97 protein-coding genes, 2 tRNA genes and 1 other RNA gene (2 of these 100 only partly in view) are annotated in these 114,098 nt (G+C 66.0%); 49 read left to right on the top strand and 51 right to left on the bottom strand.

Going from position 1 to position 114,098, the window contains the following annotated elements:
* From A9179_RS03795 to A9179_RS03805, 3 genes are all read right to left on the bottom strand, one after another.
* Positions 1-1,483 carry the 5' portion of a phosphoethanolamine transferase gene (locus A9179_RS03795; protein ID WP_316851813.1) on the bottom strand. Its footprint begins 221 nt before the window's first position, so the window shows 1,483 of its 1,704 coding nt (coding positions 1-1,483); it begins with the start codon at positions 1,481-1,483; its stop codon lies off the left edge, out of view.
* Between the two features lie 143 nt (positions 1,484-1,626).
* On the bottom strand, positions 1,627-2,748 hold the full coding sequence (locus tag A9179_RS03800; RefSeq protein ID WP_187804529.1) for a DmpA family aminopeptidase: 1,122 nt from the start codon (positions 2,746-2,748) through the stop codon (positions 1,627-1,629).
* A 25-nt stretch (positions 2,749-2,773) separates the two neighbouring features.
* Positions 2,774-3,877 carry a polyamine ABC transporter substrate-binding protein gene (locus A9179_RS03805; protein WP_187804530.1) on the bottom strand — a complete coding sequence of 368 codons (1,104 nt, stop codon included), beginning with the start codon at positions 3,875-3,877 and terminating at the stop codon, positions 2,774-2,776.
* Positions 3,878-3,988: 111 nt separating this feature from the next.
* Here A9179_RS03805 and A9179_RS03810 point away from each other — a divergent pair, with 111 nt between their 5' ends.
* A complete protein-coding gene (locus A9179_RS03810; RefSeq protein WP_187804531.1) occupies positions 3,989-4,762 on the top strand; it encodes a helix-turn-helix transcriptional regulator in 774 nt (257 codons plus the stop codon).
* Between the two features lie 18 nt (positions 4,763-4,780).
* Here the strand turns inward: A9179_RS03810 and dmpG are convergent, their stop codons facing one another.
* From dmpG to A9179_RS03855, 9 genes are all read right to left on the bottom strand, one after another.
* Positions 4,781-5,818: a 4-hydroxy-2-oxovalerate aldolase gene (dmpG, locus tag A9179_RS03815; protein WP_187804532.1), complete on the bottom strand. Its 1,038-nt coding sequence runs from the start codon at positions 5,816-5,818 to the stop codon at positions 4,781-4,783.
* Between the two features lie 11 nt (positions 5,819-5,829).
* Positions 5,830-6,762, bottom strand: a complete 933-nt coding sequence (locus A9179_RS03820; RefSeq protein ID WP_187804533.1) for an acetaldehyde dehydrogenase (acetylating) — start codon at positions 6,760-6,762, stop codon at positions 5,830-5,832.
* A gap of 21 nt (positions 6,763-6,783) precedes the next feature.
* A complete protein-coding gene (locus tag A9179_RS03825) occupies positions 6,784-7,575 on the bottom strand; it encodes a 2-keto-4-pentenoate hydratase (RefSeq protein WP_187804534.1) in 792 nt (263 codons plus the stop codon).
* The gene (mhpA, locus tag A9179_RS03830; RefSeq protein ID WP_187804535.1) at positions 7,572-9,317 is read right to left on the bottom strand and encodes a bifunctional 3-(3-hydroxy-phenyl)propionate/3-hydroxycinnamic acid hydroxylase MhpA; all 1,746 of its coding nucleotides are present in this window, start codon (positions 9,315-9,317) and stop codon (positions 7,572-7,574) included. Before mhpA ends, A9179_RS03825 begins: the two co-directional genes overlap by 4 nt.
* Positions 9,318-9,325: 8 nt before the next feature.
* On the bottom strand, positions 9,326-10,309 hold the full coding sequence (locus A9179_RS03835; RefSeq protein ID WP_223123168.1) for a VOC family protein: 984 nt from the start codon (positions 10,307-10,309) through the stop codon (positions 9,326-9,328).
* 15 nt (positions 10,310-10,324) lie between these two features.
* Positions 10,325-11,194: an alpha/beta fold hydrolase gene (locus A9179_RS03840; RefSeq protein WP_187804536.1), complete on the bottom strand. Its 870-nt coding sequence runs from the start codon at positions 11,192-11,194 to the stop codon at positions 10,325-10,327.
* Positions 11,195-11,379: 185 nt separating this feature from the next.
* On the bottom strand, positions 11,380-12,747 hold the full coding sequence (locus tag A9179_RS03845; RefSeq protein ID WP_187804537.1) for a DUF1329 domain-containing protein: 1,368 nt from the start codon (positions 12,745-12,747) through the stop codon (positions 11,380-11,382).
* A gap of 15 nt (positions 12,748-12,762) precedes the next feature.
* The gene (locus tag A9179_RS03850; protein ID WP_187804538.1) at positions 12,763-14,619 is read right to left on the bottom strand and encodes a DUF1302 domain-containing protein; all 1,857 of its coding nucleotides are present in this window, start codon (positions 14,617-14,619) and stop codon (positions 12,763-12,765) included.
* A 259-nt stretch (positions 14,620-14,878) separates the two neighbouring features.
* A complete protein-coding gene (locus tag A9179_RS03855) occupies positions 14,879-15,484 on the bottom strand; it encodes a TetR/AcrR family transcriptional regulator (protein WP_187804539.1) in 606 nt (201 codons plus the stop codon).
* A 294-nt stretch (positions 15,485-15,778) separates the two neighbouring features.
* On the opposite strand from A9179_RS03855, the gene A9179_RS03860 reads away from it, so the two are divergent.
* The 9 genes from A9179_RS03860 (at position 15,779) to A9179_RS03900 (ending at position 25,973) form a co-directional block, all read left to right on the top strand.
* On the top strand, positions 15,779-16,849 hold the full coding sequence (locus A9179_RS03860; RefSeq protein WP_187804540.1) for an amidohydrolase family protein: 1,071 nt from the start codon (positions 15,779-15,781) through the stop codon (positions 16,847-16,849).
* Positions 16,850-16,882: 33 nt separating this feature from the next.
* On the top strand, positions 16,883-18,079 hold the full coding sequence (locus A9179_RS03865) for an amidohydrolase family protein (RefSeq protein ID WP_187804541.1): 1,197 nt from the start codon (positions 16,883-16,885) through the stop codon (positions 18,077-18,079).
* Between the two features lie 236 nt (positions 18,080-18,315).
* Positions 18,316-19,158, top strand: a complete 843-nt coding sequence (locus A9179_RS03870; RefSeq protein ID WP_262410521.1) for an IclR family transcriptional regulator domain-containing protein — start codon at positions 18,316-18,318, stop codon at positions 19,156-19,158.
* A gap of 334 nt (positions 19,159-19,492) precedes the next feature.
* Positions 19,493-20,842, top strand: coding sequence for a 4-hydroxybenzoate transporter PcaK (gene pcaK / locus A9179_RS03875; protein ID WP_187804542.1), 1,350 nt, complete (start codon positions 19,493-19,495; stop codon positions 20,840-20,842).
* Between the two features lie 179 nt (positions 20,843-21,021).
* On the top strand, positions 21,022-21,885 hold the full coding sequence (locus tag A9179_RS03880; RefSeq protein WP_187804543.1) for a CoA transferase subunit A: 864 nt from the start codon (positions 21,022-21,024) through the stop codon (positions 21,883-21,885).
* Entirely contained in the window at positions 21,885-22,673 is a 789-nt protein-coding gene (locus A9179_RS03885; protein WP_187804544.1) for a CoA-transferase subunit beta, read from the top strand. The genes A9179_RS03880 and A9179_RS03885 overlap by 1 nt, the downstream gene beginning before the upstream one ends.
* A complete protein-coding gene (gene pcaF, locus A9179_RS03890) occupies positions 22,670-23,875 on the top strand; it encodes a 3-oxoadipyl-CoA thiolase (protein WP_187804545.1) in 1,206 nt (401 codons plus the stop codon). Before A9179_RS03885 ends, pcaF begins: the two co-directional genes overlap by 4 nt.
* A gap of 174 nt (positions 23,876-24,049) precedes the next feature.
* Positions 24,050-24,838 carry a 3-oxoadipate enol-lactonase gene (pcaD, locus tag A9179_RS03895; RefSeq protein WP_187804546.1) on the top strand — a complete coding sequence of 263 codons (789 nt, stop codon included), beginning with the start codon at positions 24,050-24,052 and terminating at the stop codon, positions 24,836-24,838.
* Positions 24,839-24,986: 148 nt separating this feature from the next.
* Positions 24,987-25,973: an AraC family transcriptional regulator gene (locus A9179_RS03900; RefSeq protein WP_262410522.1), complete on the top strand. Its 987-nt coding sequence runs from the start codon at positions 24,987-24,989 to the stop codon at positions 25,971-25,973.
* A gap of 54 nt (positions 25,974-26,027) precedes the next feature.
* Here A9179_RS03900 and A9179_RS03905 read toward each other — a convergent pair whose 3' ends face one another.
* Both A9179_RS03905 and ssrA read right to left on the bottom strand, forming a co-directional pair.
* On the bottom strand, positions 26,028-27,950 hold the full coding sequence (locus A9179_RS03905) for a tyrosine-protein phosphatase (RefSeq protein ID WP_187804547.1): 1,923 nt from the start codon (positions 27,948-27,950) through the stop codon (positions 26,028-26,030).
* Between the two features lie 283 nt (positions 27,951-28,233).
* Positions 28,234-28,590: a transfer-messenger RNA gene (ssrA, locus tag A9179_RS03910) on the bottom strand.
* Between the two features lie 146 nt (positions 28,591-28,736).
* On the opposite strand from ssrA, the gene A9179_RS03915 reads away from it, so the two are divergent.
* On the top strand, positions 28,737-31,658 hold the full coding sequence (locus tag A9179_RS03915) for an ATP-binding protein (RefSeq protein ID WP_187804548.1): 2,922 nt from the start codon (positions 28,737-28,739) through the stop codon (positions 31,656-31,658).
* 45 nt (positions 31,659-31,703) lie between these two features.
* On the opposite strand, the gene A9179_RS03920 is transcribed toward A9179_RS03915, so the two are convergent.
* From A9179_RS03920 to A9179_RS03935, 4 genes are all read right to left on the bottom strand, one after another.
* The gene (locus A9179_RS03920; RefSeq protein WP_187804549.1) at positions 31,704-31,949 is read right to left on the bottom strand and encodes a hypothetical protein; all 246 of its coding nucleotides are present in this window, start codon (positions 31,947-31,949) and stop codon (positions 31,704-31,706) included.
* Between the two features lie 92 nt (positions 31,950-32,041).
* Positions 32,042-34,852: an FAD-binding and (Fe-S)-binding domain-containing protein gene (locus tag A9179_RS03925; RefSeq protein WP_187804550.1), complete on the bottom strand. Its 2,811-nt coding sequence runs from the start codon at positions 34,850-34,852 to the stop codon at positions 32,042-32,044.
* 131 nt (positions 34,853-34,983) lie between these two features.
* On the bottom strand, positions 34,984-36,129 hold the full coding sequence (gene lldD / locus A9179_RS03930; RefSeq protein WP_187804551.1) for an FMN-dependent L-lactate dehydrogenase LldD: 1,146 nt from the start codon (positions 36,127-36,129) through the stop codon (positions 34,984-34,986).
* Positions 36,130-36,346: 217 nt separating this feature from the next.
* Entirely contained in the window at positions 36,347-38,035 is a 1,689-nt protein-coding gene (locus tag A9179_RS03935) for a lactate permease LctP family transporter (RefSeq protein ID WP_187804552.1), read from the bottom strand.
* 306 nt (positions 38,036-38,341) lie between these two features.
* On the opposite strand from A9179_RS03935, the gene A9179_RS03940 reads away from it, so the two are divergent.
* Entirely contained in the window at positions 38,342-39,109 is a 768-nt protein-coding gene (locus A9179_RS03940; RefSeq protein WP_187804553.1) for an FCD domain-containing protein, read from the top strand.
* A 30-nt stretch (positions 39,110-39,139) separates the two neighbouring features.
* On the opposite strand, the gene smpB is transcribed toward A9179_RS03940, so the two are convergent.
* The gene (smpB, locus tag A9179_RS03945) at positions 39,140-39,628 is read right to left on the bottom strand and encodes an SsrA-binding protein SmpB (RefSeq protein ID WP_187804554.1); all 489 of its coding nucleotides are present in this window, start codon (positions 39,626-39,628) and stop codon (positions 39,140-39,142) included.
* Between the two features lie 147 nt (positions 39,629-39,775).
* Here smpB and A9179_RS03950 point away from each other — a divergent pair, with 147 nt between their 5' ends.
* Together A9179_RS03950 and A9179_RS03955 are read left to right on the top strand one after the other, a co-directional pair.
* Entirely contained in the window at positions 39,776-40,210 is a 435-nt protein-coding gene (locus A9179_RS03950; RefSeq protein ID WP_187804555.1) for a type II toxin-antitoxin system RatA family toxin, read from the top strand.
* Entirely contained in the window at positions 40,203-40,520 is a 318-nt protein-coding gene (locus tag A9179_RS03955; RefSeq protein WP_187804556.1) for an RnfH family protein, read from the top strand. Before A9179_RS03950 ends, A9179_RS03955 begins: the two co-directional genes overlap by 8 nt.
* A 58-nt stretch (positions 40,521-40,578) precedes the next feature.
* Here A9179_RS03955 and A9179_RS03960 read toward each other — a convergent pair whose 3' ends face one another.
* Positions 40,579-41,100 carry an outer membrane protein assembly factor BamE gene (locus A9179_RS03960; RefSeq protein ID WP_187804557.1) on the bottom strand — a complete coding sequence of 174 codons (522 nt, stop codon included), beginning with the start codon at positions 41,098-41,100 and terminating at the stop codon, positions 40,579-40,581.
* 97 nt (positions 41,101-41,197) lie between these two features.
* On the opposite strand from A9179_RS03960, the gene fur reads away from it, so the two are divergent.
* Complete coding sequence (gene fur, locus A9179_RS03965) at positions 41,198-41,608, top strand: ferric iron uptake transcriptional regulator (RefSeq protein ID WP_173209422.1); 411 nt, start codon at positions 41,198-41,200, stop codon at positions 41,606-41,608.
* A 56-nt stretch (positions 41,609-41,664) separates the two neighbouring features.
* Here the strand turns inward: fur and recN are convergent, their stop codons facing one another.
* Entirely contained in the window at positions 41,665-43,338 is a 1,674-nt protein-coding gene (gene recN, locus A9179_RS03970) for a DNA repair protein RecN (RefSeq protein WP_187804558.1), read from the bottom strand.
* Positions 43,339-43,484: 146 nt separating this feature from the next.
* On the opposite strand from recN, the gene grpE reads away from it, so the two are divergent.
* The 4 genes from grpE (at position 43,485) to dapB (ending at position 48,281) form a co-directional block, all read left to right on the top strand.
* Positions 43,485-44,054, top strand: a complete 570-nt coding sequence (gene grpE / locus A9179_RS03975) for a nucleotide exchange factor GrpE (protein WP_187804559.1) — start codon at positions 43,485-43,487, stop codon at positions 44,052-44,054.
* Positions 44,055-44,168: 114 nt separating this feature from the next.
* On the top strand, positions 44,169-46,085 hold the full coding sequence (gene dnaK / locus A9179_RS03980; RefSeq protein ID WP_187804560.1) for a molecular chaperone DnaK: 1,917 nt from the start codon (positions 44,169-44,171) through the stop codon (positions 46,083-46,085).
* Positions 46,086-46,197: 112 nt separating this feature from the next.
* Positions 46,198-47,325, top strand: coding sequence for a molecular chaperone DnaJ (gene dnaJ / locus A9179_RS03985; protein ID WP_187804561.1), 1,128 nt, complete (start codon positions 46,198-46,200; stop codon positions 47,323-47,325).
* 152 nt (positions 47,326-47,477) lie between these two features.
* On the top strand, positions 47,478-48,281 hold the full coding sequence (gene dapB, locus A9179_RS03990) for a 4-hydroxy-tetrahydrodipicolinate reductase (protein ID WP_187804562.1): 804 nt from the start codon (positions 47,478-47,480) through the stop codon (positions 48,279-48,281).
* A gap of 121 nt (positions 48,282-48,402) precedes the next feature.
* Here the strand turns inward: dapB and A9179_RS03995 are convergent, their stop codons facing one another.
* Positions 48,403-49,815, bottom strand: a complete 1,413-nt coding sequence (locus A9179_RS03995) for a DNA cytosine methyltransferase (protein ID WP_187804563.1) — start codon at positions 49,813-49,815, stop codon at positions 48,403-48,405.
* A 298-nt stretch (positions 49,816-50,113) separates the two neighbouring features.
* Between A9179_RS03995 and carA the strand changes: the two genes are divergently transcribed.
* Genes carA through A9179_RS04015 form a run of 4 tightly spaced genes read left to right on the top strand, consistent with a single transcriptional unit; the run spans position 50,114 to position 55,393 of the window.
* Entirely contained in the window at positions 50,114-51,250 is a 1,137-nt protein-coding gene (gene carA, locus A9179_RS04000) for a glutamine-hydrolyzing carbamoyl-phosphate synthase small subunit (protein WP_187804564.1), read from the top strand.
* A 36-nt stretch (positions 51,251-51,286) separates the two neighbouring features.
* The gene (gene carB / locus A9179_RS04005; protein WP_187804565.1) at positions 51,287-54,508 is read left to right on the top strand and encodes a carbamoyl-phosphate synthase large subunit; all 3,222 of its coding nucleotides are present in this window, start codon (positions 51,287-51,289) and stop codon (positions 54,506-54,508) included.
* Complete coding sequence (greA, locus tag A9179_RS04010) at positions 54,505-54,981, top strand: transcription elongation factor GreA (RefSeq protein WP_187804566.1); 477 nt, start codon at positions 54,505-54,507, stop codon at positions 54,979-54,981. Before carB ends, greA begins: the two co-directional genes overlap by 4 nt.
* A 10-nt stretch (positions 54,982-54,991) precedes the next feature.
* On the top strand, positions 54,992-55,393 hold the full coding sequence (locus tag A9179_RS04015) for a DUF4149 domain-containing protein (protein ID WP_187808494.1): 402 nt from the start codon (positions 54,992-54,994) through the stop codon (positions 55,391-55,393).
* A gap of 21 nt (positions 55,394-55,414) precedes the next feature.
* Here the strand turns inward: A9179_RS04015 and yhbY are convergent, their stop codons facing one another.
* On the bottom strand, positions 55,415-55,726 hold the full coding sequence (gene yhbY, locus A9179_RS04020; RefSeq protein ID WP_187804567.1) for a ribosome assembly RNA-binding protein YhbY: 312 nt from the start codon (positions 55,724-55,726) through the stop codon (positions 55,415-55,417).
* 582 nt (positions 55,727-56,308) lie between these two features.
* Here yhbY and ftsH point away from each other — a divergent pair.
* The 15 genes from ftsH to A9179_RS04095 all read left to right on the top strand — a co-directional run bounded on the left by ftsH (position 56,309) and on the right by A9179_RS04095 (position 72,204).
* Complete coding sequence (gene ftsH, locus A9179_RS04025; RefSeq protein WP_187804568.1) at positions 56,309-58,216, top strand: ATP-dependent zinc metalloprotease FtsH; 1,908 nt, start codon at positions 56,309-56,311, stop codon at positions 58,214-58,216.
* A 9-nt stretch (positions 58,217-58,225) separates the two neighbouring features.
* Complete coding sequence (gene folP / locus A9179_RS04030; protein ID WP_187804569.1) at positions 58,226-59,077, top strand: dihydropteroate synthase; 852 nt, start codon at positions 58,226-58,228, stop codon at positions 59,075-59,077.
* Between the two features lie 17 nt (positions 59,078-59,094).
* A complete protein-coding gene (gene glmM, locus A9179_RS04035) occupies positions 59,095-60,432 on the top strand; it encodes a phosphoglucosamine mutase (protein ID WP_187804570.1) in 1,338 nt (445 codons plus the stop codon).
* Positions 60,433-60,497: 65 nt separating this feature from the next.
* Entirely contained in the window at positions 60,498-61,253 is a 756-nt protein-coding gene (gene tpiA, locus A9179_RS04040) for a triose-phosphate isomerase (RefSeq protein ID WP_187804571.1), read from the top strand.
* A 2-nt stretch (positions 61,254-61,255) separates the two neighbouring features.
* Complete coding sequence (secG, locus tag A9179_RS04045; protein WP_187804572.1) at positions 61,256-61,636, top strand: preprotein translocase subunit SecG; 381 nt, start codon at positions 61,256-61,258, stop codon at positions 61,634-61,636.
* Positions 61,637-61,647: 11 nt separating this feature from the next.
* Positions 61,648-61,733, top strand: a tRNA-Leu gene (locus tag A9179_RS04050).
* A gap of 94 nt (positions 61,734-61,827) precedes the next feature.
* Positions 61,828-61,904, top strand: a tRNA-Met gene (locus tag A9179_RS04055).
* A gap of 132 nt (positions 61,905-62,036) precedes the next feature.
* Complete coding sequence (gene rimP, locus A9179_RS04060) at positions 62,037-62,495, top strand: ribosome maturation factor RimP (RefSeq protein WP_187808495.1); 459 nt, start codon at positions 62,037-62,039, stop codon at positions 62,493-62,495.
* A gap of 67 nt (positions 62,496-62,562) precedes the next feature.
* A complete protein-coding gene (gene nusA, locus A9179_RS04065; RefSeq protein WP_187804573.1) occupies positions 62,563-64,044 on the top strand; it encodes a transcription termination factor NusA in 1,482 nt (493 codons plus the stop codon).
* A gap of 26 nt (positions 64,045-64,070) precedes the next feature.
* Positions 64,071-66,569 carry a translation initiation factor IF-2 gene (gene infB, locus A9179_RS04070; protein ID WP_187804574.1) on the top strand — a complete coding sequence of 833 codons (2,499 nt, stop codon included), beginning with the start codon at positions 64,071-64,073 and terminating at the stop codon, positions 66,567-66,569.
* Positions 66,570-66,667: 98 nt separating this feature from the next.
* Positions 66,668-67,045, top strand: a complete 378-nt coding sequence (rbfA, locus tag A9179_RS04075; RefSeq protein ID WP_187804575.1) for a 30S ribosome-binding factor RbfA — start codon at positions 66,668-66,670, stop codon at positions 67,043-67,045.
* A gap of 1 nt (position 67,046) precedes the next feature.
* Positions 67,047-67,964, top strand: coding sequence for a tRNA pseudouridine(55) synthase TruB (truB, locus tag A9179_RS04080; RefSeq protein ID WP_187804576.1), 918 nt, complete (start codon positions 67,047-67,049; stop codon positions 67,962-67,964).
* Between the two features lie 120 nt (positions 67,965-68,084).
* Positions 68,085-68,354, top strand: coding sequence for a 30S ribosomal protein S15 (gene rpsO, locus A9179_RS04085; RefSeq protein WP_187804577.1), 270 nt, complete (start codon positions 68,085-68,087; stop codon positions 68,352-68,354).
* A 219-nt stretch (positions 68,355-68,573) separates the two neighbouring features.
* Positions 68,574-70,679 carry a polyribonucleotide nucleotidyltransferase gene (gene pnp, locus A9179_RS04090; protein ID WP_187804578.1) on the top strand — a complete coding sequence of 702 codons (2,106 nt, stop codon included), beginning with the start codon at positions 68,574-68,576 and terminating at the stop codon, positions 70,677-70,679.
* Between the two features lie 109 nt (positions 70,680-70,788).
* Positions 70,789-72,204 carry a hypothetical protein gene (locus A9179_RS04095; RefSeq protein ID WP_187804579.1) on the top strand — a complete coding sequence of 472 codons (1,416 nt, stop codon included), beginning with the start codon at positions 70,789-70,791 and terminating at the stop codon, positions 72,202-72,204.
* A gap of 10 nt (positions 72,205-72,214) precedes the next feature.
* Here the strand turns inward: A9179_RS04095 and A9179_RS04100 are convergent, their stop codons facing one another.
* From A9179_RS04100 to dksA, 20 genes are all read right to left on the bottom strand, one after another.
* Positions 72,215-73,669, bottom strand: a complete 1,455-nt coding sequence (locus A9179_RS04100) for a rhomboid family intramembrane serine protease (protein ID WP_187804580.1) — start codon at positions 73,667-73,669, stop codon at positions 72,215-72,217.
* Between the two features lie 16 nt (positions 73,670-73,685).
* Positions 73,686-73,970, bottom strand: coding sequence for a DUF2845 domain-containing protein (locus tag A9179_RS04105; RefSeq protein ID WP_187804581.1), 285 nt, complete (start codon positions 73,968-73,970; stop codon positions 73,686-73,688).
* Between the two features lie 49 nt (positions 73,971-74,019).
* Positions 74,020-74,322 (bottom strand): DUF2845 domain-containing protein, encoded by a 303-nt coding sequence (locus A9179_RS04110; RefSeq protein ID WP_187804582.1) that lies wholly within the window; start codon positions 74,320-74,322, stop codon positions 74,020-74,022.
* Between the two features lie 54 nt (positions 74,323-74,376).
* On the bottom strand, positions 74,377-74,667 hold the full coding sequence (locus A9179_RS04115) for a DUF2845 domain-containing protein (protein WP_187804583.1): 291 nt from the start codon (positions 74,665-74,667) through the stop codon (positions 74,377-74,379).
* The gene (locus tag A9179_RS04120; RefSeq protein WP_187804584.1) at positions 74,667-77,765 is read right to left on the bottom strand and encodes a DUF748 domain-containing protein; all 3,099 of its coding nucleotides are present in this window, start codon (positions 77,763-77,765) and stop codon (positions 74,667-74,669) included. Before A9179_RS04120 ends, A9179_RS04115 begins: the two co-directional genes overlap by 1 nt.
* A 90-nt stretch (positions 77,766-77,855) precedes the next feature.
* Positions 77,856-78,869: a class I SAM-dependent rRNA methyltransferase gene (locus tag A9179_RS04125; RefSeq protein WP_187804585.1), complete on the bottom strand. Its 1,014-nt coding sequence runs from the start codon at positions 78,867-78,869 to the stop codon at positions 77,856-77,858.
* An 85-nt stretch (positions 78,870-78,954) separates the two neighbouring features.
* Positions 78,955-80,136, bottom strand: coding sequence for an acetyl-CoA C-acetyltransferase (locus A9179_RS04130; RefSeq protein WP_187804586.1), 1,182 nt, complete (start codon positions 80,134-80,136; stop codon positions 78,955-78,957).
* Between the two features lie 96 nt (positions 80,137-80,232).
* Positions 80,233-81,111 (bottom strand): oxygenase MpaB family protein, encoded by an 879-nt coding sequence (locus A9179_RS04135; RefSeq protein ID WP_187804587.1) that lies wholly within the window; start codon positions 81,109-81,111, stop codon positions 80,233-80,235.
* Positions 81,112-81,193: 82 nt separating this feature from the next.
* Entirely contained in the window at positions 81,194-83,131 is a 1,938-nt protein-coding gene (gene acs / locus A9179_RS04140) for an acetate--CoA ligase (RefSeq protein ID WP_187804588.1), read from the bottom strand.
* A 144-nt stretch (positions 83,132-83,275) separates the two neighbouring features.
* Positions 83,276-84,940, bottom strand: coding sequence for a glucose-6-phosphate isomerase (gene pgi / locus A9179_RS04145; protein ID WP_187804589.1), 1,665 nt, complete (start codon positions 84,938-84,940; stop codon positions 83,276-83,278).
* A 94-nt stretch (positions 84,941-85,034) separates the two neighbouring features.
* Positions 85,035-85,415 carry an aspartate 1-decarboxylase gene (panD, locus tag A9179_RS04150; RefSeq protein ID WP_187804590.1) on the bottom strand — a complete coding sequence of 127 codons (381 nt, stop codon included), beginning with the start codon at positions 85,413-85,415 and terminating at the stop codon, positions 85,035-85,037.
* A gap of 76 nt (positions 85,416-85,491) precedes the next feature.
* A complete protein-coding gene (gene panC, locus A9179_RS04155) occupies positions 85,492-86,340 on the bottom strand; it encodes a pantoate--beta-alanine ligase (RefSeq protein WP_187804591.1) in 849 nt (282 codons plus the stop codon).
* Positions 86,337-87,137, bottom strand: coding sequence for a 3-methyl-2-oxobutanoate hydroxymethyltransferase (gene panB / locus A9179_RS04160; protein ID WP_187804592.1), 801 nt, complete (start codon positions 87,135-87,137; stop codon positions 86,337-86,339). The genes panC and panB overlap by 4 nt, the downstream gene beginning before the upstream one ends.
* 131 nt (positions 87,138-87,268) lie before the next feature.
* Positions 87,269-87,754 (bottom strand): 2-amino-4-hydroxy-6-hydroxymethyldihydropteridine diphosphokinase, encoded by a 486-nt coding sequence (gene folK / locus A9179_RS04165; RefSeq protein WP_187804593.1) that lies wholly within the window; start codon positions 87,752-87,754, stop codon positions 87,269-87,271.
* A gap of 1 nt (position 87,755) precedes the next feature.
* Positions 87,756-89,159 carry a polynucleotide adenylyltransferase PcnB gene (locus A9179_RS04170; protein ID WP_187804594.1) on the bottom strand — a complete coding sequence of 468 codons (1,404 nt, stop codon included), beginning with the start codon at positions 89,157-89,159 and terminating at the stop codon, positions 87,756-87,758.
* Between the two features lie 661 nt (positions 89,160-89,820).
* Positions 89,821-91,239, bottom strand: a complete 1,419-nt coding sequence (locus A9179_RS04175; RefSeq protein WP_187804595.1) for a sigma-54-dependent transcriptional regulator — start codon at positions 91,237-91,239, stop codon at positions 89,821-89,823.
* A gap of 31 nt (positions 91,240-91,270) precedes the next feature.
* A complete protein-coding gene (locus A9179_RS04180) occupies positions 91,271-94,225 on the bottom strand; it encodes a sensor histidine kinase (RefSeq protein WP_187804596.1) in 2,955 nt (984 codons plus the stop codon).
* Positions 94,226-94,356: 131 nt separating this feature from the next.
* On the bottom strand, positions 94,357-94,533 hold the full coding sequence (locus A9179_RS04185; RefSeq protein WP_003244646.1) for a hypothetical protein: 177 nt from the start codon (positions 94,531-94,533) through the stop codon (positions 94,357-94,359).
* Between the two features lie 91 nt (positions 94,534-94,624).
* A complete protein-coding gene (gluQRS, locus tag A9179_RS04190) occupies positions 94,625-95,512 on the bottom strand; it encodes a tRNA glutamyl-Q(34) synthetase GluQRS (protein ID WP_187804597.1) in 888 nt (295 codons plus the stop codon).
* A 91-nt stretch (positions 95,513-95,603) separates the two neighbouring features.
* Positions 95,604-96,047, bottom strand: coding sequence for an RNA polymerase-binding protein DksA (gene dksA / locus A9179_RS04195; RefSeq protein WP_187804598.1), 444 nt, complete (start codon positions 96,045-96,047; stop codon positions 95,604-95,606).
* A gap of 196 nt (positions 96,048-96,243) precedes the next feature.
* Here dksA and A9179_RS04200 point away from each other — a divergent pair, with 196 nt between their 5' ends.
* Together A9179_RS04200 and sfsA are read left to right on the top strand one after the other, a co-directional pair.
* Entirely contained in the window at positions 96,244-97,425 is a 1,182-nt protein-coding gene (locus A9179_RS04200) for a pyridoxal phosphate-dependent aminotransferase (protein ID WP_187804599.1), read from the top strand.
* The gene (sfsA, locus tag A9179_RS04205; RefSeq protein ID WP_187804600.1) at positions 97,415-98,122 is read left to right on the top strand and encodes a DNA/RNA nuclease SfsA; all 708 of its coding nucleotides are present in this window, start codon (positions 97,415-97,417) and stop codon (positions 98,120-98,122) included. The genes A9179_RS04200 and sfsA overlap by 11 nt, the downstream gene beginning before the upstream one ends.
* A gap of 51 nt (positions 98,123-98,173) precedes the next feature.
* Here sfsA and A9179_RS04210 read toward each other — a convergent pair whose 3' ends face one another.
* The gene (locus A9179_RS04210; RefSeq protein ID WP_187804601.1) at positions 98,174-98,491 is read right to left on the bottom strand and encodes a Rieske (2Fe-2S) protein; all 318 of its coding nucleotides are present in this window, start codon (positions 98,489-98,491) and stop codon (positions 98,174-98,176) included.
* 90 nt (positions 98,492-98,581) lie between these two features.
* Entirely contained in the window at positions 98,582-100,900 is a 2,319-nt protein-coding gene (locus A9179_RS04215; RefSeq protein WP_187804602.1) for a TonB-dependent hemoglobin/transferrin/lactoferrin family receptor, read from the bottom strand.
* A 203-nt stretch (positions 100,901-101,103) separates the two neighbouring features.
* On the opposite strand from A9179_RS04215, the gene A9179_RS04220 reads away from it, so the two are divergent.
* Genes A9179_RS04220 through A9179_RS04240 form a run of 5 tightly spaced genes read left to right on the top strand, consistent with a single transcriptional unit; the run spans position 101,104 to position 105,825 of the window.
* Positions 101,104-102,177 (top strand): hemin-degrading factor, encoded by a 1,074-nt coding sequence (locus A9179_RS04220; RefSeq protein ID WP_187804603.1) that lies wholly within the window; start codon positions 101,104-101,106, stop codon positions 102,175-102,177.
* 11 nt (positions 102,178-102,188) lie between these two features.
* Complete coding sequence (locus A9179_RS04225; protein WP_187804604.1) at positions 102,189-103,079, top strand: heme/hemin ABC transporter substrate-binding protein; 891 nt, start codon at positions 102,189-102,191, stop codon at positions 103,077-103,079.
* Positions 103,076-104,113, top strand: a complete 1,038-nt coding sequence (locus A9179_RS04230) for a FecCD family ABC transporter permease (protein WP_394354698.1) — start codon at positions 103,076-103,078, stop codon at positions 104,111-104,113. The genes A9179_RS04225 and A9179_RS04230 overlap by 4 nt, the downstream gene beginning before the upstream one ends.
* Positions 104,113-104,880 (top strand): heme ABC transporter ATP-binding protein, encoded by a 768-nt coding sequence (locus A9179_RS04235; protein ID WP_187804605.1) that lies wholly within the window; start codon positions 104,113-104,115, stop codon positions 104,878-104,880. Before A9179_RS04230 ends, A9179_RS04235 begins: the two co-directional genes overlap by 1 nt.
* Before the next feature lie 54 nt (positions 104,881-104,934).
* Positions 104,935-105,825, top strand: a complete 891-nt coding sequence (locus A9179_RS04240) for a ChaN family lipoprotein (protein ID WP_187808497.1) — start codon at positions 104,935-104,937, stop codon at positions 105,823-105,825.
* Positions 105,826-105,867: 42 nt separating this feature from the next.
* Here the strand turns inward: A9179_RS04240 and A9179_RS04245 are convergent, their stop codons facing one another.
* Both A9179_RS04245 and A9179_RS04250 read right to left on the bottom strand, forming a co-directional pair.
* Positions 105,868-106,068, bottom strand: a complete 201-nt coding sequence (locus tag A9179_RS04245) for a hypothetical protein (RefSeq protein WP_187804606.1) — start codon at positions 106,066-106,068, stop codon at positions 105,868-105,870.
* An 87-nt stretch (positions 106,069-106,155) separates the two neighbouring features.
* Positions 106,156-107,421 carry an Hsp70 family protein gene (locus tag A9179_RS04250; RefSeq protein WP_187804607.1) on the bottom strand — a complete coding sequence of 422 codons (1,266 nt, stop codon included), beginning with the start codon at positions 107,419-107,421 and terminating at the stop codon, positions 106,156-106,158.
* 198 nt (positions 107,422-107,619) lie between these two features.
* Between A9179_RS04250 and A9179_RS04255 the strand changes: the two genes are divergently transcribed.
* The 3 genes from A9179_RS04255 to A9179_RS04265 all read left to right on the top strand — a co-directional run bounded on the left by A9179_RS04255 (position 107,620) and on the right by A9179_RS04265 (position 110,429).
* On the top strand, positions 107,620-108,552 hold the full coding sequence (locus tag A9179_RS04255; protein ID WP_187804608.1) for a substrate-binding domain-containing protein: 933 nt from the start codon (positions 107,620-107,622) through the stop codon (positions 108,550-108,552).
* Between the two features lie 71 nt (positions 108,553-108,623).
* Entirely contained in the window at positions 108,624-109,364 is a 741-nt protein-coding gene (locus A9179_RS04260; RefSeq protein WP_187804609.1) for a substrate-binding periplasmic protein, read from the top strand.
* Between the two features lie 201 nt (positions 109,365-109,565).
* Positions 109,566-110,429, top strand: a complete 864-nt coding sequence (locus A9179_RS04265; protein ID WP_187804610.1) for an isocitrate lyase/PEP mutase family protein — start codon at positions 109,566-109,568, stop codon at positions 110,427-110,429.
* A gap of 54 nt (positions 110,430-110,483) precedes the next feature.
* On the opposite strand, the gene A9179_RS04270 is transcribed toward A9179_RS04265, so the two are convergent.
* A complete protein-coding gene (locus tag A9179_RS04270) occupies positions 110,484-111,221 on the bottom strand; it encodes a substrate-binding periplasmic protein (RefSeq protein ID WP_187804611.1) in 738 nt (245 codons plus the stop codon).
* A gap of 124 nt (positions 111,222-111,345) precedes the next feature.
* Here A9179_RS04270 and A9179_RS04275 point away from each other — a divergent pair, with 124 nt between their 5' ends.
* Positions 111,346-111,612 (top strand): DksA/TraR family C4-type zinc finger protein, encoded by a 267-nt coding sequence (locus tag A9179_RS04275; RefSeq protein WP_187804612.1) that lies wholly within the window; start codon positions 111,346-111,348, stop codon positions 111,610-111,612.
* Between the two features lie 13 nt (positions 111,613-111,625).
* Here the strand turns inward: A9179_RS04275 and A9179_RS04280 are convergent, their stop codons facing one another.
* The 3 genes from A9179_RS04280 to ureC all read right to left on the bottom strand — a co-directional run.
* Positions 111,626-112,354, bottom strand: a complete 729-nt coding sequence (locus A9179_RS04280; protein ID WP_187804613.1) for a substrate-binding periplasmic protein — start codon at positions 112,352-112,354, stop codon at positions 111,626-111,628.
* 211 nt (positions 112,355-112,565) lie between these two features.
* Entirely contained in the window at positions 112,566-113,033 is a 468-nt protein-coding gene (locus A9179_RS04285; protein ID WP_187804614.1) for a YMGG-like glycine zipper-containing protein, read from the bottom strand.
* Between the two features lie 85 nt (positions 113,034-113,118).
* On the bottom strand, positions 113,119-114,098 hold the 3' portion of the coding sequence (gene ureC / locus A9179_RS04290; protein ID WP_187804615.1) for an urease subunit alpha. Its footprint extends 721 nt past the window's final position; the window shows 980 of its 1,701 coding nt (coding positions 722-1,701); its start codon lies off the right edge, out of view; the stop codon is at positions 113,119-113,121.

The following is a 114,098-nucleotide window of genomic DNA, read 5'->3' on the forward strand; positions in this document are numbered from 1 at the left end:
GCAGCATGGGGATATGGGTCTGTTCGCTGGGCGCCATGGCATAGGGCACGCCGTGCAGGAACATGCCGCTCTCGCCCAGCGACTCGCCATGGTCGGACAGGTACAGCATGGCCGTGTTCAGGTGCGCGGAGTTGCGCTTGAGCAGGTCGATGGCGCTGGCCAGCACATGGTCGGTATACAGCAGGCTGTTGTCGTAGGCATTGACGATAGTGTCACGCGCGCAGCGGTCGAGCTCGGTTTCCCGGCAGACCGGGGTGAACTGCTCGAAGCTGGCCGGGTAGCGCTTGTAGTAGGCCGGGCCGTGGCTGCCCTTCATGTGCAGGACGATCACCGTGTCGTGGTCGATGCCGTCGAGGTAGGCCTGCAGGTTGTGCAGCAGCACCTCGTCGTGGCACTCGCCATCGCCGCACAGCGCCGGTACGTCGAGGTGCGAGACATCCTCGTAGGGCACCCGCGTGCAGGTGCCCTTGCAGCCGGAGTTGTTGTCGCGCCAGAGCACGCCGACGCCGGCGCGCTGCAGGACGTCGAGCAGGCCTTCGCGGCTTTCCGCCATCGAGTCCTTGTAATGGTCGCGGCCGACATCCTGGAACATGCAGGGCACCGACACGGCGGTGGCGGTGCCGCAGGAGCTGGCGCTGGCGAAGTTGATCACCTGGCGGGCGGCCAGTTCGGGGTTGGTAGTGCGCTCATAGCCGTTGAGCGAGAAGTTGGCGGCGCGGGCGGTTTCGCCGACCACCAGCAGGGTCACTCGCGGCTTGCCGCCCAGGCTGACGGGGGCCAGGCGGTGGGCATCGGCGCCGACCACTTCCAGCTTGTGCGGTACCGCCAGCTCGCGCTTGAGGTAGCCGTGCACGGCACCCACCACGTTCGAGGGCACCAGCAGCAGGCGCACTTCGCGGTGGTTGCGCAGCAGCGAGGCATAGGGCTGGTACAGGCTCATGACCAGGCCGAACAGGCACAGCAGCAGCACGCCCATGCTGCCCAGCTTGCCCAGGGTCTCGCGCTTCCAGCCGCGCTGCAGCAGGCGTACCCGGCTGAGCAGCAGTACCGGCAGCACGCCGAAGGCCAGCATCCACACCAGCAGCGAACCGTTGAACAGCTCCAGCGCTTCGGCGCTGTCGGTCTGCACCACGTTGGTCAGCATGCCGTAGTCGATGACGATGCCGTAGCTGTGCATGAAATAGCCGGCGGCGGCCGAGACCAGTACCAGCAGCGCCAGTACGGGTTTGGTCAGACGCCCCCAGGCCAGCAGGCTGAGCAGCAGGTACAGCCAGATCCACACGAACAGCGGCAGGCTGATAAGGAACAGCGGGCTGGCATGCTCCCAGCCGCCGACGCCGTCCCACACGGCCCGCCAGAACGGCAGGTTCATGCTGAGCATCAGCCACAGGGCGACCAGCATGGTCAGCACGCTGCGACTGAGGTGGATATGCAGGCCGGCAAGACGCTGGCGCAGTGTGGGTTGGGGTTGTAGTTCGGCCACCGGGACACCTGAGGAAGCGGATCAAGAATGGCGGCGAATCTAAGGGTGGCGATGTAAATGGCCTGTCGGGTGGATGTGAAGATTTCGTTGGGGCGCATGGTTGCCGGCGGCGCGCAGAGGCGTCGCCGGGTGTGGCGGCGCGCTCAGCGCGCGCCTGGCCAGCCGGCCTGCTGCAGGGCGGCGAGCAGGGCGGCGCCGCTCAGGCCGGGTACCTGGTGGCCGTTGCCGCTGGTATCCGGCGCAGCCAGCAGGGCGTTGACTATCGCTTCCTCCACCGCCTCGGTGGCGGCCAGGAACAGCTCGCTGATGTGGTCGTTGTTGACCATGCGCAGGCCGTCGCAGGTGGGCGCACCCTTGCGCTCGTAGGCGGCTGCCGGCAGCTGCTGGTTGCCGGTGGCGAAGGCGATGAACAGGTCGCCACTGTGATCCTCGTTGCCGCCGCCGGTACGGGCGATGCCCAGGCTGGCGCGCTGCGCCAGGCGCGTGCACTGGTGCGGCAGCAGCGGTGCATCGGTGGCCAGGCAGACCACGATCGAGCCCATGCCCGGGTGCGGCAGGGCGGCGCGCTGGAAGGGCGAGTCGGCCTTGTCCAGGTAGCGTCCCACCGGGTAGCCGTCGACCCGCAGCTCGCGGCGCACGCCATGGTTGGCCTGGACGATGGCGCCCACCGTCCAGCCGCCCTGCTCGGCGTTGAGGCGGCGCGAGGCGCTGCCGATGCCGCCCTTGTACTCGTGGCAGATCATGCCGCTACCGCCGCCGACGGCACCTTCGCGCACCGCGCCGCCACGGGCATCGGCCAGCGCCGCGGCGACCTGGGCCGGGCCGACGTGGTGGCCGTTGATGTCGTTGAGCAGGCCGTCGAAGGTCTCCAGCACCACCGGCATGCTCCAGTACAGGCGCTCGTCCGGATGGCGCTGGCGTTCCAGGGCGATCAGCGCATCGCGCACCACGCCGACGCTGTGGGTGTTGGTGAAGGCCACCGGGCTGGTCAGCAGGCCGGCCTCGCGGATCCACTCCAGGCCGCTGGCGTCGCCGTTGCCGTTGAGCACGTGGACGCCGGCGAAGCAGGGCTGCTGGTTGGTCGAGCCGGGGCGCGGCTCGATCAGGGTGACGCCGGTGTGGATATCGCGGCCGCTACTGCTGCGGCCGCGCACCTCGGCATGGCCGACGCGCACGCCGGGCACGTCGGTGATGGCATTGAACGGGCCGGGTTGCAGCTGGCCGATATGGATGCCCAGGTCGCGGGCGCGGGGAGTGGCAGACATGTTTGCAGTTCCGTTGGACAAGGGCTTATTCACCGTTCTTCACCGTGCTCCAGACCCGCGTGCGGATGCGCTCGGTCTTCTTCGGCAGGGGTTGCAGGGTAAACAGCGTGGCCAGGGCTGCGGCCGGCGGGTAGACGGCCGGGTTGGCCTGGGTGGCGGCGCCGACCAGGGGCGTAGCGCTGAGGTTGCCGTTGGGGTAGTTGAGGTACTCGGTGATCGGCGCGATGGCTTGCGGCCGCATCAGGTAGTCGATGAAGGCCAGGCCCTGCTGCGGGTTCGGCGCCTGCTTGAGCAGTACCAGGGTGTCGAACCAGACCGGCGCGCCTTCCTTGGGCAGGCTGTAGGCGATCTTCACGCCATTGCCGGCCTGCTCGGCGTTGCCCTTGGCTTCGAGCACCGCGCCGGACCAGCCGACGGTGACGCAGATGTCGCCGTTGGCCAGGTCGCTGATGAACTTGGAGGAGTTGAAGTAGCGGATGTGCGGACGCAGCTTGAGCAGCAACGCTTCGGCCTGCTTGTAGTCGTCCGGGTTGGTGCTGTTGGGCGGCAGGCCGAGGTAGTGCAGCACCACCGGCAGCATCTCGGAGGGCGAGTCGAGCATGGCCACGCCGCACTGTTCCAGCTTGGCCAGGTTGTCTTCCTTGAACAGCAGATCCCAGGAGTCCACCGGCGCGTTGTCGCCGAGGGCGGCGCGCACCTTGTCGATGTTATAGCCGATGCCGTTGGTGCCCCACAGGTAGGGCACCGCATAGCGATTGCCGGGATCGTTGCCGGCCAGTTTGGCCAGCAGGGCCGGATCCATGTGCTTGAGGTTGCTCAGCTTGCTGGCGTCCAGCGGTTCGAGCACGCCGGCGCTGATCAGGGTGGGCAGGCTGTAGTTGCTGGCCACCACCACGTCGTAGCCGCTGCCGCCGGTGAGCAGTTTGCCCTCCAGCACCTCGGCGCTGTCGAAGGTGTCGTACACCGGCTGGATGCCGGTGTCGCGCTGGAAGTCCTTGAGCGTGGTCGGGCCGATGTAGTCGTACCAGTTGTACACGTGCACGCTGGGCGCGGCGGCCGTGGCCAGCGCGGCGCAGGTGCTGAGGCCGGCGCCGAGGGCGAGATTGAGATAAGCGCGGTGACGTCGCATGATGCGGCTCTCCTGGCCTGAGACAGGCCCCTGGTGATGAATGCGTCCCAGGCTAGTGGCGTGCGCGACAGGCGCCCATTCCCATCAAGGGTTACGCGAAAGGGGTAGTCGGTGGAAGCCTTGCTCGAAGAACTGCCGGTGCATCAGGGCCTGGCGCGGTTGTTCGCCAACCTCGGCACGGATGCTTTCTGGCGCGTACTGGTCGACCAGCTGCGCCTGCTGGTGCCGCTGGACAACGCCCTGGTGGCGCTGATGCGAGCGGGGCGGGCGCCGCAGTTGCTGGCCGACTTCGATTTCCGGCGTGGCGACGGCGAGCCGGAAGGGCTGGTCGACTACTGCGGCGGCATGTACCAGCTCGACCCCTTCTACCAGGCGGTCTGCGCCGGCCTCGACGACGGCCTGCACAGCCTGGCCAGCCTGGCGCCGGATCAGTTCCAGCAGAGCGAGTACTACCTGAGCTACTTCAGCGCGGTGGTGGGCTGCGACGAGCTGCAGTTCATCTGCCGCCAGGACGGCGCCGTGCTCGGCCTGTCTCTGGGCTGCGCGCGGCCGTTCAGCGCGGCCGAGCAGGGGCGCCTGCTGTGCGTGCGCGACTGGGTGCTGGCGGCCATCCGCCGCCACCTGCAGCTGCTGCCGGTGGCCGGGGCGCCAGTCGCGGCACCGGCCGACGACCTTGCGCAGCGCCTGGCGCACTTCGATGCGCGGCTGTCCGAGCGCGAGGTGGAAACCGCCCGGCTGATCCTCCAGGGCTTCTCCAGCAAGGCCATCGCCCAGCGCCTGGGCATCTCGCCGGAGACGGTCAAGGTGCACCGGCGCAACCTCTACCACAAGCTCGGCGTCGGCGGTCACGCCGAGCTGTTCGCCCTGCTGCTGCAGCCGCGCTAGCCGCGGCCTCGCCCGGTCTCAGCTGGGCAGCGCCTGGCGTTGCTGCAGCAGATCGAGGGCGACGTCGACGATCATGTCTTCCTGGCCGCCGACCATGCGCCGCTTGCCCAGCTCGACCAGGATGTCGAGGGTCTTCAGGCCGTACTTGGCGGCCGCCACCTCGGCATGCCGCAGGAAGCTCGAATAGACCCCGGCGTAACCCAGGCCGAGGGTTTCCCGATCCACCCGCACCGGGCGATCCTGCAGCGGACGGACGATGTCGTCGGCGGCATCCATCAGGGTGTAGAGGTCGGTGCCATGGTTCCAGCCCAGGCGCTCGGCGGCGGCGATGAACACTTCCAGCGGCGCATTGCCCGCGCCGGCGCCCATGCCGGCCAGGCTGGCGTCGATACGCTCGCAACCTTCCTCCACCGCGGCGATGGAGTTGGCCACGCCCAGCGACAGGTTGTGGTGGGCGTGCATGCCCAGCTGGGTCTCGGGCTTGAGCACGGCGCGGAAGGCGCGCATGCGCTCGCGCACGTCCTGCATGCTCATGGCGCCGCCGGAGTCGGCCATGTAGATGCAGGTGGCGCCGTAGCTTTCCATCAGCTTGCCCTGGGCCGCCAGCTGCTCGGGCGGAATCATGTGGCTCATCATCAGGAAGCCGACCGTATCCATGCCCAGGTGGCGGGCGTACTCGATGTGCTGCTTCGCCACATCCGCCTCGGTGCAGTGGGTGGCCACCCGCACGATGCGGGCGCCGGCGGCATAGGCGTTCTTCAGGTCATGCACGCTGCCGATGCCGGGCAGCAGCAGGGTGGCGATCTGCGCGTGGCTGAGCTCGCCGGCCACCGCCTCGATGTATTCCAGGTCGCTGTGGCGGCCGAAGCCGTAGTTGAAGCTGGAACCCTGCAGACCGTCGCCGTGGGCCACTTCGATGGAGTCGACGCGGGCCTTGTCGAGGGCGCGGGCAATGGCGCGCACGTCCTCCAGGCGGTACTGGTGGCGGATGGCGTGGCTGCCGTCGCGCAGGGTCACGTCGGAGATATACAGCTTGTTGTGCGGAGCGAATGTCATGGTCTTTCTCCTCAACCCTGGAGCATCGACTGGGCCATGCGCTCGGCGGTGGCCAGCGCGGCGGAGGTCATGATGTCGAGGTTGCCGGCGTAGCTCGGCAGGTAGTGGGCGGCGCCTTCGACTTCGAGGAACACCGAGGTCTTCAGGCCGCTGAAGCGACCGTGGCCGGGGATGTTGAGGTCATGCACCTCGTCGAACTGCACCTGCTGCTTGAGCCGGTAGCCGGGCACGTAGGCCTGCACGGCGGCGGCCATCTCCTCGATGCTGGCGGCGACGGCCGCCTGGTCGGCGGCCTCGCTGAGCACGAACACGGTGTCGCGCATCATCAGCGGCGGCTCGGCCGGGTTCATGATGATGATCGCCTTGCCCTTGGCCGCCCCGCCGATCACCTCGATGGCCTTGCTGGTGGTCTCGGTGAACTCGTCGATATTGGCGCGGGTGCCGGGGCCGGCGGACTTGCTGGCGATGGAAGCGATGATCTCGGCGTAGTGGACTTTCGCCACCCGCGACACTGCCGCCACCATCGGGATGGTGGCCTGGCCGCCACAGGTGACCATGTTGACGTTGAGCTGGTCGAGGTTGTGCTCCAGGTTGACCACCGGCACGCAATAGGGACCTATCGCGGCCGGGGTCAGGTCGATCAGGCGAAGAGCGGGCTTGTGGCCCCGCAGGAATGCGTCGTTCTTCACGTGAGCGCCGGCGCTGGTGGCATCGAAGACGAAGTCGATCTCGCTAAAGACCGGCAGGCGGGTCAGGCCCTCGACGCCTTCATGGGTAGTGGCCACGCCCAGTCGTGCGGCGCGGGCCAGACCATCGGACGCCGGGTCGATACCGACCATGGCGCCCATCTCCAGGTACTGCGCATTGCGCAGCACCTTGATCATCAGGTCGGTGCCGATATTGCCGGAACCGACGATGGCGACTTTCAGTTTCTTGGTGCTCATGCAGATTCTCCAGGTCGCTGCTCAATAGAAGCGGCAGCCGACTTCGCCCAGGCGGGTCAGGCGCAGGTGCAGGTGGTCTCCGGCGACAACCGGAGTCATGGGGCCGAGGGCGCCGGACAGCAGCACGTCGCCGGCCTGCAGCGGGCGGCCGAATTCGGCCATGGTGCGGGCCAGCCACAGGCAGGCATCCAGCGGGTTGCCCAGGCAGGCGGCGCCGACGCCGATGGCGGCCTGGGCGCGGTTCTTCTCCAGCAGCATGCCTTCCAGGCGCAGATCCAGCGCGGCCAGCCGGGTCGGCTGCTTGCCCAGCACATAGAGGGCCGAGGAGGCGTTGTCGGCCACCGTGTCGGCCAGGGTGATCTTCCAGTCGGCGATGGCCGAGTCGACGATCTCGATGGCCGGCAGCAGGTACTCCACCGCGCTGATCAGCTCGGCCAGGGTGGTATCGACATTGGGCAGGTCGCGGCCGAGGACGAAGGCGATCTCGCCCTCGGCCTTGGGCTGGATCAGCCGGCTGCAGTCGATGGCGCCACCGTCGGCGACTTCCATGTCGGCGAACAGCATGCCGAAGTCCGGCTGGTCGACGCCCAGCTGCTGCTGCACGGCCAGCGAGGTCAGGCCGATCTTGCGCCCGACCAGGCGCCGGCCCTGGGCCAGGGCGCGCTGGGTATTGAGCTCCTGCACCGCATAGGCGCCGGACAGCGTGTCGATGCCGAAGCTGGCGGATATCTGCGCACAGGGCGTGCGCTCCTGGCGCGCCTGGGCCAGCGCGGCGGCGGCCTGTTCCAGTTTTCTCAGGGCGTCGTGGCTCATGCGCTTTTCCTCAGGCGGGTGAAGTCGAGCTGGCCGCTGACCAAGCCTGGCTGCCAGCCCAGCTGCTGTTTCAGCTCGGCCAGCGCGGCGTTGAGCTGGTCGGCGGCGACCAGGGCGAAGACGAACTTGTCCGGGCGCACGATGGCGACCAGATCCTGGCCGTGGCCGCCGCGCTTGAACCAGCGCACCAGCTCTTCGTCTGGTTCCTCCACCTCGACCAGATTGGCCGGGGTGTGACGTTGCACGTGCATGCCCTGCGGGCGACCACCGAAGTGGTAGAGGGTGACGAAGCGGCTATCCAGGCTGGCGAGGAGCTGCTTCGATTCGGCGGACAGGGCGGCCTGCGGATCGTGTTCCAGGCCGATCAGGGCGAAGCCTTCACCCAGCACCTCGTCGAGCAACACGCGCTTGCCCTTGAAGGTGCGCACCTGTGGCTGCGGCAGCAGGGTGCCCTCGACGCCGCGGCGACCATTCCTGGGCAGGCCCAGGTAGCTGCCGGCCCTGTAGGTCGGGGTGGGCTTGAAGCCGCCCTCGCGTAGCCACTTGCCGAGCACCGGGGTGACGTTCAGCGTCCGCACGATGAAGTTGCGCAGCGCGGCGGCCAGCGGGTTGGCCATGGAGACGAAGTCTTTCATCTGCACCGAGATGTCGATCATCGCCTTGGCGTGGTGGTAGCGCTCGCTGCCGTAGGTGTCGAGCAGCTGCTCGGCGGCCTTGCCGCGCAGCACCGCTTCCAGCTTCCAGGCCAGGTTGTAGGCGTCGCGTACACCGGAGCTCATGCCCTGGCCCATGAACTGCGGGGTCATGTGCGCGGCATCGCCGGCCAGCAGCACGCGGCCCTTGCGCCATTCGCGGGCGACCAGGGCGTTGAAGGTGTAGACCAGCTTGCGCTTGACCTCGAACTTGTCCGGGTCGACGTAGCGGCTGATCAGGCTGCGCACGGTGGCCGGGTCTTCCATGTACTCCTTGGTCTGCCCGGGCATCAGCATGAACTCGAAGCGGTGGAAACGCCCCGGCTGCGGGCAGCTGACCACCGGGCAGGCCGGGTCGCAGACGAAGTTGAAGTAGGGGATGTGGCGCAGGGCGTCTTCGCCCTCCTTCATCTCCAGGTCGACCACCAGCCAGGGTTCGGGGAAGTTCTTGCCGTCCATGCCGATGCCCAGCTTCTCGCGCACCGTGCTGCGGCCGCCGTCGGCGCCGACCAGGTAGCGGGCTTTGAGCGTGACCGGCGCCGGATCGACAGCGAGGTCGACGCGGCTGCCGTCGCCATCACCGAAGCGGCAGTTCTGCGTGGCCTGGTGGGTGATGGTGACCAGCCCGCCGTCCTGGGAAAAATCCACCAGCTCGCGGCCGCGCAGTACGCGCACCGCCGGGTAGCGGGCCAGCAGGTCGCTGAGCTTGGTCTCCAGCCAGGGCTGGTAAAGGAAGTTGATCACCGGCCAGCCGAAGCTGCGCTTGAGCTGCCAGTAGCGGCCGATCACCCGGCCATCGGGGAAAGTCCACTGCGCGGGGGTGTCGATCTGCATATCGGCGGCCAGCTCGGGGGCGACGCCGGCGGCCTGCATCACGCGCATGCATTCGTCGTCGGTGTAGACCGCGCGGGCGTTGCCGTAGAACACCGGCTCGCGCTCCAGCACCAGCACCGAGAGGCCGCGCTTGCCGAGCAGGTGGGCGAGGGTGGCACCGGTCGGGCCGAGGCCGGCGATGACGACGTCGACGATTTCGGGATTTTGGCTATTCATGGTGACTCCTAGAGCGGCGAGTACTCGGCGGCGCGCAGCGAGCGCAGGCCCTGGCCGAGGTTGCCCAGATTGGTTTTCAGCTTGTGCCAGGCACTGCGCTTCGGCGGCTTGTGGCCCCACAGGCTGATGCCCTGGTAGGTGGTGGTCTGCCAGCTGGCTTCGTCGACTTCCAGGGCATTCCAGCCCAGCTCGATCTCGAAGCCGGAGGGGCTGAGCACGTAGAACGACTGCTCGCGGTCGTTGGGGTGCTCGCCGATCTCGTGGGCCATCTCGAAGCCCAGCTGGCGGCAGCGCAGGAAGGCATCGGTCAGCTCGCTCACCGAGGTGGTCAGCAGGTTCATGTGCTGCACCTGGGTGCGGATCGGGTCGATGGGCATGCCGCGCACCTGGGCGATGGCGATCGAGTGGTGGCGCGGATTGACCCGGAAGAACTCGATATCGAGGGTCACCCCGCCGAGCTGCTCGACTATGGTGTCGCTCTGCCGGGCATCGAAGATCTCCTCCCAGAAGCGGCGCATGTCCTGGCCGCGGCGGCTGGTGATGGCCAGATGGCCCATGCCGGCCGCACCGGTGATGAAGCCTTGGCTGAGCATGTCCAGCGGCTCGCTGGTGGTTACGGCATCGACGAACAGCTCGATGGCCAGGCGCTTGGGCCCCTGCACCCGCCAGAAGCGCTGCACACCACGCTCGGCGGCTTCTACGGCGCTGCTGACCTGGACGGCGATGCCGCGGGCCTGCAGGCGCAGCAGGACGATGTCCAGGGTGGCCTGGTCGCGCAGTTGCCAGCCGATGGCGGCGAAGTCTTCCGCCGGGCCGCGCTGAATTATCAGGCGGCGCTGATGGTGATCCATGCGGAAGGCCAGGGTGCTGCTATCCGCGTGCTGCAGGTGCAGGCCGATGCCGTCCTGCAGCAGCGCCTGCCAGCGCTCCAGGCGGTTCGATTCGATGACCGCGTAGCCCATGCTGCTGGCGCCGAAGATGTCCTGATTCATAGGGGCTCCGCGCGCTCAGGCCGGGGTGCGGCAGGCGAGAAAGCCGGCCGTGACGGCGTTGAATTCGGCGGCGCGTTCCCACTGCACCCAGTGCCCGGTCTTGCTGAACAGGTACAGGTCGCAGTCGGGCATGCGCTGGCGCAGGGCCTCGCCGCCGCTGGGGCGGTTGACCTTGTCGGCGGCGCCCCACAGCACCAGGGTCGGCACGCGGCACTGGGCCAGGCGCGCGTCGCGGGTGAAGTCCATGCGCAGGGCGGCTTTCAGGCTGGGCGGGCGGCGCAGCGGCGGGGCGGCGACCACCTGCGGGTCGATGCTCGACTGGTAGCGCTCGGCGATCATCGCGTCGGTCACCAGGCTGCCGTCGTAGACCAGGTACTCGCGGATGAAGCGGGTGATCTTCTCCAGCGAGGGGCCAGTGCCGTTGTAGTAGTCGAGCAACTGGTTGAGGCCCTTGGTGGGCAGGCCGCGGGTGGTACCGACACCGCCCGGGCCCATCAGCACCAGGGCCGAGACGCGGCTCGGTGCTTCCAGCGCCATGCGCAGGGCACAGGCGCCGCCGAGGGAGTTGCCGACCACATGGGCGGCCTTGATCTGCAGGGCGTCGAACAGGCCGAGCATGCTGCTGGCCAGGTCGCCGAAGGGGTCGTTGCGCTCCACGCCCTTGGTCGACTGGCCGTAGCCGGGCATGTCCACCACCAGCACGCGGAACTGTTTGGCCAGCGCCTCGATATTGCGCGAGTAGTTGGACAGGCCGGAGGCGCCGGCGCCGCCGCCGTGCAGCATCAGCACGGGGTAGCCGCTGCCGAGCTCGCTGACAAAGATCTGCCGCCGGCCAACGCTGACCATGCGGGAGGTGAGGCCTGGAATTGCTGCGTTGTTGTTCATGTGCGCTCCAGAAGAACCTGCTCTGATGAAAATAAGACTATCAGTGCTCATATATGAACACAAGTGTTCAAATGATGGGTGTTGTGATCTGCACAAAGGCCTGCGCGCAGCTCACGGGCGTTAAAAAAACCGCCCCGCAGGGCGGCAAAGGTCGTGGGCGGGGCGCCCTCGACGGAGTAGCAGGGTCAGCGGATGCCGGCGTTGCGCAGGGCCGCCGGGGTGTACTCGGAGGACAGCGAGGAGAAGCCGAACTCGATTGGATCCTTCTCCTGGTTGCGCATGCCGGAGACGATGTAGCGGCCGTTGATCAGGTCGTACAGCGCCTCTACGCCCAGCCAGGGCACCTGCACGTCGTAGCGCGGGGTCAGGTGGCCTTCGGCGGTGCGCCACAGGGTGCCGCGCGAGTCGTAGTGGTCGGCCAGGGCGATCTGCCAGCTGTCCTCGTCGATGAAGAACACCCGCTTGGCGTAGATGTGCCGTTCGCCCTGCTTCAGGGTGCCCTCGACCTGCCATACGCGGTGCAGCTCGTAACGGGTATACGCGGGGTTGAGGTGGCCGGGCTGGACGATGTCGGCGTACTTCAGGCTGGGCGCGTCGAGCCGGTAGCTGTTGTAGGGGATGTACAGCTCGCGCTTGCCGATCAGCTTCCAGTCGTAGCGGTCGGGGGCGCCGTTGTACATGTCCAGGTTGTCGGCCACGCGCTGACCTTCGGAGGCCGGGTAGGGGCCGTCGTAGGATATCTGCGGGGCACGCCGTACGCGGCGCTGGCCGGCGTTGTAGATCCAGGCCATGCGTGGCTCGCGCACCTGGTTGAGAGTCTCGTGCACCAGCACCACGTCGCCGGCCTGGCGCGCCGGCGCGGTGACCAGCTGCTTGTAGTAGAACAGCACGTTGCCGGGCTTGGCCGGGTTGAAGTCCTTGATGCGGTCGCGGAAGGTGAACTGCTGCTTGAAGTACACCGGCACGAACTTGCCGTCGGCCAGTGGCGTGGCCTGCACGTGGGTGCGCTTGGCGCTGCCACCGCGGTAGCGGGTGATGTGGTTCCACACCACTTCCAGGCCGTTCTGCGGGATCGGGAAGGGAATCGCGGTGCTGAAGTCGGCCAGGCCGTTGCCGCCCTCGACCAGCTTGGTGTTGATCGCGTTGTCCCGCGCGGCCTGGTACACGGCGTCCGGCAGGCTGGCGCTGCGGTGGCTCGGATAGACCGGAATCTGGTAGCTACCGGCATAGCGCTTGAGCATCGCCAGCTGGCCGGGCGTCAGCTTGTCCTGGTACTGGGCGGCGTTCTGCGCGGTGATGGTGAACAGCGGCTGCTCGCTGGCGTACGGGTCACTGAGGAAGCCTTGGGCGCTGAGGGTGCCGGCGTCTTTGCCCAGGCCGCCGTTCCAGGCCGGGATGCTGCCGTCGGCATTGCCGGCCATTTCCGCGCCCAGCGGGGTCAGGCTGGTGCCGAGCTGTTTGGCCTGTTCGGCGCTGACGGCGGCCCAGGTAGCGTGGCTGGAGAGGGTGCAGGCAAAGGCGAGTGCGTACGCCGGGATGATCTTGTTATGCATGGTCGATAACTCCACTTAGAACGACACGCCGAAGCTGAGCGCAACGTAGTCGCGGTCGGTATTCGCGTTGTAGTCGCCACCGAAGTAGTCGGTGTAGGCGAGACTGGCGGTGTAGGTGTTGAGGTAGACGGCATCCAGGCCCAGGCTGATGGCCTTGGAGCCTTCGTTGAAGCCGGGCTCCGGGCCGTAGCCGTTGACGTCGTGCGACCAGGCCAGGCTGGGCTTGAGCTCGATGCCGTCGATCAAGTTGCTGTACTCCCAGATCGCACGGGCCCGATAACCCCAGGCGGTGCTGGTGGTGAAGCCGTCGTCGGTGCAGTACTGCGGGGTCTTGGTGTTGATCTGATTGGTACAGATGCTGTTGTCGGCCAGCTCGCCCATGCCGAAGGTGGTGCTGCGCCCGTAGCGCAGGCCGTCGCCGCCCATGCCGCTGACATGCACCAGGCCCACCTCGCCGACCAGGGTCAGGCGGTCGGCGCCCATCACCTGGTCGAAGAAGTGGGTGGCGGTGACCTGCGCCTGGGTCATTTCCTTGCGCTGGTAGCCCTTGAGCGCGGCGCTGTTGGCCGCCGTGAAGTAGCCGGAAGACAGCACCGGCGAGGCGCTGGCTTCGCCGCTGGCGGCGGAGATGATGTCCACCGGGTTGATCTGGATCGGCATGTTCGGCCGGTAGCTGATCTCCCCGGCCAGGGTGGTGCCGGTGGGCAGGCTGGTGCTGAAGCTGAGGCCGTACAGCTGGATGTCTTCCGGGTAGTCGGCGAACCAGTGCGAGGTGCCCAGCCGGTAGGCCTGGGTCAGCGCCTGGCCCTGGGCGCTGCCGAGCACGCTGTTGCACAGCCCCGGGTTGCTGATGCCGATATTGGCGCAGGCCTGGCTGGCGAAGCCGAGGTCGGCCATATGCGGGCTGCTGATGCCGCTGATGAAGGGCATGCGGCTGTGGTAGTTCATGAAGTAGGCGGCGAACTCGCTGTCCAGCTCCGGGGCGAACCAGCGCAGGGCGGTGCCCCACTGGCCGGTGTTGCGGGCGTCGTGGTCGCCGGCGCGGGGCACCTGGATGCCTTCACTGGTGAGGTTGACGCCGAAGGGCGTCAGGGCGGCCTGGGCCAGGGCGTTCTGATCCAGCACCGGGCCGGCCACCAGGCCGTTGCAGCCGTCGGCGATGGCGTCGTTGGGGGCGAAGAAGGTGCCGCAGTTGTCGATGACGGTCTGATCCCACTCCAGCTGGTAGAACATCTCCGCGCTCAGGTTGTCGGTGAAGTTCTGCGACAGGTAGAGCATGTTGACCGGGATCAGCCCTTCCTTGAGCTCGGAACCGGGGCGGCGCAGGGCGGCGACGTCCACCGGGTTGATGCTGTTGATACCGCCCTGGATGAAGGTGCTCTCGCCCCAGCTGACCACCTGCTTGCCCAGGCGCACGGTGCCCGGTAGGTCGGCGACCGTGTAGTTGTGGTAGGCGAAGGCATCCAGCAGCTGCACGCCGCTGGACTGCGCGCCGGCCTTGCGGCCGTCGTCGTCGATGTCCTTGAACAGGCGGCTCTCGTCCTTCAGCTCGAAGTCGTACCAGTACTTGCCGCGCAGGAACACGCCGCTATCGCCGTGGCTCAGCTGCAGGTCATGGATGCCCTTGAAGATCTTGGAGAAGGTTTCACCCTTCTTGAAATTGCGTCGGCCGTCGTCGGTGACGCTGCTGCCGAGCAGATCCGGGTCAGGGTTGCGCAGCGCCCAGCTGGCGCCGATGGACAGGGTGGAGTCGAGCTGGCCGTCGATTTCGCCAATGGCAAAGTCGATGGCCTGGGCCGGTGTGCAAAACAGTGTGGCAAGGCTGATGGCGCAGGCCAGCCGGGCTGGCTGTGCCGGGGGGTGCTTGAACATCGTGACTACCTCTTGTTGTTTTTGTACGGCGACGCAGGCTCTTTTTGCGGGATGAGCCAACCCGTACAGGTCATCGAGGGCTCGATGAGATCCGTAGGCGGATATCGGGTAGAGGAGCGGGGCGGGCAGCGCCCCGGGTGACGCTGTGCTAGCCGCTGGCGGGCGGCGCTTCAGGCTGGTTCATGGTGCTTCTCCCAGTTTTCTTCGGGCAAAAGCTCCCCCTGCGCGGCCTGGGCCACGCTCGGTGAAGCGACGGGATTCAGTCCAGGTTGGGCAGTACCGGCAGCGGCTCGCAGGCAAAGCGTCGCGCTTCGTCAGGCGGCACGCCCCAGGCGCGCAGTACCAGTTCGGCGGTGTCGCTACCGGCATCGCGCCAGGTCTTGTGGCCCTGCAGCACCAGGCTGATGGCGGCCAGTACCGAGCCGGCGAGCATGCCGACGGCGGACATCAGCTGTTCCTGGCGGAAGTCGAAGCGCTGGCTGGCCAGGCCGGCCAGCGCATCACGTGCCGGCGGGCCATCCCAGAGGCGCTGCAGGGAGTCGTGGGAGGACGCATAGCGCACCAGGAAGCTGCCCCAGTGTGGCTCCTCGTGGGCCCGGCGGATGTAGAAGCGGATGCCGTTGGCCGTGCGCTGGGCGGGGTCGAGCCCCGGTGCCGCGCTGCGGTCGACGCGCTCGTTCATCTCCTCCGACAGGTCGCTGGCCACCGCTTCGAACAGCGAGTCGATGGACTCCAGGTTCTTGTAGATGGTGTTGCGCGCCAGGCCGGCGCTCTGCGCCAGCTCGCTGATATTGACCTCGGCGATGCGCTTCTCGGCGAACAGGCGCAGGGCGGCTTCATGGATACGTTTCTGGATGGCGCTCACGGCTTGAACCCTTCGGTGAAGGCGAATGCCTGCATTGAACACTTGTGTTCACGTGAAATCAACATGGTTCAGTCTAAAATATTTTAATGGCACCGTATTTTCCCCTTTTAGCCGCTCTATATCAGGACTTTGTGCAGTTCGTCGGCTCGTTTAAGGGGCGCCGTCCGGCGCCGTGAGGGCGGAAAGCAAGAATCATGTATTGATATATTTGAACACTAATGATCAATATAGGACTGTGTTGATTCGTGATCGGCGCTGCCGCTGGTCGATGTTCCCACTCAGGTGAATGACCCCATGTCCATCAAGCAAGGGCGCATAGACGTCCACCATCACGTGATACCACCTGCCTTCGTCGCCACCATGCAGGCCAAGGGCATCGAGAAGGTGGCGGGCGCGCCCCTGCCCAAGTGGGATCCGCAGAAGTCCATCGCGGTGATGGACGCCAACGGCATCCAGACCGCGATCACCTCGCTGTCCGCGCCCGGTGTGCACTTCGGCGATGGCGTGGCCCAGGCCGTGGAGCTGGCCCGGCGCTGCAACGAGTTCTCCGCCGGCATGGTGGCGCAGTACCCCGGGCGCTTCGGCTTCTTCGCCGTGCTGCCGATGCCCTTTACCGCGCAGGCCTGCGCCGAGGCCATCTATGCCCTGGATGTGCTGAAGGCCGATGGCGTGGTGCTGCTCGGCAGCACCGATGGCCACTTCCTCGGCGACCCGCGCTTTGATGAGCTGATGAGCGAGCTGGATCGCCGCCGCGCGGTGGTGTTCGTGCATCCCAACCTGCACGAGACCAGTGTCAATATCGGCCTGAACATGCCGGGCTTTCTCATCGAGTTTCTCTGCGACACCACCCGCGCGGCGATCAACCTGATCCTCAGCGGCACCCAGGAGAAGTACCCCAACACCCGCTGGATTCTCGCCCATGCCGGCGGCTTCCTGCCCTTCGTGGCCGGGCGCCTGGCCAGCGTGCAGCTGCCCGAGTTGGAGAAGAACGCGCCCCGGGGCGTGCAGCACTACATCGAGCGCTTCTACTTCGACACCGCGCTGTCGCCGTCGCGCTATTCCATGGTGGCGCTGAAGGAGCTGGTCGATCCCTCGCACATCTTGTTCGGCAGCGATTTTCCCTTCGCCCCGGCGCCGGCCTCGGCCCTGCAGTGCCGCACCCTGGACGAGTCGGATCTGTTCCCCGACCCGCTCAAGTACGGCATCTGCCGTGGCCATGCCCTGGCGCTGTTGCCGCAGTACCGCCTGCGCGACGAGGTGATCAGCGCGACGCCGCTGTTCGCCGACGAATCCCTCGCCGCCAGGGCGAAGCGGGCCATGACCGGGCCCATGGCGTCCCTGGTCGAAAACATGCGCAACCGCTGAGCCGCCGTGCCACTACAAGAACAAGAGGTGATCATGAATCGTCGTACTTTCGTTGCTGGCGCCGGCGCCCTGGTGGGAGCGGGTGTGCTGGTTTCGGGCATGCACAGCGAGCCCGGGGAACAACCGCAGGCGCCGGCTGACCCCCAGGCCGAGCGCGCCGCCATTGCCGCCGCCGCGCAGGCGGGCAAGATCGATGTGCACCGCCACCTGGTGACCCCGGCCATGGACGAGCTGCTGGCCCACCGCGGCAGCCGCACCCTGGCCGGTTTCGCGGTGCCGGAGTGGTCGGAGGTGGCGTTCATGGCCGCCCTGCAGGCCGATGGCATCCAGACCGCCATCACCTCCGTGGTGCTGCCCGGCATCCAGGCCGAGGCGGCCGAGCTGAGCGCCTTCTCGCGCAGCAGCAACGAGTTCTCCCGCGAGCTGGTCGAGCGCCATCCCAAGCGCCTGGGCTTCTTCGCCCATGTGCCGCTGCCCTTTACCGCCCAGGCCTGCGCCGAGGCGATCCACGCCCTGGACGTGCTCAAGGCCGACGGCGTGGTGCTGCTGGCCAGCAACGCGGGCAAGTTTCTCGGCGACCCGCTGTTCGACGAACTGATGCACGAGCTCAATGCGCGCAGCGCCGTGGTCTTCGTCCACCCCAACGTGCCGGCCCGCGATCCGCTCGGCCTGGGCACGCCGCTCGGGGTGGTCGAGTTCCCCTGCGACATTGCTCGCGCCGGGCTGAATCTGATCCTCTCGGGCTGCATGGAGCGCTTCCACAAGATCCGCTGGATCCTCTCCCATGCCGGCGGCTTCCTGCCCTATGTGGCCTGGCGCATATCGCTGGCCAACACCATGCAGGAGTTTGGCGATACCGCCACCCAGGGCGTGCTGACCTATCTGCGGCGCTTCTATCTGGACACGGCCACCTCGGTTTCGCGGCCGACCATGGCCACCCTGGGCGAGCTGATCGAACCGAGCCAGCTGCTGTTCGGCAGTGACGCGCCGTTTGCCCCAGAGCAGCAGACCCAGGCGCAGATCGGCCAGCTAGTGGCTTCCGGTTTCTGGAGTGCCGGGCAGGCCGCGCGGGTCGAGCGGAGCAATGCCCTGAGCCTGTTCCCGGCGTATCGCCAGCCGGGCGAGACGGTGGCTGCATTGCCGGTCTACCAGCAAGAGTCGCTGAGCAGCCAGGCCAAGCGCCAGGTGCTGGCGCCGTTGCGCTCGCTGGCGCAGAAGCTGCGCGAGTGAGGAGGGGAAATAGGGCAGGGCGACGCGGGTGGCGTCGCCTGTGGAACACACGCTAGGTAGGAATGGCCGCGCCTTGTGAGCGCGGCCATGCGCCAAGGCGCCCCGGAGCCGCGTGGTAGTGGGCGGCAGGGCGCGTTGGCGGCGCCACGTTAGGCCGGGATGATCGGTGGGTCAATTGCGATTATCGAACTCGCGTTCGATAATCGCTCGAAGCTAGCCCGCCACAGGATCAGACCATGAGCGAGAATTCCCACCCGCCGCTGTTGGGTATGGCCCCACCCATCGTGGCTTCGCCGGCCAAGCGCATCGACGCGCTGACCGGCGATCCCAACTTCATGACCTCGCTGGCCCGCGGCCTGGCGGTGATCCATGCCTTCCAGGAGCGCAAGCGCCACCTGACCATCGCCCAGGTCAGCCACCGCACCGAGATTCCGCGCGCGGCCGTGCGCCGCTGCCTGCACACCCTGATCAAGCTCGGCTACGCCACCACCGACGGGCGCACCTACTCGCTGCTGCCCAAGGTGCTCACCCTCGGCCACGCCTACCTGTCCTCGACCCCGCTGGCGGTTACCGCCCAGCCGATCCTCGACCGCCTCAGCGAGCAGCTGCACGAGGCCTGCTCGATGGCCACCCTGGAGGGCGACGAGATTCTCTACATCGCCCGCTCGGCCACGCCGCAGCGGCTGATTTCGGTCGACCTCAGCGTCGGTAGTCGGCTGCCGGCCTATTGCACCTCCATGGGCCGCATCCTCCTCGCCGGTCTCGACGACCTGGCGCTGGAGGAATACCTCGCCGGCGCCGAGCTGCAGGTCAAGACCAGCCGCACCGTGCACACGGTCGAGGGGCTGCGCGCGAGCATCGCCGAGATCCGCCAGCAGGGCTGGGTGATCATCGACCAGGAACTGGAGATGGGCCTGCGCTCGGTGGCCGTGCCACTCAAGGACTCCGCCGGCCAGGTGCTGGCCGCGCTGAACGTCGGCACCCATGCCGGGCGGGTCAGCCGCCAGGAGCTGGAGACGCGCTTCCTGCCGGTGCTGCTGGAGGCCAGCCGCGAGCTGAGCACGCGGCTGTTCCACTAGGGGCGCAGCCTGTGCAGGCGTGCCAGGCACGGCCTGTGGTGCACGCGGCGCACCCCGCGGCTGTTGGTAAGCGGGTGGATACAAGAGCCGTTCGATAATCGCCCGAATAGGCGGTTATCGGATTGAAGTGGCTCCGGTCTCTCCTTACTGTGGCGACAGCCTTCTCGCGGAGGGCCACCATAAAAACAATGAGAGACCGTCACGGCCACAAGCAGCAGTGCCTCGCGCACCTGCCGTTACCTGGCTGCGAGCCGCTTCAGCCCTGGCTGCCACTCATTCCTGCTGCGTTCGTCGTGCGTGCCATGGCGAAGCAATACCCACAGGAACTCTCGCCATGACCCGCTCTGCCCAGCTTCCCATCAGTGCCAACCTGGACGTGCAGTCCTTCATCAACGCCCAGCCGCTGTCGCGCTACCAGTGGCGCATCGTCCTGCTGTGCTTCCTCATCGTGTTCCTCGATGGCCTCGACACCGCTGCCATGGGCTTCATCGCCCCGGCGCTGACCCAGGACTGGGGCATCGACCGCGCCAGCCTGGGCCCGGTGATGAGTGCCGCGTTGATCGGCATGGTGTTCGGCGCCCTCGGTTCCGGGCCGCTGGCCGACCGCTTCGGGCGCAAGCTGGTGCTGGTCACGGCGGTGGCCCTGTTCGGTCTGTTCAGCCTGATCTCGGCCTTCAGCAACAGCGTCGAGCAACTGCTGGTGCTGCGCCTGCTCACCGGCATCGGCCTGGGCGCGGCGATGCCGAATGCCACCACGCTGCTTTCCGAGTACACCCCGGAGCGCCTCAAGTCGCTACTGGTGACCAGCATGTTCTGCGGCTTCAACCTGGGCATGGCCTGTGGCGGCTTCATCTCCGCCAAGCTGATCCCGGCCTACGGCTGGCACAGCCTGCTGCTGCTCGGTGGTTTGCTGCCGCTGCTGCTGGCGCTGCTGCTGGCCTGGCGCCTGCCGGAGTCGGCGCGTTTCCTGGTGGTACGCAACCGCCCGGTGGACAAGGTGCGCCAGGTGCTGGCGCCGATCGCCCCGGCGGAAATCGCCCTGGCCGGCTCCTTCAGCGTGCCGGAGCAGCAGACGGTATCGGGTGGCAACGTGTTCCGCCTGATCTTCTCCGGGCAGTTCCGCGCCGGCACCCTGCTGCTGTGGCTGACCTATTTCATGGGCCTGGTGATCGTCTACCTGCTCACCAGCTGGCTGCCGACCCTGATGCGCGACGGCGGCGCGAGCATGGAGCAGGCCGCCTTCATCGGCGCGCTGTTCCAGTTCGGCGGGGTGCTCAGCGCGGTGGGCGTGGGCTGGGCGATGGATCGCTGGAACCCGCACAAGGTGATCGGCTGCTTCTACCTGCTGGCCGGGGTGTTCGCCTACTGCGTGGGCCAGAGCCTTGGCCAGGTGACCCTGCTGGCCACCCTGGTGCTGCTGGCCGGCATGTGCATCAACGGCGCGCAATCGGCGATGCCGTCGCTGGCGGCACGCTTCTACCCGACTCAGGGGCGCGCCACTGGCGTGTCGTGGATGCTCGGCATCGGCCGCTTTGGCGCCATTCTCGGCGCCTGGATCGGCGCCACCCTGCTGGGCCTGGGCTGGAGCTTCGAGCAGGTGCTCACCGCCCTGGTGCTGCCGGCGGCCCTGGCGACCACGGCTGTCTTGGTCAAAGGCCTGGTTAGCCACGCCGACGCGACTTAAGCCCGGCTGCGCAAAGCAGTTGACCTACAACGCCCCGGCTACCGGGGCGTTGTCGTTTCTGCCGGCCGCGATGAGGTTGGTAGTGTTCGATAATCGAACTGTTAGTCGATTATCGAATTGTATGGTGGCGGGAGCGGCAGTAACTTGGCCTCACGCCTCGTTCCCAACAGAGACTCACCATGGCCGAACTTATTTCCCTGCGCGAAGCCATCCAGCGCTTCGTTCACGACGGTGACAGCGTCGCCCTCGAAGGCTTCACCCACCTGATCCCCACTGCCGCCTCCCACGAGATCATCCGCCAGGGCAAGAAAGACCTGCACCTGATGCGCATGACTCCCGACCTGGTCTACGACCTGCTGATCGGCGCCGGCTGCGCGCGCAAGCTGACCTTCTCCTGGGGCGGCAACCCCGGCGTGGGTTCGCTGCACCGCCTGCGTGACGCAGTGGAGAAGGGCTGGCCGCAGGCCCTGGAGATCGACGAACACAGCCACGCCGACCTGGCCAACGCCTATGTGGCCGGCGCCTCGGGCCTGCCGTTCGCGGTGCTGCGCGCCTACACCGGCTCCGACCTGCCCAAGGTCAACCCGAACATCAAGTTCATCAACTGCCCGTTCACCGGCGAGCAGCTGGCCGCCGTGCCGTCGCTGCGCCCGGACGTCACCGTGATCCACGCGCAGAAGGCCGACCGCAAGGGCAACGTGCTGCTGTGGGGCATCCTCGGCGTGCAGAAGGAAGCCGCCCTGGCCGCCAAGCGCTGCATCGTCACCGTGGAAGAGATAGTCGACGACCTCAATGCGCCGATGAACGCCTGCGTGCTGCCGACCTGGGCGCTGGCCGCCGTCTGCCACGTGCCCGGTGGCGCCCATCCGTCCTATGCCCACGGCTACTACGAGCGCGACAACCGCTTCTACCAGGCCTGGGATCCGATCGCCCGCGACCGCGAATCCTTCAGCGCCTGGATCGATGAGTACATCCGCGGTACCGCTGACTTTGCCCAGTTCCAAGAAAAGATCAGCCAGACCAAGCTCGCGGAGGCCAAGTGATGAGCACGCACGACTACAGCACCAATGAAATGATGACCGTGGCCGCCGCCCGCCGCCTGCACAACGGCGCGGTGTGCTTCGTCGGCATCGGCCTGCCGTCCAAGGCCGCCAACCTGGCGCGCCTGACCTCCTCGCCGGACGTGGTGCTGATCTACGAATCCGGCCCGATCGGCGCCAAACCCAGCGTGCTGCCGCTGTCCATCGGCGACGGCGAACTGGCCGAGACCGCCGACACCGTGGTGCCCACCGGCGAGATCTTCCGCTACTGGCTGCAGGGCGGGCGCATCGACGTCGGCTTCCTCGGCGCCGCCCAGGTCGACCGCTTCGGCAACATCAACACCACGGTGATCGGTGACTACCACAACCCGAAAGTGCGCCTGCCCGGCGCCGGCGGTGCACCGGAGATCGCCGGTTCGGCCAAGCAGGTGCTGATCATCCTCAAGCAGTCGCACCGCACCTTCGTCGACAAGCTGGCCTTCATCACCTCGGTCGGCCACGGCGAGGGCGGCGACCACCGTAAGCAGCTGGGCCTGCCCGGCAAGGGCCCGGTCGGCATCATCACCGACCTGTGCATCATGGAGCCGGAAGCCGGCAGCAACGAATTCATCGTCACCTCGCTGCACCCGGGGGTGACCCGCGAGCAGGTGATCGCGGCCACCGGCTGGGCCATCCGCTTCGCCGAGCAGGTCGCCGAAACCCTCGCCCCGACCGCCGTCGAGCTGCATGCCCTGCGCGCCCTGGAGGCCCGCACCGCGGCCGCCCACGGCCAGGCCGGAGGTGAGGAATGAGTCGCGAGGTATTCATCTGCGACGCCATCCGCACGCCCATCGGCCGCTTCGGTGGCGGCCTGGCGGCGGTGCGCGCCGACGACCTGGCGGCCATCCCGCTCAAGGCCCTGCTCGAGCGCAACCCGCAGCTCGACCAGGCGGCGATCGACGAGGTGTTCCTCGGCTGCGCCAACCAGGCCGGCGAGGACAACCGCAACGTCGCGCGCATGGCCCTGCTGCTGGCCGGCCTGCCGCACAGCGTGCCCGGGGTGACCCTCAACCGCCTGTGCGCCTCGGGCATGGACGCAGTGGGCAGCGCCTTCCGCGCCATCGCTGCCGGCGAGATGGAGCTGGCCCTGGCCGGCGGCGTCGAGTCGATGTCGCGCGCTCCCTATGTCATGGGCAAGGCCGACAGCGCCTTCGGTCGCGGTCAGAAGATCGAAGACACCACCATCGGCTGGCGCTTCATCAACCCGCTGATGCAGGCGCAGTACGGCGTGGATGCCATGCCGCAGACCGCCGACAACGTCGCCGATGATTACCAGGTGAGTCGTGCCGACCAGGACGCCTTCGCCCTGCGCAGCCAGCAGCGTGCCGGGCGTGCCCAGGCCGCCGGTTTCTTCGCCGAGGAAATCGTCCCGGTAGTGATCAAGGGCAAGAAGGGTGACACGCTGATCGACAGCGACGAGCATCTGCGCCCGGATACCACCGCCGAAGCCCTGGCCAAGCTCAAGCCGGTCAACGGCGCGGACAAGACCGTCACCGCCGGCAACGCATCGGGGGTCAACGACGGCGCCGTGGCGCTGATCCTGGCGAGTGCCGAGGCCGTGCGCAAACATGGCCTGACCCCACGGGCGAAAGTGCTGGGCATGGCCAGTGCCGGCGTAGCGCCACGGGTGATGGGCATCGGCCCGGTGCCGGCGGTGCAGAAGCTGCTGGAGCGCCTCAACCTGGCCGTCGGCGACTTCGACGTGATCGAACTCAACGAGGCTTTCGCCGCCCAGGGCCTGGCCGTGATGCGCGAGCTGGGCATCGCCGACGACGATGCACGGGTCAACCCCAACGGCGGTGCCATCGCTCTCGGCCACCCGCTGGGTGCCAGCGGCGCGCGCCTGGTACAGACCGCCCTGCACCAGCTGGAAAAGTCCGGCGGCAAGCTGGGCCTGGCGACCATGTGCGTAGGTGTCGGCCAGGGCCTGGCACTGGTCATCGAGCGGGTCTGACGACCGCCGACCCTCTCCCGGCGGGAGAGGGGATTGAGCGAGCCGCGAAGTACCAGACTGCACTGCTCAACTCCCTCTCCCCTCGGGAGAGGGCTGGGGTGAGGGACGTTCCGGTTGCGGAACTCCGTTACTCTTCAATTCAATAAACACACGCTTTCCCGCCTGGAGTTTTCCATGCCATCCGTAAAACTTGCCGACGGCGATCTGAATTACCAACTCGAAGGCCCGGCCGGCGCGCCGCTGCTGGTGCTGTCCAACTCCCTGGGCACCGACCTGCACATGTGGGACGCGCAGATCCCGGCCCTCACCGAACACTTTCGTGTGCTGCGCTACGACACCCGTGGCCACGGCCAGTCCCTGGTCAGCCCCGGCCCCTATAGCATCGAGCAGCTGGGCGGCGACGTGCTGGCCCTGCTGGATGCGCTGGGCATTGCCACGGCCAGCTTCTGCGGCCTGTCCATGGGCGGCCTGATCGGCCAGTGGCTGGCGATCAACGCGCCTGAGCGCATCGAGCGCCTGGTGCTGTGCAACACCGCCGCCAAGATCGCCAGCCCGGAGATCTGGAACCCGCGCATCGAGGCCGTGCTGGCCGGCGGCGTGCAGGCCATGCGCGACCTGCGCGATGCCTCGATCTCGCGCTGGTTCACCGCCGATTTCGCCGCGGCCGAGGCGGACAAGGTTGAGCCCATAGTCGGCATGCTGGCGCAGACTTCGCCCGCCGGTTACGCGGCCAATTGCGCGGCAGTGCGCGACGCCGACTACCGCGAACAGCTCGGCGCCATCCGCGCGCCGACCCTGGTCATCTGCGGCAGCTTCGACCCGGTAACCACCAGCGAGCACGGCCGTTTCCTCCAGGCCGGCATCGCCGGCGCCGAGCTGGTCGAGCTGCCGGCCGCGCACCTGTCCAACGTGCAGGCCGCTGCCGCCTTCAGCCGCGCCGTGCTGGCGTTCCTCGGCGCCTGAGTGGCGCCAGGCCCGCCGCGCATGGCGGCGGGCGCGCGGTGCCGATCAGCCATCATCGAGTTGTCATCACTGGCCGCTAGAGTGCGCAGCTTTTCTGCTCGTCCCCGGACGCAGCAGCCGAATCCGCAGCACAGCCAGAAGATCAACGATGAAGGTGGAAGCAGGCAGTATCCGCAAACCGTTCATGATCCGTTCCGCAGACATGCATGCCGAGGAATTCGGCGCGCTTTTCACGCGGATGTTCGGCAATCTCTATTCCGGGCTGCCGCGCCCGGATCGGCCGATTGCCATCGCCGGCGTCTACGGTCGCTACGAGGGCGTCAGCTTCCGCCGCCTGAGCTTTCGCGGCGATCTCCTCACCGCGCTGCCCGACCTCGACGACGAAATCACCTTCGTGTTTCCCACCGCCGGCAAGGTGATCTTCACCCAGGCCAGCGAGACCGTGGGCGTGCCTTCGCTCGGCCTGGCCATCGAGAAGGCTGCGGTGCGCTCGGTGGGGTTCATCGATGGGCATGCCCAGTACGGCCTGTCGGTACGCCGCGCGCTGTTCGCCAGGCGCCTGGCGACACTGCTGGACAAGCCACTGCTGCAGCCGGTGCGCTTCACCCAGGTGGTGGATCTGCACGGCGGGGCCTTCCAGGGCGTCAAGGCGCTGATCGAGATGGCCACCGGTGCGGAGTTCGACCCGCTGATCCAGTCCAGCGCGCTGCTGCCGCTGCGCCTGCAGGAGATGCTGATCGATGCGCTGCTGGAGGCCTGGCCGCACAACTACAGCGAGGCGCTCAAACGCCCGGCGCCGCTGATTGCCCCGCGCCATGTGAAGCTGGCCGTGGAGTACATCCAGGAACACCCGGCGGCCCTGGCCAGCGGCAGCGAGCTGGCCGAACTGACTAACGTCAGTCTGCGCGCCCTGCAGGACGGCTTTCGCCGTTTCGTCGGCACATCCATCGTCGCTTATCAGCGCCAGGTGCGTTTGCAGCGGGCCTACGATGCACTGTGCCAGGACGACCCGCGCTCGGTCGGTGAAGTGGCATTGGCGCTGGGCTTCAGCAATGTCGGGCGCTTCTGCCAGTACTTCCAGGGGGCGTTCGGCCTGAGCCCGGCCGAACTGCGCAAGGAGCGGGCGGGGCGCTAACCAGGGGGGATACACCCGGCCGTCAGCGAGTGCCGGCCGGATGGATTGCGCCGATCAGAACGGATAGCTGGCCTTGAGGCTGCCACTGTAGCCATGGCTGTCGCCGCCGCCGATGGCGCCGACTTCGGCGCCCAGCTCCAGCTCGCCCAGGCTGGCCATCAGGTTCACTGCCGCACTGAACTGGTCGCGCTCGGCGAAGGCGGCGCGCTGGCTGATGTCCAGGCCCTGCAGTTGGCCCTGGCTGTCGACCTGCGCGTCGCCGAGGACGTGGTCGTAGCCAACGTCGATCCCCGGGGTCAGCTGCCAGCCGCTGGCCAGGCCGATGGGCGCGAAGGCGGCCTTGAGCTTGGCCACGGCGCTGCTGCGGTTTTCGCGGATGCCATCGACCTCCAGGGCCAGTTCGCTGCCTTTTTCCTGGAAGCCGGCCAGGTCGAGGCGGCTGACGCGCACGCCGAGGCTCGGTTCCAGGGTCAGGCCGTTCATCGGTACGCGGTAGCCCAGATCCAGGCCGGCGCCGGCGAGGCTGCCGTGGCTATCGCCCCTGGCGCTGCCGAGGCCGCTGCCCAGCTCGCGCTTGCTGCTGTAACCGAGGTATCCGGCGCTGAGGTCGGCGTCGACGAACAGGCCCTGCTCCAGGCTGCCCGGCGCGAAGCGGGCACCGCCGCGAACGAAGGTCAGGTCGCTGTCCGCCTCGCCATCTGCGCTGCGCACGCTGCCGTTGCTGTAGCCGAAGCCGGCATGGCCGCTGAGCTGCTCGCTGAAGCGCTGGGTGATGCCGAGCAGCAGGCCCTGGCTGTGTTCGTTGCTGCTGGCGGCCTGGGCCGAGCCGTCGGTGCCCTGGTAACCGGCGAGGGAAGTGAGCCACAGGCGGCGCTGGCCGGACTGCAGGTCGAGGCCCTTGGTGTAGGGTGCGGCGGCCTGTTCGATCAGGCCATCCTGGCGCAGCAGGTAGCTGGCGGCATCGGCATGCACCTGGCCGCCGACCGTGGCTTCGACACCGCCGAGGCTGCCGGCATCGACCGCCGACTGCAGGTAGTAGTTGTAGGCGCTGTAGTCGCCCGACAGGCTGCTGTTCTGCAGCTGGGTCAGCAGCTGCGCTCCGGCGGCGGCGTTGCCGGCCAGGCCGGCGGTACCCGGCAAGCTGCTGTAGTAGACCATCTTGCCGCGCAGCACGTAGATGGTCTCCTGGGACAGGCCCAGGCCTTCCTTGAGGTAGTTGTCCATGCTGCCGTACTGCGCCGTCACTTCGTCGAGACCGGCCTGCAGGTAGCTGGCCTGCACGCCGAGCAGTGGCGCGTAGATCGCCGCCATGCTGGCTGGCAGTGCGGCCAGGGTGGCGGCAACGCGGGCGGCGGTGTAGTCGTTGGTGGCCAGGTAGTTTTCCATGATGGTGGCGCTGTCCACCCCGGCGATGCTCAGCAGCACGGCGGCTGTCCAGCCGGTGCGATCCTTGCCGGCGGTGCAGTGGAACAGCGCGGCGCCGTCGGCCGCCGCCAGCTCGTTGAACAGGGTGGCGAACTGGCTGCGCATGCCGCTATCGCTGACGAAGGCGCGGTTGGTCTGTTCCATCATGGCGACGGCTGCGGCAGCGCTGGTGAGCGAGATGGTGCTGATGCTCGCCCCGGACGCGGCACTGCCGATGATGTCGATATTGAGGTACTCCGCCCCCGTGGGCAGGGTATCCGGCGTGCTGGCGATCTCGCTGGCGGTGCGCAGGTCGTAGACATTGCTGATGCCCAGGCTATTGAGAATGGCCAGATCCGCCGCAGTCGGAGTCAGCGCATTGGAGCGGTAGAACACCCCGGAACGCATGACCCCGTCGTGGCTGGTGGTATAGGCGCTGGTAGTGCCGGCGAGATCACGGAAGTTGTCGATGCCGGTCAGCCGCGGAGTATCGAGGCTGTAGGTCTCGGCCCCGTGGGCAGAGCTGATGGCAAGGCTGAGGACGGACAGGGAGTACAGGACGCGGTGCAGCACAATGTAGCCTCTTTGAACGGGTAGGGAGAGGGCTACTATCTGCAGCGATCGGCACACCCAGATGACAGAACGCCAGCACCTGAAAATGGCTGCGCGATCTGTCTGCGGGGTGCGTTTTTTGTCTGTGTGGTGGGAGTGGTTGGCTGGCAAGCCATTGCCTGTTGCCGCTCGTCGAGGGCGGTAAGGCTGTGCGGGAATGGCTTGCGGGGCGCTATGGGCTATGCCTGAAAACACAAAGCCCCTGATCTTCGCTAGGGAAGTCAGGGGCTTTGCTGTTTGGGTTTGGTGGAGCCGGGGGGATTTGAACCCCCGTCCGCCAGTTCGCCGCTATCGGTTCTACATGCGTAGCCATCTCTATTGAGTTAACTCCGCGCGGCCCGAGTGGCAGGGCGCTTGGAGCGAGCTGCATAAGTTTTAGCCGTTACACCTGCAGCGTGCTTGGCGGCGATCCTGTTCTATCTGACAGACCAAATCTTCGGGTTTACAGGCATCCCCTAGGGTCTGCTGGCGCCCTTAGGCGGCCAGAGCGTAGTTGTCGTCGTTGGCAACTATGAAGTTGTGGCAGCGGATTTACGAGAACTGTCACCTACTCGGCATGCCCCTCAAGTTTTGTTACCGGCGTCGAATCCTAATCGGCCCCAGGTACAGTCTTGCTGGTACGCCGCCAGTCTACGGCAAAGGAAGGGCAGCGTCGACCGCTGATCGGCCCTGGAATGCTGTCGGGTTGGGCAGCAAGCGGATAAGCGTGCCATCATCTGTGCATATTTGAGTTCAAGGAGCGCCGGCATGTCGCCTGCACCGAACAAGCCTCTGCGCCGCTGGATATGGCGAGCCTTCCTGCAGAGCGCGTTGATTCCGCTGGTTTTGGTGGAGTCGGTGCTGATCGGCGTGTACCTGTACACCAACGAGTCGATTCGTTCGGCGCAGCTCGGTTACCTGCAGAACAGCGCGCTGCAGGATCTGAGCAGTGCGGTGCAGCGCGAGGGCCAGGTGATCGACAGCCGGCTCAAGGCCATCGAGGCGCAGGTCGGTATCTACCGCGACGCCGTTGGCGCGGCGCTGCAGGATCGGCGCTATGTGCCGGACGAGCTGGAGCGCCAGCGTCATGGGCAGACCCCCGACGGGGTGTTCTACAGCCGCAGCGACGATGGCCGCGCCGCTTCCTTCTATGCCGCCAGTACACCGTCTACGCAGCAGGATCGGGACAAGGCGCTGCGCCTGGCCCAGGTCGATCCGCTGATGCGCTCGATCAAGCAGGCCGACCCGCTGGTGGCCGCGGTGTATTTCAACAGCTGGGACAGCTACAACCGCATCTACCCGTTCTTCGATGTGCTGCAGCAGTACCCGCATGACATGGTCATCCCGCAGTACAACTTCTATTACCTGGCCGACGCCAAGCACAACCCGCAGCGCAAGGTGGTGTGGACCGATGTCTATCTCGACCCGGCGGGGCAGGGCTGGATGATGTCGGCGGTCGCGCCGGTGTACCGCGGCGATTTCCTCGAGGGGGTGAGCGGCCTGGACGTGACGGTCGGGCAGATGCTCGCCGAGATCGGCAACCTGCAGGTGCCCTGGCAGGGCTATGCCCTGCTGGTCAGTCGCGACAACGGCATCATGGCCCTGCCGCAGGCTGGCGAGCGCGATTTCGCCCTGCGCGAGCTGACCCAGTACTCCTACGCCGAGGCGGTGCGCCGCGAGGTGCTCAAGCCGGAAGACTTCAAGCTGGATCGCCAGCCCGGCCTGCAGCCCTTGCTCAAGGCCATGGCGCAGCGCGGCCAGGGCATCCAGGAGGTGCAGCTGGGCGGGCGCAGCCAGCTGATGGCCTGGAGTGAAATCCCGCAGACCGGCTGGCGCCTGCTGCTGGTGGTGGACGAGGCCAATATCTACCAGGAAACCAACCGCCTGGCCGAGCAGTACCAGAAGATCGGTTATCTGCTGATCGCCGGCCTGGTGTTCTTCTACCTGCTGTTCGGCAGCTGGATGTGGCTGCGCTCGCGCCGCCTCAGCCACGAGCTGGCGACGCCGATCTCCGGTATTGTCGAGATGATGCGCGGCGTCGGTCGCGGCGAGCTGGAGCCGGTGGCGCCGAGCACGGGCATCCGCGAGCTGGCGGAAATGGCCAGCGAGGTGCAGTTGGCCGGGCGGCAGCTGCGCTCCAGCGAGGCGCAGCGCTTTGCCGTGCAGAACACCCTGGAACTGGTGCTGGAAAGCACCACCGAGAGCCTCTGGGAAGTCAGCGCGGCGGATCAGAGCATCTGCGTCAGCGAGCGCTTCGTGAAGCGCTTCGGCCTGCGCGACAGCTGCCTGGCGTTTGCCGAGTTCAACCGCCTGGTGCATCCGGACGACCTGCAGCGCGTGCGCCATCTGCGCCTGAGCATGGCCGAGGAGAGCAACGAGGACTTCTTCGAGGCCGAGTACCGCTACGCCGACCCGCAGGGCAACTACGTGTGGCTGCTCAGCCGCGGCAAGGTGATCGAGCGCGATGCGCGCGGCCGGGCGGTGCGCGCAGCCGGCACCCACGTCGACATCACCCGCCTCAAGCAGGTGCAGGAGGAACTGCGCCGCGCCAGCCTGGAGGCACAGGCCGCCAGCCAGGCCAAGAGCCGTTTCCTGTCCAGCATGAGCCACGAGCTGCGCACGCCGCTCAATGCCATTCACGGCTTTGCCCAGCTGATCGAGCTGGAGGCCCTGGAGCGGCCCGAGACTCTGCAGGAGGCCGAATACGCCCGCGAGATCGTCAGCGCCAGCCGCCACCTGACCTCGCTGGTGGACGACATCCTCGACCTGTCGAGTATCGAGAGCCGTCGCCAGCAGCTGAGCCTCAAGCCGGTGGAGGTCAGCAGCCTGCTGGCTGGCTGTGCCGAGCTGGTGCAGCCGGAAGTGCAGCAGCGCGGCCAGCAGCTGCACCTGATGGCGCCGCCTGGCAATGCCCTGTATGTGCTGGCCGATGTGCGCCGGGTGCGCCAGGTGGTGCTCAACCTGCTGTCCAATGCGCTCAAGTACAACGCCCCGCAGGGCCTGCTCAGCCTCGGCTACGAAGTGCGCTCCGGCGGCGTGCGGCTATGGGTCGAGGATTGCGGCGCGGGCCTGACCGCGGACGAGCAGGCGCAGCTGTTTCAGCCGTTCCAGCGCCTGGGCCGGGAGAACTCCAACATCCCCGGCACCGGCATCGGCCTGGTGCTGTGCCGCGAACTGGCCAGCCTGATGAATGGCGAAATGGGCTTCAGCAGTACGCCGGGCACCGGCAGCCGCTTCTGGATCGACCTGCCCAGCGCCGCCCCGCCGGTTGTGCCCATGCCCTCCGCGACGAGCGAGCAGGAGGCGGCGAACCAGGCGCCGCAGGTGGCGGTGCTCTGCGTGGAGGATCATCCGGCCTGCCTGCGGGTGTTGCAGGAAGGGCTGCGCGATATCGCCGACGTGCAGGGCGCCGGCTCGGTGCGCCGGGCCATGGCGCTGCTGGACGAGCAGACCCCGGCACTGGTGCTGCTCGATCTCGATCTGCCGGATGGCAGCGGCCTAGAGGTGCTCGAGCGGATGCGCAGCGAGCCGCGTCTGGCCGAAGTGCCGGTAATGGTGGTCAGCGCGGCTGCCGACGAGGCGTTGCTGGCGGAAGCGCGGCAGAAGGGCGCCCAGGCCTGCATGCTCAAGCCGGTGGATCTGCAGCGCCTGCGCTGGCTGGCGCTGTCCCTGCTCGGCCAGGAGGCCTAGGAGCCGTTGCCGTCACGCTTGTGCCGAAACGGCAACAGATTCTAGCTACTCGCTGGACTGCAGCAGGTTGAGGGCTTCGGCCAGCACCTTCATCGATTCGCTGTGATCGCCCTTGTTGTGCAGCTCCTCGCCTTCAGCGCGTAGGCGCTTCACTTCGGCCAGCACTTCGGGGTCGGCCGGCGGGTCGCTTTTCAGTAAGGCATCGATCTTGGCCATGTCCTGCGGGCAGTGCATGGCGTAGACCGGGGTGCTGAGCAGGATGGCAGCAAGCAGGAGGGCGGGGCGGCGCATGGCGGTTCTCCTCGGCAAGGGACGCCAGCAAGTATGGCAGGCAAACCGGGCCCCGCTGCGGGCGGGGCTAAATGGTGCAGCCTGCTCTGTGTTCAACCCGGCAGCGGTTTGGCGCGGCTGACCCGATCCACCAGATAGACCAGGCCGTGGTAGTCGATGCCGCTGTGGCTGGACAGGCCGATCTCGCAGGTGCGGCTGGTGGAGATGCCTTCCTCGCAGAGCTGCACCGCGTCCTTCAGCGAGCGCAGCGCGTGGGCGTTCAGCGCAGGCAGGGTGAAGCCCTTGTCGCCGGCGAAGCCGCAGCAGTGGATACCTTCCGGAATCACCACCTCCTTGGCGCAGCGCCGGGCGATATCGATCAGCCCCTGGGCCTCGCCCAGATGCTGGGTGGAGCAGGTCACGTGCACGGCCACCGGCTTGTCCTGCGGAGTGAGCTCCAGGCGCTCCAGCAGATGCTCGCGGATGAACTTCACCGGGTCGTACAGCTTCAGCCGCGGATCCAGCCCCTCCTGCACCAGGCGCAGGGTGCAGGGGCTGGTATCGCAGTAGATCGGGTCGAGGCCGCCGCGGCTGGCCTTGAGCAGCGCATCCACCAGCTCGCGCTGCTTGGCCGCGGCCTGCTCGGGGTAGCCTTTGGAGGCGAACGGCTGGCCGCAGCACAGGTTGTCCGCATTGTCGGCGAACAGCACCTGGTAGCCGGCTTTTTCCAGCAGGGCGCGGGTCTTGTCGATCAACGGAGTCTGCTCGGCGTCGCTGAACGACGGGCCCATGGCACGCGACACGCAGGCGGCCAGATAGACCACCCGTGGGCGCTCATCCGCGCTCGGCGCGACCAGCCGGAGCGGCTGCGCCGCCTGCGGCATGGCCGGCGTCCACAGCGGCAGCCCGGCCTTCTCGTGCAAAATGCGCGCGGCCTTGCCCAGCAGTGGCGCGCCCATCAGCCTGCGCGCGCCGTCCGCCAGGCGCAGGGTCAGGCGCGTGCCCTGCAAGGTGGTGGCGAAGTGGCCGGCCAGCCAGGCGGCAGTGCGCGCATGAGTGGCTTCGCCGGCGCGCAGCTTGCGCACCAGGTCGCCGGTGTTGATGCCCACCGGGCAGCGCTGCGCGCACAGGCCGGTGGCGGCGCAGGTGTCCACGCCCTGGTAGTGATAGGCGGCCTCCAGTTCCGTGGTGTCGATGCCGGCACGCTTGCGTGCCTGGATATCGCGCCAGATGACGATGCGCTGGCGCGGCGTCAGGGTCAGCCCCTTGGACGGGCAGACCGGCTCGCAGAAGCCGCACTCGATGCACTTGTCGACGATCTCGTCGGCGGCCGGCAGCGGCTTGAGATGCTTCAGGTGGATCTGCGGATCGTCCGACAGCACCACGTCCGGGTTGAGGATGCCCAGCGGGTCGAACAGGCGCTTGATGGTCCACATCAGCTGGTAGGCCTCGCTGCCCCATTCCAGCTCGACGAAGGGCGCCATGTTGCGCCCGGTGCCGTGCTCGGCCTTGAGCGCACCGCCGAACTCCACCGCCACCAGCTGCGCCACGTCCTGCATAAAGGCTTCGTAGCGCGCGACCTGTACTGGATCATCGAAGCCCTGGGTGAAGACGAAGTGCAGGTTGCCCTCCAGAGCATGGCCGAACAGGATGGCCTCGTCGTAGCGGTGCTTCTCCAGCAGCTCGATCAGGCGGTTGACGCCCTCGGCCAGGCGCTCCACCGGGAAGGTGACGTCCTCGATGATCACCGTGGTGCCGGTTCTCCGCACGGCGCCGACGGCGGGGAAGGTCTCCTTGCGGATCTTCCACAGCTGGTTGTAGACGGCCGGGTCCTCGCTGAAGTCGACCTGCTTCTCCACCGGGAAGTGGGCGATGGCGGCCATGATCTGGCCGATCTGCTCGTGCAGCAGCGTCTGGCTGGCGGCGCGCGATTCGATCAGCAGGGCGCAGGCACCGCCCGACAGGCTCTGCACCCACTCGGGCATGCCCTTCATGTTCTCCACCGAGCGCAGGCTGCGGCGGTCGAGCAGTTCCACCGCGGACACCGGCTGCTGCTTGAGCAGCGGCACGGCCTGGCAGCAGCTCTCCACGTCGGGGAAGACGATCAGCGCGCTGGCCTTGTGTGGGTGCTCCGGCACGGTGTCGTAGGTCACCGCGCTGATAAAGCCCAAGGTGCCTTCCGACCCGACCATCAGGTGGTTGAGGATGTCCAGCGGCTCGTCGAAATCGACCAGCGCGTTGAGCGAGAAGCCGGTGGTGTTCTTCAGCCGGTACTTGTGGCGAATCTTGTCGGCCAGCGCGGTGTTGGCGCGGGTCTGCCGACCCAGCTCGGCCAGGGTGTCGAGCAGCGTGCCGTGACGGGCGCGGAAGGCTGCGATGCTGGCGGCGTCCTCGCTGTCCAGCACGCTGCCGTCGGCCAGCACCACGCGCAGGCCGGCGAGGGTCTTGTAGCTGTTCTGCGCCGTGCCGCAGCACATGCCGCTGGAGTTGTTGGCGACTATGCCGCCGATCTTCGCTGCGTTGATCGAGGCCGGGTCGGGGCCGATCTTGCGCCCCAGTGGGGCCAGCCAGGCGTTGGCCTGGGCGCCGATGACGCCGGGCTGCAGGCGGATCTGCGCGCCGCCCGCACGGATATCGCGGCCGTTCCAGCTGTCGCCGAGGACGATCAGCACCGAGTCGCTGATGGCCTGGCCGGAGAGGCTGGTGCCGGCGGCGCGGAAGGTCACCGGCACGCGCTGGGTGCTGGCCAGTTCGAGCAGGCGCACCACCTCGGCCTCGGATTCGACCCGTACCACCAGCTGGGGAATCAGCCGGTAGAAGCTGGCGTCGGTGCCGAAGGCCAGGGTCGACAGCGGGTCGTCGAACAGGCGCTCGCGCGGGATCAGGCGGTGGACTTCGGCGAGGAAGGCGGCGGGCAGGCTCATGCGTGCTCCAGTGATCACGGTGTTTTCATCTCCCCTCTCCCTTTGGGAGAGGGGCCGGGAGTGAGGGGCCGAGTACGGCTCGAACTTTCCCTCACCCTAGCCCTCTCCCGGAGGGAGAGGGGACTGCAGATTCAGGCGCCCAGCTCACGCACCAGCGAGTCGCGGCTGATGTCCGCGATCGACTTGGCGCCCGTCAGGGTCATGGCCACGCGCATCTCCTTGTCGAACAGCTCGAGCAGGTTGCTCACTCCGGCACCACCGGCGGCGGCCAGGGCGTAGACGAAGGCGCGGCCGAGCAGCACCGCGTCGGCGCCGAGGGCGAGCATGCGCACCACGTCGAGGCCGCTGCGGATGCCGGAGTCGGCGAGAATCTTCAGCTCGCCCTTCACCGCGTCGGCAATGGCGGGCAGGGCGCGGGCGCTGGACAGCACGCCGTCGAGCTGGCGGCCGCCGTGGTTGGACACGACTATGCCGTCGGCGCCGAATTTCACCGCGTCCCTGGCGTCTTCGGGGTCGAGGATGCCCTTGATCACCATCGGCCCCTCCCAGAAGTCGCGGATCCACTGCAGATCCTTCCAGGAGATCGACGGGTCGAAATTGGCCCCCAGCCAGCCGATGTAGTCGGCCAGGCCGGTGGGGTTGCCGCGGTAGGTGGAGATATTGCCCAGGTCATGGGGCTTGCCCAGCAGGCCGACGTCCAGCGCCCAGGCGGGATGAGTCATGGCCTGCAGTACGCGGCGCAGGGCAGCGTTCGGCCCGCTCATGCCGGAGTGGGCGTCGCGGTAGCGCGCGCCGGGCACCGGCATATCGACGGTGAACACCAGGGTGGTGACGCCGGCGGCCTTGGCCCGCTCCAGGGCGTTGCGCATGAAGCCGCGATCCTTCAGCACGTAGAGCTGGAACCACATGGGCCGATCGATGGCCGGTGCCACTTCCTCGATCGGGCACACCGAGACGGTCGACAGGGTGAAGGGAATGCCCTTGGCCGCCGCCGCCTTGGCCGCCTGCACTTCGCCGCGGCGGGCATACATGCCGGTCAGGCCGACCGGAGCGAGCGCTACGGGCATGGCCAGCTTCTCGCCGAACAGCTCGGTTTCCAGGCTCAGCTCGGCCATGTTGCGCAGCACGCGCTGGCGCAGGGCGATGTTGGCCAGATCCGCGACGTTGCGCTGCAGGGTGTGCTCGGCATAGGCGCCGCCGTCGATGTAGTGGAACAGGAACGGCGGCAGCTTGCGCTGGGCGGCAGCGCGGTAGTCGGTGGAGGCGGAAATGATCATGGGTGTCTCATCCGGGTAAAAAGTGAAACCACTGTGTTCAGGTGAAGTCCTCGGGGCAGGGGCTTTCCGAGGCCCCCGTCATTCCCGCGCAGGCGGGACAGCGGCTTCATCGCTGAACAGCGCTTGCGCTGGCCCGAAGGGGAATAATCCAGGCGTACCGTGGCACCTGGGCTCCCGCCTGCGCGGGAGCGACGGTTGTTCTTCCTTGCCCCTGTAATCAATGCACCAACATGCCAGTAAAGACATAGGCCTGGGCCAGGGTGATCAGGCCGACGAAGGCGGCGAAGATCAGGCTGTGCTTGAGGGTGAAGCGGAACAGGTCGGATTCCTTGCCGACCATGCCGGTGGCGGCGCAGGCCACGGCGATGGACTGCGGCGAGATCATCTTGCCGGTCACGCCGCCGCTGGTGTTGGCGGCGACCAGCAGGGTGTCGTTGACCCCGATCTGGTGCGCGGTGGTGGCCTGCAGCGAGCTGAACAGGGCGTTGGACGAGGTGTCCGAGCCGGTGAGGAACACCCCCAGCCAGCCGAGGAACGGCGAGAAGAACGGGAACAGCGCGCCGGTGCCGGCCAGTACCAGGGCCAGGGTGCTGGACATGCCCGAGTAGTTGGTGACGAAGGCGAAGGCCAGCACCATGCCGATCGACAGGATTGGCCATTTCAGCTCGATCAGGGTGTCGCGGAAGATGCCCAGGCCGCTGCGCAGGCTGATGCGCAGGATCAGCATGGAGATCAGCGCGGCGAAGAAGATCGCCGTACCGGTGGCGGCGATCGGGTCGAGCTTGAATACCGCCGGCATGGCGGTGGCCGTGGCGACGATCGGCGCGCTCTTGATCACCAGTTGATCCAGGTGCGGGATGGCGAAGTTGAACACTGTGGCATACATCGCCCCGCCAGCGGCAAACAGCGCCTTGAACGACTTCAGCGTCCACAGGGTGACCAGCACGGTGAGGATCAGGAATGGCGACCAGGCCTTGAGGATCTGCCCGAAGCTGTAGGGCGACGGCGTGGCGCTACGTTTGCCTGGGGTGCCGCCGAGTATGGCGGCGCCACCGGCGGATACGCCGAGCACGGCCGACTCGCTGGCGCGGCTCGGGCTCCAGACCTTGAGGAACAGGGTCAGGCACACCAGGCTGACCAGCGCCGAGGTGATGTCCGGCAGCTCCGGGCCGATGAAGTTGGAGGTGAAGTACTGGGTCACGGCGAAGCTGCCGCCGGCCACCAGGGCGGCCGGCCAGGTTTCCTTGATGCCTTTCCAGCCGTCCATCATCGCCACCAGCCAGAACGGCACGATGATCGACAGCAGCGGCAGCTGGCGGCCGGCCATGGCGCCGATCTTCATCGCGTCGATGCCGGTGACCTGGCCGGCGACGATGATCGGAATGCCCAGGGCACCGAAGGCCACCGGCGCGGTGTTGGCGATCAGGCACAGGCCGGCGGCATACAGCGGGTTGAAGCCGAGGCCGACCAGCAGGGCGGCGGTGATCGCCACCGGCGCACCGAAGCCGGCCGCGCCTTCGAGGAAGGCGCCGAAGGAGAAGCCGATCAGCAGCACCTGCAGGCGCTGGTCGTCGGTGATCGACAGCACCGAGCTGCGGATCACTTCGAACTGGCCGCTCTTCACCGTCAGTTTGTAGAGGAACACGGCGGCCACGATGATCCAGGCAATCGGCCACAGACCATAGGCGAAGCCGTAGCCGGCGGCGGCAAAGGCCATGTCGGCCGGCATGCCGAAGGCGAAGATGGCGACGACCAGGGACAGCGCCAGGGTGATGCTGCCGGCGACATGGCCCTTGAGGCGGAAGACCGCCAGCGCCAGGAAGAAGAACACGATCGGGATCAGGGCGACCAGCGCCGACAGGCCAAGGCTGCCGAGCGGTGTGTAGAGCTGTTGCCAGGTTTGCATGCAGGTGGCTCCTAATTGTTTTTGGAGGTGCCGGGGTTGGCGCGGGCGGTTGGCGGCTCGTGGCCGGCAGCTTCCGTACCGGTGTTGTCTTGCTTAAATTGGTAATACCAATTTACAAAATAGACGGCTCAGGGTAAAAGGCGGCTCGCCTGCCTGTCAATTTGGCGGCCTGCGACTTTGGTCGCATGGGCCGTCGGCAGGCCGGGCTTGTGGCTGCGCAGGCGGCTGGTTAGGCTGTCGACTGAAACCGGCGCAAGGCCCGCAGGGCAGGCGCTGGCGGGCATTCGGAGAAAGGTGGCAAGTGGTATGACATTTGGTCAGGTGCGGCAGCGCCGGCTGTCGGACGATATCGTCGCGCAGCTGGAGTCGATGATTCTCGAAGGCACGCTCAAGGCCGGCGAGCGGCTGCCGGCGGAGCGGGCGCTGGCCGAGCAGTTCGGCGTGTCACGCCCATCGCTGCGCGAGGCGATCCAGAAGCTGGTGGCCAAGGGGCTGCTGGTCAGTCGCCAGGGCGGCGGCAACTATGTGGCGGCGGAGCTGGGCTCGACCTTCAGCGACCCACTGCTGCATCTGCTGGAGAGCAACCCGGAGGCGCAGCGCGACCTGCTGGAGTTCCGCCACACCCTGGAGGGCTCCTGCGCCTATTACGCGGCCCTGCGCGCCACTGCGCCGGATCAGCAGCGCCTGCGCGAAGCCTTCGAGGCGCTACAGGCCTGCTATGCGCCGGGCAGCAAGGCCAGCCGGGCGCAGGAGGGCGCGGCCGATGCGCGCTTCCACCTGGCGATTGCCGAGGCCAGCCATAACGCGGTGCTGCTGCACACCATCCGTGGTCTGTTCGATCTGCTCAAGCACAATGTGGTGACCAATATCGGCGGCATGTACCTGCAGCGTAGCGAGACGCGCGACATGCTGATGCAGCAGCATCGGGCGCTGTTCGAGGCGATCATCGAGCGGCGGGCAGAGGAGGCGCGGGAGATTTCCCACGGCCATATCCTCTATGTGCAGGAAGTGCTCAACGAGGCGCAGCAGGAAGCCAGGCGGGTGGAGCGGGCGCAGCGCCGCCAGGGGTTCTGAGGCGCTGCGTGCCGGTCAAAGGTGGCGAGCTTACTCGTCGCTGCCCTTGCCCTTGGTGCGCATGGCGCGCTGGACTTCGCGGTCGGCGTCACGCTCTTTCTCGGTGTGGCGCTTGTCGAAGTCCTTCTTGCCCTTGGCCAGGGCGATCTCGCACTTGACCAGGTGCTGCTTCCAGTACAGCGACAGGGCCACGCAGGTGTAGCCCTTCTGCTGCACGGAGCCGAACAGCTTTTCCAGCTCGCGCTTGTTCAGCAGCAGCTTGCGGGTGCGCGTCGGGTCGGCGTAGACGTGGGTGCTGGCGGTGGTCAGCGGGGTGATGTGGCACCCCATCAGCCAGGCCTCGTCGTCCTTGAGCAGCACATAGCTGTCGACCAGCTGCGCCTTGCCGGCGCGCAGGCTTTTCACTTCCCAGCCGGACAGGGCCAGGCCGGCCTCGAACTTGTGCTCGATGAAGTAGTCGTGCAGCGCCTTTTTGTTCAGCGCGATGGTCCCGGAGGGATGTTTCTTCTGTTTAGCCATAGGCGCGGCATTATAGGGAGTCGGCGCGTTGCTGGCGACAGCCTGTGCTTGAGGGGGCTGGTTGAATTCCGCACAATGCGCGCTTCTTTTCGGCCGGCATCCCGCCAAGGGCGCGCCGGCCACAGCAGTTCCGCCAAGTGAGAGCCGATGAGCACCCGAATCCAACGCTCGGCGCTGTTGCCCTATCCGGCGTCGGCGCTCTATGAACTGGTCAACGATGTGGCCAGTTATCCGCAGTTCCTGCCCTGGTGCTCGGCTTCCTGCGTGCTGGAATCCAGCGCCGAGGAGATGCGCGCCAGCCTAACCGTGGCCAAGGGCGGGCTGAGCCAGCAGTTCATGACGCGCAACCGCCTGGTCGCCGGCCAGTCCATCGAGATGAAGCTGGTCGAGGGGCCGTTCAGCCAGCTGCATGGCCTGTGGGAGTTCAAGGCGCTGGGCGACAAAGCCTGCAAGATCAGTCTGGACATGACCTTCGATTACGCCGGGCCACTGGTCAAGGCGACCCTCGGGCCGCTGTTCACCCAGGCCGCCAATACCCTGGTCGATGCCTTCTGCCAGCGGGCCAAGCAGCTCTATGGCTAAGTCGCTGATCAAGGTCGAAGTGGTTTACGCCCTGGCCGAGCGTCAGTGCCTGCTGAGCCTCGAGGTGGCGCCGGGCGTCACGGCGCGCGAGGCGGTGCTGCAGTCGGGCTTGCAGGAGCAGTTCCCCGGGCTGGATCTGGCGAGCGCGCCGCTGGGCATCTTCGGCAAGGTGCTGGCCAAGCCGCAGGAGCGGGTGCTGCAGGATGGCGACCGGGTGGAGGTCTATCGCCCGCTGCTGGCCGACCCCAAGGAAGTGCGCAAGCGGCGAGCCGCCAAGGCGGCCGAAGCCCGTGCGGGGCAGGCCGAGTAAGGGCAAACCGCAGGCATAAAAAAGCCCGGCACTGGCCGGGCTTTTTGTTGTGCGCCGCTTACTGCGGCGAAGCGTCGAGCGGCTCGGGAATCGGTACGGCGACCGGTTCGGCGGAGTCCACTTCGCGCTGGATCTGCTCCTGCAGCGAGCCCGGCTTGGCCGGTGCCTCGTTCTGCGGCTTGCTCTCGGCCTGCGGAGTGCTGACGACGTTGCCGTCTTCGCCGAGGATTGCCTGGTCGCGGCTGACACCCGGCATGAAGTCACCGGCCAGACCGATCAGTTGGTCGTCGCTACCGAACATCAGGCTGACGCGCTCCTGGTAGCGCTGCCGGCCACCGGGCTGGATGCTGTACAGGTAGTCCCAGCGGTTGGCGTGGAAGGTGTCGGTGATCAGCGGGTTGCCCATGATAAACCGCACTTGTCGGCGGGTCATTCCCGGCTTCAACTGGTCTATCATGTCCTGCGTCACGACATTGCCCTGCTGGATGTCGATCTTGTAAACCCCGGGAAAAGAACAACCGGCGAGTGCGAACAGACCCACGAGTGTGAGGCTGGACAGCAAGAGCTTGGTGTTTTGCATCGGTGGGTGACTTCCACTATCTTGGCTGGGCAAAGTAAACCCCGATCATACCCGCATTAACGGAAGCTGCGAAGCAGCAACCACGAGAAAGCCGACCATGGTTGAAAATAGCGAACTGCGCAAAGCTGGCCTCAAGGTCACCCTGCCGCGTGTGAAGATCCTGCAGATGCTTGACTCGGCCACTTCCGGGCAGCGCCACATGAGTGCCGAGGATGTGTACAAGGCACTGATGGAGGCTGGTGAGGATGTTGGCCTGGCCACCGTCTACCGCGTCCTGACCCAGTTCGAGGCAGCGGGGCTGGTGGAGCGCCACAACTTCGACGGCGGCCATGCCGTGTTCGAGCTGGCTGATGGCGGTCACCACGATCACATGGTCTGCGTCGATAGCGGCGAAGTGATCGAGTTCTTCGATCCGGAGATCGAGAAACTGCAGAAAGAGATCGTCAAGCAACACGGCTTCGAGTTGGTCGATCACAACCTGGTGCTGTACGTGCGCAAGAAGAAATAACTGATTTCTTCTGCAATAAAAAAGGCGCCCGTAGGCGCCTTTTTTGTGGCTGCTGATCAGGCCTGGGCCTTGGTCAGCATCTTGCGCGCGTGCTGCAGGGATTCCTCGGTGAGGTCGACGCCGCCGAGCATGCGCGCCACTTCCTCGACCCGCTGGGGAATGTCCAGGCTGGCCACGGCGGTGCGGGTTTCCGCACTGCCGCGCTGCTTGTGCACGAACAGGTGGTTGTGGCCCTGGGCGGCAACCTGCGGCAGGTGGGTGACGGTCAGTACCTGGCCGCGTTCGCCAAGGCGGCGCAGCAGTTGGCCGACCACTTCGGCGGTGGGGCCGCCGATGCCGACGTCGACTTCGTCGAACACCAGGGTTGGCACCCGTGAGGTCTGCGCGGTGATCACCTGGATCGCCAGGCTGATGCGCGACAGCTCGCCGCCGGAGGCAACCTTGGCCAGGGATTTCAGCGGCTGGCCGGGGTTGGCGCTGACCAGGAACTCCACCTGCTCCAGGCCATGGGGTTGCGGCTCTTCGCTGCTACCGGTCGCCAGCTCGATGCTGAAGCGGCCGCCGGGCATGCCCAGGGTCTGCATCTCTTCCTGCGCCGCGGCGGCCAAGCGGCCGGCGGCCTGCTGGCGCAGGGCGCTCAGTTCGGCGGCCTTCTCGTTGTAGTGACGCTGGTAGGCGGCCAGCTCCTCGCCCAGGCGCTCCTGGGCCTCGTCGTCGGCGTTGAGGCCTTCCAGTTCCTCCAGCAGGCGTTGCTGCAGTTCACCCAGTTCGGTCGGCTGGATGCGGTGCTTGCGCGCCAGGCTGTAGATGGTGTCCAGGCGTTCTTCCAGCAATTGCTGGCGCTGCGGGTCGGCGTCGAAGTGGTCGATGAAGCGGTTCAGTTCGCCGACTGCTTCCTCAACCTGGATCTGCGCGCTGGCCAACAGGTTGCTGGCTTCGCTCAGGGCGCCGGGCTGGCCGCTGAAGGCGCCGAGGCGGTTGAGGCTGGCGGTGAGGGCCGAGAGCACGTTGCCGGCATCGCTCTCGCTGCACAGCTCGAGTACCTGGCGGCAGGCGCCGAGCAGCTGTTCGGCATTGCTCAGGGTCTTGTGTTCCTGTTCCAGCTGTTCCAGTTCGTTGTCGCCCAGGGCCAGGTTTTCCAGCTCTTCCAGCTGGTAGCTGAGCAACTGGTGGCGGGCGCGTTGTTCATCGCCACTCGACGACAGGCGTTGCAGTTCCTGGCGGGTCTGGCGCCAGCGCTGGGCGGCCAGTTGCACCTGGCGCGCCAGTTCCTGGCTGCCGGCGTATTCGTCGAGCAGGCGACGGTGGGTGTCCGGCTTGAGCAGCGACTGGTGCTCGTGCTGGCTGTGGATGTCGATCAGCAGCTCGCCCAGGGCCTTGAGGTCGCCGAGCGGGCAGGGCGTGCCGTTGATGTAGCCGCGCGAGCGGCCTTCGCTGGTGATCACCCGGCGCAGGATGCACGGGCCGTCGTTGTCCAGGTCGCGCTCGGCCAGCCAGGCGCGGGCCTCGGCGATGTCCTCCAGGTCGAAGCTGGCGAGGATGTCCGCCTTGTCCGCGCCCGGACGCACCACGCCGCTGTCGGCGCGATCACCCAGGGCCAGGCCGAGGGCGTCGAGCATGATCGATTTGCCGGCACCGGTTTCGCCGGTGATTACCGACATGCCGCGCTGCAGTTCGAGGTCGAGGTGTTCGACGATGGCGTAGTTGTGAACGGACAGGTGCACCAGCATGGAATGTGCTCCGCAAAGTTTGTGCTGGCTATTTATACAGTGTTTTATTTTGTTCTGACAATAACCCTTGAAAGCCTGCGGTCAGGCCCCATATAGGCGACAGAAGCGCGGGCCATGACCCGCAGACGTATTGACAGGAGGACCCGATGGCCGACGAACAGACCCTGGACACCCAGATCCCACAGGACGAGCAGACTGCCGAGGCGGTGGCTGGTGAAGACCTGGCGGCGCGCGTGCAAGCGCTCGAAGAGCAGCTGGCGACGGCCCAGGATCAGTCGCTGCGGGTTGCCGCGGATCTGCAGAACGTGCGCCGCCGCGCCGAGCAGGATGTGGAGAAGGCGCACAAGTTCGCCCTGGAAAAATTCGCCAATGACCTGCTGCCGGTAGTCGACAGCCTGGAGCGCGGGCTGGAACTGTCCAACCCCAACGACGAGGCAATCAAGGCCGTGCGCGAAGGCGTCGAGCTGACCCTCAAGCTGTTCCACGACACCCTCAAGCGTTACCAGCTGGAGGCGGTCGACCCGCATGGCGCGCCGTTCAATCCGGAGCACCACCAGGCGATGGCCATGGAAGAGAGCACCCATGTCGAGCCGAACTCCGTGCTCAAGGTGTTCCAGAAGGGCTACCTGCTCAACGGTCGCCTGCTGCGCCCGGCCATGGTGGTGGTGAGCAAGGCGCCGGCCGCCGCGCCGCCCTCGATCGACGAGCAGGCTTGAAATCCTGCGGGCCGGCCCCATCTGTTTAAGCAAGCGAATTAGTAGCTGACGCCGCGAGCCAGCAAGCGCCGCGACGTACTCAAGGTTAAAGACACAGTTTCGGAGAGAGTGAATATGGGCAAGATCATCGGTATCGACCTGGGGACTACCAACTCCTGCGTCGCCATCCTGGAAAACGGTAGCGTCAAGGTCATCGAGAACGCCGAAGGCGCGCGCACCACGCCGTCCATCATCGCCTACGCCAACGATGGCGAGACCCTGGTCGGCCAGTCCGCCAAGCGTCAGGCAGTGACCAACCCGCACAACACCCTGTACGCGGTGAAGCGCCTGATCGGCCGCCGCTTCGAAGAAGAAGTGGTACAGAAAGACATCAAGATGGTGCCGTACAAGATCGCCAAGGCCGACAACGGTGACGCCTGGGTCGAGGTGAAGGGCCAGAAGATGGCACCGCCGCAGATTTCTGCGGAAGTCCTGAAGAAAATGAAGAAAACCGCCGAAGACTACCTCGGCGAGGCCGTAACCGAAGCGGTAATCACCGTTCCTGCGTATTTCAACGACAGCCAGCGCCAGGCCACCAAAGACGCCGGCCGCATCGCTGGTCTGGAAGTCAAGCGCATCATCAACGAGCCGACCGCGGCTGCGCTGGCCTACGGCATGGACAAGGGCAAGGGCGACCACACCGTGATCGTCTATGACCTGGGTGGCGGTACCTTCGACGTATCGGTGATCGAGATCGCCGAAGTCGACGGCGAGCACCAGTTCGAAGTGCTGGCCACCAACGGTGACACCTTCCTCGGTGGTGAGGACTTCGACATCCGTCTGATCGACTACCTCGTCGACGAGTTCAAGAAAGAGTCCGGTATCGACCTGAAAGGCGATCCGCTGGCCATGCAGCGCCTGAAAGAGTCCGCTGAAAAAGCCAAGATCGAACTGTCGTCCGCCCAGCAGACCGACGTCAACCTGCCGTACATCACTGCCGACGCTACCGGTCCGAAGCACCTCAACGTGAAGATTTCCCGCGCCAAGCTGGAAGCTCTGGTTGAAGACCTGGTTGCCCGTACCATCGAGCCGTGCCGTACCGCCCTGAAAGACTCCGGTCTGGACGTTGGCAGCATCGACGAAGTGATCCTGGTCGGCGGCCAGACCCGCATGCCGCTGGTGCAGCAGAAGGTTGCCGAGTTCTTCGGCAAGGAAGCGCGCAAGGACGTCAACCCGGACGAAGCCGTGGCCATCGGTGCTGCCATTCAGGGCGCCGTACTGGCTGGCGACGTCAAGGACGTGCTGCTGCTCGACGTGTCCCCGCTGACCCTGGGTATCGAAACCATGGGTGGCGTGATGACCGCGCTGATCGAGAAGAACACCACCATCCCGACCAAGAAGTCGCAGGTGTTCTCCACCGCCGACGACAACCAGTCCGCCGTGACCATTCACGTGCTGCAGGGTGAGCGCAAGCAGGCCGCGCAGAACAAGTCGCTGGGCAAGTTCGACCTGGCCGAGATTCCGCCGGCTCCACGTGGCGTGCCGCAGATCGAAGTGACCTTCGACATCGACGCCAACGGCATCCTGCACGTCGGCGCCAAAGACAAGGCCACCGGCAAGCAGCAGTCCATCGTGATCAAGGCTAACTCCGGTCTGTCCGAGGAAGAAATCGAGCAGATGGTGCGTGACGCCGAGGCCAACGCCGAGGAAGACCGCAAGTTCGAAGAGCTGGTCACCGCCCGCAACCAGGGCGACGGCCTGGTGCATGCCACCCGCAAGATGATCACCGAGGCGGGCGACAAGGCCACTGCCGAAGAGAAGGCGGCCATCGAGAAAGCCCTGGGCGAGCTGGAAGTTGCCGTGAAGGGCGACGACAAGGCGGCCATCGAGGCGAAGATGAACGCGCTGTCCGAAGTGACCACCCCGCTGGCGCAGAAGATGTACGCCGAGCAGCCCCAGCCGGGCGCTGCCGAGGCAGGTGCCGATGCAGCCCAGGACGCGGCCGACGACGTGGTCGATGCCGAGTTCGAAGAGGTCAAGGACAGCAAGTAAGCCCCGCTTACTAAGGTGCCAGCCGACCCTTGGTGGTCGGCGATTCTCCACGCGGGGGCTTGCTCCCGCGTTGGCGTGTCTGGAGCCTGTGAATCAGAGGTGTTAAGGATTTATGGCCAAACGTGATTTTTACGAAGTGCTCGGTGTCGAGCGCGGCGCCAGCGAGGCGGATCTGAAGAAGGCCTATCGCCGTCTGGCGATGAAGTACCATCCCGACCGCAACCCGGACGACAAGGCCGCGGAAGAGAAATTCAAGGAGGCCAACGAGGCCTACGAAGTACTCTCCGATGCCAGCAAGCGCTCGGCCTATGACCAGTACGGGCATGCCGGGGTCGATCCGCAGATGGGTGGCGGCGGTGCCGGCGGCTTTGGCGGCGCCAACTTCTCCGACATCTTCGGCGATGTGTTCAGCGACTTCTTCGGTGGCGGCCGTGGCGGCTCGCGTGGTGGCGCCCAGCGTGGCAGCGACCTGCGCTACACCCTGGAACTGGATCTGGAAGAGGCGGTGCGCGGCACCACCGTGACCATCCGCGTGCCGACCCTGGTCAACTGCAAGACCTGCGATGGTTCCGGGGCCAAGAAGGGCACCAGCCCGGTGACCTGTACCACCTGCGGCGGCATCGGTCAGGTGCGCATGCAGCAGGGCTTCTTCTCGGTGCAGCAGACCTGCCCGCGTTGCCATGGCAACGGCAAGATGATCACCGACCCCTGTGGCAGCTGCCACGGCCAGGGGCGCGTGGAAGAGAGCAAGACCCTGTCGGTCAAGGTGCCGGCTGGCGTCGATACCGGTGACCGCATCCGCCTGTCCGGCGAAGGCGAAGCCGGCAGCCTGGGTGGTCCGGCGGGTGACCTGTACGTAGTGGTCAACGTGCGCGAGCACGCAATCTTCCAGCGTGATGGCAAGCACCTGTACTGTGAAGTGCCGATCAGCTTCGCCGACGCGGCGCTGGGCGGCGAGCTGGAAGTGCCGACCCTGGATGGCCGGGTCAAACTGAAGATTCCGGAAGGCACCCAGACCGGCAAGCTGTTCCGCCTGCGTGGCAAGGGCGTGGCTCCGGTGCGTGGTGGCGGTGCTGGCGACCTGCTGTGCAAGGTGGCGGTGGAAACCCCGGTCAACCTGGACAAGCGTCAGCGCGAGCTGCTGGAAGAGTTCCGCAAGTCGCTGGAAGGCGACAGCTCCCATTCGCCCAAGGCCAGCGGCTGGTTCGATGGCGTGAAGCGCTTCTTCGGCGATATCTAAGAGCTGCCCGCGATCTGCTGCGCGTCGGCCAGGCGTCGTTAAAAACAGGCTCGGAATGCTCATTTACTACTTGTAAACTCCGCTTCCTCGCCTGTTTTTGCCTAGCCTGGCTCTAGCTCGCGAGATCGTAAGCAAGCTCTAAGGAACAGGTTATGCGACGTATTGCAGTGATGGGCGCCGCCGGGCGCATGGGCAAGATCCTCATCGAGGCGGTCGGCCAGGCCGATGGCGCCCAACTGAGCGCGGCGATCGATCGTCCGGACAGCAGCCTGATCGGCGCCGACGCTGGCGAGCTGGCAGCGCTGGGCAAGATCGGTGTGACCCTGGCGGGTGACCTGAATGCGGTGCTCGATCAGTTCGATGTGCTGATCGACTTCACCCACCCCTCGGTAACCCTGAAGAACCTGGAAATCTGCCGCCAGGCCGGCAAGGCCATGGTCATTGGCACCACCGGTTTCTCGCCGGAGGAGAAGCTGCTGCTGAGCGAGGCGGCCAAGCAGATTCCGATCGTCTTCGCGGCCAACTACAGCGTCGGCGTCAATCTCTGCCTGAAGCTGCTGGACACCGCCGCCCGTGTGCTGGGCGACGATGTCGATATCGAGATCGTCGAGGCCCACCACCGCCACAAGGTCGACGCGCCGTCCGGTACTGCCCTGCGCATGGGCGAAGTGGTGGCCAATGCCCTGGGGCGCGACCTGCAGAAGGTGGCGGTGTATGGCCGTGAAGGCCAGACCGGCGCCCGCGAGCGCGAGACCATCGGCTTCGCCACCGTGCGTGCCGGCGACGTGGTGGGCGACCACACCGTGCTGTTCGCCGCCGATGGCGAGCGCGTGGAGATCACCCACAAGGCTTCCAGTCGCATGACCTTCGCCCGCGGCGCGGTACGTGCGGCGCTCTGGCTGCAGAGCCAGCCGGCCGGCCTGTACGACATGCAGGATGTGCTGGGGCTGAACTGACCCGCTGGCTGGCCCCGCCAGGGGCTGGCTTGCCTGGTGGTGCAGGGCGTCATCGTCTGGGGTCGTCTAATTTGCCTCGATTCCGCCCAGGACTGACAGGCGCGCCGGCGCCTGAGTGGCCTCAGGCGGGTTCGGGGTGGGGCAGGGCCTTGGCGGTCTGTTGCCTGAACTGCTGTAGCCATTCGTCGTGGGCGGTGGCCTGGTAGCGCGAGAAGCGGAAGTCGCGGGGCGGCTGCTTGGCCTTGTCCTGCAGCAGGTCGCGCACCAGGCGCCCCACTGCATAGCCCAGACTCACTGGTACGGCATTGCCGACCTGCTTGTACTGCTCGATCAGCGGGCCGGCCAGTTGCCAGTCGTCCGGGAATTCCTGCAAGCGTTTGTATTCCTGGATCGACAGCGGTCGCTCGGCTTGCGGGTGGGCCAGGTCGGTGGCCGGCATGGCCGGGTGGGTCACCAGGGTCGGGGCCGGTTTGTCCCAGCTCAGGCGGCGCAGGAAACCGGTCTTGCCGCCGCCGGCGAAGTAGGACTTGCCCAGGGCTTCTCGCTGCAGTTCCGGGGTCAGGCTGCGCCAGTTCTGCCCGGGGCCGAGCAGGCGGTAGTACTTCAGGCGCTTTTCCGGGAAGTTCAGGTGGTCATGGCGCTCCAGGCCCTGTACCGCCTCGCGGAAGGTGCGCCAGCGCGGCAGGCCGTGCTCGCCGTTTTCCGCGTGGGTCGGGGTGAGGAAGGGCGCCTGCACGCCGTCGCGCGAGCAGATGATGATCACCCGCTCGCGGATCTGCGGGGTGCCGAAGTTGGCCGCGCTGTACAGGTTGAAGCTGCAGGTGTAGCCGGCCAGCTGCAGCTTGCTGAGCACGAAGTTAAGGGCGCCGCCCTTCATCTCGTCCTGCGACAGGTCGGGGAATTCCGGCCCGCGCTGGTCGTGCGGACGATGATCCATGGGGCACGACAGCAGGCCGCGGACGTTCTCGATGACGATCAGGCGCGGACGAATGGTCAGCGCCAGGTCGATGTACTTGAGGAAGGCGTTGCCGCGGTCGTCGTTGAACGCCTTGCGCTTGCCGGCGGTGCTGAAGGCCTGGCAGGGTGGGCCGCCGACTATCAGGTCGACTTCGCTGGCACTGACCTGGGCAGCCTGCAGCACCTGTTCGGCGCTGTAGTCGTTGATGTCGCCGAGCAGGGCGGTGTCCGGGCGGTTGAGGGTGATGGTCTGCCGGCAGTACTTGTTGAACTCGCAGGTCAGGCGGATATCGAAACCAGCCTTTTCCAGGTCGAGGTCGAGGCCCATGGCGCCCGAGAAGAAGCTCAGGGCGATCGGCTTGCCTGCCTGGCGGTCGGGCGCCGGGTGGGCAGGGTGATCCATTGCAATCATGTGGGCGGTTCTGAGTCCGTAGCTGGTCACGCTGTCGGGGTCGATGACCCAGCTGTTGCCGATCTTCTCGGCCTGTAGTTCCTGGTTGCGGCAGAGGGTGCGCACATGCTGTGCGCTGATGCCGAGCAGGCTGGCGGCTTCGCTGATACTTAGATAGGTACGCATTGCTGCTTTCCTTGGCGAAACCTGTGGGAGGTACCCATTCTAAGTGGCAAGGGGGGCTGTCAATCTGTCGCAGGGCCAGGGGTGGCGGTGGCTGGCGCTTGAAATGGAAGGGATTTCGTCGTTTTTGCCGGCATTCGGCTTTCGATTTTGGGGCTTTTCCTGTAAGCTTTCCGCTTTAGTGTGTCCACTAAAAGTTGCGCAGAATGAATCAGATAAAGAAGCGGGGTGACGGTCAATACGTCATCCCGCTTTTTTACAACCTGCGTTTGTGCAAGTTCCAGATCTAAGGGAGGTCTTCTTGACTAAGCCAGCCATACTCGCCCTAGCCGACGGTAGCATTTTCCGCGGCGACGCCATCGGGGCCGACGGCCATACCATCGGCGAGGTCGTGTTCAACACGGCCATGACCGGCTATCAGGAAATCCTCACCGATCCTTCCTATGCCCAGCAGATAGTCACGCTGACCTATCCGCACATCGGCAACACCGGTACCACCCCGGAAGACGCCGAGTCCAACCGCGTCTGGGCTGCCGGCCTGATCATTCGCGACCTGCCGCTGCTGTCCTCCAGCTGGCGCGACAAGCAGTCGCTGCCGGAGTATCTGAAGGCCAACGGCACCGTTGCCATCGCCGGCATCGACACCCGTCGCCTGACCCGCATCCTGCGCGAGAAGGGTTCGCAGAACGGCTGCATCCTGGTTGGCGACGACGCCACCGAGGAAAAAGCCCTGGAGCTGGCGCGCAGCTTCCCCGGCCTGAAAGGCATGGATCTGGCCAAGGTGGTCAGCGCCACCGAGCGCTACGAGTGGCGCGAGAGCGTGTGGGAGCTGAAGAGCGACAGCCACCCGCAGATCGCCGCCAGCGAGCTGCCCTACCACGTGGTCGCCTACGACTACGGGGTCAAGCTGAACATCCTGCGCATGCTGGTCGCCCGCGGCTGCCGCCTGACTGTGGTGCCGGCGCAGACTCCGGCCAGCGAAGTGCTGGCGCTGAACCCGGACGGCGTGTTCCTCTCCAACGGCCCAGGCGACCCCGAGCCGTGCGACTACGCTATCGCCGCGATCAAGCAGATCCTCGAGACCGAGATTCCGCTGTTCGGCATCTGCCTCGGCCACCAGCTGCTGGCCCTGGCCTCCGGCGCCAAGACCGTGAAGATGGGCACCGGTCACCACGGCGCCAACCACCCGGTACAGGATCTCGACAGCGGCGTGGTGATGATCACCAGCCAGAACCACGGTTTCGCCGTGGACGAGCCGAGCCTGCCGGCCAACCTGCGCGCCACCCACAAGTCGCTGTTCGACGGCACCCTGCAGGGCATCGAACGCACCGACAAGGTGGCCTTCAGCTTCCAGGGCCACCCGGAAGCCAGCCCGGGCCCGCACGACGTCGCCCCGCTGTTCGACCGCTTCATCGAAGCCATGGCCAAGCGCCGCTAAGCCACGCCGACTGACCCAAGGATTCGAGTAAGAACCATGCCAAAACGTACAGACATCAAAAGCATCCTGATCCTCGGCGCCGGCCCCATCGTCATCGGCCAGGCCTGCGAGTTCGACTACTCCGGCGCTCAGGCGTGCAAGGCCCTGAAGGAAGAAGGCTTCCGCGTCATCCTGGTGAACTCCAACCCGGCCACCATCATGACCGACCCGGCCATGGCTGACGCCACCTACATCGAGCCGATCAAGTGGGCCACCGTGGCCAAGATCATCGAGAAGGAGCGCCCGGACGCCCTGCTGCCGACCATGGGCGGCCAGACCGCGCTGAACTGCGCCCTGGATCTGGAAAAGCACGGCATCCTGGAAAAATTCGGCGTCGAGATGATCGGCGCCAACGCCGACACCATCGACAAGGCCGAAGACCGTTCGCGCTTCGACAAGGCGATGAAAGACATCGGCCTGGCCTGCCCGGTTTCCGGCATCGCCCACAACATGGAAGAAGCCTACGGCGTGCTGGAGAAGGTCGGCTTCCCCTGCATCATCCGTCCGTCCTTCACCATGGGTGGCACCGGCGGCGGCATCGCCTACAACCGTGAAGAGTTCGAAGAGATCTGCGCCCGCGGCCTGGATCTGTCGCCGACCAGCGAGCTGCTGATCGACGAATCGCTGATCGGCTGGAAGGAATACGAGATGGAGGTAGTCCGCGACAAGAAGGACAACTGCATCATCGTCTGCTCCATCGAGAACTTCGACCCGATGGGCGTGCACACCGGCGACTCGATCACCGTGGCTCCGGCGCAGACCCTGACCGACAAGGAATACCAGATCATGCGCAACGCCTCGCTGGCGGTGCTGCGCGAGATCGGCGTGGAAACCGGCGGCTCCAACGTGCAGTTCGGCATCTGCCCGAACACCGGCCGCATGGTGGTGATCGAGATGAACCCGCGCGTGTCGCGTTCCTCGGCCCTGGCTTCCAAGGCCACTGGTTTCCCGATCGCGAAGATCGCCGCCAAGCTGGCTGTCGGCTACACCCTCGACGAGCTGCAGAACGACATCACCGGCGGTCGCACCCCGGCTTCGTTCGAGCCGGCCATCGACTACGTCGTGACCAAGATCCCGCGTTTCGCCTTCGAGAAGTTCCCGAAAGCCGACGCCCGCCTGACCACCCAGATGAAGTCCGTTGGTGAAGTCATGGCCATCGGCCGCACCTTCCAGGAGTCCGTGCAGAAAGCCCTGCGCGGCCTGGAAGTCGGCGTTGCCGGCTTCGACGAGAAGCTCGACCTGAACGACCCGGAAGCCGAGAGCACCCTGCGCCGCGAGCTGACCGTGCCGAGTGCCGACCGCATCTGGTACGTGGCCGATGCCTTCCGCGCCGGCAAGACCATCGCCGAAGTGTTCGAGCTGACCCGCATCGACGAGTGGTTCCTGGTGCAGATCGAGGATCTGGTCAAGGATGAGGAGAAGGTCAAGACCCTCGGCCTGTCCTCCATCGATTTTGATCTGATGTTCAAGCTCAAGCGCAAGGGCTTCTCCGATGCGCGCCTAGCCAAGCTGCTCGGCGTTTCCGAGAAGAGCCTGCGCGCCCACCGCCACAAGCTGAAAGTGCTGCCGGTGTACAAGCGCGTCGACACCTGCGCCGCCGAATTCGCTACCGACACCGCCTACATGTACTCGACCTACGAGGAAGAGTGCGAGGCCGCGCCGTCGAGCCGCGAGAAGATCATGATCCTCGGCGGCGGCCCCAACCGCATCGGCCAGGGTATCGAGTTCGACTACTGCTGCGTGCACGCGGCGCTGGCCATGCGTGAAGACGGTTACGAGACCATCATGGTCAACTGCAACCCGGAAACCGTCTCCACCGACTACGACACCTCCGACCGCCTGTACTTCGAGCCGGTAACCCTGGAAGACGTGCTGGAAATCGTCCGCGTCGAGCAGCCGAAGGGCGTGATCGTGCAGTACGGTGGCCAGACCCCGCTGAAGATCTGCCGCGCCCTGGAAGAGGCCGGTGTACCGATCATCGGTACCAGCCCTGAAGCCATCGACCGCGCCGAAGACCGCGAGCGCTTCCAGCAGATGGTGCAGCGCCTTGGCCTGCGCCAGCCGGCCAACGCCACTGCGCGCAGCGAAGACGAGGCCCTGGCCCTGTCCAAGGGCATCGGCTACCCGATGGTGGTGCGTCCGTCCTACGTACTGGGCGGCCGCGCGATGGAGATCGTCTACCAGGAAGAAGAACTCAAGCGCTATATGCGTGAGGCCGTCAAAGTCTCCAACGACAGCCCGGTGCTGCTCGATCGCTTCCTCAACTGCGCCATCGAGGTGGACGTGGATGCGGTGTGCGACGGCGAGACCGTGGTGATCGGCGCGATCATGCAGCACATCGAACAGGCCGGCGTGCACTCCGGTGACTCCGCTTGCTCGCTGCCGCCGTACTCGCTGCCCAAGCACATCCAGGACGAGATCCGCGAGCAGGTCAAGAAAATGGCCCTGGAGCTCGGCGTGGTTGGTCTGATGAACGTGCAGATGGCCGTGCAGGGCGAGGACATCTACGTCATCGAAGTGAACCCGCGCGCCTCGCGTACCGTGCCGTTCGTCTCCAAGTGCGTCGGCGAGTCGCTGGCCAAGGTGGCGGCCCGGGTCATGGCTGGCAAGAGCCTGGCCGAGGTGGGCTACACCAAGGAAATCATCCCGCCGTTCTTCAGCGTCAAGGAAGCGGTGTTCCCGTTCGCCAAGTTCCCGGGCGTCGACCCGATCCTCGGCCCGGAAATGAAGTCTACCGGTGAAGTGATGGGTGTCGGCGACAGCTTCGGCGAGGCCTTCGCCAAGGCTCAGGTCGGTGCCAGTGAGATCCTGCCGAACTCCGGCTGCGCTTTCATCAGCGTGCGCGAGGACGACAAGCCGGAAGCGGTGCAGGTCGCCCGTGACCTGGTGGCGCTGGGCTTCGAGGTGGTCGCTACCGCCGGTACCGCCAAGGTGATCGAGGCTGCCGGCCTGCCGGTACGCCGGGTGAACAAGGTGACCGAAGGCCGCCCACACGTGGTCGACATGATCAAGAATGACGAGGTCACCCTGATCATCAACACCACCGAAGGTCGTCAGTCCATCGCTGACTCCTACTCCATCCGTCGTAACGCTCTGCAGCACAAGATCTACTGCACCACCACCATCGCGGCGGGGCAGGCGGTCTGCGAGGCGCTCAAGTTCGGTCCCGAGAAGACCGTGCGCCGGCTGCAGGATCTGCATGCAGGAATCAAGGCATGAATAAATACCCCATGACCGTCCAGGGCGCGCGCGCCCTGGAAGAAGAGCTGACGCACCTGACCAAGGTGGTGCGTCCCAAGCTCAGCCAGGACATCGGTGAAGCGCGCGAGCTTGGCGATCTCAAGGAGAACGCCGAGTATCACGCCGCCCGCGAGCAGCAGGGCATGGTCGAGGCGCGTATCCGTGATATCGAGGGTCGTCTGCAGAATGCGGTGATCATCGATGTCACCACCATTGCCCATACCGGCAAAGTGATCTTCGGCACCACCGTCGAGATCGCCAACTGCGAGACCGATGAGAGCGTGACCTACCAGATCGTTGGTGAGGACGAAGCCGACATCAAGCAGGGCAAGCTGTCGGTCAGCTCGCCCATCGCTCGCGCCCTGGTCGGCAAGGACGAGGGTGATGTGGTCGCGGTGAAAACGCCGAGCGGTCTGGTCGAGTACGAGATTGTCGAAGTCCGCCATCTTTAAGGCGCAGCCGCTGCGCGCCGGCGCCATGGCCTGGCAGCTGGCCCAGACCTTCTGGGTCGGCGGCCTGTGGCTGCTGTACTTCGTCATGCGCCCGGCGCTGGGCGAGATGGGCCTGGCGCCGCTGCTGGTGCAAACCATCCACGCCACCCTGAGCCCGCTGCTGATCGGTTTCGCGACCTTCTGTGCGTTGCTGCAGGCGGTGCTGCTGGTGCAGGCCGAGGGCGTGCGCAGCCTGTGGCGCGACCTGCGCGGTCAGCTGCTGCTGGTCGTGCTGGGCATGGGCCTGGTGTTCTTTCTGGTGCGCCAATGGCAGCCGGGGGCGGAGCGCTGGCTGATGTTCAACTACATGGTGGTGGCGCTATGCGGGCTGCTGCTGGTGCTGCAGCCCCTGCCGGGAGCGGGCCGCCGCTGAGGCAGCCCGGCGCCGGCGCTATCAGGCCTGATAGCGGTGGATGTTGGAGAGGTTCTTGTTGGGCTTGGGGTTCTTGCGGTAGACCAGAGCCATCTTGCCGATGACCTGTACCAGCTCGCAGCGGCCGACTGCGGCCAGTTCGTCGATCAGGGCGCGGCGGTCATCGCGCTCGGTCAGACGGAACTGCACCTTGATCAGCTCGTGATCGTTCAGCGCCCGCTCCAGCTCGGCCAGCACGCCTTCGGTCAGGCCGTTCTCGGCGACGATCAGAACCGGCTTCAGGTGGTGGCCGATGGATTTGAAGTGTTTCTTCTGCTCGTTGGTAAGCGCCATGATCTGCCTCTGCGACTGGGAAACCGCCGGAAACGCAACGCGTTAGCGGCTGGGTGCCGGCTGGAAAGCCGCCTGATGCAGATTCCCACCTATATCACCTGGCCTGGCTTCGCTGCCGAAAGCCCGGACGATTTCTGAAGTGTAAAAACGGCGTAGTGTACCCGAGCATGCTCGGCTGCGCCCAGCTAATCACGGCTTGCTGGCCGTGGGCGAAGCGTAGCTGGCGGTGGCGGGGTGAGTGTTCGGTGCCTCGCGAGCTGGTTGCCGTGGGCTGGGGCGTTGCATGCCGGCCTTGTGATTTCCGATATGGCCCCCATATGAGGGGAGTGAGGCTTGCCGATCAGGCGCTGGTCATGTTTCTGTGTTGGGCAATACCTGCTCGCATGGGGCTTGGGCGAGGCCTAGACTGGAACCGCAGTAGCTGCCGTCGGTCAGATGCCCCGCGCGCAGGCTCATAAAGGGTTACAGACGATGCCTGCCAGGTGCGGGCTTGTGTAGTAAGTTAGGCGGGTATATCTCAAGCCGTTATGCGAAGCGCGTTTCAGGACGGGGCTCGCTTCAGAGGGTAGCTAATTGAACGACATGGCAAAGAACCTGATCCTGTGGCTGATCATCGCGGCTGTACTGGTCACCGTGATGAACAACTTCTCCAGCCCGAGCGAGTCCGGCAAGCTGAACTATTCCGAGTTCATCCAGCAGGTACAGCAGGGCAAGGTCAAGCAGGTGACCGTGGATGGCTACATCATCAGCGGTAGCAACCTCGACGGCACCAAGTTCGAAACGGTGCGCCCGGCCATCGAAGACCGCGGGTTGATCAAGGATCTGATCGACAACAACGTCGAGATCGTCGGCAAGCAGCCAGAGCGCCAGAGCATCTGGACCCAGTTGCTGGTGGCCAGCTTCCCGATCCTGGTGATCATCGCCGTGTTCATGTTCTTCATGCGCCAGATGCAGGGCGGCGGCGGTGGCCGCGGCGGCCCGATGAGCTTCGGCAAGTCCAAGGCGCGTCTGCTCTCCGAAGATCAGGTCAAGACTACCCTGGCTGACGTCGCCGGTTGCGACGAGGCCAAGGAGGAGGTCGGCGAGCTGGTCGAGTTCCTCCGCGATCCGGGCAAGTTCCAGCGCCTCGGCGGTCGCATTCCGCGTGGCGTGCTGATGGTCGGCCCGCCCGGTACCGGTAAGACCCTGCTGGCCAAGGCGATTGCCGGCGAGGCCAAGGTGCCGTTCTTCACTATTTCCGGCTCCGACTTCGTCGAGATGTTCGTCGGTGTCGGCGCCTCCCGCGTGCGCGACATGTTCGAGCAGGCCAAGAAGCATGCGCCGTGCATCATTTTTATCGACGAGATCGACGCCGTCGGTCGCCATCGTGGCGCCGGCCTGGGGGGCGGTCACGACGAGCGCGAGCAGACCCTCAACCAGCTGCTGGTGGAGATGGATGGCTTCGAGATGAACGACGGCATCATCGTCATTGCCGCCACCAACCGTCCGGATGTGCTGGATCCGGCGCTGCTGCGTCCGGGCCGCTTCGACCGCCAGGTGGTGGTCGGTCTGCCGGATATCCGTGGTCGCGAGCAGATTCTCAAGGTGCACATGCGCAAGGTGCCGGTTGGTGACAACGTCGAACCGGCGGTGATTGCCCGCGGCACGCCGGGCTTCTCCGGTGCCGACCTGGCCAACCTGGTCAACGAGGCCTCGCTGTTCGCTGCTCGCGCCAGCAAGCGCCTGGTGGAAATGAAGGAATTCGAGCTGGCCAAGGACAAGATCATGATGGGCGCCGAGCGCAAATCGATGGTCATGTCCGAGAAGGAGAAGCTCAACACCGCTTACCACGAGGCGGGTCACGCCATCGTCGGGCGCCTGGTGCCCGAGCACGACCCGGTCTACAAGGTGTCGATCATTCCGCGCGGCCGCGCCCTGGGCGTGACCATGTTCCTCCCGGAAGAGGATCGCTACAGCCTGTCCAAGCGCGCCCTGGTCAGCCAGATCTGCTCGCTGTTCGGTGGGCGGATTGCTGAGGAAATGACCCTGGGCTTCGATGGTGTTACCACCGGCGCATCCAACGACATCATGCGGGCCACTCGTCTGGCGCGGAACATGGTGACCAAGTGGGGCCTGTCCGAGAAGCTTGGGCCGCTGATGTATGCCGAAGAAGAGGGTGAAGTGTTCCTCGGTCGCAGTGCCGGCAGCCAGCACGCCAATGTATCCGGTGAGACGGCCAAGCTGATCGACGACGAGGTGCGCAGCCTGATCGATGGCTGCTATGCCACCGCCAAGCGCCTGCTGGAAGAAAACCGCGACAAGCTGGATGCCATGGCTGATGCGCTGATGAAGTACGAAACCATCGATGCCGATCAGATCGACGACATCATGGCTGGGCGTACTCCGCGCGAGCCGCGTGACTGGCATGATGGTTCCGGCACGCCGAACGCGCCCAAGGAAGAAGTGCAGCGTCCGCAAACGCCGATCGGCGGCCCGGCTGGCGAGCATTAAGGTCGGCGCATGAGTTTTCCGCAGTACCCGACCCGGCTGGCATGTGGCAGCCGGGTTCTCGATCTGGCCCGTCCGCATGTGATGGGTATCCTCAACGTCACCCCTGACTCCTTTTCCGACGGCGGCCGTTTCGCGGCTCGCGATGCGGCTCTGCGGCATGCGGCCGAGATGGTCGCGGCAGGTGCCACTCTGATCGATGTCGGTGGCGAGTCCACGCGCCCTGGGGCGCGTCCCGTTTCTCCGGTGGAAGAGCTGGAGCGGGTGGCGCCGGCCGTGGAGGCGATTGCGGCCGAGCTGGATGTGGTGATTTCCCTGGATACCTCGACGCCTGCGGTGATGCGCGAAGGCGCACGGCTGGGTGCTGGGCTGATCAATGATGTTCGCAGCCTGCGCCGCGAAGGTGCCTTGCAGGCGGCAGCCGATACCGGCTTGCCGGTTTGTCTTATGCACATGCTGGGTGAGCCCGGCACCATGCAGCAGGATCCGCATTACCATGACGTAGTTGCCGAGGTGGCTGCGTTCCTGCGCGAACGCATGGCGGCCTGTGTGGCGGCCGGGATCGCCGGCGAGCGCGTGCTACTCGACCCAGGCTTCGGCTTTGCCAAGACCCTGGCGCACAACCTGAGCCTGTTCAAGCACCTGGAGGCCCTGCATGAGCTCGGGCGTCCGCTGCTGGTAGGGGTGTCGCGCAAGAGCATGATCGGGCAAGTGCTGCAGCGTGAAGTGAATGAGCGCCTGTATGGCGGCCTGGCCCTGGCGGCCGTGGCGGTGGCCAAGGGTGCGCGTATCCTGCGGGTGCATGATGTGGCGCAAACCGTCGATGCGGTGCGCATGATTGCCGCCGTGGAAGCCGCAGAATAAGAAGGTCTGGAGTCTCTATGAGCAGAAAATATTTCGGTACCGATGGTATCCGTGGCCATGTTGGCCAGTTCCCGATTACCCCGGACTTCATTCTCAAGCTGGGCTGGGCGGCCGGTATGGCCTTCCGCAAGCAGGGCAAGTGCCGCATCCTGATTGGCAAGGACACGCGCATCTCCGGTTATATGTTCGAATCGGCCTTGGAGGCCGGGCTGGTGGCTGCCGGTGCGGATGTGATGCTGCTCGGCCCCATGCCTACGCCGGCTATCGCCTACCTGACTCGCACCTTCCAGGCGGAGGCGGGCATCGTCATCAGTGCTTCGCACAACCCGCACTACGACAATGGCTTCAAGTTCTTCTCCGGCAAAGGCACCAAGCTACCGGACGAGGTCGAGCTGATGATCGAGGAACTGCTCGATCAGCCGATGACCGTGGTCGACTCGGCGCAGCTGGGCAAGGTTTCGCGGATCAATGATGCGGCCGGGCGCTACATCGAGTTCTGCAAGAGCAGCGTGCCGAGCAGCACCAGTTTTGCCGGCCTCAAGCTGGTGATCGATTGCGCTCACGGCGCCACCTACAAGGTGGCGCCCAGTGTGTTTCGCGAGCTGGGGGCGCAGGTCTCGGTGCTGGGGGTCCAGCCGAACGGCTTGAACATCAACGAGAATTGCGGCTCGACCCATGTCGACGCGCTGCAGGCTGAGGTGCTGGCCCAGCATGCCGACATCGGCATCGCCTTCGATGGCGACGGCGATCGCGTGCTGATGATCGATCACACCGGTGCGGTGGTCGATGGCGATGAGCTGCTGTACATCATCGCCCGTGACCTGCAGGCGCGCGGCAAGCTGCAGGGTGGCGTGGTGGGTACGCTGATGAGCAATCTCGGCCTGGAGCTGGGGCTCGCCGAGCTGGGCATTCCCTTCACTCGTGCCAAGGTGGGCGACCGCTATGTCATGGCTGAATTGCTTGAGCGCGACTGGCAGCTAGGTGGAGAAAACTCCGGGCACTTGGTGTGCTGCCAGCACACCACCACTGGCGATGCGATCATCGCTTCGCTGCAGGTGCTGATGGCGCTCAAGCGCAGCGAGCAGACTCTGGCCGAGGCGCGTCAGGTCTTGCGCAAGTGTCCGCAGGTGCTGATCAATGTGCGTTTTGCTGGTGGTGTCGATCCGGTCGAGCATCCGGCGGTTAAGGATGCCTGCGCGCGGGTCACCGAGCGCATGGCGGGGCGCGGTCGCGTGCTGCTGCGCAAGTCCGGTACCGAGCCGCTGGTGCGCGTGATGGTCGAGGGCGATGACGAAAATCAGGTGCGTGGCTATGCCGAAGAGCTGGCCAAAGTGGTCACCGAAGTCTGTGCCTGAATCGGCTTGCCAGTGCATAAGCTCTTGGGTAACATCTGCGCCCACTTTGATCGACGAGGTCTGGCATGCGTCGCCCCCTGGTAGCTGGTAACTGGAAAATGCACGGTACCCGCGCCAGCGTCGCAGAGCTGATCAAGGGACTTCGTCATCTGGCTCTGCCGGCCGGTGTCGATGTGGCGGTTATGCCGCCATGCCTGTACATCAATCAGGTGATCATGGGGCTGGATGGCAAGTCGATTGCCGTCGGTGCCCAGAATTGCGCGGTTGAGCCGATGCAGGGTGCCCTGACGGGCGAGGTTGCTCCCAGTCAATTGGCTGATGCCGGCTGTACGCTGGTGCTGGTCGGGCATTCGGAGCGTCGCCTGATTCTCGGTGAGCGTGACGATCTGCTCAGTCGCAAGTTTGCTGCGGCGCAATCCTGTGGTCTGGTGCCGGTGCTGTGTGTCGGCGAGACGCTGGAGCAGCGTCAGGCAGGCAAGACGCTCGAGGTGGTTGCTGCTCAGTTGGGTAGCGTGATCGAAGAGTTGGGTGTAGGGGCTTTCGCGCAGGCGGTAGTGGCTTATGAGCCGGTCTGGGCCATTGGTACCGGGCTGACGGCGACGCCGCAAGAAGCGCAGGAAGTTCATGCTGCCATTCGTGCGCAGCTGGCGGCAGAGAATGCCGAGGTCGCGCGCGGTGTGAGGATTTTGTACGGCGGCAGCGTCAAGGCTGCCAATGCTGTCGAATTGTTCGGTATGCCGGACATCGATGGGGGGCTCATTGGTGGGGCCTCTCTGAATGCGGATGAGTTTGGCGCGATTTGCCGCGCAGCAGGAAACTGAGAATGCTGGAAACAGTCGTAGTTGTTGTCCATCTGCTGGGGGCTCTGGGCGTAGTTGCTCTGGTTCTGCTGCAGCAGGGTAAGGGTGCTGATGCGGGTGCTTCCTTCGGTGCCGGTGCTTCGGCAACCGTGTTTGGCAGCCAAGGTTCTGCTACCTTTCTGAGTCGCTTTACTGCTATACTCGCCGCAGCTTTTTTCATTACCAGCTTGGGTTTAGCGTTCTTTGCTAAAGAAAAAGCTGATAATATAAGCCAAGCAGGTTTGCCGGATCCGGCGGCGCTTGAAGTGCAACAGAATAAGCCGGCAAGCGATGTGCCGGTGCTCGAAGAGCAAAAGTCGGATGTTGAAAAATCCGACGTACCTCAAGCTCCAGAGCAGAAGTAACACCCGTTTTTGCCGAGGTGGTGGAATTGGTAGACACGCTACCTTGAGGTGGTAGTGGCCATAGGCTGTAGGGGTTCGAGTCCCCTCCTCGGTACCATACAAGGCAAGACCCGCTTAGTGCGGGTCTTGCCGTTTTGGCGGTTCGGTTGACCCTCCGGGGTAACGACCGTATACTCTTCGCCCAGCTTTGACGCGGGGTGGAGCAGTCTGGTAGCTCGTCGGGCTCATAACCCGAAGGTCGTTGGTTCAAATCCAGCCCCCGCAACCAGTAGTAGATAAGCCCCTTTTCAGGGGCTTTTTGTTAGCTTGACAGTCTGCTGCCGACCATTGTGGTCAGGTGGCTCGATGGATGGGCGTTTCGCCCATTTTTTATTTCTACGGCATGCGCGGAGGGCTTCGGGTGTCGAGCAAGCTAGAACAGTTGCAGGACCTGCTGGCTCCGGTGGTCGAGTCGCTTGGCTACCAATGCTGGGGGGTCGAGTTCATCTCCCAGGGCCGGCATTCCTTGCTGCGTATTTATATCGATCATGCCAACGGCATCCTGGTGGAGGACTGCGAAAAAGTCAGCCGCCAGATCAGTGGCGTGCTGGATGTCGAAGATCCGATCGCCAGCGAATACACCCTCGAGGTGTCCTCTCCTGGCATGGATCGGCCGCTGTTCACCCTTGAACAGTTCACCAAGCATGTGGGTGAGCAGGTGAAGATCAAACTGCGTTCTCCCTTCGAGGGGCGACGCAATTTCCAGGGCCTTCTCCGCGGTGTGGAGGAGCAGGACGTGGTGGTGCTGGTGGATGACCACGAATTCCTGTTGCCGATCGACATGATCGACAAGGCCAACGTTATTCCACGGTTTGACTGAGACGCGGATCCCGCGAGAGCTGTGCGGATGCGCAGGATCCAATGGATTGCGAAAGACGAGGCGTACGATGAGTAAAGAAGTACTGCTGGTTGTAGAGTCGGTATCCAACGAAAAAGGCGTACCGGCCAGTGTGATTTTCGAGGCGCTGGAGCTGGCTCTGGCGACTGCGACCAAGAAGCGTTTTGACGACGAGGTCGAGCTGCGTGTGGAGATCAATCGCCACACCGGTAACTACGAGACCTTCCGCTGCTGGGCCGTGGTCGAGGAAGACGACCAGGAAAACCCGGCGGCTCAGCTGACCGTTGAAGAGGCCCAGGCTCAGCAGCCAGGCGCCAAGGTTGGCGACATTATCGAAGAGAAAGTCGAGTCCATCGAGTTCGGCCGCATCGCCGCGCAGACCGCCAAGCAAGTCATCGTGCAGAAAGTGCGCGAGGCCGAGCGTGCCCAGGTGGTCGATGCTTACCGTGAACGCGTTGGCGAGATCATCTCCGGTACCGTGAAGAAAGTGACCCGCGACAGCGTAATCGTCGACCTGGGTAACAACGCCGAAGCGCTGCTGGCCCGCGAAGATATCATCCCGCGCGAGACTTTCCGCGTCGGCGCACGTCTGCGTGCCCTGCTCAAGGAAATCCGCACCGAGAACCGCGGCCCGCAGCTGATCCTGTCGCGTACCGCGCCACAGATGCTGATCGAACTGTTCACCATCGAAGTGCCGGAAATCGCCGAGGGTCTGATCGAAGTGATGGCCGCCTCCCGTGACCCGGGTTCGCGCGCCAAGATCGCCGTGCGCTCCAAGGACAAGCGCATCGACCCGCAGGGTGCCTGCATCGGCATGCGCGGTTCGCGCGTCCAGGCCGTCTCCGGCGAACTGGGTGGCGAGCGTGTCGACATCGTGCTGTGGGACGAGAATGTTGCCCAGTTCGTGATCAACGCCATGGCCCCGGCCGAAGTGGCGGCGATCATCGTCGACGAAGATGCCCACGCCATGGACATCGCCGTTGGTGAAGACAACCTGGCCCAGGCCATCGGTCGTGGCGGCCAGAACGTGCGCCTGGCCAGTCAGCTGACCGGTTGGACGCTGAACGTGATGACCGAAGCAGACATCCAGGCCAAGCAGCAGGCCGAGACCGGCGACATCCTGCAGAACTTCATCGACGAGCTGGAAGTCGACGAAGAACTGGCCCAGGTGCTGGTCGAAGAAGGCTTCACCAGCCTGGAAGAGATCGCCTACGTACCGATGGAAGAGATGCTCAGCATCGACGGTTTCGACGAGGACATCGTCAACGAGCTGCGTGCTCGTGCCAAAGACCGCCTGCTGACCAAAGCCATCGCCAACGAAGAGAAGCTGGCAGATGCCCAGCCTGCCGAGGACCTGGTGTCCCTGGAAGGCATGGACAAGGATCTGGCGCAAGAACTGGCGGTCCGCGGCGTAATCACCCGCGAAGACCTGGCCGAGCAGTCGATCGACGACCTGCTCGACATCAACGGCATCGACGAAGAGCGTGCCGGCAAGCTGATCATGGCCGCCCGAGCCCATTGGTTCGAGTAAGTTTTACGGCCTGAGGAGAGAAGTGCATGACGCAAGTCACGGTGAAAGAACTGGCCCAAGTGGTCGACACACCGGTAGAGCGCCTGCTGCAGCAGATGCGTGAGGCAGGTCTGCCGCACACCAGTGCCGAGCAAGTTGTGACCGATAACGAGAAGCAAGCCCTGCTTGCCCATCTCAAGAGCAGTCACGGCGAGAAACTGGAAGAACCGCGCAAAATCACCTTGCAGCGCAAAACCACCACCACCCTGAAGGTTGCTGGTAGCAAGACCATCAGCGTGGAAGTGCGCAAGAAGAAAACCTACGTCAAGCGCAGCCCTGACGAGATCGAAGCCGAGAAGCGGCGCGAGCTGGAAGAGCAGCGTGCCGCCGAAGAGGCTGCCCGTCTGAAGGCCGAGGAAGAAGCGCGTCTGCGTGCCGAGCAGGATGCCCGCAAGCAGCAGGAGGCGGTTGCCGCCCCTGCCGAGGCGGTCGCCCAGGCACCGGTTGCTGCGGTTGTGGCCGACGCTGTTGCAGTCGATCCGGCTGCTGCCGAGCGCAAGAAGGAAGAGCCGCGCCGTCCGGAAAAGACCACTCGTACCGACGACGACGAGCGCCGCGATCGCAAGCATGCCCAGCATCGCCCGTCGCTCAAGGAAAAGGAAAAGGCTCCGGCCCCGCGCGTTGCCCCCCGCAGCACCGACGAGGAAACCGATGGTTTCCGTCGTGGTGGTCGTGGCAAGGCCAAGCTGAAAAAGCGTAACCAGCACGGGTTCCAGAGCCCGACAGGACCCGTAGTGCGCGAAGTATCGATTGGCGAAACCATCACCGTTGCCGACCTGGCCGCGCAGATGTCGGTCAAAGGCGCTGAAGTCGTCAAGTTCATGTTCAAACTGGGCACTCCGGTGACCATCAACCAGGTGCTGGATCAGGAAACTGCCCAGCTGATCGCCGAAGAGCTGGGCCACAAGGTCAAGCTGGTCAGCGAGAATGCCCTGGAAGACCAGCTGGCCGAATCGCTGAAGTTCGAAGGTGAGGCGTTCTCCCGTGCGCCGGTGGTGACCGTAATGGGTCACGTCGACCACGGTAAGACCTCGCTGCTCGACTATATCCGTCGTGCCAAGGTGGCTGCTGGCGAGGCCGGTGGTATCACCCAGCACATCGGTGCCTACCACGTGGAAACCGACCGCGGCATGGTCACCTTCCTCGATACCCCGGGCCACGCCGCGTTCACCGCGATGCGTGCCCGTGGTGCCAAGGCCACCGACATTGTCATCCTGGTGGTGGCGGCGGACGACGGCGTGATGCCGCAGACCCAGGAAGCCGTGCAGCATGCGAAAGCCGCTGGCGTGCCGATCGTGGTCGCGATCAACAAGATGGACAAGCCGGATGCCAACCCGGACAACATCAAGAACGGCCTGGCCGCGCTGGATGTGATTCCGGAAGAGTGGGGCGGCGACGCACCCTTCGTGGGGGTTTCGGCCAAGGCCGGTACTGGCGTCGACGAGCTGCTGGAAGCCGTGCTGCTGCAGGCCGAAGTACTCGAACTGAAAGCCACTCCGTCGGCCCCGGGGCGTGGTGTGGTGGTCGAGTCGCGCCTGGACAAGGGCCGCGGCCCGGTGGCCACCGTGCTGGTACAGGACGGTACCCTGCGTCAGGGCGACATGGTTCTGTGCGGCGTCAACTATGGCCGCGTACGCGCCATGCTTGACGAGAACGGCAAGGCGATCAAGGAAGCCGGCCCGTCGATTCCGGTCGAGATCCTCGGTCTGGATGGCACGCCGGATGCCGGTGATGACCTGACCGTGGTTGCCGACGAGAAGAAGGCCCGTGAAGTGGCCCTGTTCCGTCAAGGCAAGTTCCGCGAAGTCAAACTGGCTCGCGCGCATGCCGGCAAGCTGGAAAACATCTTCGAGAACATGGGCCAGGAAGAGAAGAAGACGCTCAACATCGTCCTCAAATCCGACGTTCGTGGCTCGCTGGAAGCGCTGCAGGGTTCGCTCAGCGGCCTCGGCAACGACGAAGTGCAAGTGCGTGTGGTCGGTGGCGGCGTCGGTGGTATCACCGAATCCGATGCCAACCTGGCACTGGCCTCCAACGCGGTGCTGTTCGGCTTCAACGTGCGTGCCGACGCCGGTGCGCGCAAGATCGTCGAGGCCGAAGGCCTGGACATGCGTTACTACAACGTGATCTACGACATCATCGAAGACGTCAAGAAAGCCCTGACCGGCATGCTCGGCAGCGATGTCCGCGAGAACATCCTGGGCGTCGCCGAAGTACGTGACGTGTTCCGCTCGCCGAAGTTTGGCGCAGTGGCTGGCTGTATGGTCATCGAGGGTGTCGTGTACCGTAACCGTCCGATCCGCGTACTGCGCGAAGACGTGGTGATCTTCGAAGGCGAACTGGAATCCCTGCGCCGCTTCAAGGACGACATGTCCGAAGTGCGGAACGGCATGGAGTGCGGTATCGCGGTGAAGAGCTACAACGACGTCAAGGTCGGCGACAAGATCGAAGTATTCGAGAAGGTCCAGGTGGCTCGTACGCTGTAAGCGCGAGCTGCAACACGCAACGCCCGGCCCCGCATAGCGCGGCCGGGCGTTTGCCGCTTTTGAGTCCGCTGGCGCAGCCGGCGGGCGAGGTAAGAGAAATGGCAAAAATTTACAGCCGTACCCAGCGTATCGGCGACCAGATCCAGCGCGAGCTGGCGCAGATGATTCCGCGCGAGGTCAAGGATCCGCGCCTGGGCTTCGTCACCGTCACCGCCGTGGATGTCAGCCGCGACGTCGGTCACGCCAAGATCTACATCACCGTGATGGGCGAGAACGACGCCGAGAAGATCAAGCAGAACGTGCGTGTGCTCAACGATGCCGCCGGCTACCTGCGCATGTTGCTGGGCAAGGCGATGAAGCTGCGCAGCGTGCCGCAGCTGCATTTCCACTATGACGAAAGCATCTCCCGTGGTGTGCACCTGTCGGCTCTGATCGAGCGTGCCGTCACCGAAGACAGCAAGCACCAGGACGACTGACGTGGCGCAGGTGAAACGTATCCGCCGTAACGTCAGCGGCATCATCCTGCTCGACAAGCCGCACGGCTTCAGCTCCAACGCCGCCCTGCAGAAGGTGCGCTGGCTGCTCAATGCCGAAAAGGCCGGGCATACCGGCAGCCTCGACCCGCTGGCTACCGGCGTGCTGCCGCTGTGCTTCGGCGAGGCGACCAAGTTCTCCCAGTACCTGCTGGATGCCGACAAGGGTTACGAGACCCTGGCCCAGCTGGGTGTCACCACCAGCACCGGCGATGCCGAAGGCGAGGTTCTCGAGCGTCGCCAGGTGACCGTCGGTCGGGATGACGTGGAAGCACTGCTGCCGCGATTCCGCGGTGAAATCAAGCAGATACCGCCGATGTACTCGGCCCTGAAGAAGGACGGGCAGCCGCTCTACAAGCTGGCGCGTGCCGGCGAAGTAGTGGAGCGCGAGGCGCGTTCTGTTACTATTGCGCGCCTGGAAATGCTGGCCCTGGAACAGGATCAGCTGCGCTTGAGCGTCGCCTGCAGCAAGGGTACCTATATTCGTACCCTGGTCGAGGATCTCGGTCAGCTGCTTGGCTGTGGCGCCCATGTCGCCGAGCTGCGACGCACCCAGGCCGGCCCGTTCTCGCTGGCCCAGACGGTCACCCTGGACGAGCTGGAAAAGGCCTATGCCGAAGGCGGCAACGAAGCGCTGGACCGCTTCCTGCACCCGTCGGACAGTGGCCTGGAACACTGGCCGCTGCTGCAGTTCAGCGAGCACAGCGCCTACTACTGGCTGCATGGTCAGCCGGTACGCGCACCGGAAGCGCCGAAGTTCGGCATGGTACGGGTACAGGATCACAATGGTCGCTTCATCGGAATCGGTGAAGTGAGCGAAGACGGGCGCATTGCGCCGCGTCGACTGATTCGGTCGGAATGACCGGAGCGAGTCGTTGCACGCAACGGCTTGTTATGAGGGTGGCTGTCAGCAGGCACGGTCATACCTCTTTTTAAAACACGGGATTCGTTCCCGGCCTGTTCACTCTAGGAGCCCATTACCATGGCACTGAGCGTTGAAGAAAAAGCCCAGATCGTAAGCGACTACAAGCAAGCTGAAGGCGATACCGGTAGCCCGGAAGTGCAGGTTGCCCTGCTGACCGCCAACATCAACAAGCTGCAAGACCACTTCAAAGCCAACGGCAAAGATCACCACTCCCGTCGTGGTCTGATCCGCATGGTTAACCAGCGCCGCAAGCTGCTGGACTACCTGAAGGGTAAAGACGCCTCGCGTTACAGCGCCCTGATCGGTCGCCTGGGTCTGCGTCGTTAAGACGTAACCTGAAGTGAGAAGCTGGAAGTTTGAAGTGGCAAGGCGGTTTGCACCGGCTCGCGGCTTCGGGCTTCCAGCTTCTGGCTTTCTGCAGGAATGATTTTTGAAGCCTGTTCCAAGGCTGCTGAGGATAGCGAGCAGTTTTCGAACAGACTTTAAGGGGCCGCCTGGCGGCCTCCCGGCAGTTCCCCCAAGGCAACAAAAGAGAAGGAAAACACCGTGAATCCGGTTATCAAGAAATTCCAGTTCGGTCAGTCGACCGTTACCCTCGAAACCGGGCGTATTGCCCGTCAGGCCTCCGGTGCCGTTCTGGTCACCGTGGACAACGATGTCAGCGTGCTGTGCACCGTGGTTGGCGCCAAACAAGCCGACCCGGGCAAGGGTTTCTTCCCGCTGTCCGTGCACTACCAGGAAAAGACCTACGCTGCCGGCAAGATCCCCGGCGGCTTCTTCAAGCGTGAAGCGCGTCCTTCCGAGAAAGAGACCCTGACCTCGCGCCTGATCGACCGTCCGATCCGTCCGCTGTTCCCGGAAGGCTTCCTCAACGAAGTGCAGGTCATCTGCACCGTGGTCTCCACCAGCAAGAAGACCGATCCGGACATCGCCGCGATGATCGGCACCTCGGCCGCCCTGGCCATCTCCGGCATTCCGTTCGACGGCCCGATCGGCGCCGCTCGCGTAGCCTTCCACCCGGAAACCGGCTACCTGCTGAACCCGACCTACGAGCAGCTCAAGGCTTCCAGCCTGGACATGGTCGTTGCCGGTACCAAAGACGCCGTGCTGATGGTCGAATCCGAAGCCAAAGAGCTGACCGAAGACCAGATGCTGGGCGCCGTACTGTTCGCCCATGACGAGTTCCAGGCCGTGATCAAGGCCGTTGGCGAACTGGCTGCCGAAACCGGCAAGCCGCGCTGGAACTGGACTGCCCCGGCCGAGAACACCGCTCTGCTCGGCGCCATCAAGGCCGAGTTCGGCGAGGCCATCTCCCAGGCCTACACCATCACCATCAAGCAGGATCGCTACAACCGTCTGGACGAGCTGCGCGACCAGGTCGTTGCCAAGTTCTCCGGCGAAGAAGGCCAGCCGTCCTCCGGCGAAGTCAAAGACGCCTTCGGCCTGATCGAATACCGCACCGTGCGCGAGAACATCGTCAACGGCAAACCGCGTATCGACGGTCGCGACACCCGCACCGTACGTGGCCTGAACATCGAAGTCGGCGTACTGGACAAGACCCACGGTTCGGCCCTGTTCACCCGTGGCGAAACCCAGGCCCTGGTGGTTGCCACCCTCGGCACCGCCCGTGACGCGCAGCTGCTCGACACCCTGGAAGGCGAGAAGAAAGACCCCTTCATGCTGCACTACAACTTCCCGCCCTACTCGGTCGGTGAGTGTGGTCGCATGGGCGCCACCGGTCGCCGCGAAATCGGCCACGGCCGCCTGGCCCGTCGTGGTGTCGCCGCCATGCTGCCGAGCGGTGATGACTTCCCGTACACCATCCGTATCGTCTCGGAGATCACCGAGTCCAACGGTTCGTCCTCCATGGCTTCCGTCTGCGGTGCTTCCCTGGCCCTGATGGACGCCGGTGTGCCGATGAAGGCGCCGGTTGCCGGTATCGCCATGGGTCTGGTCAAGGAAGGCGACAAGTTCGCCGTACTGACCGACATCCTCGGTGACGAAGACCACCTGGGCGACATGGACTTCAAGGTTGCCGGTACCGCCAATGGCGTCACCGCGCTGCAGATGGACATCAAGATCCAGGGCATCACCGAAGAAATCATGGAGATCGCCCTGAATCAGGCCCTGGAAGCGCGCCTGAACATCCTCGGCCAGATGAACAAGGTCATCGCCCAGTCGCGCACCGAGCTGTCGGCCAACGCCCCGACCATGATCGCGATGAAGATCGACCAGGACAAAATCCGCGACGTCATCGGTAAAGGCGGCGCCACCATCCGTGGTATCTGCGAAGAGACCAAGGCTTCGATCGACATCGAAGACGACGGCTCGATCAAGATCTTCGGCGAAACCAAGGAAGCTGCCGAGGCCGCGCGTCAGCGCGTACTGGGCATCACCGCGGAAGCCGAGATCGGCAAGATCTACGTCGGTCGCGTCGAGCGCATCGTTGACTTCGGTGCCTTCGTCAACATCCTGCCGGGCAAGGACGGTCTGGTGCACATCTCGATGCTGAGCGATCAGCGCGTCGAGAAGGTCACCGACGTACTGAAAGAAGGCCAGGAAGTGAAGGTTCTGGTACTCGACGTCGACAACCGCGGCCGCATCAAGCTGTCGATCAAGGACGTCGCCGCTGCCGAGGCTTCCGGCGTCTAAGCCGAAGCATCCGCAGTAAAGAGGAGGGCCCGCATGCGGGCCCTCTTTTTTTGCCTGCGATTTGTCAGGACAATGACGCCTTTCGCAGTATCTACAAGGATGTTTGGCTATGGAAAGAACTTACTGCCGCTATCACCCGGCGCAACCGGCCACCTGGCATTGCGCGCCGTGCCAGCGCGATTTCGGTGACTGTTGCGTGCCGCTCAATGCCGACGAGCCGGAGCTGGTACCGGTCTGTCCGCTGTACCGCAGCAAGCTGGCCTTCCTCGGTGCGGCCAATAGTGCGCAGCCGTTCTGGGAGCGCATTCCGCATTTCTTCCGCTATGCCCTGCAGCCGGCGCCGCTGGGCTTTGCCGCGCTGCTGAGTCTGGCCGGCCTGTTCATGCCCGGCTGGAAGCTGCTGTGGCTGGCGCTGTTCAGCGTGGCGACCAAGTACCTGCAGAGCGTGATCGAGTCGGCCAGCCTGGGCGGGCGCAAGGCGCCGAGCCTGGCCAGCGCCCTGGACGGCGAGGGCTACAGCCTGTTCTGGCGGGTGCTGGTGATCTTCTTCATCGCCTTCGGGGCGATCTGGCTGGTCAGCGACTTCGACAGCGAGGCGCTGTACTGGACGGTCAGCCTGGCGATCCAGCTGATCATGCCGGCCTGCCTGATCCGCCTGGCGCTGGACAAGACCCTGGGCGCGGCGCTCAACCCGGAGGAGGTGGGCGCGGTGATCAAGGCCATGGGCTGGCGCTACCTGATCCTCTGGGTGTTCCTGTTCATGCTCTGGCAGTCGCCGGATGCGGTGGTCTACATGCTCTCCAGCGGCTTGCCGCGGGTGGTGCTGGTGCCCGTGGCGACCTTGCTGTTCGGCTATTTCAGTGTGGTGATGTGCGCCATGATGGGCTATGCGGTGTTCCAGTATCAGGGTGCCCTGGGCTATGCCGCAGTGGAGGATGGCAGCCATGCGGGCTGGCCGGCCGACGAGTACGTACGGCGCCGGGCCCTGGCCGAGGCCGAGGTACGCCTCAAGGAAGGCCAGACCGGGCCGGCGCTGGAGGTGCTGACCCAGGCCCTGGATCGCACGCCCAACGACCTCAAGCTGAATGAGCGTTTTCACCAGCTGCTGTTCGGCCTGAATGCCCGCGAGCGCTGCCTGCGCCACCTGGCCCACTACCTGCCGCTGGCTGCCCGGCTGAACCCGGCGCAGTCGGCCACGGCGCTGCTCAATGCCCGCCAGCTGCAGGCAGACTACCTGCCGGATGACCCGCTGGTGTGCGAGACGGTGGCCAAGGCGCTGATCGAGCGGCACAAGGTGCGCGAGGGCCTGAGCCTGCTGCGCAACTTGCATGGACGTTTCCCGACCTATCCGCATATCGCCCGCGCCTATCTGCTGGCCGCGCGCGGTTTCGCCGAGGGTCTGGGGCAGCTGGAGCCGGCGCAGAAGCTGCTGGGCTATATCCGCGCGCGCTACCCGCAGTCGCCCCTGCTGACCGAAGTAGCCAGCCTGGAGGCGATCATCGAGCGCCTGGCCGAACGTAGCTGAGCCGGCGTGCTCAGCGCGCCAGGTGCTGGCGGTAGAGCGCCAGCTGACGGGTCTGTTCGGCTTCCGGGTAGGCCTGGTGCAGGTACTGGGTCAGCTCGCTGACCCCGCGCAGATCCTGGCGCTGGCCCAGCTGGCGGGCCAACTGCAGGGTCAGTACCGGGAGCTGCGCGGGCTTTTGCGGCAGCTGGCTGAGACGGCGCCAGACGCTCAGGCCCAGCTGGCCCTCGCCGGCGCGAATCAGCGGTGCCAGCAGGTGCAGCTGCACGGCCGGATGCTGCAGCAGGCGCTGCCCGGCTTCGTTGCTGTCGGTGGCGATGCGCTTGAGCAGCGGCAGGGCTTCACTTGCCTCGGGCAGGGCGAATAGCTGCTTGAGCAGGGCGCTCATCAGGGGCTTGTCCTGGCGCGTGCGCGCCACGGTATAGAGGCGCTCCAGCAGGGCGATGCGCCCTGGATAACGCTGCAGCAGATCCGGGCCGCGCGCCGCTGCCTGCTCCAGGGCGAACTGCCCGAGCAACTGGTCGAGGGCCGCCAGCTCGCGCTTGAACGGCGCGTCGGCATCCTGCTTGTGCAGATAGGCCTCGTCGACCTTGATCCCGCCGAACTGGCGCGGCAGCCACACGGCGATGAAGCCGGCGCCGAGCCCGCCGAGGTGGGCGTAATAGTTGACGTGGTCGTCGGCGGCCAGCAGGCCGATCAGCTCCTTGCCCATCCATACCGGCAGGATCCACAGCGCCGGTGCCTTGAAGTAGCCGATCAGCGGGCCCAGCCAGTAGAAGAAGTTGATCTTGCGCAGGCCGTAGACGCCGATGTACATGCCCATCAGCCCGGAAATCGCGCCGGAGGCGCCGACGCCGCTGACCCACACCGGATCCAGCGCCCACCACAGCAGGTGCGAGGCCACGCCACTGAGCAGGTACAGGCCGAGGTAGACGGCCTTGCCCAGGGCGATCTCGAGGGCGAAGCCGAAGATGAACAGGAACAGCATGTTGCCCAGCAGGTGGTCGAAGCTGCCATGCAGGAACATGGCGCCAAACAGCCCCTGCACGCTGAACTTGGCCGGGATGAAGCCGAAGCGCATGCTGCTGAGCTGGTCGCGCGCCGCTTCGGCCTTGGCGCGGGCGGCCTGCCAGGCTGGGTTCGCCTGGAAGTCGCTGCGCTGGTGCAACTGATGCTCGAACTCCAGGTCGTGCAGGATCATGGTCGCCAGATCCTGGCGGCGCAGGCCGTCGAGCTGCTCGCGCTCGACCACGTCCAGCTTGTGTTCGGTGCTGAAGGCCTCGCTGAACAGGGCGCGCTCGCGATTGAGCAGGCCGCCGTCCAGGTAGGTATGCACGGCGGTTTCCAGGCGTTCCTCGTCACCACCCTGATAGCCAAAATAAATCAGGGTGTTGAGCAGGATCAGCAGCAGGGTGATGACCGGTGGGCGCTTCCAGTCCAGCGGGTGCTCGGCGGGGATGATCAGCATCGACTACGTCCTTGTTTCAGTGGCGCTTGCTCTCGACGCGCTTGAGGCGCTCGCCTTCGAACTGCAGGAAGTAGTACATGCCGTTCTTCGGCCCATAGACCCACTCCTCGCGTTGGAATTCGCGGTGGCCTTCGTCGTCGTAGGTGTAGCCGGTCACCGCCTGGCTGACCGGTGCGCCGCATTTGCTGAGCACCTCGCTGGTGCGGTCGCCTTCGCTGGCGATGCCGTTGTCGCAGCGTAGCGAGGCATGGGCGGTCAGGCTGGTCAGGCTGATGAGCGTGGCGAGCAGGAGTTTGTACATGGTGAGCATCCTTGTTGCTGGGGGATTACCGGGCTCCGCCCGGGGTGAGTCATTGGCCGCGCTTGCTTTCGATCTTGACCAGGCGATTGCCTTCCAGGCGCAGGTAGTAATACATGCCGTTCTTCGGCCCGTAGATCCATTCCTCCACCAGCACTTCCTGGGTGAAGCCGTAGTAGTCGACCACCTCGCGGTAGCCCAGGTTGTCGCGGCTGACGGGGTTGCCGCACTTGGCCTGCACTTCGCTGGAGAGGTCGTCGAGGCTGATCAGGTTGCTGCCGCAGCGCAGGGTCGAGCCGGCTTCGGCGCCAGTGGCGAGAAGCAGCGGGAGCAGGGCGAGAAGGGATGTGCGCATTGCCGGTGTCGTGCAGGGGGATAACGCCAGCCTACACCGGCCGGCGCGCACTTGTCAGTGGGCGCGGCGGGTTTCGATACGCACCAGGCGATTGCCTTCGAAGGTGAGGATGCTGAGCATGCCGTTGTTCGGCCCGTACACCCATTCCTCGACCTTGAACTCGCGGCGGTCGTAGCCGCCGAGGGTGTAGCCGACCAGGTCGCGGTGCGCCGGAGCACCGCACTTCTGCTCGACCTCGAAGGCGCGGTCGCCCTCGCTGACCAGATTGCTGCCGCAGCGCAGCGTGCTGGCCTGGGCCAGGCCGCCGGCCAGCAGCAGGGCGGCGCAGCCCAGGGCGCGGCGCATCACTGGCTCCCCAGGTGCAGGGCGCTGCTCACGCTGCCATTGGCCTGGGCTTCGCCGAGGCTGACGTCGAGCAGGTAGATGCGCTGGTCTTCCAGGCCGCCGCGCTCCACCAGGTAGTCCTTGATGCTGGCGGCGCGGGCCTGGGCCAGCTGGCGCAACAGCAGTTCGCTCTGCGCCCAGGACTGCAGCACGGCCTGCTTGAGCTGGAGGCCGCGTTCTTCCTTGCTCAGCTGCGCCCATTCGGCCGGTGGCTGCTGCTTCAGGCGCGAGCGGTAGATGCCTTCGAGCAACACGGCCTTGTCGTCCTCGTCGACGATCAGTTCGCTGGGGTCGGCCGGCACCTTGTCGCCGCGGCGCTGCAGGATCTTGTACTGGGTGTTCTGGTATTCGCGCTCCAGGCGCTGCTCGGCCAGCAGCGGGCCGTCGCTGGCCTGGGCGCTCATGCCTTCCACTTCCAGGCGCAGCACCGGGCGCTCCTTGAGGGCGGCGGCCAGGGTGTCGAGGGCTTTCTGCGCGGCGCCGTCCAGTTCGTCGCTGCCTGCAGCGAATTGCACCTGGCTGAGGTCGGCCTCGCTGCCGCCGACCAGGCCGGCGATGAACTTGAATGGCGCCTGGGCGGCGCGCAGCACCAGGTTGCGCAGGGTCTGCCAGACGATCGGCATCACGCTGAATTCCGGGCTGTTGAGGTTGCCCTGTACCGGCAGCTGGATATCGATATTGCCCTGGGTGTCCTTGAGCAGGGCCACGGCCAGGCGGATCGGCAGATCCACGGCGTCCTTGCTGTCGACTTTCTCGCCGAGCTGCAGGTCTTCCAGCAGCAACTTGTTCTCGGCGTTGAGCTGGCCTTTTTCGATCTGGTAGTGCAGATCCAGGTTGAGCCGGCCCTTCTTGATCCGGTAGCCGGCGAACTTGCCGGAGTAGGGGGTGAGGGTGGTCAGCTCGACGTTCTTGAAGCTGGTGGCGATATCCAGGCTGTTCATCGGGTCGAAGGGAGTCAGGCCGCCCTTGATGCTGACTGGCGCGTACTTGTCGACCTTGCCCTTGATATCGACGCTGGCGGTTTTCGGGCTCTGGTTGTCCAGGGTGCCGATCTGGCCGTTGAGCTGCTGGATGGCGGTGGCGAAGTTGGGGGTCAGGCTGAAGTCGGCGAAGTTGGCCGAGCCGTCCTTGATGTTCACTCCACCGATGCGGATCGGCAGGGGTTTGCCGGCCGGTTCGGGCTTGGCCTTGGCGTCGGCCGGTTGCGGGATCATCAGGTCGTTGACGTTGGTGGTCAGGTCTTCGTTGATGATGAAGCGCGCATAGGGCTGCTGCAGGTTGACCTGGTTGATCACCAGGCCTTCGCCGTGGCGGTAGTCGAGGCCGTCCACCACCAGTTGCTGCCACTTGAGGAAGTCGCGCTCCTTGAGGGTGTCCAGGGTGTGCAGCTGGTTGACCTCGGCGCGCCCGGCGATGCTGAAGGCCAGTGGCTCGACGCTCTTCAGGTCGACGGCCAGGTCGCTGCCGAGCTGGCCGCTGCGCAGCTCCAGGCGTACGAATGGGCTGATGTAGGCCTGCGCCAGGCGCAGGTCGATGTCACGGGTGACCAGCTGCAGCTTGGCCCAGGTGGGGCTGATCTGTACCTGGCCCTCGACCTTGAGCTGGCCGTTCTTGTTCACCCCGGTGTCGAGCTTGAGGCCGAAGGGCGAGGTGCCCAGGCTGTCGAAATCGCTGAGGTCGAGGTTGAGCGGGGCCAGGTCGAGCTTCACTTCCTGGCTGCCGGCGGCGCGGTCGGCCAGGTGGATCTGGTAGCCGCGCAGCTGCACGTCGCGCAGGATCACCTGCCAGGGCTTGCTCGGCTCCGTGGCCTGGTCTGGCGCCGGGGCTGCGGCGGTTGTGGCCGGCTGCTCGGCGGCGGGCTGCGCGGACGCGGCGGCTGGGGCTTCGCTGGGAGCTGGTGCTGGCGTCGAACCGGCGCCACCCTCGGTCGGAGCCGGAGCCGGAGCCGGAGCCGGAGCCGGAGCCGGAGCCGGAGCCGGAGCCGGAGCCGGAGCTTCGGGTGCGGCAGTGGGGGGCTGCGGGGTTACCGGCGCGGCAGCTGGTGTCGTCTTGCTGTTGCTGGCGAACAGCTTCTGCCAGTCGAGCTGGCCGTCTTTCTCGCGGGCGGCCCAGGTTTCCAGGTTCTGGCTGCGGATCTTGCCGACTATCACCTGCTGCTTGGCCAGATCCAGCGAGGTTTCGCTGACGTCGAGGCGCTCCAGGCGTACCAGCGGTTTGTCCGCCGGGCTCTTGATGGCGAAGGGCGCCAGGCTGATGGCGACGTTGTTCAGCTGCAGCTCGGTGCCCTTGGCCAGGTTCAGCTGGTAGTCGGCGCTGAGGTTGACCACGCCATCTTCCAGTACCAGCGGCACGGCATCGCGCACATAGGGCCACACGCCCTTGAGCTTGCCGTCGGTGACCTTGAGCTGGCCGGTGGAGGCGATCGGCGTCAGGCTGACCTGGCCATGCCAGTCGATGCGTCCGCCATAGGGGCCGGTGGCGACCATCTGCATGTCGGCATTGTCGTCGGGCAGGGTGCTGAGGTTCTGCAGTTCCAGGTTGAGCGAGTCGTAGACGAATTCCACCGGTTCACTGGGGCGCAGATCCTCGAAGTGCAGGCCGTTCTCGATCAGCTGGATACGGCTGATACGCAGCGGGAATGGCTCGCTGGGTTCAGTCTCGGCCGGCTTCGGCTCGCTGGGTGGCAGCTTGAACAGCTGGGTCAGGTTGAGCGTGCCGTCCTTGGCGAACAGCACTTCGCTATGGGCTTTTTCCAGCTCGATGTCGGCCAGGTGCAGGGCATCGCCCCACAGGCTGTCCCATTGCAGATTGGCATACAGGCGCTGGAAGGCGACCTGGGGTTTGTCCGGCTCGCCGATATGCAGGCCCCAGAGGTTCAGCTCCAGGCTGAAGGGGTTGAGCTCGATGCGCTCCAGGCGCGCCGGCACTGTGGCCAGTTGCGCCAGCTGCTGGTTGGCGATGCGCAGGGCGATGCCCGGCAGGATCAGGAAGCCCAGCAGGCTATAGAGGGCGAAGGTGATCAGCAGTGCGCAAACGGCGCGTTTCAATCCTTTGGGCATGGTACGGCATCATCTTCCAGGCTGAGGGTGCACTGCAGTATGGCATGGCTGCCGCGTGCGTGTGGGCCATCAGATTGCCGCGCCAGAGCGTCAGAATTGCAGGATCAGGGTCTTCAGCGGCGGCTGGCCGTCCTGCGAGGGGAAGTCCGCCGCCGGGGCCAGCACCTGGCAGTCGCGCACCGGGCGACCGAGCTTCTCCGCACAGCGCAGCACCTGCTGGCGCCAGTCGGCCATGGCCACCTTCGCCAGGTTGTTGCAGCAGATCAGTACACCGTCATCGGCGGTGGCGAGGATCGCCGGCTTGAGCAGGCTCTGGTAGTCGCGCAGCAGGTCGACGGTGCCGAAGGCGCTCTTGGCCCAGGCTGGCGGGTCGAGCAGCACCAGGTCGAATTGCTGCTGCTGCAGGCGCGGATAGCTCGGCAGCTTGTGCCCGCGGCGGCTGGCGATGGGCAGGCCGGCCAGCTGGCGGATGGCCGGGAAGTAGTCGGACTGCACGAAGTCCATCGCCAGCCTCGGGTTGAGTGCCAGGTTCTCCCGGCCCACCGCCAGATTGCCTTCGGCGAAGTCCAGGTTGAGCACCGCGCGTGCGCCGCCCGCCGCGGCGCACAGGCCGACGCCGCAGGTGTAGGCGAACAGGTTGAGCACGCTCTTGCCGGCGCTGTGCTGTTTGACCCAGCCGCGGGCGTTGCGCAGGTCGAGGAACAGCAGCGGATCCTGCCCCGGATGGCGCCCGCGTACCCGGTAGTTCAGCCCCCACTCGTGGCCGACCAGGTCGGCCAGGGCCTCGGGCGTGGCCTGGTACACCGGGTCGCGCCGATCGACGCGCGAGTTGCCGCCGGAGCGGTCGTTGTAGACCAGCTGCAGTTCCACCCCGAGCGCGGTCGTGAGGGTGGCATGCAGGTCGAGCAGGCTGTCGCGGTCGAGCGGCTGGTGGAAGCTCTGTACCAGCAGCTGGCTGCCGTAGCGGTCGGCGGTGAGGCCGGGGGCGCCTTCCTGACTGCCATGGAACAGGCGGTAGCAGTCGGTGCCTTGCTGGTGCAGTTCACCCAGCAGCGGCTGGCGGGTGGCGAAGGCGGCGCGCAGCGCCTGATCGAGAGAGGACATGCGCGGCGTCTCGCAACGGAAGGGCGCGCAGTTTACCAAGAAAAACGCCGGCTCTTGGCCGGCGTTAGTCTCGCAGCGCGTCGGATCAGCTGCGTTCGATGGCGAGCGCGACACCTTGACCGCCACCGATGCACAGAGTGGCCAGGCCTTTCTTGGCGTCACGTTTGATCATCTCGTGCAGCAGGGTCACCAGCACGCGGCAACCGGAGGCGCCAATGGGGTGGCCGAGGGCGATGGCGCCGCCGTTGACGTTGACCTTGGCCGCGTCCCAGCCCAGTTCCTTGCCCACCGACAGGGCCTGGGCGGCGAAGGCCTCGTTGGCCTCGATCAGGTCGAGTTCGGCCAGTTGCCAGCCGGCTTTTTCCAGGCAGCGTTTGGTTGCCGAGACCGGGCCGATGCCCATGATCGCCGGGTCGACGCCGGCATTGGCGTAGGCGGCAATCTTGGCCAGTACCGGCAGGCCGAGGGCCTTGGCTTTCTCGGCGCTCATCAGCAGCACGGCAGCGGCGCCGTCGTTGAGGCTGGAGGCGTTGCCGGCGGTGACGCTGCCGTCTTTCTTGAACGCCGGCTTGAGCTTGCTCAGGTCGGCGGCGGTGACGCCGGCACGAGCCTGCTCGTCGGTGGCGAAGCTGACCGGGTCGCCCTTGCGCGAGGGGATCAGGACCGGGGTGATTTCATCGGCGAAGCGCCCGGCCTCGATGGCGGCCACGGCCTTCTGCTGCGAGGCGGCGGCGAAGGCGTCCTGCTCTTCGCGGCTGATGGCGTACTTGTCCACCAGATTCTCGGCGGTGATGCCCATGTGGTAGTCGTTGAAGGCATCCCACAGGCCGTCCTGGATCATGCTGTCGATCAGCTTGCCGTGGCCCATGCGCTGACCGCTGCGGGAGGTCGGGATGACGTGGGGAGCCAGGCTCATGTTCTCCATGCCGCCGGCGATGATGACGTCGGCGTCGCCGCAACGAATGGCCTGGGCGCCCAGGTGCAGGGCCTTGAGGCCGGAGCCGCAGACCTTGTTCAGGGTCAGTGCCGGCACGGCATGCGGCAGGCCGGCCTTGATCGCAGCCTGGCGTGCGGTGTTCTGCCCGGCGCCGGCGGTGAGCACGTGGCCGAGGATCACCTCGTCGACTTCGCCGCCATTCAGGCCGGTCTGCTCCAGCAGACGCTGGATCACCGCGGCGCCCAGGTCGACGGCGGGTACGCCGGCCAGCGAGCCCTGGAAACTGCCGATGGCGGTACGGGTGGCGGCGACAATGACAACTTCTTGCATGGCGGGCTCCTTGAAATCGGTGGTGCGCGGCGAGCCGCGACGGGGGCGTTATGGTGGCATAGCGCATGGGTGGCGACCACCACCCGAACTGCTCGGTCAGCCGCGCGCTGGCAGGCCCATGCGGCGGCGCGCGTGGTGGATGGCGCCGCCGCGCACGGCCCAGCGCAGCAGTGGCGCCAGGCTGTTCACCCCGGCGCGGATGGTGCGGCTGCGGGCGGCGCCGATGGGCTGTTCGAGCATGGCCTGGGCCCAGTCCGGCAGCAGGTCGATGCCGGCCTGCATCAGCAACTGGCCCACCGGCACGGCCAGGGCGCTGGGCGCCGGCGCGTTCTGCAGGATGCGCAGGATCTCTCGCGAGCGCTCGTCGCACAGCAGCTGTGGGCGCACGGCGGCCAGGTAGGCGGCGATTTCGGCGCGCGAGCGCGGCACGTTCTCGGCACCCAGGCGCTCGGCGATCAGTGCCACCTCGGCGTAGTAGCGATCCTGGTCGGCCGCGCTCAACTGCGGGTTGCGGTAACGCAGGTGGGCGGCGAGGAAACTCGACACTTCGGCCACATGCACCCAGGTCAGCAGCGCCGGGTCGCTGGCCGCGTAGGGGCGGCCATCCGGCGCGGTGCCGACCACCTTGAGATGAATGGTGCGCACCTTGTCGATCAGCCACTCGGCGTCGCGGCGCGAGCCGAAGGTGGTGCCGGAGATGAACTGGCCGGTGCGGCGCAGGCGGCCGAGCAGATCCTCGCGAAAGTTCGAGTGATCCCACACCCCGGCCAGGGCCAGCGGGTGCAGCGCCTGCAGCAGCAGGGCACTGATGCCGCCGACCATCATGCTGGTGAAGTCGCCGTGCACCCGCCAGCACACGGCATCGGGGCCGAACAGACCGGGATCGCCAGGGGGCTGGGAGAAGTCGATCTGGCCGAGGACGATGCCGCTGAGGCTGAGCACCTGGGTTTCGATACGGCGGCGGAGGAATTCCATGAGGGTTTTGGGTTGGTGGCAGTGTGGCTGGTGAGACCCTCACCCTAGCCCCTCTCCCAGAGGGAGAGGGGCTAGGGTGAGGTCATTGGTTCAGGCGTTGGCCGATCAGGCTGTCGACCACCGACGGGTCGGCCAGGGTCGAGGTGTCGCCCATGTTCTCCAGTTCGTTGCAGGCGATCTTGCGCAGGATGCGCCGCATGATCTTGCCCGAGCGGGTCTTCGGCAGGCCCGGTGCCCACTGGATCAGCTCCGGCTTGGCGAAGCTGCCGATCTCCTTGCTGACCAGGGCCAGCAGCTCCTTCTTCAGCCCGTCGGACGGCTCGACGCCCTTCATCGGCGTGACGAAGGCATAGATGCCCTGGCCCTTGAGGTCGTGCGGGTAGCCGACCACGGCGGCCTCGGCGATGGCGTCGTGCAGCACCAGGGCGCTTTCCACCTCGGCGGTGCCGATGCGGTGGCCGGAGACGTTGATCACGTCGTCGACTCGCCCGGTGATCCAGTAGTAGCCGTCCTCGTCGCGGCGCGCGCCGTCGCCGGTGAAGTAGTAGCCGGGGTAGGGCTTGAAGTAGGTGTCGATCATCCGCTGGTGGTCGCCGTAGACGCTGCGGATCTGGCTCGGCCAGCTGGCCTTGATCGCCAGCACGCCACTGCCGGCACCGTCGATCTCCACGCCTTTCTCGTCCAGCAGCACCGGCTGCACGCCGAAGAACGGGCGGGTCGCCGAGCCGGGCTTGAGGTCGGTGGCGCCGGGCAGCGGGGTGATCAGGATGCTGCCGGTCTCGGTTTGCCACCAGGTGTCGACGATCGGGCAGCGCCGTTCGCCGACCACGTTGTAGTACCACTCCCAGGCTTCCGGATTGATCGGCTCGCCGACCGAGCCGAGCAGGCGCAGGCTGGTGCGCGCGGCCTTCTGCACCGGGCCTTCGCCTTCGCGCATCAGCGCGCGGATGGCGGTGGGGGCGGTGTAGAAGATGTTCACCTGGTGTTTGTCGATCACCTGCCAGAAGCGCGAGGCATCCGGGTAGTTGGGCACGCCCTCGAACATCAGGGTGGTGGCGCCGTTGGCCAGCGGGCCGTAGACGATGTAGCTGTGGCCGGTGACCCAGCCGACGTCGGCGGTGCACCAGTAGATCTCGCCTTCGTGGTAGTCGAACACGTACTTGTGGGTCATCGCCGCGCCCAGCAGGTAGCCGCCGGTAGTATGCAGCACGCCCTTGGGTTTGCCGGTCGAGCCCGAGGTATAGAGGATGAACAGCGGGTCTTCGGCGTCCATCGGCTCGGCCGGGCAGTCGGCGCTGGCCTCCTTGAGGGCCTGGTGGTACCACAGGTCGCGGCCTTCCACCCAGTTGACCTGGCCCTGGGTGCGTTGCACCACCACCACGCTGGATACCGCCGGACAGCTCAGCAGGGCCTGGTCGACGTTGGCCTTGAGCGGGATGTACTTGCCGCCGCGCACGCCTTCGTCGGCGGTGATCACGGTGCGGCAGTCGGCATCGAGGATGCGGTCGCGCAGGGCATCCGGCGAGAAGCCGCCGAACACCACCGAGTGCACTGCGCCGATGCGTGCGCAGGCGAGCATGGCGTAGGCCGCCTCGGGGATCATCGGCATGTAGATGCACACCCGGTCGCCTTTCTTCACGCCACGGCTCTTCAGCACATTGGCCAGGCGGCTGACGTGGTGGTGCAGCTTGTTGTAGGTGATATGGGCCGATTCGCTGGGATTGTCGCCTTCCCAGATGATGGCGATCTGTTCGCCGCGCGTGGCCAGATGGCGGTCGATGCAGTTGTCGGCGACATTGAGCAGGCCGCCCTTGAACCAGGCCGCCTCGCCCTTGACCAGGTCGCTGCTGTGCAGCTGATCCCAGGGCTTGAACCAGTGCAGGAACTGCCGCGCCTGTTCGCTCCAGAAGGTTTCCGGCTGCTCGATGGATTGGCGATAGAGACGCTGATAGGCCTCGTCATCCAGGTGGGCGCGCTGGCGCACCGCATCCTTGACCGGGTGAAGGCTGATTTCGAACATGGCGGGAGTCCTTATTATTGTTGATCCTCACTACCGTCGAGAGTGAACCAAGCAACTGCTTGGTTCAAGTGCCGGTAGTCCTGGGCGCAGGCGTTGTCCTGGCCCCAGCAAGCAAAAGCCCGGCACAGGGCCGGGCTTGCAGGGTCAACCGCGGTGGCGACCGCGGAAGAAGTCGATCAGACCCTGGGTCGAGGCGTCCTCGGCCGGCGGCTGATCCCAGCCGGTCAGGCGCTGGTAGACGCCCTTGCCGAGTTCCTTGCCGAGCTCCACTCCCCACTGGTCGAAGGCATTGATGCCCCAGATCACGCTCTGCACGAACACCTTGTGCTCGTACATCGCCACCAGCGCGCCAAGGCGCCGCGGGCTGATGCGTTCGAGCACCAGGGTGTTGCTCGGGCGGTTGCCGGGGATCACCTTGTGCGGCGCCAGGCGCTGCACTTCGGCCTCGGCCAGGCCCTTGGCGCGCAGCTCGGCCTCGGCCTCGTCGCGGCATTTGCCGAGCATCAGCGCCTGGCTTTGCGACAGGCAGTTGGCGTACAGCCACTGGTGGTGGTCGGCCACCGGGTTGTAGCTCACCACCGGCACGATGAAGTCGGCCGGAATCAGCTGGGTGCCCTGATGCAGCAACTGGTGGTAGGCATGCTGGCCGTTGCAGCCGACACCGCCCCAGATCACCGGGCCGGTATCGGTGCTCACCGGGCTGCCATCCTGACGCACACGCTTGCCGTTGGACTCCATGTCCAGCTGCTGCAGGTGCTTGGTGATGTTGCGCAGGTAGTGGTCGTACGGCAGGATCGCGTGGCTCTGCGCGCCCCAGAAGTTGCCGTACCAGACGCCGAGCAGGGCCAGCAGCACCGGCATGTTCTTCTCGAACGGGGTGCTGCGAAAGTGCGTGTCCATGCTGTAGGCGCCGGACAGCAGTTCCTTGAAGTTGGACATGCCGATGGCCAGGGCGATCGGCAGGCCGATGGCCGACCACAGCGAGTAGCGCCCGCCGACCCAGTCCCACATCGGGAAGATGTTCTTCTCGCGGATGCCGAACTCGATTGCCGCCTGGTTGTTGCTGGTGACGGCGATGAAGTGGCGGTAGAGCTTTTCCTCGGTGCCGCCACGGGCCAGGTACCAGGTGCGCGCGGCCTGGGCGTTCTTCAGGGTTTCCAGGGTGCCGAAGGACTTGCTGGAGACGATGAACAGGGTGGTCTCGGCATTCAGCTTGGCGGCCAGTTCATGGAACTCGCTGCCGTCGATATTGGCCAGGTAGTGGCAGCGCACGCCGTGCTGGGTGAACGGCAGCAGGGCCTCGGAAACCAGCTGCGGGCCAAGGAAGGAACCACCGATGCCGATGTTGACCACGTCGGTGATGGCCTTCTCGCTGTAGCCGCGCCACATGTTGCTGTGGATGCGCCCGACTATGTCGGTCATCTGGTTGAGCACGCGGTGCACGTCGGGCATCACGTTGACCCCGTCGACCTTGACGCAGTCGCCGATCGGCCGGCGCAGGGCGGTATGCAGGGCCGGGCGGCCTTCCGAGGCGTTCAGTCGCTCGCCGTTGAACAGCGCCTCGATGGCCTGTTCCAGGCCGGCTTCCTGGGCCAGGTTGACCAGCAGGTCGCGGGTTTCGCGGTTGATCAGGTTCTTCGAGTAGTCGAGGAACAGGCCGCAGGTGCTCATGGAGAACTGGTTGAAACGCTTGGCGTCGCTGGCGAAGGCTTCGCGCATGCTGAACGTCTGCATCTGTTCGCGGTGCTGGCGCAGGGCCTGCCAGGCCGGCAGGGTGGTGACATCGAGCGGGTGCTGGTAATACGCCATGAGCGGCTGTTTCCTTGTTATACGGCCGGTGTGCTATCGGGCATTAAAAAGCCCGGAAGGTTCCGGGCTTGAAGTGTAGCGGGGTGCGGATCGCTCAGGCGACCTGCACCGGAATTGCGTTGCTGGTGTGGCTCAGCTCGCCGTCGGCAGCCATGTACAGCACGCGCGGCTGGAAGTTGGCCAGCTCGGCCTCGCTGTAGTGGGCGTAAGCGCAGATGATCACGCGGTGGCCGACGCCGGCCTTGTGCGCGGCAGCGCCGTTGACCGAGATGATCTTCGAACCTTCCTCGCCGCGGATGGCGTAGGTGGTGAAACGCTCGCCATTGTCCACGTTGTAGATCTGGATCTGCTCGTACTCGCGGATGCCGGACAGATCCAGCCACTCGCCGTCGATGGCGCAGGAGCCTTCATAGTCGAGCACCGCATGGGTGACGATGGCGCGGTGCAGCTTGGCCTTGAGCATGATGGCGTGCATGACTACTTCCCTCTCGGAATACGGCGGCGGCAGAGTTTGCCCGAACCCCCGAGGGGGTTCAAGGGCGTGACGCGGGTCAGATTTCCAGCGCCAGGTTGTCGATCAGGCGGGTGCTGCCGAGGAAGGCGGCCACCAGGATCACCAACTGCCGGGTTTCGCCTGTGGCCGGGCGCAGGTCGTTGCTGTCGCGCACTTCCAGATAGTCCGGGCGCAGGCCGGCGGCTTCCAGGGCGGCCTTGGCGGTGACGACCAGCTTGGCGAAGTCCTGCTCGCCGCCGCGGATCGCCTCGGCCAGCTGCTGCAGGGTGCGGTACAGCACCGGGGCAATGGCGCGCTGCTCGGCGTTCAGGTAGCCGTTGCGCGAGGACAGCGCCAGGCCGTCTTCGGCGCGAACGGTCGGTTCGCCGATGATCTGCACCGGCATGTTGAGGTCGCGCACCAGGGTGCGGATCACCGCCAGCTGCTGGAAGTCCTTCTCGCCGAATACGGCCAGATCCGGCTGCACCATGTTGAACAGCTTGGTCACCACGGTGGCGACGCCGTCGAAGTGGCCGGGGCGGCTACCGCCGCACAGGCCTTCGGAGACGCCCTGGACGCTGACCAGGGTCTGCCCGGCCATGCCGTCGGGGTACATCTCTTCCACCTCGGGGGCGAACAGCAGCTGGCAGCCGGCGCTGACCAGCTTGTCCTGGTCGGCGGCGAGGGTGCGCGGGTAGCTGGCGAGGTCTTCCTTGGGGCCGAACTGCAGCGGGTTGACGAAGATGCTGGCGACCACGAAGTCGGCGCGCTGGCTGGCCTTTTCCACCAGGGCCATGTGGCCCTCGTGCAGGTTGCCCATGGTCGGCACGAAGCCGATGCGCTTGCCTTCGGCACGTGCGCGGGCCACGGCGGCGCGCAGCTCGCGCACGGTCTTGACGGTGTTCATGCGGAGAATCCGTGTTCTTCGGCAGGGAAGCTGACTGCTTTCACCGCCTGGACATAGGCGGCGAGGGCGGCCTGGATATTGGGCTGGCCTTCCATGAAGTTCTTCACGAACTTCGGCGAGCGGCCGGTCAGGGACAGGCCGAGCATGTCGTGCAGTACCAGTACCTGGCCGTCGGTGGCCGGGCCGGCGCCAATACCGATGACCGGGATCTTCACCGACTGGCTGATTTCCGCAGCCAGTTCGCTGGGCACGCATTCGAGCAGGAGCATGGCGGCACCGGCCTGTTCCAGGGCTATGGCGTCGGCACGCAGCTGGCGCGCAGCGGCGTCACCGCGGCCCTGCACCTTGTAACCACCGAAGACGTTGACCGCCTGCGGCGTCAGGCCCAGGTGGGCGCACACCGGCACGCCGCGCTCGGCCAGCTGGCGAATCGGCTCGGCCAGCCAGGCGGCACCTTCCAGCTTGACCACATGGGCGCCGGCCTGCATCAGCGCAGCGGCGCTGGCGAAGGTCTGCTCCAGGGTGGCGTAGGCCATGAAAGGCAGGTCGCTGATCAGCAGCGCGCCCTGGTTGCCGCGTTTTACCGCGGCGGTGTGGTAGGCCATGTCGGCCAGGCTCACCGGCAGGGTGCTGTCGTGGCCTTGCAGAACCATGCCGAGGGAGTCGCCCACCAGCAGCACATCCACACCGGCCTGGCAGGCTGCCTGGGCGAAGGTGGCGTCGTAGGCGGTCAGCATGGCGATTTTCTCGCCTTTCTGCTTGAGCCCCAGCAGGGTGCTTATGGTTGTATCAGGCATGAAGTCTTCCTCATTTGCGCGCGGTGCTTGCACCGCCGCGGGGCAACGGGACGCCTATAGTCCCGATGGGGGTGCACGAAGTCAATCTTGGGTGTTACCGCTGTGTTACGGCGTTACCTGCTGGCGCGGGCTCAGGCCGGCAGGCGTTCCAGGCCGCTGAACGGGCAGGCGGCGAGCAGCTCGGCCAGCCTGCGGCCATCCGGCAGCTGCAGGTCGGCGGCGAGCTCCGCCAGGGGATAGAGGACGAAGGCGCGGGCGTGCATATGGTAGTGCGGCACGGTCAGGCGTTCCTCGGCGAGCAGTCGCTCGCCGAACAGCAGGATGTCCAGGTCGAGGGTGCGCGGCCCCCAGCGTTCGGCCTTGCGCACGCGGCCCTGCTCCTGCTCGATGCGTTGCAGGGCGTCGAGCAGCTCGAGGGGCTGCAGGTTGGTGTCCAGGGCGGCCACGGCATTGACGTAGCGTGGCTGATCCGGCGGGCCCAGCGGGTCGCTGGCATAGAAAGACGAGGTGGCGACCAACTGGCTGGCGGGCAGCGCGGCCAGCGCGCTGAGTGCCGCCTGAAGCTGCTGGCGCGGCTCGGCCAGGTTACTGCCCAGGCCGATGTAGACCCGTTCCATGCTATTCGCCAGCCGGTGCGCCGGTGCTCGGGCCGCGGCGACGGTTGCGCCCGCCACGACGGCGTTTGCGCGCCGCCGGGGCGTCTTCGTCGTCCGGGCGGCTGGCCAGGTCGCGGATCATGCTGCGCCGTTCGCTGTCACTGGCATCCTGGTAGTCGGTCCACCAGTCGCCCAGACCGCCGGTTTTCTCGCCGGCGTCTTCACGCAGCAGGAGGAAGTCGTAGCCGGCGCGGAAGCGCGGGTTTTCCAGCAGCAGGTCGGCGCGCTTGCCCTGGCGCCGCGGCAGGCGCTCCTGCATGTCCCAGATCTCGCGGATCGGGATGGTGAAACGCTTGGGCACGGCAATGCGCTTGCACTGTTCGACGATCAGATCGTGAGCGGCTTCCTGCATGGCTGGAATCGGCGGCATGCCGCGCTCCTGCAGCTGCGCGGCGCGGGCCGGCAGGGCTGGCCAGAGCAGGGCGGCGAAGAGGAAGGCGGGAGTCACCGGCTTGCCTAGGGCGATGCGCTCGTCGGTGTTGGCCAGGGCCTGGCGGATCAGCTTTTCGGTGTATTCCGGGTTGCGCTTGAGCGCCGCGGCGCTGGCCGGGAACAGCGGGGCGAACAGGTCGTACTCGACCAGCAGCTCGAAGGTGCGCTCGGCGTAGCCGGCGAGGAACAGCTTGAGCACTTCGTCGAACAGGCGGGCCGAGGGGATGTCGCGCAGCATCGGCGCCAGGCGGCGGATCGGCGCAGCGCTGTGTTTCTCGATGTCGAAGTCGAGTTTGGCGGCGAAGCGTACGGCGCGCAGCATGCGCACCGGGTCTTCGAGGTAGCGCTGTTCGGGGTCGCCGATCAGGCGGATCAGGCGATTGCGAATATCGTGCACGCCGTGGGCATAGTCGAGGATGCGCTCGCCGGTCACGTCGAAGTACAGGGCATTGATGGTGAAGTCACGGCGCTGGGCGTCGTCTTCCTGGTTGCCGTAGACGTTGTCACGCAGGATGCGCCCGCTCTCGTTGCGCGAGGACAGGTGGCTGTCTTCCTCGTCGTCGCCCTGCGGATGGTTACTGCGGAAGGTGGCCACTTCGATGATTTCGCGGCCGAAGTGCACGTGCGCCAGCTTGAAGCGGCGGCCGATCACCCGGGCGTTGCGGAACTCGGCGCGCACCTGCTCCGGGGTGGCGCTGGTGGCCACGTCGAAGTCCTTGGGGTGGATGCCGAGCAGCATATCGCGCACACAGCCGCCCACCAGGTAGGCCTGATAGCCGGCATTCTGCAGGCGTTCAACCACGTTCACCGCGTTGCGGCTGAACTGCCCGCGCTGCAGCGAATGCTGGCGAGGGCCCAGCACTTCCGGGGAGCTGTGGCGATGGGCGTTGCGCTTCAGGGGAGAGCGAAAAGACTTGAACAGCTTCTTCAGCATGGGCGGCACTGTCTGGGGGAATAAGCGGCCGGAAAAGCGAGAGACCGCAGGATTGGCGCGGATTCTAGCATCGGGGAGGGGGATGGTGAATTAAAAGGCAGGCTGGGGAGAAAGCTACTGGGGGAGCCTAGGCTCCCCCCCAAGTAGGTGCGTGCTTTGTTTTTATTATTATTGCGGGCCTGTTGTTTTTGTTGTCGGGCCCGTTGGTGGTAGCCCAAATCGGGTACCAGGAGCAAACGGATTGCTTTGGATGCTGATGCTGCCATGATCATTCCGTGATCCAACCAGTTCAGGCTCTGCCTTGGGGCAGTTTTATTATTCTCGGCCTGGTTGTGGGGCGAACCCCAAAGGCAAATCCTCTCCAAAAGAATCAGTTAGCTGCGCCTCCGCCTTGTTGTTTTTGTTGTGCTGGAGTCGTTCTGTCTTATTTTTATTGTGGGGTTTCGAGCTTGTTATTGTTGTTGTGCCAGAGATAAAGCAGAACCCGTGCCAGTTTTTTCAAATCCTTTGAAATCAAGGCCTTGAGCGGATTGGGAAAAAGTTATGGGCATAAAAAAGCCGGATTCTCGTTACCGATGAACCCGGCTTTGTTACGCGATGTGAAGCGGGGGTAACAGGCTGCGGAACCTTTGCCCGCCTGCTCTGTCATGCGGGTAACGCCTCAGGAACCAGTGGCGGCCCCCGATTTGCGCCGCGGGATGCCCAGGCGCTGGCGCCGTTCCCACAGGCACTTGCGGCTGATGCCGAGCTTGCGCGCCAGTTCGGTCTCGGTCATGTGATCCTGGTGCTCGAGCACGAAGTGCTGGAAGTAGTCCTCCAGGGACAGATCCTCGGTCGGCTCGTGGCTGGTGCCGTTGCTGGACGACGGTGCGCTGCCGCTCACCTCGAAGTCGTCTTCCAGGTCGTCCAGCTCGATATCGATGCCCAGCAGCTCGGCGGAAATCTCCGCGCTCTCGCAAAGGATCACTGCGCGCTCGATGGCATTTTCCAGCTCGCGCACGTTGCCCGGCCAGGCGTAGTGGCGGATCGCCTGTTCGGCATCCTGGGCGAAGCGCAGGTCTTCGCGGCCCATGCGGTTGCACTGGCGGGCGAGGAAGGCGTGGGCGATCTCGTTGACGTCGGCGCCACGCTCGCGCAGCGGTGGCAGCTTGAGGGCGATGACGTGCAGGCGGTAGTACAGGTCTTCGCGGAACTGGCCGGTCTTGGCCAGGGTCTTGAGGTCGCGGTGGGTGGCGGCGATCAGGCGCACGTCGACCTTCTGCGACTGCACCGAGCCGACCCGGCGGATCTCGCCTTCCTGCAGCACGCGCAGCAGGCGGGCCTGGGCTTCCAGTGGCAGTTCGCCGATCTCGTCGAGAAACAGGGTACCGCCGTCGGCTGCTTCGACCAGGCCAGCGCGGCCGGCGCTGGCGCCGGTGAAGGCGCCTTTTTCGTGGCCGAACAGTTCGGATTCGATCAGGGTTTCCGGGATCGCCGCGCAGTTCACCGAGATCAGTGGCGCTTTGGCGCGCTTGGACAGGTTGTGCAGTGCGCGGGCCACCAGCTCCTTGCCGGTACCGGACTCGCCCTGGATCAGTACGTTGGAGTCGGTCGGGGCGACCTTGCGGATCTTGCCGTAGAGATCCTGCATCGGCGCGCAGGAGCCGATGATGCCGATGTCGCCTTCGGCGGCCGCATTGGGCTTGGCTGCCGGTTTGCCACCTTCACTGGGCGCCGCGCGGCGTGCTTCCTGGTGGTCGCGCAGGATGCGCGCCACGGCCTGGAGCATTTCGTCGTGGTCGAAGGGTTTGGCGATGTAGTCGACCGCGCCCATCTTCATCGAATCCACCGCCGAGCGCAGGCTGGCGTAGCTGGTCATGATCAGCACCGGGGTGCCCTGGGCCAGCTTGATCAGCTCGGTACCGGGCGCACCGGGCAGGCGCAGGTCGCTGACGATCAGGTCGAAGCCGGGAATGCTGTAGCGCTCCTGGGCTTCCTGCACCGAGCCGGCCTCGCTGACCTGATACTGGTTGCGCTCCAGCAGGCGGCGCAGGGCCGAGCGGATGATGGTTTCGTCTTCGACGATGAGGATGTGTGGCATTGATACTCTCTCGACGATCTCAGGTCACTGCTCAGGTCGCTACGGACGTCGTTTCGACAAAGCGCGGCAGGGTAACGCGGAAACGGGTTCCGAGTTGGCGTTCGGGGTCGGCCGGGCTGTCGATGGTGATCTGCCCATAATGCTCTTCCACGATGGAATAGACCAGCGCGAGTCCCAGGCCGGTGCCCTTGCCCGGATCCTTGGTGGTGAAGAACGGCTCGAATAGGCGATCCATGATCGCCTGCGGAATGCCCGTGCCTTCGTCTTCCACCAGCAGGGTCACGCTCATTTCCGAAGCTTCGCTGGCCACCCGGATGGCGCCACCGGGGGGCGACGCATCGCGGGCGTTGGATAGCAGGTTGATCAGTACCTGGGCCAGACGCTGCGGGTCGCCCTTGGCCAGGTGATCGGGGTCGCACAGGTTGTAGAACTGCACTTCGGTGCTGTTGCGATTGAGCGCCAGCAGACCGATGGCGTCCTGGGCCACCTCGGCCAGGCTCACCGGGTATTCGGCGCGCTGCTGCTGGCCGGCGTGGGCGAAGTTCATCAACGACTGGACGATGCGCGAGATGCGCTTGGTCTGGTCGAGAATCTGTCCGCTCAGCTCGACCATTTCGTCGTCGTCTTCGCGCTCCTCGCGCAGGTTCTGCGCCAGGCAGGCAATGCCGGTGACCGGGTTGCCGATCTCGTGGGCCACCCCGGCGGCCAGGCGGCCGATGCTGGCCAGGCGTTCGGAGTGCACCAGCTGGTCTTCCAGAACTCGGGTCTCGGTGACGTCCTCGACCAGCAGCACCAGGCCGCTGTTGCCCGGTGCCAGCGGCTCGTCGATGGCCGCCTTGTGCAGGTTGAGCCAGCGCACTTCGCCATCCAGGGCCAGCGGCTGCTTGTGCAGGTGTTCGTCGAGCTGGCGGGTGAAGTCTTCCAGCAGGGATTTCCACGGCTGGTCGAGGGCGCCCAGGCGCGAGCCGACCACGCGCTGCGCGGAGATGCCGGTGAGCTCCTCCATGGCGCGGTTCCACATGAGAATTTCCTGATCCTTGGCCAGCGAGCAGACGCCCATCGGCAGCTCCTGCAGGGTCTGGCGGTGGAAGCGGCGCAGGGCGTCGAGTTCGGCGGCCAGGCCGGTGAGGCGCAGGTGGTAGTCCTCCAGGCGGCTCTCGATGAAGTGGATATCTTCGCTGACGTAGGTCTCGCTGCCGGATTTGTAGGGCAGGAAGGTCTCGACTATGTCCTGCGCCACGCTGGGGCCCATCAGCCCGGAGAGGTTGGCCTCGATGCGGTCGCGCAGGCGGCGCAGGGCATAGGGGCGACGCTCGTCGAACGGCAGGTGCAGGTCGTGCAGGGCCTGTTCCACTTCCTTCTGCGCGGTCTTGCCGCCCAGCGGCTTGGCCAACTGGGTGGCGAACTCCTGCGGCGAACCGGCCACCAGCTCGCGCCGTTGCGGACGGCGCACGTTGTCCACGGTGCAGGCCTCGGCGGCGCTCTTTTCTTCGTCGCTGGCCTCGGTGAACAGCGACACCAGGGTGAACACCAGCACGTTGGCCGCCAGCGAGCCGGTCGCCGCCAGGTGCCAGTTGTTCTGGTCGAGCACATAGATGATGTTGAACAGCGGCAGGTGCACGCCCTGCAGGTTGCTCACCAGCGGCAGCAGCATGCTTACCGCCCACACGGCGATGCCGGTGAGCAGGCCAGCAATGAAGCCGCGGCGGTTGGCAGTGGGCCAGTACAGCACCGAGAGCACGCCGGGCAGGAACTGCAGGGTGGCGACGAAGGCGACGATGCCCAGGTTGGCCAGATCCTGCTCGGCGCCGAGCAGCAGATAGAAGCCGTAGCTGGCCATGATGATGGCGATGATCAGCGCGCGCCGCGTCCACTTCAGCCAGCGGTAGATGTTGCCCTGGGCCGGTGGCTGGTACAGCGGCAGTACCAGGTGGTTGAGCACCATGCCCGACAGCGCCAGGGTGGTGACGATGATCAGCCCGCTGGAGGCCGACAGGCCGCCGACATAGGCAATCAGAGCGAGGGTCTTGTCGCCCACGGCGATGCCCAGGCCGAGGGTGAAGTATTCGGGGTTGGTGGTGGCGCCGAGCTTGAGGCCGGCCCACAGGATCAGCGGCACCGACAGGCTCATCAGCAGCAGGAACAGCGGCAGGCCCCAGCTGGCGCTGACGATGGCGCGCGGGTTGAAGTTCTCGGTGAAGGCCATGTGGTACATGTGCGGCATGACGATGGCCGAGGCGAAGAACACCAGCAGCAGGGTGCGCCACGGGCCTTCCTGCAGCGGGGTGTGCAGGGCGTTGAGTGCGGCCTGGTTCTGCAGCAGCCACAGCTCCAGTTCGCTGGGGCCGCCGAAGACCCCGTACAGCGCATACAGACCGATACCGCCGAGGGCCACCAGCTTGACCACCGACTCGAAGGCGATGGCGAATACCAGGCCCTCGTGCTTCTCGCGGGTGGCGATATGGCGGGCGCCGAAGAGGATGGTGAACAGCGTGATCAGGGCGCAGAAGGCCAGGGCGAAACGGTTCTGCAGCGGCTCGCGGGTGAGGATGCCGATGGAGTCGGCGACCGCCTGGATCTGCAGGGCCAGCAGCGGCAGTACGCCAATCAGCATGAACAGGGTGGTCAGTGCCCCGGCCCAGCTGCTGCGGAAGCGGAAGGCGAACAGGTCGGCCAGCGACGACAGCTGGTAGGTGCGGGTGATGCGCAGGATCGGGTAGAGCAGCACCGGCGCCAGCAGGAAGGCGCCGGTCACCCCCAGGTAGCTGGCGAGGAAGCCGAAGCCGTACTGGTAGGCCAGGCCCACCGTGCCGTAGAAGGCCCAGGCGCTGGCGAACACGCCCAGCGACAGGGTGTAGGTCAGCGGGTGGCGGATCACCCAGCGCGGGATCAGGCCGTGCTCGCTGATCCAGGCCACGCCGAACAGCAGCAGCAGGTAGGCGGCGCTGATCAGGATCAGCTGGCTCAGGTCAAAGCTCGTCAGCATCTACAGAGGCTCGGCGAATTGAAGATGAAGGATGGTCGCGGGGCTGGGCCGGTGCAGCTCAGAGTTCATCGGCATCGCACGGGCTCTGCGAGTGAATATAAGGGGCGGTCACCGGGACTCCTCGATGCAGATTAGAGTTCATCGGCATCGCGCTGACTCTGCAGGATAAAGGTCACGACTATAAGGATCAGCCACAGCAGGTACGGGCGGTACCAGGCGCCGTTGGGGTCGATCCACCAGTCCATGATGGCGGGGGAGAACAGGTAGATCCCCACTACCAGGATCAATACCAGCCGATAGATGTACATGCCGATTCTCGTGTCGGAGTTGCCGCGATGGTAACGGATTCGTTACCCCGGCGGCAGTTGTGCGCACAGCGGTGTGGCGGGGATGGGCGACTCAGCGCAGTTGCGCTTCGGCCAGGGTGCGGCTGCGCGGAATGCGCCCGGCGTCCCAGTGGGCGATGCCCCAGGCCAGCAGCTCGCGGGCATCGGCGTCGGCCAGCTCGGCCGGCGGTTGCTGGCCGAGGGCGCGCAGGGCGCGCAACAGCAGGGGCGCGGCCTGGTCGGCGGGCAGCGGTGGCGAGCGGTAGCTCTTGCCCAGCTTGTGGCCGTCCGGCTGGATGATCAGCGGCACATGCAGATAGCGCGGCTGGCTGAACCCCAGCAGCTCCTGCAGGTACAGCTGGCGCGGGGTGGAGTCGAGCAGGTCGGCGCCGCGCACCACATCGGTGATGCCTTGCCAGGCGTCGTCCAGCACCACCGCCAGTTGATAGGCATACAGGCCATCGCGGCGGCGGATGACGAAGTCACCGACCTCGCGGCCCAGGTGCTGGCGGAACTCGCCCTGCACGCGGTCGCTGAAGCGGTACTCCAGCTCCGGCACGCGCAGGCGGATGGCCGCGTCGTGCGGGTCGTGGCCGAGGTTGCGACAGGTGCCGGGGTAGATGCCGCCGAAGGCTTCCAGCTGCTTGCGCGAGCAGGTGCAGGCGTAGGCCAGGCCCTGGCCGAACAGGCGTTCGATCAACGCGTCGTAGGCCGCGTGGCGGGTGCTCTGGCGTTCCAGCGCGCCATCCCACTCGAAGCCGTAGGCTTCCAGAGTCTGCAGGATCGCATCCTGGGCGCCGGCGACTTCGCGTGGCGGGTCGAGATCCTCCATGCGCAGCAGCCATTGCCCGCCGACGCTGCGGGCGTCCAGATAGGAGGCGAGGGCGGCCACCAGCGAGCCGAAGTGCAGGTAGCCGCTGGGCGTGGGGGCGAAGCGCCCGATGTAGGAAGCGTCAGTCATGGGCGGGAGGCTATCGGCTGGAGTCGCGTGACGCCAGTCCGCTTATCGGTGGCCAGAAATGAAACGGGGCGCCTTAGCGCCCCGTCCGGAATCAGGAACCGATCTGCTTTTCCTTGATTTCCGCCAGCGTCTTGCAGTCGATGCACAGGGTCGCGGTCGGGCGGGCTTCGAGACGGCGGATGCCGATCTCCACGCCGCAGGAGTCACACCAGCCGTATTCGTTGTCTTCGATCAGCTGCAGGGTCTCGTCGATCTTCTTGATCAGCTTGCGCTCGCGATCGCGGGCACGCAGTTCCAGGCTGAATTCCTCTTCCTGGCTGGCGCGGTCGGCCGGATCCGGGAAGTTGGCAGCTTCGTCCTGCATGTGGTGCACGGTGCGATCCACTTCCTGCATCAGCTCCAGCTTCCACTTGTTGAGGATGCTGGTGAAGTGAGCTCGCATCGGCTCGCCCATATACTCCTCACCCTTTTTTTCTTTGTAGGGTTCGAAACCACGGGCCAGCTGGCTACTGCTTGGTTTTGCTTTGGTGGGCATGGATGGCCGCCTCTCACTCTCTCTGATCCACTGGCGCAGGATCTGTTCCTTATACCGGCTAGGCCGGGCCTGCGGCTGCAAGCGGGCGAACTTACCAGATCAATTCCGGGCGCGCCACTCCCGGTTGTCGAAGCTGTAACAGGCTTGTCGGGCAGTTGGTTAGAATCCCCCCTTTGCCTCAATAAAGGAAGGCCACATGGCCCAGCCCTTCAGTGCGCGCAGCCGCGCCATCGAACCGTTCCACGTCATGGCCCTGCTGGCCCGCGCCAACGAGCTGCAGGCCGCCGGCCATGACGTGATCCACCTGGAGATCGGCGAGCCGGACTTCACCACCGCCGAGCCGATCATCCGCGCCGGTCAGGCTGCCCTGGCCGCCGGGCATACTCGCTACACCGCCGCGCGCGGCATTCCGCAACTGCGCGAGGCGATCGCCGGCTTCTACGCCAGTCGTTACGGTTTGAATGTTGACCCCGCGCGCATCTTGATTACTCCCGGTGGCTCTGGCGCCCTGCTGCTGGCTGCCAGCCTGCTGGTCGATCCGGGCAAGCACTGGCTGCTGGCCGACCCCGGCTACCCGTGCAACCGTCACTTTCTGCGCCTGGTCGAAGGCGCCGCGCAGCTGGTGCCGGTGGGCCCGGACAGCCGTTACCAGCTCACCCCACAACTGGTCGAGCGGCACTGGGATCACGCCAGCGTCGGCGCCCTGGTCGCCTCGCCGGCCAACCCCACCGGCACCCTGCTGCACAAGGATGAGCTGGCGGCGCTGTCGACCGCGCTCAAGCAGCGTGGCGGTCATCTGGTGGTGGACGAGATCTACCACGGCCTGACCTACGGCTGCGACGCCGCCAGTGTGCTGGAGGTGGACGACGAAGCCTTCGTGCTCAACAGCTTCTCCAAGTATTTCGGCATGACCGGCTGGCGCCTGGGCTGGCTGGTAGCGCCGGAGAATGCGGTGGGCGAGCTGGAGAAGCTGGCGCAGAACCTCTACATCAGTGCGCCTTCGATGGCCCAGCATGCCGCCCTGGCCTGCTTCGAGCCGGCCACCCTGGCACTGCTTGAGGAGCGCCGCCACGAGTTCCAGCGCCGTCGCGATTTCCTTCTGCCGGCCCTGCGCGAGCTGGGCTTCAGCATCGCCGTGGAGCCGGAAGGCGCCTTCTATCTATATGCCGACATCTCGGCCTTCGGTGGCGACGCCTATGCCTTCTGCCGGCACTTCATCGAGACCGAGCACGTGGCCTTTACCCCGGGCCTGGATTTCGGCCGCCACCAGGCCGGGCACCATGTGCGCTTCGCCTATACGCAGAATATCGAGCGCCTGCAGCAGGCGGTCGAACGCATTGCCCGTGGCCTGAAGACCTGGAATCCCGATGCGCTTTGAGCCGGCCCTGGAGGAGGCGCGCCTGCTGCGCCGCTACAAGCGCTTCCTGGCCGATATCGAGACGGCCAGCGGCGAGCAGCTGACCATCCACTGCCCGAATACCGGCTCGATGCTCAACTGCATGAGCGATGGCTGCAGGGTCTGGTTCAGTCGCTCCAACGACCCCAAGCGCAAGCTGCCGGGCACTTGGGAGCTGGGTGAGACGCCGCAGGGCCGGCTGGCCTGCATCAATACCGCACGGGCCAATGCCTTGGTCGAGGAGGCGCTGCGCGCTGGAGTGGTCGGCGAGCTGGCCGGTTTCCAGGCGCTGCGCCGTGAAGTGCGTTATGGCGAGGAGAACAGCCGGGCGGATTTCTGCCTCGACTTCGACTGCGGCCCGGCCTGGGTCGAAGTGAAGAGCGTGACCCTGGGTTTCCCGGATAGCGCGGTGGCGGCCTTTCCCGATGCCGTTACCTCGCGCGGCGCCAAGCATCTGCGCGAGCTGGCCAGCCTGGCGCGCCAGGGCGTGCGGACGGTGCAGCTGTACTGCGTGAACCTCTCGGGCATCGAGGCGGTGCGCGCGGCGGCGGAGATCGACCCGGCCTATGCGGCGGGCCTGCGCGAGGCCCGGGCAGCGGGCGTCGAGGTGCTGGCCTATGGCGCCGAGATCACCCCTACGGAAATCCGCCTGGTGCGGCGACTCGAGGTGCTTGAGTAGGGCGGGTGTAACCCGCGAAGCCGGCAACGCGGAGGGGCACCCGCCTTACGGCTACGGCGCGATCCAGATGCCGGCGGCATCCTCGCGGCAGGCGATGGCCTGCAGCGATTCGCCGGCACAGGGCCCGGTCACGCATTCGCCACTTTCTATAAGGAACAGCGCACTGTGATGGGCGCACTGGATCAGGCTGCCGCTGGCGTCGAGGAAGTCGTCGGCGCGCCACTCCAGGTTCAGGCCGCGGTGCGGGCAGCGGTTGCGATAGGCGTAGACATGGCCATCGCGGCGCACCGCCAGCAGCTGCAGCCCGGCAACGGCAAAGCCCCGGCTCTGGCCTTCGGCCAGCGTCTCCGGGGCGCATAGAAGAATCATCGTTATCTCCACGTAGGAGGCGGGATTATCCCGCACCGGCGTGGCGATGGAATAGGGTGCGCATCCCTGCGCCAATGCAACGGCTGGAACTCAGTACTGCCAGGAGGCGGAGACGCGGAAGTTGCGCCCGACTTCGCTGTAGTAGTCGTCCGGCTGGGTCAGGCTGCCGGTGGGTACGTTCAGCGCATTCCAGTACTTCTTGTCTAGGGCGTTGAACAGGCCGGCCTGGAACTTCACGCCTTTCATCTCGGCCGGCTGCCAGTAGCCGGTGAGGTCGACCACGCCGTAGCCCGGCGCCTTGAAGTCGCCGTCGTCCTCGACCTTGTTGCGTGCCGCGGCGGCGCGCAGCATCAGGTCGGCACCGTACTGGTCGGCGGCGTAGCTGAGGCCGAGCAGGCTGGTGATTGGCGCCACCGAGCTGAGGCGCTGGTTGGTCTCGAGATCCTCACCGTTGGCCCAGGCCAGCGAGCCCCAGACTTTCCAGTGCGGCACGAATTCCCAGTGGGCGGTGGCCTCGGCACCGTAGATCTGCACGCGGGCACGGTTCTCGGTACGGGTCACGCCGTAGGGGTAGGTGCTCGGATCGAGGCCGAGGGCGGCGATTTCCGCGCTGCTCAGGGTCACGTCTTCGTCGATGAAGTTCTTGTAGTGGTTGTCGAACAGGCTGAGCGAGCCGCCCAGGCGCTCGTTGCCCAGCTGCGCGCCGATCTCGTAGCCGGTGCTTTCTTCCGGCTTGAGGTCGGCATTGCCCAGGCTCAGGTAGTTACCCTCGGAGCCGTAGTTCATGTACAGCTGGGTCGCGTCGGGGGCCTTGAAGCCCTGCGCCCACTGGGCGTACAGCAGCGCTTCCTCGGCCACCTGCCAGGTCGCCAGCAGGCTGCCGGACAGCTTGTGATCCTGGCTGCTGGCCAGGGTCTGGTTGTTGACCGGGTTGGTGTTGTTGTCGAAGTCGCTGGTGGCTCGCGGATCCTGCTTGTAGTGGTCGTAGCGCAGGCCCGGGGTCAGCTTGACGCGGCCGTCGGCGAAGCTGATCTCGTCGCTGGCGTACAGCGCCCACTGGGTGCCTTCGGCCTTGGGCATGTCGGACTGGTTGGTATGCAGGAAGTCGCAGGCAGTCGGGCCCATGTACATCGGGCTGCTGGTGTCGACGGTGTAGCCCGGGCAGTTGTCGTAACCTTCGGAGAGCTGCTCGGTGTTGGTTTGGTAGAGCTCGCCGCCGAGGGTCAGCTTGTTCGGCAGGCCGGCGATTTCCAGGGTCTTGCCGACATCGCCGGACACGCCGTAGAGCTCTTTCTCGATCTGGTTGTCACGACCGAAGGCGCCGCTCGGGTATTTGTACGGGTTGCCCGGCAGGCCGAACATCTGGAACACGAAGTCTGGCACGCTGGCGCGCGAATCGGTGACCACGCGGGTGCCGCTCTGGTCGTCGTGGCGGCGCAGCTTCTGCCAGTAGGCGATGGCGTGGGCGCTGTCGATCAGGCTGTTGCTGTCTTCGGCCTGGAAGTCGTAGTCGACCGACAGGCGCTGGCGTTTGACGTGTTCTTCGGTGCTGTTGTCGCCGATCAGGTAGCTGGTGCCCTGGTTGCTGCGGCTGTCGATGTCGTTGTCGCGCTGGAACAGCTCGCCGGTGAAGCCGACCTTGTGGCCGCCGTCGAAGCGCTGCTGCAGCTTGACCAGCAGGCTCTGCTGCTCGGTGTCGGCCGGGTTGGCCTCGGTGCGCGAGGTGCCGTAGGTGTTGTCGCTGCCGCCGCTTTCCAGCTCGTGGCCCTGACGCTGGCCGGCCTGCAGCAGCCAGGAGGTGTCCTGGTAGCGACCGGCCAGGGCGGCGTTCAGGCCCCAGCTGTTGTCGGCGCTGTCGTAGTCGCTCTTGACCAGGCTGCCGAAGTCCTTGCCTTCGCCGAGCAGGTCGTCGGGGTTGAGGGTGAACAGCTGCACCGCGCCGCCCAGGGCGCCGGAGCCGGCCTGGCTGGAGTTGGCGCCGCGCACGATGTCCACCGAGGACAGGTCGTTGAAGTCGACCGAGTCGAGGCCGCCCTGGGCGCCGCCGGTCGGGCCCTGGCTGCGCGCACCGTCGGTCAGCCACGGAATGCGGATGCCGTCGATGGTGGTCAGCACGCGATCACGGTCGAGGCCGCGGATGTTGATGCTCTCGTTGCTGCGGCTGTAGTTCACCCCCGGTTCGGCACGCCGACCGAGATCATCGAAGCTGCGGATCTGGCGCTGTTCGAGGGTCTTGGCATCGGTCTCGCTGGTGGTCGGCAGGCTTTCCTGCACGGCGCTGCCGACTACCTGGGTCGGGGCGAGTTCGGTGGTACCGTCCTGGATACCGATGGTCTGCGCGAAAGCCAGCGAAGGGCTGAGCAACAGCAGCGCCATCCATGGGCGCAGGGCGAAGGGTGGGGTGGACATGGCTTTAACTCCCGCGGTACGGCTCTTGATGGCCGGGGTGATTTGGCGGGCAGCAAACTAATCGAAAGACTTTATCAAATGCAAACAATTATCGATAACATTGGTGTTCGATTCTTGTTCTGGTAGGATTTTGCCTCGAAAAGACGCGGGCTCCAGCCGCAGGGCTGCGAGTCGTCATCGCTCTGCAATCGGAAGGAAAATCCATGACCAGCCTTACCCAGAACACCGTCCAGCCAGCCATCGCCCTGTACCAGGCCTGGCAAAACCTGCGCGGCGAACAGCCCTCCCTGCGTGCCCGCGATGCCGCCGCCAAGCTCGGCGTCAGCGAAGGCGAACTGACCGCCAGCCGTCTGGGCGTCGATGCCGTGCGCCTGCGCTGCGACTGGGCCGAGCTGCTGCCGGCCCTCGGCGAGCTGGGCTACATCATGGCGCTGACCCGCAACGAGCACTGCGTGCATGAGCGCAAGGGCTACTACCGCGACGTCTCGGTGATGGGGAACGGGCAGATGGGCCTGGTGGTATCCGCCGATATCGACCTGCGCCTGTTCCTCTCCGGCTGGGCCAGCGTGTTCGCCGTCGCCGAAGACACTGCGCGCGGCCTGCAGCGCAGTATCCAGGTATTCGACCGGCAGGGCGTGGCGGTGCACAAGGTGTACCTGACCGCGCAGAGCGAGGAGGCCGCCTGGGTGCCGCTGGTCGAGCGCTTCCGCGCTGAACAGCAGAGTGCCGAGCTGGAGCTGCAGGCGCTGCCGGCTCGCCAGGCGCCGCGTGCCGATGCCGAGGTGGACGCCGCCGCCCTGCGTGCCGACTGGGCCGAGCTGAAGGACACCCACCACTTCTTCGCCATGCTCAAGCGCCATAACCTGGCCCGCACCCAGGCCCTGCGTCTGGCCGGCCGCGAGTGGGCCGAGCCGCTGGCCTGCGCCGAGCTGCCCAAGTTGCTGGAAGACGCCGCCGCCGGTGAAGTGCCGATCATGGTGTTCGTCGGTAACCAGCACTGCATCCAGATCCACTCCGGCCCGGTCAACAATCTGCGCTGGATGGACAGCTGGTTCAACGTGCTCGACCCCGAGTTCAACCTGCACCTGCAGACCCGCGGCGTGACCGAGCTGTGGCGCGTGCGCAAGCCCAGCAGCGACGGGGTGATCACCAGCTGGGAAGCCTTCGATGCCGACGGCGAGCTGGTCGTCCAGCTATTCGGTGCGCGCAAGCCGGGCATCCCGGAGCGTGAGGACTGGCGTGCCCTGGCGGAAAGCGCCGCGGCCCTGGCCGAGTGAGGAGCGTAGCCATGCGTCTGACAACCCTGCTGGCCCTGGGCACGGGCCTGTTGTTCAGTCATGCCGCCGGCGCCGCCGAGCCACTGCCGCAGCGCTGGGTCAGCGCCGGCGGCTCGCTCAGCGAATGGGTGGTGGTTCTGGGCGGCGAAAGCCGCCTGGTCGGGGTCGACAGCACCAGCCAGCATCCGCAGTCGCTGCAGACGTTACCGGGCATCGGCTACCAGCGGGCGCTGGCGGCCGAGGGCATTCTCGCCCTGCATCCGGATATCCTGATCGGCAGCGAGGAGATGGGCCCACCGCCGGTGCTGGAGCAGATCAAGGCCGGCGGCGTGCGGGTCGAACTGCTGTCGGCCAAGGCCAGCCTGGCCACCCTGGAGGACAACCTGAACCGCCTCGGTGCGCTGCTCGGCGTGCCGCAGCAGGCCAGCCAGCAGCTCGATGCCTACCGCAAGCGTCTGCAGCGCCAGGCTGCCTGGGTCAACCAGGCACAGCGCCAGCAGGTCGCACCACAGGTGCTGATGCTGCTCGGGCATGCCGGCAGCAGCCCGATGGCAGCCGGCAAGGACACCCTGGCGGCGTGGATGATCGAGCAGGCCGGCGGGCGCAACCTGACCAGCCACCTGGGCTACAAGGCGCTCTCCAGCGAGGCGCTGCTGGCCCTCGATCCGCAGGTGCTGATCATTGCCGACCGCCGCCTGCAGGGCGACGCCGCGCGCGCCGCGCTGCTCGAACAGAACCCGGCGCTGGCGCAGACCGCGGCGGTGCGCGACGGGCGTCTGCTGCTGCTTGATCCGACCCTGCTGGTGGGCGGCCTCGGCCCGCGTCTGCCGGATGGGCTGGCCGTGCTCTCCGCAGCCTTTTATCCTGCTGCGCAAGCCCTGACTGCCGAAGCCCATCGATGACTCCTGTGATTCGCCCGCGCCCATTGCTGATCGCACTGGGCCTGTTGCTCCTGCTCGCCCTCTGGCTGTCCCTGGCCCTGGGCCCGATCAGCCTGCCGCTGGGCGATACCCTGCGCGCCGGGCTGCGCCTGGCCGGGCTGCCGCTGGACGGCGAAGGCCTGCAGCAGGCCGAGCTGATCCTCGGCCAGATCCGCCTGCCGCGTAGCCTGCTGGGGATCGCCGTGGGCGCCGTGCTGGCGCTGTCCGGGGTGGCCATGCAGGGCCTGTTCCGCAACCCGCTGGCCGATCCCGGCCTGGTCGGGGTGGCGGCCGGTGCCGCGCTGGGGGCGGCCATCGCCATCGTCGGCGGCAACTATCTGGGCGGCCTGTCGCCGCGCCTGGCGCCCTACCTGTTGTCGCTGTGCGCCTTTGCCGGTGGCCTGCTGGTGACCGCGGTGGTCTACCGCTTCGGTCGCCGCGACGGCCAGACCGACGTGGCCACCATGCTCCTGGCCGGGGTGGCGATGACCGCCATGGCTGGTGCCGGGGTCGGCCTGTTCACCTACCTGGCGGACGACTCGACCCTGCGCAGCCTGACCTTCTGGAACCTCGGCAGCCTCAATGGCGCCAGCTACCAGCGCCTGTGGCCGCTGCTGCTGGTCACCGTCGGCGTGGCGCTGTGGTTGCCGCGCCGGGCGGCGGCGCTGAATGCCCTGCTGCTGGGCGAGTCGGAGGCGCGCCACCTGGGCTTCGATGTCGAACGGCTGAAGCGCGAGCTGGTGCTGTGCACGGCCCTCGGCGTGGGCGCGGCGGTGGCGGCGGCGGGGCTGATCGGCTTCGTCGGCCTGGTGGTGCCGCACCTGGTGCGCCTGCTGGTCGGGCCCGATCACCGCGTGCTGCTGCCGGCCTCGCTGCTGGCCGGCGCCAGCCTGCTGTTGCTGGCCGACCTGGCGGCGCGGCTGGTGCTGGCGCCGGCCGAGCTGCCGATCGGCATCGTCACTGCGCTGATCGGCGCGCCGTTCTTTCTTTATCTGCTGGTACGGGGGCGTGCCTGATGCTGCGCGCAGACAATCTGCTGGTGAAGCGCGGGCAGACGACCGTGCTCGCCGATATCGACCTCGAGGTATTGCCTGGCCAGGTGCTGGGCGTGCTCGGCCCCAATGGCGCGGGCAAGAGCAGTCTGGCCGGCGCGCTCTGCGGCGAGCTGAGCGTGGCGCGCGGCAGCGTCAGCCTGGATGGCCGGCCGCTGGCCGACTGGGCCGGGCCGCAGCGGGCGCGGCGCCTGGCGGTGCTGCCGCAGCATTCGAGCCTGAGTTTCGCCTTCAGCGTCGAGCAGGTGGTCGGCATGGGCCGCCTGCCCCACGACAGCGGGCGGGCGCGCGACGCCGAGATCATCGCGGCGGCGCTGCAGGCGGCGGATGCCGAGCACCTGCGCGGGCGCAGCTACCTGGCGCTGTCCGGCGGCGAGCGCCAGCGCGTGCACCTGGCGCGGGTACTGGCGCAGCTGTGGCCGGGCGGCGAGGGGCAGACCCTGCTGCTCGACGAGCCGACCTCGGCCCTCGACCCGCTGCACCAGCACACCACCCTGCAGGCGGTGCGCGAGTTCGCCGGGCGCGGCGCGGCGGTGCTGGTGATCCTGCATGACCTCAACCTGGCGGCGCGCTACTGCGACCGCCTGCTCCTGCTCCAGGGCGGCCTGCCGCACAGCCTGGGCACGCCGGCCGAGGTGCTCGAAGCGGCCGCACTGGAGCAGGTGTTCGGCCTGCAGGTGCTGATCCAGGCGCACCCCGAGCGCGGTCATCCGCTGATCGTGGCGCGCTGAACCTATTGGGCGGGGCTGCTTAGCCCTGCCAGCGACTTTCCTGAAGGACAAATGATGCGAATCCTGTTGCTCAGCTGTATGGCCCTGCTGGCTGCCTGCCAGTCCACCGAAGTGGCCGCGCCGCCGGCCTGGCTCAGCCCGCAGGGGCACGCCAGTGCCGAGCTGGGGCAGATCCGCGACCTGCACAGCGGTGCGCTGCTCAGCCCGGCCCAGCTGGTCGAACGGTTGGCTGCGGCGCCGCGGGTGCTGGTTGGCGAGCAGCACGACAACCCGGATCACCACGCCCTGCAACTCTGGCTGCTGCGCGAGCTGGGCAAGCGCCGGCCGCAGGGCAGCCTGCTGCTGGAGATGCTCAATCCCGACCAGCAGGCGCGGGTGGACAAGGCCCAGGCCCTCAGCCGTGCCGGTAACGCGCCGGCCGACCTGCTCGGCGCGCTGGCCTGGCAGCCGAACTGGGACTGGTCGCTGTACGGGCCACTGGTCAGCGAGGCGCTGCGCCAGCCCTATCCGCTGCTGGCGGCCAACCTCGATCGACGCGAGATCATGAGCATCTATCAGCAGCGCCCGCCGCTGACGGGCGCGGCCTCGACCACCGTCGCGGTGCGCGAGGCGCTGCTGGCGGATATCCGTGAGTCGCACTGTGGCCTGCTGCCCGACAGCCAGCTGCCGGCCATGCTGGCCGTGCAGCAGCAGCGCGACCGGCGCATGGCCGAGCGCCTGCAGGCCGCGCCGCAGCCGGCTGTGCTACTGGCCGGTGCCTTCCATGTGCGCAAGGATCTGGGCGTGCCGCTGCACCTGGCCGACCTCGGCGCGGGGCAGGGCACGGCTGTGCTGATCCTGGCCGAGGTGGGCAAGGAGGTGGCGGCCGAGAGTGCCGACTACGTCTGGTACACCGCCGCGTTGCCGGCGCAGGACTACTGCGCGCGGATCAAGCTGCGCAAGTAACGGCGATGCCGGGCGCGGGGCACGTGCTACCGGCAGTGCGGGTTATTGGCTCTGCTCGTCGAGCTGGTCGAGGCGCTGCTGGTTCTTGGAATTGGCGTCATCGATCTGCTGCTTGAGCTGATTCATCTGCTGCTGCGCCTGCTTGGCCTGTTCGGCTTCAAGGGCGGCGCCGGTGGCACCGCCATCGCAGGCGGCGAGGGTGAGCAGGCTGGTCAGGGTCAGGCAGGTGGCGAGGGCGCGCATGGCAGGCTCCGTGAAAGGGGAGCGCTCACCATAACGCGCCGCGCCGGCCCTGGGCAGTGGCGCCGGCGAATGGCGGGAAAAAGCCGATCAGCCGTAGCGCTTGTGCGCCTCGATGGCCAGGCCGCTGCCGATGCTGCCGAAGGTGTTGCCCTCGGTGGTGCGGGCGTTGGGCAGCAGCGCCTGGACGCACTGGCGCAGGGCGGGGATGCCGCTGGAGCCGCCGGTGAAGAACAGCGTGTCGATCTCCTCGGCCTTCACTCCGGCCTGCTTGAGCAGTTCGCCAATGCTGGTCTGGATGCGTTCGAGCAGGCCGCCGATGGCCTGGTCGAACAGTGGCCGGTCGAGCAGGGCGTCGAGTCCGGCCTCGATGCGCTGCAGGTCGATGCGCCGCTCGGCCTGCTCGGTGAGGGCGATCTTGCTGTCTTCCACCTGCATCGCCAGCCAGTGCCCGGCGCGCTGCTCGATCAGCTTGAACAGGCGGTCGATGCCGGTCGGGTCGACGATGTCGTAGCGCATGCTCTGCAGGGCCAGTTGCGACTTCTGCGCATACACCGCGTTGATGGTGTGCCAGGTGGCCAGGTTGAGGTGGTAGCTGGTGGGCATGTAGGCATCGCTCTTCATCCGGCTGCCGTAGCCGAACAGCGGCATCACGCCTTCCAGGCTGAGCTGCTTGTCGAAGTCGGTGCCGCCGATATGCACGCCGCCGGTGGCGAGGATGTCGCTCTGGCGGTCGAGCTGGGTGCGCCGCTCGGGCGACAGGCGGATCAGCGAGAAGTCCGAGGTACCGCCGCCGATGTCGACGATCAGCACCCGCTCCTCGCGGGTCACGCTGCGCTCGTAGTCGAAGGCCGCGGCGATCGGCTCGTACTGGAACGACACGTCCTTGAAGCCGAGCTTGTTGGCCACTGCCACCAGGGTGTTGGCGGCTTCGGCATCGGCCAGCGGGTCGTCGTCGACGAAAAACACCGGGCGACCCAGCACCACCTGCTCGAACTCGCGACCGGCGAAGGCTTCGGCACGCTTCTTCAGCTCGCCGATGAACAGCCCGAGCAGGTCGCGGAACGGCATGGCGCTGCCCAGTACGGTGGTCTCGCTCTTCAGCAGCTTGGAGCCCAGCAGGCTCTTCAGCGAACGCATCAGGCGGCCTTCGTAGCCTTCCAGGTATTCGTGCAGGGCCAGGCGGCCATAGACCGGGCGACGCTCCTCGATGTTGAAGAAAATCACCGAGGGCAGGGTGACCTTGTCTTCTTCCAGGGCCAGCAGCGGCTCCACGCCGGGACGCCACCAGCCGACGGTGGAGTTGGAGGTGCCGAAGTCGATGCCCAGGGCATTGGCGGGAAGGTCGTGACTCATGCTGCAGCGGTTCCGGGAAAAAAACGGCCGCGCAGTTTATGCGAGAGCGGCGACTCGCGCTCGGGGAATCTGTCCCCGCATGTCGGCTGGCCTGGACGGTGGTGGCAGACTGCTACAGTTGTCTTGAGTGGCCAGGGATTTGTGCCGTCAGGACGACAGACGTGGGCAGGGGTCTAGCGTGATCGGGCGTGCATCATCATGAGTCGTGTCAGTTGGGCCGCTGCGGCCTGTCGTTCGCTTGCCGTTCTGCTTGTGCTGCTGCCGGGCCTGGCGCGGGCCGAGTGCATCAATATGGTTTCCGGTGCCGGTGGCCCGGCATTCTGGCGGCAGGTTCAGCTGGGCGCCGAGGCTGCCGCGCAGCAGAATCGGTTGCAGCTGTACTTTCGCGGCCCGCAGAGCGAGCGCGAGCCACAGATGCAGTTGCAGGTCGTCGACAAGGTGCTTGAGCGGCCATGTGCTGCCCTGATCATCGCCCCCAGTGGCGACGAGTTGCTGGGGCGCCTGAGCCGCCTCAGGCAAGCCGGGCTGACCACGTTGTTCATCGATCGTGATATCGGCAGCAGCGACGTTGCGGCAGCTGTGGTCAGCGACAATTTGCAGGCCGGTGTGGTGGCCGGTCAGCACATGGTTCGCCTGCTCAAGGGGCGTGGTCGCGTGGCCGTGCTGCGGCCGGCATCCAGGGCGCAATCGATTGCCCAGCGGGTGCGCGGCTTTGTGCAGAGCGCCAGCGCTGGTGGCTTGCAGGTGGTGTTCGAGCAACGCCTGTCTGCCAGCGAGGGCGGGGATCGAAGCAACCTGGCCCAGCAGCTGCAGGCGCTCGACGGGGTATTCACCGCCAATGAATCGACCAGCCTGATCACGCTGGGCGCCCTGCGCCGGGCGAAGCTGGCCGGCCAACTGGTGCATATAGGTTTTGATGCCAATCCGCAGTTGGTAGAGGCTTTGCGTAGCGGGGAAATGGCCGGGCTTCTGGTGCAGCAGCCCTACCAGATGGGTTATCAGAGTGTCGAATTGGCGTTGCGCCATCTACGCGGCGAGCCGGGCGCACCGCGCACCATAGGGCTGGCGGCGGTGTGGGTCGAGCCGCAGGGTCTGGATAATGCGGATATCCAGAACTTGCTATACCCGTGAGCGAGCATGGCGCACAACTCTCCGTCGGGCGTGCAAGCGGCTAGGCTGTGCTGAGCGAGGAGGGATGGACGATGCGTGCAGGGCTGCTGGCGGGTCTATTGACGGCGCTACTGTTGCCCGGTCTGGCGGCGGCCGACCTGCTGCTGCTGACCGAGCAGGCGCCGCCGACCAGCTACCTGCACGACGGCAAGCCCGAGGGCTACTCGGTGGCGGTGGTCGAAGAGCTGATCCGACGTACCGGCCGGCCGGCGCATATCGAGCTGCTGCCCTGGACCCGCGGCTATCACCTGGTCAAGCACGAGGCCGATACGGCGCTGTTTGCCATGGTGCGTACCGCCGAGCGCGAAGCGCTGTTCCAGTGGGTCGGGCCGATCCTGCAGGGTTCCACCCGCTTCTACTCGCTGCGCTCCAGCCACCTGCAGATCAACAATCTGGAAGAAGCGGCCCGCAGCGGCCCGCTGGCCCTGCCCAAACAGTGGTACACCTACGAGACCCTGCAGCGCATGGGCTTCACCAACCTGTACGGGGTGCCCAGCTCCAAGCAGATGGTGACCATGCTCAAGTTCGGCCGGGTCAAGCTGATCGCCACCGAGGATGTGACCCTGCGCGAGGAACTGGCCAGCGGCGGCCTGACTCCGGAGGAAGTGCAGGGTCACCTGGCGTTCATGAAATCCGACTACTACATCGCCTTCTCCATGCAGACCGACAAGGCCCTGGTGGCCGAGTGGCAGCGCCAGCTCGATGGCATGCAGCGCGACGGCAGCCTGCAGCGCATTCGCCAGCGCTGGCTGCCCGAGGCCGGTCAGCCCTGAGAGCCGGCTGCCCTTTCCCTGCGTATGCCGAGCGTCCTGGTGGCCAGTGTGCCTGGCCATGCCTGCCCGCTGTCGGAGCCGCAGGTGTTGAAAGCATCGTGCAAGCTGACCGGCGTATATCGGCGGTCGGTGCATGGATGATTTTGTAGTTTTGCTACATAATTGGCCATCGAGAATAGACAACGACCTGTAGTGCAGACCATGCAAAGAGCTTCCCATCACGATCTACGTGCGCAATTTCGCGCTCTTTTGGCAAGTAATTCCTGCTATCACACGGCATCTGTATTCGATCCAATGTCGGCGCGGATCGCTGCCGACCTGGGTTTCGAGGTGGGGATTCTGGGTGGCTCTGTAGCTTCACTACAAGTTCTCGCCGCACCGGACTTCGCCCTGATCACTCTCAGCGAGTTCGTCGAGCAGGCCACCCGCATCGGCCGCGTCGCCCGCCTGCCGGTGATCGCCGATGCCGACCACGGCTATGGCAACGCCCTCAACGTGATGCGCACAGTGGTCGAACTGGAGCGCGCCGGCATCGCCGCGCTGACCATCGAGGACACCCTGCTGCCAGCCCAGTTCGGCCGCAAGTCCACCGACCTGATCGGCGTCGATGAGGGTGTCGGCAAGATCCGCGCGGCGCTGGAGGCGCGGGTCGATGCGGATCTGGCGATCATCGCCCGTACCAACGCCGGGGTGCTGGAGGTCGACGAAGTGATCCGCCGCACCAGGGCTTACGAAGAGGCGGGGGCCGACGCCATCTGCATGGTCGGCGTGCGCGACTTCGCGCACCTGGAGCAGATCGCCGAGCATCTCAGCGTGCCGCTGATGCTGGTCAGCTACGGCAACCCCTCGCTGCGCGACGACGCGCGCCTGGCCAGCCTCGGCGTGCGCATCGTGGTCGATGGCCATGCCGCCTACTTCGCCGCGATCAAGGCCACCTACGACTGCCTGCGCGAGCAGCGCGGCATCGCCGCCAGCGACCTCAACGCCACCGAGCTGACGCACAAGTACACCCAGCCCGAGGACTACATCGTCTGGGCCCGCGAGTATATGGACGTCAAGGAATAACCCAGTGCCAGAGCCGGTCTACGATCCCTCGCTCGCGAGATCGTCGGCAGGTTGTTATTGGGCCTGCATGACCTGCTGCACCAGTACCTGCAGCGAGCCGTCCTGCTGCATGTCTTGCAGGGCCTGGTTGAAGCGCTGCAGCAGTTCCTGCTGCTGGGCCTGCTTGGCGAACACCAGGTAGGTCGGGTTGATGCTCAGCGGCTGTGCCAGCGCGACCAGGTTTTCCAGCCCCGGTTGCTGGATGATGTGCTGGCCGGCCAGTTCGATGGCCAGCACCGCATCCAGCCTGCCCGAGGCCAGCTTGCGCAGGTTGGCCGCATCGGCGCTGCCTTCCTCGATATGTATGCGGCCTTCGCGCACCGCCTGGTCGAACGCCTCGGTGTAACTCCAGCCGCGGATCACCCCGATCTTCTTGCCATACAGGTCGCTCAGCTGGCGGAAGGCGAAGACCTTGTCCTTGCGCACATAGAGCAGCAGCTTTTCCTCGAACAGCGGCGCCGAGTAGTCGAACACTTCCAGGCGCTTGCTAGTGCGGTAGATCCCGGCGATGCCCAGTTCGCCGTTGGCGCCGCGCAGCAGGGCGCGCTTCCAGGGCATCGGGTGGATCGCCACCGGTTCGCCGACGCGGGCGAACAGCGCCTGCAGCAGCAGTGGGTAGAGGCCGCGGGCCTGCTCGCCATCCTGGTACATGAACGGCGGGTTGGCGTTGTCGATGGCCACCAGGGTTTCCGCCTGTGCACACAGGGCGCAGCAACTGAGCAGGCTGACCAGCAGCAGGCGTGACAGGGCCATCGGCGTCCTCCCCGTGGATCTAGCTGCAAGCATAGTCGTCCGTCGCTGAGGGAAGCATCCGGCTTGCAAAGCCCGGCGCCACGGCGCATATCTGCAGCAGACCCAGTTCGCAGTGGAGAAACCCATGGCCGGTGGATGGACCAGCGATGGTGCGGTGCAGGAACAGATCGACAGCAGCATCGAAGATTCCGTGGCCCGCGCGCGCAGCCAGCTGCCGCGTGGCGAGAGCCTGACGCACTGCGAAGAGTGCGGTGCCGCGATACCCGAGGCGCGCCGCCAGGCCGTGCCTGGCGTGCGTCTGTGTGTGAAGTGTCAGAGCGAGCACGACAAGGAGCAGCAGGCGGTCAGTGGTTACAACCGGCGCTGCAGCAAGGACAGCCAGTTGCGTTGAGCCCGGCCCTGTCTCAGTGCGGTGTCTGTTTTATGGCGCGGTTGATCCTGTCCATCTGCTCGGCCGGCACATCCTTGCTGCAGACGATGTAGCGTTCCAGCCCCGCCGGCATATCGGCGAAATGCTGCTCGGCGATGCCGTCCAGATCGCTTTCGTGCTGGCGCAGGTAATCCCAGTCGGCCTGGTCGGCGAGCATGTAGTCGACCCGGTGTGCGGCGACCATGCGCATCATCACGGTCGGCTCGACCGTGGCGTGCTCGATCTGGTTGGCGCTGCCAGCGATCAGGCGATCGAGACTGGCGCCATAGGAAACCCCGTCGACCAGGCCCAGGGTGATCTGCGGGTCTCGCAGCAGGGCGGCGAAGCTGCCGTGGGCGCGCAGGGCCGGCAGTGCCGCCGTGCTGACCAGGGCTATCTGCGGCGGATCGGTATGAAAGGGCAGGCTGAACTGGGCGACGCGCTCGCGCTCGGGCAGGCGATACCAGCCGAAGGAGCAGTAGCGTGGCGTACCTTGCTCGAAGCTGTGCCAGATGCGCTTGGCCGGCTGCTGGACGAACTGGGTGGTGATGCCCGCCGTGGCGAAAATCAGCCGTGCACGCTCCAGCAAAAAACCCTGTTCGACACCCTGCTCCAGGTAGTGGTAGGGCGCCTTGTTGCGCCAGGCTACGGTGATGCTGTCGTCCGCCAGGGCCAGTCCGGGGCTGATGTGGAGCAGACAGAGGAAAGCCAGGCGGGCTCTCATGGTGATGGTCTCAGGCAGTGGTCGGCGGCAGCTTATCCGACTCCACGCGACTTGCGTGGGAAAAACCACGAAGGCTGCCGGCGCCGCGAACAGAAACAGCTGTGGGCGAAGCACCGGCACGCGTTCCGTGAGGTTGTAGCCGCAAGCATAGTTGCCTGGTGGGCGCCACGGCATCGAGCCTGTTGTGGCCCGGGCGGGCCTGGAGTGCCGGTCAGGGGGTGATCGAGTAACCGCGCGCACTCATGCAGTTGACGTAGGCCTGGCCGGAACTGCTCTGGGCGGCCTGGTCGTTGCGCCGGTCTTCACGTCTTTCCCGGCGCTGCCGCGAACCGCCGACCACCACGCCGGCTGCCGCCGCTTCGCGTGCCTGGTTCTGCCGATACTCCTGCTTCACATCGTCATCCACCCGGTCGTAGGCCTCTTCGTGGCGCTGGCCGCGTACCTCGGCGGCGGCAGCACCAGCCGCGGCGCCCACCGCCGCGCCACGCAGGCGCCCGCCGCCGCTGGTGCTGCTACTACTGGAGGAGCTGCTGGCGGACTGGCTCTGGCAACTGGCGATATCGCTCTGGATCTGCTGCTGGGTCTGGCCGTTGAGCGGTACCAGGGTTTCGGCGCTGGCCCAGGGGTTGAACAGCACGGCGCAGACCAGGGCGGACAAAGGCAATGATGAGCTGGACATGGCGGTCATCCTCGACAGGCTGTCGCTTAACTCTAGCCTCGCCGTGCACCGCGGCGAGGCTGGAGGATGACCGGTCGTGCCAGGCTCAGAACAGGAAATAGCGCTGTGCCATCGGCAGCACTTCGGCCGGCTCGCACCACAACAGTTGGCCGTCGGCTTTCACCTGGTAGTTCTGCGGGTCGACCTCGATGTCCGGCAGGTAGTCGTTGTGGATCAGGTCGGCCTTGGTCACCGAGCGGCAACCTTTGACCACGCCGATCTGCTTCTGCAAACCGAGCTGCTGTGGCACTCCGGCGTCCATGGCCGCCTGGCTGATAAAGGTCAGGCTGGTGGCGTGCAGCATGCCGGCATAGCTGCCGAACATCGGCCGGTAGTGCACCGGCTGTGGCGTCGGGATCGAGGCGTTGGCGTCGCCCATCAGGCTGGCGGCGATGGCGCCACCCTTCAGAATCAGCGTCGGCTTCACCCCGAAGAACGCCGGGCGCCACAGTACCAGGTCGGCGAACTTGCCCACTTCGATGGAGCCCACTTCGTGGCTGATGCCGTGGGTGATGGCCGGGTTGATGGTGTACTTGGCGATGTAGCGTTTGACCCGGAAGTTGTCATTGCCCGGGCCGTCGCCCGGCAGGGCGCCGCGCTGCTGCTTCATCTTGTCGGCGGTCTGCCAGGTGCGGGTGATCACCTCGCCAACGCGGCCCATGGCCTGGCTGTCGGAGCTGATCATCGAGAAGGCACCGAGGTCGTGCAGGATATCTTCGGCGGCGATGGTTTCGCGGCGAATGCGTGATTCGGCGAAGGCCACGTCCTCGGCGATGCTCGGGTCGAGGTGGTGGCAGACCATCAGCATGTCCAGGTGTTCGTCGATGGTGTTGCGGGTGAACGGCCGGGTCGGGTTGGTCGAGCTGGGCAGCACGTTGGGGAAGCCGCAGGCCTTGATGATGTCCGGCGCGTGGCCGCCACCGGCGCCCTCGGTGTGGTAGGTGTGGATGGTGCGGTTCTTGAACGCGCCGAGGGTGGTTTCGACGAAGCCGGATTCGTTGAGGGTATCGGTGTGGATCGCCACCT

Source organism: Pseudomonas alcaligenes, from assembly GCF_014490745.1.
GTDB classification, from domain to species: Bacteria; Pseudomonadota; Gammaproteobacteria; order Pseudomonadales; family Pseudomonadaceae; genus Aquipseudomonas; species Aquipseudomonas alcaligenes_C.

Bases quoted from the DNA above. Each gene is read 5' to 3' on its own strand.
- A9179_RS04285 (WP_187804614.1), bottom strand. From the start codon at position 113,033: ATGTCCAGCTCATCATTGCCTTTGTCCGCCCTGGTCTGCGCCGTGCTG.
- gluQRS (WP_187804597.1), bottom strand. From the start codon at position 95,512: ATGACTGACGCTTCCTACATCGGGCGCTTCGCCCCCACGCCCAGCGGC.
- A9179_RS03940 (WP_187804553.1), top strand. From the start codon at position 38,342: ATGACATTTGGTCAGGTGCGGCAGCGCCGGCTGTCGGACGATATCGTC.
- A9179_RS04110 (WP_187804582.1), bottom strand. From the start codon at position 74,322: ATGCGCACATCCCTTCTCGCCCTGCTCCCGCTGCTTCTCGCCACTGGC.
- A9179_RS04225 (WP_187804604.1), top strand. From the start codon at position 102,189: ATGCGTCTGACAACCCTGCTGGCCCTGGGCACGGGCCTGTTGTTCAGT.
- A9179_RS03920 (WP_187804549.1), bottom strand. From the start codon at position 31,949: ATGCGCCGCCCCGCCCTCCTGCTTGCTGCCATCCTGCTCAGCACCCCG.
- A9179_RS03845 (WP_187804537.1), bottom strand. From the start codon at position 12,747: ATGCATAACAAGATCATCCCGGCGTACGCACTCGCCTTTGCCTGCACC.
- nusA (WP_187804573.1), top strand. From the start codon at position 62,563: ATGAGTAAAGAAGTACTGCTGGTTGTAGAGTCGGTATCCAACGAAAAA.
- A9179_RS04245 (WP_187804606.1), bottom strand. From the start codon at position 106,068: ATGCGCGCCCTCGCCACCTGCCTGACCCTGACCAGCCTGCTCACCCTC.
- panD (WP_187804590.1), bottom strand. From the start codon at position 85,415: ATGCACGCCATCATGCTCAAGGCCAAGCTGCACCGCGCCATCGTCACC.
- A9179_RS04125 (WP_187804585.1), bottom strand. From the start codon at position 78,869: ATGTCCTCTCTCGATCAGGCGCTGCGCGCCGCCTTCGCCACCCGCCAG.
- A9179_RS04170 (WP_187804594.1), bottom strand. From the start codon at position 89,159: ATGCTGAAGAAGCTGTTCAAGTCTTTTCGCTCTCCCCTGAAGCGCAAC.
- A9179_RS03850 (WP_187804538.1), bottom strand. From the start codon at position 14,619: ATGTTCAAGCACCCCCCGGCACAGCCAGCCCGGCTGGCCTGCGCCATC.
- A9179_RS03820 (WP_187804533.1), bottom strand. From the start codon at position 6,762: ATGAGCACCAAGAAACTGAAAGTCGCCATCGTCGGTTCCGGCAATATC.
- A9179_RS04255 (WP_187804608.1), top strand. From the start codon at position 107,620: ATGAGTCGTGTCAGTTGGGCCGCTGCGGCCTGTCGTTCGCTTGCCGTT.
- A9179_RS04275 (WP_187804612.1), top strand. From the start codon at position 111,346: ATGGCCGGTGGATGGACCAGCGATGGTGCGGTGCAGGAACAGATCGAC.
- A9179_RS03880 (WP_187804543.1), top strand. From the start codon at position 21,022: ATGGCCGAACTTATTTCCCTGCGCGAAGCCATCCAGCGCTTCGTTCAC.
- A9179_RS04175 (WP_187804595.1), bottom strand. From the start codon at position 91,239: ATGCCACACATCCTCATCGTCGAAGACGAAACCATCATCCGCTCGGCC.
- A9179_RS03840 (WP_187804536.1), bottom strand. From the start codon at position 11,194: ATGAACAACAACGCAGCAATTCCAGGCCTCACCTCCCGCATGGTCAGC.
- dksA (WP_187804598.1), bottom strand. From the start codon at position 96,047: ATGCCCACCAAAGCAAAACCAAGCAGTAGCCAGCTGGCCCGTGGTTTC.
- A9179_RS03900 (WP_262410522.1), top strand. From the start codon at position 24,987: ATGAAGGTGGAAGCAGGCAGTATCCGCAAACCGTTCATGATCCGTTCC.
- A9179_RS03860 (WP_187804540.1), top strand. From the start codon at position 15,779: ATGTCCATCAAGCAAGGGCGCATAGACGTCCACCATCACGTGATACCA.
- A9179_RS04240 (WP_187808497.1), top strand. From the start codon at position 104,935: ATGCGAATCCTGTTGCTCAGCTGTATGGCCCTGCTGGCTGCCTGCCAG.
- acs (WP_187804588.1), bottom strand. From the start codon at position 83,131: ATGTTCGAAATCAGCCTTCACCCGGTCAAGGATGCGGTGCGCCAGCGC.
- panB (WP_187804592.1), bottom strand. From the start codon at position 87,137: ATGCCTGATACAACCATAAGCACCCTGCTGGGGCTCAAGCAGAAAGGC.
- dnaJ (WP_187804561.1), top strand. From the start codon at position 46,198: ATGGCCAAACGTGATTTTTACGAAGTGCTCGGTGTCGAGCGCGGCGCC.
- pcaF (WP_187804545.1), top strand. From the start codon at position 22,670: ATGAGTCGCGAGGTATTCATCTGCGACGCCATCCGCACGCCCATCGGC.
- A9179_RS04200 (WP_187804599.1), top strand. From the start codon at position 96,244: ATGGCCCAGCCCTTCAGTGCGCGCAGCCGCGCCATCGAACCGTTCCAC.
- A9179_RS04185 (WP_003244646.1), bottom strand. From the start codon at position 94,533: ATGTACATCTATCGGCTGGTATTGATCCTGGTAGTGGGGATCTACCTG.
- A9179_RS04095 (WP_187804579.1), top strand. From the start codon at position 70,789: ATGGAAAGAACTTACTGCCGCTATCACCCGGCGCAACCGGCCACCTGG.
- A9179_RS04260 (WP_187804609.1), top strand. From the start codon at position 108,624: ATGCGTGCAGGGCTGCTGGCGGGTCTATTGACGGCGCTACTGTTGCCC.
- A9179_RS03885 (WP_187804544.1), top strand. From the start codon at position 21,885: ATGAGCACGCACGACTACAGCACCAATGAAATGATGACCGTGGCCGCC.
- rpsO (WP_187804577.1), top strand. From the start codon at position 68,085: ATGGCACTGAGCGTTGAAGAAAAAGCCCAGATCGTAAGCGACTACAAG.
- A9179_RS04120 (WP_187804584.1), bottom strand. From the start codon at position 77,765: ATGCCCAAAGGATTGAAACGCGCCGTTTGCGCACTGCTGATCACCTTC.
- A9179_RS03935 (WP_187804552.1), bottom strand. From the start codon at position 38,035: ATGCAAACCTGGCAACAGCTCTACACACCGCTCGGCAGCCTTGGCCTG.
- grpE (WP_187804559.1), top strand. From the start codon at position 43,485: ATGGCCGACGAACAGACCCTGGACACCCAGATCCCACAGGACGAGCAG.
- A9179_RS04180 (WP_187804596.1), bottom strand. From the start codon at position 94,225: ATGCTGACGAGCTTTGACCTGAGCCAGCTGATCCTGATCAGCGCCGCC.
- greA (WP_187804566.1), top strand. From the start codon at position 54,505: ATGAATAAATACCCCATGACCGTCCAGGGCGCGCGCGCCCTGGAAGAA.
- infB (WP_187804574.1), top strand. From the start codon at position 64,071: ATGACGCAAGTCACGGTGAAAGAACTGGCCCAAGTGGTCGACACACCG.
- smpB (WP_187804554.1), bottom strand. From the start codon at position 39,628: ATGGCTAAACAGAAGAAACATCCCTCCGGGACCATCGCGCTGAACAAA.
- A9179_RS03835 (WP_223123168.1), bottom strand. From the start codon at position 10,309: ATGAATCAGGACATCTTCGGCGCCAGCAGCATGGGCTACGCGGTCATC.
- A9179_RS03865 (WP_187804541.1), top strand. From the start codon at position 16,883: ATGAATCGTCGTACTTTCGTTGCTGGCGCCGGCGCCCTGGTGGGAGCG.
- dnaK (WP_187804560.1), top strand. From the start codon at position 44,169: ATGGGCAAGATCATCGGTATCGACCTGGGGACTACCAACTCCTGCGTC.
- dmpG (WP_187804532.1), bottom strand. From the start codon at position 5,818: ATGACATTCGCTCCGCACAACAAGCTGTATATCTCCGACGTGACCCTG.
- recN (WP_187804558.1), bottom strand. From the start codon at position 43,338: ATGCTGGTGCACCTGTCCGTTCACAACTACGCCATCGTCGAACACCTC.
- A9179_RS04100 (WP_187804580.1), bottom strand. From the start codon at position 73,669: ATGCTGATCATCCCCGCCGAGCACCCGCTGGACTGGAAGCGCCCACCG.
- A9179_RS04220 (WP_187804603.1), top strand. From the start codon at position 101,104: ATGACCAGCCTTACCCAGAACACCGTCCAGCCAGCCATCGCCCTGTAC.
- A9179_RS03915 (WP_187804548.1), top strand. From the start codon at position 28,737: ATGTCGCCTGCACCGAACAAGCCTCTGCGCCGCTGGATATGGCGAGCC.
- A9179_RS04210 (WP_187804601.1), bottom strand. From the start codon at position 98,491: ATGATTCTTCTATGCGCCCCGGAGACGCTGGCCGAAGGCCAGAGCCGG.
- panC (WP_187804591.1), bottom strand. From the start codon at position 86,340: ATGAACACCGTCAAGACCGTGCGCGAGCTGCGCGCCGCCGTGGCCCGC.
- yhbY (WP_187804567.1), bottom strand. From the start codon at position 55,726: ATGGCGCTTACCAACGAGCAGAAGAAACACTTCAAATCCATCGGCCAC.
- A9179_RS04235 (WP_187804605.1), top strand. From the start codon at position 104,113: ATGCTGCGCGCAGACAATCTGCTGGTGAAGCGCGGGCAGACGACCGTG.
- lldD (WP_187804551.1), bottom strand. From the start codon at position 36,129: ATGATCATTTCCGCCTCCACCGACTACCGCGCTGCCGCCCAGCGCAAG.
- A9179_RS03960 (WP_187804557.1), bottom strand. From the start codon at position 41,100: ATGCAAAACACCAAGCTCTTGCTGTCCAGCCTCACACTCGTGGGTCTG.
- carB (WP_187804565.1), top strand. From the start codon at position 51,287: ATGCCAAAACGTACAGACATCAAAAGCATCCTGATCCTCGGCGCCGGC.
- fur (WP_173209422.1), top strand. From the start codon at position 41,198: ATGGTTGAAAATAGCGAACTGCGCAAAGCTGGCCTCAAGGTCACCCTG.
- A9179_RS04250 (WP_187804607.1), bottom strand. From the start codon at position 107,421: ATGAGTCACGACCTTCCCGCCAATGCCCTGGGCATCGACTTCGGCACC.
- pcaK (WP_187804542.1), top strand. From the start codon at position 19,493: ATGACCCGCTCTGCCCAGCTTCCCATCAGTGCCAACCTGGACGTGCAG.
- A9179_RS04215 (WP_187804602.1), bottom strand. From the start codon at position 100,900: ATGTCCACCCCACCCTTCGCCCTGCGCCCATGGATGGCGCTGCTGTTG.
- mhpA (WP_187804535.1), bottom strand. From the start codon at position 9,317: ATGAATAGCCAAAATCCCGAAATCGTCGACGTCGTCATCGCCGGCCTC.
- A9179_RS03805 (WP_187804530.1), bottom strand. From the start codon at position 3,877: ATGCGACGTCACCGCGCTTATCTCAATCTCGCCCTCGGCGCCGGCCTC.
- A9179_RS04230 (WP_394354698.1), top strand. From the start codon at position 103,076: ATGACTCCTGTGATTCGCCCGCGCCCATTGCTGATCGCACTGGGCCTG.
- A9179_RS03950 (WP_187804555.1), top strand. From the start codon at position 39,776: ATGAGCACCCGAATCCAACGCTCGGCGCTGTTGCCCTATCCGGCGTCG.
- A9179_RS03870 (WP_262410521.1), top strand. From the start codon at position 18,316: ATGAGCGAGAATTCCCACCCGCCGCTGTTGGGTATGGCCCCACCCATC.
- A9179_RS03800 (WP_187804529.1), bottom strand. From the start codon at position 2,748: ATGTCTGCCACTCCCCGCGCCCGCGACCTGGGCATCCATATCGGCCAG.
- glmM (WP_187804570.1), top strand. From the start codon at position 59,095: ATGAGCAGAAAATATTTCGGTACCGATGGTATCCGTGGCCATGTTGGC.
- A9179_RS03995 (WP_187804563.1), bottom strand. From the start codon at position 49,815: ATGCGTACCTATCTAAGTATCAGCGAAGCCGCCAGCCTGCTCGGCATC.
- sfsA (WP_187804600.1), top strand. From the start codon at position 97,415: ATGCGCTTTGAGCCGGCCCTGGAGGAGGCGCGCCTGCTGCGCCGCTAC.
- pcaD (WP_187804546.1), top strand. From the start codon at position 24,050: ATGCCATCCGTAAAACTTGCCGACGGCGATCTGAATTACCAACTCGAA.
- dapB (WP_187804562.1), top strand. From the start codon at position 47,478: ATGCGACGTATTGCAGTGATGGGCGCCGCCGGGCGCATGGGCAAGATC.
- A9179_RS04105 (WP_187804581.1), bottom strand. From the start codon at position 73,970: ATGTACAAACTCCTGCTCGCCACGCTCATCAGCCTGACCAGCCTGACC.
- A9179_RS03925 (WP_187804550.1), bottom strand. From the start codon at position 34,852: ATGAGCCTGCCCGCCGCCTTCCTCGCCGAAGTCCACCGCCTGATCCCG.
- A9179_RS04270 (WP_187804611.1), bottom strand. From the start codon at position 111,221: ATGGCCCTGTCACGCCTGCTGCTGGTCAGCCTGCTCAGTTGCTGCGCC.
- folP (WP_187804569.1), top strand. From the start codon at position 58,226: ATGAGTTTTCCGCAGTACCCGACCCGGCTGGCATGTGGCAGCCGGGTT.
- A9179_RS04135 (WP_187804587.1), bottom strand. From the start codon at position 81,111: ATGGAATTCCTCCGCCGCCGTATCGAAACCCAGGTGCTCAGCCTCAGC.
- ftsH (WP_187804568.1), top strand. From the start codon at position 56,309: ATGGCAAAGAACCTGATCCTGTGGCTGATCATCGCGGCTGTACTGGTC.
- A9179_RS04265 (WP_187804610.1), top strand. From the start codon at position 109,566: ATGCAAAGAGCTTCCCATCACGATCTACGTGCGCAATTTCGCGCTCTT.
- A9179_RS03955 (WP_187804556.1), top strand. From the start codon at position 40,203: ATGGCTAAGTCGCTGATCAAGGTCGAAGTGGTTTACGCCCTGGCCGAG.
- secG (WP_187804572.1), top strand. From the start codon at position 61,256: ATGCTGGAAACAGTCGTAGTTGTTGTCCATCTGCTGGGGGCTCTGGGC.
- A9179_RS04115 (WP_187804583.1), bottom strand. From the start codon at position 74,667: ATGCGCCGCGCCCTGGGCTGCGCCGCCCTGCTGCTGGCCGGCGGCCTG.
- rbfA (WP_187804575.1), top strand. From the start codon at position 66,668: ATGGCAAAAATTTACAGCCGTACCCAGCGTATCGGCGACCAGATCCAG.
- A9179_RS03825 (WP_187804534.1), bottom strand. From the start codon at position 7,575: ATGAGCCACGACGCCCTGAGAAAACTGGAACAGGCCGCCGCCGCGCTG.
- pgi (WP_187804589.1), bottom strand. From the start codon at position 84,940: ATGGCGTATTACCAGCACCCGCTCGATGTCACCACCCTGCCGGCCTGG.
- A9179_RS04130 (WP_187804586.1), bottom strand. From the start codon at position 80,136: ATGCAAGAAGTTGTCATTGTCGCCGCCACCCGTACCGCCATCGGCAGT.
- folK (WP_187804593.1), bottom strand. From the start codon at position 87,754: ATGGAACGGGTCTACATCGGCCTGGGCAGTAACCTGGCCGAGCCGCGC.
- A9179_RS04280 (WP_187804613.1), bottom strand. From the start codon at position 112,354: ATGAGAGCCCGCCTGGCTTTCCTCTGTCTGCTCCACATCAGCCCCGGA.
- tpiA (WP_187804571.1), top strand. From the start codon at position 60,498: ATGCGTCGCCCCCTGGTAGCTGGTAACTGGAAAATGCACGGTACCCGC.